This is a genomic window from Neorhizobium puerariae (assembly GCF_042429745.1).
Taxonomy (GTDB): domain Bacteria; phylum Pseudomonadota; class Alphaproteobacteria; order Rhizobiales; family Rhizobiaceae; genus Neorhizobium; species Neorhizobium puerariae.
This window is the reverse complement of the sequence record NZ_JBHMAA010000001.1, coordinates 1-113,310: the sequence shown is the minus strand read 5'-3', so window position 1 is coordinate 113,310 and position 113,310 is coordinate 1. Positions and strand designations below refer to the sequence as shown.

The window sequence follows — 113,310 nt, the reverse complement described above, 5'->3', positions numbered from 1 at the left end:
GCGAAAATACTCAAGCCTGCCACCGGCGGCAAAGGCAACCGGTACGCACTACCTGAACCCGGTGCCGAAGGCGAACTAACCGCTCGCATGCAAACCAATAGCGTGACATTCTTACCGGATGGTTATTATCGGCCGTAAGTCGCGCGAATTTCTCTCGTTTTTATAGTTCGGGAAAGTCCGGGAATCTGCAGGCGCAGCCGTCCTGTCACAGAACGCGGGATACCGGACTTGATTTCCCCTCGCCTCGCCGCCTCCCGCCATTACCAATGGAAATGACGGCAACCGATGATGTCTCGGCCGACATGCGCCTCGACGAGACCCCGATATTTGCCCTCGCACCGCACATTCGCCCATGACATTCGCCCACGACAGGCGCCCATGCCAGGTTGATTTCCGAAGGCAAAATCGTACCCTGTTCCCCGCTGACATATAAATGCGCGGCATCTGTGTGAATGTGCCGCGGATGCGCAGCCGATACATCGGCCCGGCAGGCCTTGCGTGAATACCGCGGCGAAAAGACCGGGAGGTCCTGAGATGAAGAAATTCCTTGCTTCCGCTGTCTTTGCCGCCGGCCTTTATGCCTTTGCCGGTTCCGCCCAGGCCGAATGCGGCTCCGTTTCGGTCGCCGAGATGAATTGGGCATCGGCAGGCATTGCGGCCAATGTCGACAAGATCATCCTCGAAAAGGGATACGGCTGCACCGTCCGGCTCGTTACCGGCGACACCATACCGACCTTCACCTCGATGAACGAGAAAGGCCAGCCGGACATCGCTCCGGAATTCTGGGTCAACTCCGTCCGCACCCTTCTCGACAAGGCCGTGACGGAGGGCCGGCTGGTCATCGCCACGGAAATCCTCGCCGATGGCGCCGTCGAGGGCTGGTGGATTCCGAAGTTTCTCGCCGATGCCCATCCGGACATCAGGACGGTACAGCAGGCGCTGGCCCACCCGGAACTCTTCCCCGCCCAGGACACCCCTTCCCGGGGCGCCATCCATAACTGCCCGACAGGCTGGAGCTGCCAGGTTTCGACCGCCAATCTTTACCAGGCCCTCGGCGCGAAGGGCAAGAATTTCGATTTGGTCGATACCGGCTCCGCAGCCGGTCTGGATGGCTCGATCGCCCGCGCCTTCGAGAAGAAGACCGGCTGGCTCGGCTACTATTGGGCGCCGACAGCCATCCTCGGCAAATATCCGATGGTGAAACTTTCCTTCGAAGTGCCGCATGACAGGGCGGAATGGGACGCCTGCACAGCGGTACCCGTTTGCCAGAACCCGAAGGTCAATTCCTATCCGACGTCGCAGGCCTTCACGCTCGTGACAAGGCAATTTGCCGAAAAGGCGGACGTCGCGATGGACTATATGAAGAAGCGCAAGTGGAGCAACGCGACGGTCAACGGCCTCCTTGCCTGGCAGGAGGAGAACAAGGGCACCAACGAGGATGCCGCGCGGCATTTTCTCAAGGCCATGCCGGATATCTGGACCAAATGGGTCCCGCCCGAGGTCGCCGACAAGGTCAGCGCGTCTCTCTGACGCCATGGCCCGAAAGCCGGCCCGGCCTGTTCGTGTCGCAGGCTCTGCCCCGTATGTCGCCCCAGGTGGCGTAGCCCGCTTGCCGCTACGCAATACTTTCGGCACGGCTGCCGGGATTTACCTCCCGCGCTTGGAAAGTCATGCGACGCGCGAGCGACAACAGAAACAGACAAGGGAAAAATCATGGCAAATTGCAGCTTTCTGGAGAACTGTTTCCAAGGCATGCCGGCGAGCGCCCGCACAGGCACGCGGAGGTAATCGATGGCCAGCCACGGAATCGAGATCAAGAGCCTCTACAAGATCTTCGGCCCCTTCGGCAGCGACTATGTGGAAGCCGTCAAGGCTGGCATGACGAAAGCCGAACTCAACGAAAAGCACGGCCACGTATTGGGCCTCAAGGACATCAACATCTCCATGCCCGCCGGCGGCATCACGGTCGTGATGGGACTTTCCGGCTCCGGCAAGTCGACGCTGATCCGCCACATCAACCGGCTGATCGAGCCGACCGCCGGCGAGGTCGTTTACGACGGCGCCGACATCTGCCGGATGAACGAGAAGGACCTGCGCGAATTCCGCCGCCACAAGACGGCCATGGTCTTCCAGAAATTCGCGCTCCTGCCCCATCGCACGGTCATCGAGAACACCGTCTACGGCCTCGACATACAGGGCGTCCCGCGCTCCGAAAGCGTCAAGCGCGCTCAGTACTGGATCGAGCGCGTGGGGCTTTCCGGCTTCGAAAAGCACTATCCCAACCAGCTTTCGGGCGGAATGCAGCAGCGCGTGGGGCTTGCCCGCGCCCTTGCCAACGACGCCGACATCCTTCTGATGGACGAGGCATATTCGGCCCTCGACCCGCTCATCCGCGTCGACATGCAGACTGTGCTGCTCGACCTGCAGGCCGAACTCAGGAAGACCGTCGTCTTCATCACCCACGATCTCGACGAGGCGCTACGGCTCGGCGACAAGATCGCCATCCTGCGCGACGGCCGGGTCATACAGCAGGGAACGGGACAGGAGATCGTGCTTTCGCCCGCGGATAACTACATCACCGCGTTCGTGAAGGAAGTGAACCGCGGCCGTGTCATCCGCACCCGAACCGTGATGCGGCCGCTCGATGGCACAACAGACGGCCTGAAGATCGCGGCGGAGGCAACCCTCGAAACCGCCGCAAGGCAGATGACGGAGGCGGATCAGGCGCGCGCGGTCGTGGTGGACGAGAACGGCGCGCCGGTCGGCGTTCTGGATCTCCGGACGATCATCGCCGCCATGGTCACGCCGGCATCGAGCGAAGCGGGGAAAATGGCGGCGGAATAAGAAGCCCGGGTGTCGCGAAAAGGCGGATGGCCGCAGCGTGAAGGCATATAAAGGAGTCCTTATATGGATTGCCCTCCTCCGTCAGGAACGCCCGTGATGCCGACCGCCAACGCCTTGACCGAACTCCTTGCCGAAAAAGGCGTGCTCCTCGCGGATGGCGCGACGGGCACCAATCTGTTCGCCATGGGGCTTGAAGCTGGCGAAGCGCCGGAACTCTGGAATAAGACCGCACCGGATAAGATCGCGAAACTGCATCAGGATTTCGTCGATGCAGGCGCCGATATCATCCTCACCAATTCCTTTGGCGGCACGCGCCACCGGTTGAAGCTGCACAAGGCGGAAGGCCGTGTCCATGAATTGAACAGGCGGGCCGCCGAGATCGCCCGGGCGGTTGCCGGCAAGGCCGGCCGCAGGGTGATCGTCGCCGGCTCGGTCGGACCGACCGGCGAGCTGCTGATCCCGCTTGGCGCGCTATCCTATGAGGATGCGGTCGCCGCTTTTGCCGAACAGATAGAAGGGCTGAAGGCCGGGGGCGCCGAGATCGCCTGGATCGAAACCATGTCCTCGCCGGATGAAATCCGCGCCGCGGCGGAAGCAGCCGTCAGGGTCGGCCTGCCCTACACCTGTACCGGCTCCTTCGATACCGCCGGCAGGACGATGATGGGCCTCGACCCGAAGGATATTCATGGGGTCGCCGGGGATATCGGCGATGGTCCCGTGGCCGTGGGTGCCAATTGCGGCGTCGGCGCATCCGATATCCTGTCGAGCCTGCTCGACATGACCGCGGCAGACCCGCAGGCGATCACCATCGTGAAGGGCAATTGCGGCATCCCGGAATATCGGGGCGCGAAGATTTACTACTCGGGCACACCGCCGCTGATGGCCGAATATGCCAGGCTCGCGCGCGACGCCGGTGCGAAAATCATCGGCGGCTGCTGCGGGACGTCATGTGAGCACCTCGCAGCGATGCGCAAGGCGCTGGACGATTACACCCCGCGCCCGAGGCCGACGATCGAGGAAATCATCGACAAGATCGGCCCGCTGCGCAATAAGACCGCCAGCGAATCGGGTGGCGATTCCGGCCGGGAAAGGCGTCGCCGCCGCGGGTGAAACCTCACATCGCGGAGGCTGAAATGGCGAACATATCCCCTATCGGAAGTCGCGAGACGGTGGCGGAAAGCCTTGCGGGCCTTTCGGCCGATCAACAGGGCTGGCTTGCGCTGCTGATGGAAAATCCCGCATCCGACGATCTTCTTCTCGACGGCCTGCACCTCCATCTCGATCAGGCGTCCGAGGCCCGTTTCCTGAATTCGCTGAAACTGCGGAAATGCGGCGAGTGGGTGGGTAACACCGCCCCCGCCCGCCTGCAGATGCGACTGATGGAAGCGGCGAAATCCAGCCAGCATCCCGCCTATGCCGCCTTTCGCGAGGGACTGACCCGCTCCGGCGGACTGGAGCGGGCCTATCCCAAGGCGAATATCTAGCACCTGTTCTGAAGCGGTTATGCGCTTTTGGCAAAACCGCTTCAGCGACGATCCAGCGTTTCAGCGAGCCGCACCAGATCCAGGAAACCGCCGCGATAACCGAACGGGTCCTCGCCGCGGGCATTGCGCGCCATGTCGAGGATCGCCCGGTAAGGATAGCTTTCCAGCGCATCCGTACCGCGCAGTTTCTGGGCGAAGGCCGCAACCGCCGTCGCAAAGCGCACGTCCTGCGGGGCGGAGGCGAGATCGCGCACGGCATTCATCTCGGAGACCGGCGTGGTAATGAGCTTGCTCCTGTCGCCATCGGGCTGCTTGTAGCGTATCTTCACGAAGGCCATCTCGTCCGAGACGGAAGCCGGCGCCGAAGCGGCCGGCGGGCCATAGCGCAACGGATCGTTGAGCGCAGAGGCGCTGCCCTTCGGCGTCACCTCGTAGATCGCCGTCACGGAATGGCCGGAACCGATATCGCCCGCATCGACCCGGTCGTTGTTGAAATCCTCGCGTTTCAGCGCACGCGTCTCGTAACCGATCAGGCGGTATTCGGCGATCCTCTCCGGATTGAACTCGACCTGGATCTTGACGTCCTTGGCGATCGGAAAAAGGGTCGAACCCGCCTCCTCCACGAGCGCCTTCTGCGCCTCGGCAAGCGTATCGATATAGGCAGCCGTGCCGTTGCCGTTCTGGGCGAGCGTCTGCATCAGGCTGTCGTTGAGATTGCCCTGACCGAAACCGAGCACCGACAGGAATATGCCATCCCTGCGGCGCTGTTCGATCAGCCGTTTCAATTCCTCGTCGCTCGATGCTCCGACGTTGAAATCACCGTCCGTCGCCAGCATCACCCGGTTGACGCCCCCCTGGATGAAAGCCTGCCGCGCGAGCTGGTAGGCGGCTTCTATGCCTTCCGCTCCCGCCGTCGAGCCGCCCGGCTGGAGATTGTCGATGGCGGCCAGTATCCTGTCGCGCTCGCGGGCCGCGGTCGGCTCGAGCACGGTTCCTGCATTGCCGGCATAGGTGACGATCGAAACCTTGTCCTCCGGCTTCAGTTTGCCCACCAGCAGGCGGAAAGCGCTTTTCAGCAGCGGCAGCTTGTCCGGCGCATCCATTGAGCCCGACACGTCGATGAGGAACACGAGATTGGCCGGTGGCGCCGCCGAAGGCGCAGTCTCAAAGCCCTTGATCGCCACCTGCATCAGCCGGGTGCCGGTGTTCCACGGCGTCGGCGTGACGGTAACGGTGGTGCGGAACGGCTCCGCCGCGAACTGCGGCCGTGGCCAGTCATAGGGGAAATAGTTGACCATCTCCTCGACCCGCACACTGTCGGGATCGGGAAGATGTCCCTCCATCAGCGAGCGGCGGACGAAGGAGTAGGACGCCGTGTCCACATCGACGGAGAAGGTAGAGACGGGATCGCTCGCTACGCTTTTCACCGGATTGGCATCGGCACTGGCGAACCGGTTACGCCCCTCATCGAGCGACGGCGGCAATTCCGGTTTGGCCGGCGCATAGCGGGGTGCCGCGACGAGCGGCGCTTCACTCTCCGTCATCATCGTCGGAGCGGGCATCGGAGCCGGCGCGAAAGGGGCGGAAGGCTCTCCCACCTGTTTCGCGGCTCCACCTGAAGGCGCAACTCTGTTGTTCAGGTCCGCCACGTCGGACGGATCGTGGTCCGACGGTTTTGGCGAAGCGGGCGGCGAAACGGCCTGTCCCTGCGCCCTTTCACGCTTCACCCCGCCGTGTTCGGACGGCGCCTTCGGCGCGGCCGGCTCGACCTGCGGTTTTGACACATCCGCCATCCCGGGCAAGACGACCTGCCCCGAGCTTGGCAGATTGCCACGCGTGAGTTCCAGCGTCAGGAAAGCGGCGGCGGGAATGATGAGCATCGTCGCAAGCGCCGAGCCTGCAAGATAGCGATGTTGGGTGACCATCCTGGTGCTCCAGATCCGGTTGAGGACGGAGCTTTGACGCAGCCACCGGGAACTTCCTTGGCTTGACGACGATTTTTTCTCTTCCGCGTCGAAGGCCTGCATCGCGGCGGCAAGCGCGCGGGCGCGCACCGCTTCCGGAACCACCGGCGGAGACGGCAATCGCCTCAATTTATCGAATTCGTCCGTCATGGTCAGACAGCCTCCTTCTTCAGAAGGTCCTTCAATCGTTTGCGTGCCTCGTGCAGATGCCAGGAGACCGTATTCTCGCTGCAGCCGAGGATTTCGGCGGCGGCGGCATGGCTGAGCCCCTCGCTGTGGACCAGCAGCATCGCGTCGCGCTGCTTTTCCGGAAGGCGCCGCACCGCCGCCCAGAGCCAATCACCGCGATCGTCCTCTTCCGATGGGAGATGCGCGAAGAAGATCGGATCATTGGCGATCCGGTCCTCGTTGCGCCGGCGGCGGGCGGACTGGCGCTGATGATCGCGCACGACGTTCAGCGTCAGCGTATAGAGCCAGGTGCGGAACGCCGACTGGCCCCTGAATGTGCGGATAGACCGGCCGAGACGGATACAGACCTCCTGCACAATGTCTTCCGCATCCAGTTCCGTGCCGCACCAGCGCCAGGCGACGGAATGGATAAAACCGTAATGTGCCTCGACCAGCGCACCGAAGGCGTTTCGGTCGCCGTCACAAGCCTTTTGAACCAGTTCCGCGCTCAATGTCGTGTCCGCATTTCCGTCGACTGGAGCTTAGACGTTCAGCCGATGGAAATCCTTGGGGTGAAATGCAGAAAATTTGGAATATTCACAGGAGCGCACTCATGTGGAACATCATCTGCGCCCCTTGATAACGGAAATCGACGCCCACGGGACAGGCATTCCGGGCGAGACAGCCGGATATCATGCAGGATATGCTTCCCTTGCCGCTATGGAGATAGGAGCGGCAGCCGGCGACATCGAAACCCCGCAGGCTGACCGCGTCCACCGGGCAGGTGGCGAGGCATGGTTTTTCAAGGCAGTCGTCGCAGGGATGATCCGCCATCGATGGCAATGCTGCCTCGATCCCGAAGGGAAACCCGAGCGCACCGCGATAGCCGTGCCACAGACCGTATTTCGGGTGAATGAGAATGCCGAGCGGCGAGGGTTTCAGGCCTTCCGCCTTCGTCGCCCATTGCTGAAACGGCTGCCAGGGTGGATCGGACGGGAAATAGGCCGTCGCGCCAAGCGCCTCCGACAAGGGCCGGATACACTGTTTCGACCACGTATCGAGCGGGTCGGGGCCTTGATAGGTTTCCTGCCAGCGGGAAAAAGCCGGCCAGATGGAACTGCCGGCATTGCCGAGCAGCACGACCGAGAGAGCCCGAGAGCCGTCGAACAGCAAAGGTCCCTCGCCCGACTCGAAATTCACCGCGCCGCGAACGAGGATGCCATGCGCTTCGAGCACCGAAATCTGTCCGAGGATCGCCGAAGAGCGGCTCATCGCGGCCCCTGATATTTATAGTGCGGGCGCCAGACCCCTTCCTGGATGAAGTCGGCGACCAGTCTGGCGCCGCCTTGCTCCCTGGCGGCATCGGGCTCTCTTCAGGTGAAGGCGTCCGGCATCGAATCCTTGCGCTCCCGGATGAACGCAAGCAAGGCCTCATCGATAGCCGGATCAAGAGCCGGCGCTTCGTAGGCATCCAGCCATACGCGGCACAGCGCGTTGGCGCGCTGCTCGATCCGCTTTTCCCCTTCGATCTCCCATTGCTCGAAGGAATTGTTGTCGGCGAGCGGCGAACGGTAGAAGGCCGTCTGGAAATGCGCCTGCGTGTGGGTGCAGCCGAGATAATGGCTGCCGGGGCCGACCTCGCGGATTGCCGAAAGCGCCTGCCCCTCCGCCGAAAGGTCGATGCCCTGCGCCATCTTCTGCATCATGCCGAGCTGATCCTGGTCGATCATGAATTTCTCGTAGGACGATACAAGACCGCCCTCCAGCCAGCCGGCGGCGTGCAGCACAAAATTCGTGCCGGCCAGCAGCGTCGTATTGAGCGTGTTGGCCGATTCATGCGCAGCCTGCGCATCCGGCACCTTCGAGCCGCATAGCGATCCGCCGGTGCGGAACGGCAGACCGAGCCGGCGGGCGAGTTGCGCCGCTCCGTAGGAGACCAGCGACGGTTCCGGCGTGCCGAAAGTCGGCGCTCCCGACTGCATGGAGATCGAAGCGGCGAACGTGCCGAACAGAACTGGCGACCCCTTGCGGATGAGCTGGGTGAACGATGCGCCCGCCAGCACCTCGGCCAGGATCTGCGTCAGCGTGCCGGCGACCGTGACCGGGCTCATGGCGCCGGACAGGATGAAAGGCGACACCACCGAGGCCTGGTTATGCCGCGCATAGACCTTCAGCGCGCCCAGCATGGTGCCGTCGAACACCATCGGCGAATTGGCGTTGATGAGGTTCAGCGTGACGCAGTTGTTCTCGACGAACTCGTCTCCGAAGACGATCTTCGCCAGGGCGATCGTATCCTCGGCGCGTTCCGGCGCGGTGACGGAGCCCATGAACGGCTTGTCGGAATATTTGATATGGCTGTAGACCATGTCGAGGTGGCGCTTGTTGACCGGCACGTCGACAGGCTCGCACACCGTGCCGCCGGACGAATGCATGGACGGGGCCATGTAGGACAGCTTCACGAAATTGCGGAAATCCTCGATCGTCGCATAGCGGCGTTTGCCATCGAGATCGCGGACGAAGGGAGGACCGTAGACGGGGGCGAAGACGGTCGCATTGCTGCCTATGTGCACATTGCGCTCCGGGTTGCGGGCGTACCAGGTGAACTCCTTCGGTGCGGTCTTCAGGAGTTCGCGGCAAAGCCCCTTCGGGAAATGCACGCGGTGCCCCCGGACATCCGCGCCGGCCCCCTTCCAGAGGTCGAGCGCCTCATCGTCGTCGCGGAACTCGATGCCGATTTCTTCGAGAATCGTATCGGCATTGCGTTCGATGAGAGCAAGGCCCTCCTCGTCGAGCACTTCATAGACCCCGATCCTGCGGGTGATATAGGGCAGCGAAGGCCCCGGACCGCTGCCAGTGCGGGCTGCGCGGCGGCCTGCCGCTCCCCGTTCGCCGCGACCGCGCCGTCCTGCGCCGCCTGCCGGTTCCGTCTGCTGGGTGAGATCGTCCATGATGTTCCTCGCCTCGCGCCGTTCTCGCGCCTGTCATTCCCGATGTGCCATGCTAAGCTCATGCGCAGGCCGAGCCCTGCCTTTCTGCGTCACGGGTTTGCGCAGGACAGACATTTGCCCGCATTGCCGTCCGTCGTTTTTCCGACGCGCCGCTGTCGCATACAAAAGAAATTACCGAATGATTTGAAGGTACAGATATTCGATGAAGGCGAACGCTGATTTGCCGGTCCCGCGAACGTGAAGGGAAGCATCCCATGTCCGACGATGAAATCATCCTTTCGGAACTCCCCGACGAGGAACTCGTGCAGCAGATGCACGACGACCTTTACGACGGCCTCAAGGAGGAGATCGAGGAAGCCACGAATATCCTGCTGGAGCGCGGCTGGACGCCCTACGACGTCCTGACACAGGCGCTGGTCGAGGGCATGCGCATCGTCGGCATAGATTTCCGCGACGGCATCCTTTTCGTGCCGGAAGTGCTGCTTTCCGCCAACGCTATGAAGGCCGGCATGAACATCCTGCGTCCGCTTCTCGCTGAAACAGGTGCGCCGAAGCTCGGCAAGATGGTCATCGGCACCGTCAAGGGCGACATCCACGACATAGGCAAGAACCTCGTCGGCATGATGATGGAGGGAGCGGGCTTCGACGTGATCGACCTGGGCATCAACAATCCGGTCGAAAACTATCTCGAAGCCATAGAGCGGGAAAAGCCCGATATTCTCGGCATGTCGGCGCTGCTGACCACGACCATGCCCTATATGAAGGTCGTCATCGACACGATGAAGGAAAAGGGCATTCGCGACGACTATGTCGTCCTCGTCGGCGGCGCGCCTCTGAATGAGGAATTCGGCAAGGCTGTCGGCGCCGATGCCTATTGCCGCGACGCGGCGGTCGCCGTCGAAACGGCCAAGGACTTCATCCGCCGCAAGCACAACAGCCTCGCCGCCGGTATCTGAGATTCCGGCGGCAAATGCGTTGTCGGGTCTATCAACGGGCAGCGCGTTCGACGCGGCGGCCGGCATCCTGGGTGGCATCGACGGCATTCGCCGTGTCCCTGCCCATGCCGCGTATGGTGTTGCCGCAGGAGGCAAGCGAAACCATCGTCGCGAGAAGCGCGGCGATTAGCGTGACTGTCTTGGCCGTCATGATAGAATACTCCGATGGATAGGGATCGAATTGTTCCGGAAAGAGAATTTCCGGCTAAGGAACGCTCAACTGGCGAAAAGGTTCATGTGATCGCCTGCGGAGCGATCGCGCGGGAGATTCTGGCCGTCTGCAGCCAGCAGGGGCTCGATCATATCGACCTCAACTGCCTGCCCGCGATCTGGCACGCCTATCCGCAAAAGATCGTTCCGGGCCTGGAAAATGCGGTCGCCGAGGCACGCGCCGCAGGGTTCGGCAAGATCTTCTTCGCTTATGCCGATTGCGGCACCGGCGGCGAGATCGACCGCCTCTGCGAGCGCGAGAAGATTGCCCGGATCGAAGGCCCGCATTGCTACTCGTTTTTTGCCGGCAATGAAGCCTTTGCGGCGAAGGCGGATGAGGACCTGCTTTCCTTCTTCCTGACGGATTTCCTGGCCCGCCAGTTCGAGGCCTTCGTCATCGAACCGCTCGGCCTCGACCAGCACCCCGAACTGAAAGACATGTATTTCGGCAACTACAGAAAGCTCGTCTACCTTTCGCAGCAGGAAGACCAAACCTTGCAGGAAAAGGCCCGCGCTGCCGCCGATTATCTCGGCCTCGTCTACGAATACCGCTTCACCGGCTACGGAGACCTCACGCAAGCGTTACGGTCGGCTTAACCGTTTCTTTCAGCTTCCGGAGAACAGTGCGACTCTGCGCAACGGGGTGGCACATGCAGGAACAGACCTCTTCTCGGATCGTGGTGATGACGGCCGGCGGGCTCAATCCGCAGGTGATGATCAATGCGCTCGCAAGACATTTTCCCGACCTGCATGTGATCCGGGAAGAGCCCGAATCGAAGGGCATGCTGCTCAGGCGCCGCGCGAAACGTTTCGGCTGGCCCACGGCGCTCGGGCAGCTTGCGACCATGATCGCTTCGAGGCTTGGCAAGAGCGTCGCGGCCCGGCGCTCGGACGAAATCATCCGCGACCACGGCCTTTCCGCCGAACCCGATCCGGCGATCCCCGTGACGCTTGTGCCGTCGCTCAACGACCCGGCCTGTCACGTAGCGGTGACAATGCTCGAACCCGCTGCGGTCTTCACCATATCCTGTCGCATCCTCTCGCCCGCAACGCTTGCCGCCATCCCCTGCCCGGTCATCAATTTCCACGCCGGCATCAATCCCATGTATCGCGGCCAGATGGGCGGCTACTGGTCGCTCGTCGAACGCGACGGGAAGAATTTCGGCGCGACCGTGCACCTGGTGGACAAGGGTATCGATACCGGCGGCACGCTTTACGAAAAACGGCTGACGCCTTCGCGCTCCGACAGCCTCGCCACCTATCCGCTGCTGATGACCGCCGCTTGCGTCGATATCAGCGTCCGGGCGCTGGAAGATGCCATCAACGGCACATTGAAGCCCCGCCAGCCGAACGGCATTTCCGCACTTCGGTTCCCCCCGCCGATCTGGACCTGGGTCTACCACGGCCTTACGAAACGCATCTGGTAGCCGCGATCTTGTGCCACGTCGTTTTTTGCTCTGTGCGACGTCGTGGCAAGCGCAGTCCCCGGCGTTGCGCGCGTGCATGCTTGTCCTCGACACGGAGGAATTCATGGCCGACTGCATCATCGTCTACTGGCGGGACATTCCGGCTCAGGTGATCATCAGGCAAGGCCGCAAGACCGCCAAGCGGGAGCTTTCGCTGCGCTTCACCGAGGCGATCGACATGTGCGCCATGCGGACCGGAGCTTCGGAGACCGACGACTATCTCGCGGATTGGCGCAAGGCCGATCCGGTGCCCGTTTCCGACGACCTGGAAGCCGAGGCGGACAAGGCGGCAGCCGAGCTCGAGACGATCTACGACAAGGAACGGCTGGTGGCGCTGGTAAAGGCCGGCGGCCGCGAACCGGCCTGACGCACGAACAGCAACAACCAGTTCGGCCCCCAAGAGGAAGGCCCGGAGGAATTAATGACCCGCACCATCGTTGCATCCGCGACCCGGGAAATCGTGATCGGCTTCGACCAGCCCTTCTGCGTGATAGGCGAGCGCATCAACCCGACCGGCCGGAAGAAGCTTGCGGCGGAAATGGTCGAAGGCAACTTCGACACCGTCGTCAGGGATGCGCTGGAACAGGTTGCCGCGGGCGCGACCATGCTTGACGTCAATGCCGGGGTGACGGCCGTCAACCCGAACGAGACCGAACCGCCGCTGCTCGTCAGGACGCTGGAAATCGTCCAGAACCTTGTGGATGTGCCGCTGTCGATCGACAGTTCCGTGACGGCGGCGATCGAGGCGGCGTTGAAGGTCGCCAAGGGCCGGCCGCTCGTCAACTCCGTCACCGGCGAAGAGGAGAAGCTGGAAGCCATCCTGCCGCTCTGCAGGAAATACGACGTGCCGGTCGTGGCGATCTCCAATGACGAGACCGGCATTTCCATGGACCCGGACGTGCGCTTCGCGGTTGCCAGGAAGATCGTCGAGCGCGCCGCCGATCACGGCATCAAGAGCCACGACATCGTCGTCGATCCCCTGGTCATGCCGATCGGCGCGCTCGGCTCCGCCGGGCTGCAGGTCTTTGCACTGCTGCGCCGCCTGCGCGAGGAGCTGAAGGTCAACACGACCTGCGGCCTTTCCAACATCTCCTTCGGCCTGCCGCATCGCCATGGCATCAATGCCGGCTTCATCCCGATGGTGATCGGCGCCGGCATGACTTCCGCGATCATGAACCCCTGCCGGCCCCAGGAAATGGAAGCCGTTCGCGCAGCCAACGTCCTCAACGGCACCGACCAGAATTGCAGCCACTGGATCATGACCTACCGCGACTACAAGCCGGCCGAAGGCGGCGCGGCAGCGGCAGCCGCCGCCCCGGCCCCAGCCGGCAACGGCGGCCGTCGCGGCGGACGTGCGGCCAGGGCTGGTGTCGGCGCAAGAACGGAGTAAGACGCGACAGGAGACTGTCGTGAAGCAATAAAATGAACGATACCACCGTCCATCCCCTCGTCCTCTTCATGCCATCCGGCAAGCGTGGCCGGTTTCCGGTCGGCACGCCGGTGCTCGAAGCCGCCCGCCGGCTCGGCGTCTATGTCGAGAGCGTCTGCGGCGGGCGGGCGACCTGCGGGCGCTGCCAGGTCGCGGTGCAGGAAGGCAATTTCGCCAAGCACGGCATCGTCTCGTCCGACGACCACCTCTCGCCGGTCGGCCCGAAGGAGGAGCACTACGACCGCGTGCGCGGCCTTCCAGAAGGCCGCCGCCTTTCCTGTTCCGCCCTGATCCTCGGCGATCTCGTCATCGACGTGCCGCAGGATACGGTGATCAACGCGCAGGTCGTGCGCAAGGCGGCCGACGAGCGTGTCTTCGACCGCAATGCGGCGATCCGCATGTGCTACGTCGAGGTCGAAGAGCCGGATATGGAAAAGCCGCTCGGCGATCTCGACCGGTTGAAATCCGCCCTTTCCCACGACTGGCATTTCGACGATCTCGACGTGGATTTCCACCTCATCCCGAAAGTGCAGTCGATCCTGCGCAAGGGCGAATGGAAGGTCACGGCGGCGATCCACAAGGACCGGGAAGACGGCCGCCCGCGCCTCATCGCGCTTTATCCGGGCCTCAAGAACGAGGCTTATGGGATCGCCTGCGATATCGGCTCGACGACGATCGCCATGCATCTTTCTTCCCTGCTCTCGGGCCGCACGGTCGCCTCCTCGGGCACGTCAAACCCGCAGATCCGCTTTGGCGAGGACCTGATGAGCCGGGTCTCCTACGTGATGATGAATCCGGATGGCCGCGAAGCGATGACGGCCGCCGTGAGGGAGGCCTTGAACGGACTGATCGACAAGGTCTGCGTTGAAGGCGGCATTTCGCGCGCCGACATCCTCGACAGCGTCTTCGTCGGAAATCCGATCATGCATCATCTTTTTCTGGGCATCGACCCGACGGAGCTGGGCGGGGCGCCCTTTGCGCTTGCCGTTTCCGGTGCGGTCAAGGTCAGGTCTTCCGAGATCGGCCTGTCGATGAACGAAGGCACGCGCACCTATATGCTTCCCTGCATCGCCGGCCACGTGGGCGCGGATGCGGCCGCAGCGACGCTTTCCGAAGGTCCGCACCGCCAGGATGAGATGATGCTGCTGGTCGATATCGGCACCAACGCGGAAATTGTCCTCGGCAACCGGACGCGTGTCATCGCGGCCTCATCGCCCACCGGTCCGGCATTTGAGGGCGCCGAAATATCCTCCGGGCAACGTGCGGCGGCGGGGGCGATCGAGCGGGTCCGTATCGATCCCGTCACCCTGGAGCCACGCTTCCGGGTCATCGGCGTCGAGCAATGGTCTGACGAGCCGGGTTTCGCCGATGCTGCCGCGGCAACAGGCGTGACCGGCATCTGCGGTTCCGGCATCATCGAGGTGATCGCCGAAATGTATCTCGCCGGCATCATTTCCGAAGACGGCGTCGTGGACGGGTCGCTCGCCGGACGTAGCCCCCGCATCGTCGCCAGCGGCCGCACATTCTCCTATCTCCTGCATGATGGCGAACCACGCATCACGGTGACGCAGAACGACGTGCGCGCCATCCAGCTTGCAAAGGCAGCGCTTTACGCCGGCGTGAAACTGCTGATGGACAAGCAGGGCGTGACCCAGGTCGACCGGATCGGCCTCGCCGGGGCCTTCGGCACGTTCATCGACCCGAAATACGCGATGGTCCTGGGCCTGATCCCCGACTGCGACCTTGAGAAAGTGAAGGCGGTCGGCAACGCCGCGGGCACCGGTGCCCGCATGTGCCTCCTCAACCGGGAATACCGGCGGGAGATCGAAGAAACCGTTAGAAAAATCGATAAGATAGAGACGGCTCTTGAACCAAGGTTTCAGGAGCACTTCGTGGCCGCCATGGCTGTGCCCAACAAGGTCGACGCCTTCCCTCATCTCAGCGCGGCGATAACCCTGCCGGAGCGCAGGATACCGGTCGACGGCATAAGTGAAGGCGGCGGCCGCAGACGTCGCCGCGACCGCGGATAGGGCAATCAGGCCGCCGCCGCGACCAGAGCTCCGAATGCTTCGCGCATGCTTTCGGCCACCGCCTTGGCGGGATTCGAAAGCTGCGGCGCCGTAATGAGGCGGATGTCGAAGCTGAGCAGTTCCGGCAATCCTTCCTTCGCCCCGAGGATCTGCATGTCGTCCGTCACATAAGAGAGCGGAAACGGCGCGATCGCCAGATCGGAGACAACCGCCGCACGCTGGGCCATCGTATGCGCGCTTGCATAGGCGATGCGATAGGAGCGCCTGTGCTTGTCAAGCTGCGATATGGCGTCTTGGCGCCAGACGCAGCCATCCTCCCAGACGGAGATAGGCAGCGGATCGCGCAGATAGGCATTGCCGCATTTTGCGCCGGCCCAGACCAGCTTTTCGGTATGGATCACCTCGCCTATCGTCGGAAACGGCCGCGTCGCACAGTTGATCAGCGTCAGGTCGAGGCGCTGCTCCTCGATGCGCTTGCGCAACTGGATGCTCATATCGACCGTGACATCCACCATGATGCCGGGAAACGATTCCCCGAAATCCTTGAGAACCTTCGGCAGGATACGTTCGGCGATGTCATCCGGCGCACCGAGCCGCACGACACCGGAAAGTTCCGGCATGACGAAGCGGGACACCGCCTCATTGGAAAGCGCCAGCATGCGCCGCGCATAGGAGAGCAGCATCTCGCCATGCTGGGTGAGCGTCACGGAACGCGCGTCCCGCAGGAAGAGCGTGGTCTTCAACTGCTCTTCCAGCTTCTTGATCTGCATGGAGACCGCGGACGGCGTGCGCAGAACCGCCTCGGCAGCGGTCGAAAAATTGCCCGTCTCGGCGATCGCCACAAACGTGCGCAGCACGTCGTTGTCGAGCAGGGGAAGCGGGGGACGGAACGGGACAGTCATGACGCTCTCAATTCAAAAAATCTGAACTTAAGAACCATATCATTTCGTTTGATTGAATGTCAAACGGCGAGCATACTCCAAATCATCGGAAGCTGGCGTCGATACAAAACAGAATTTCATGAGACGCATAACATGTATCCGATTGATTGATGGATAGACAGCGCGCATTTCTCCCAGTCGGCGCTGTCCCATGAAGCACCCAAGGAGAATTGCTATGACCATGATCACCTATCAGGTGGGCGATCGTTCCCGGTTTCGGCCGTCACCGTTTGCCCCGCTCTTCAATCCGGCCCGGTCTGCGGTCCTGAAACTTCGTGATGGATGGCGCCGCCGCCAGACGGAAAGAATGCTGGAATCCCTGCCCGCGGAAATTCGCAAGGACATCGGATGGCCGACGACCAATGCTCCAGCCGGCCGCAAATGACGCTCCCATATACGGCCCGCGCGAACTGATCGAAAGCGGGCCGTATCCTCCACGGCCGTAGTCTGCTCTTCTCCCGTTGCTGGACTGCGGGTGCGACCTGCGTATGTCGCAAAAATGTCATCGGCCTGTCGCCAAAAGCCCTTCCCGCACCCATTTTTCCGTGTCAATGTCGCTTTTAAATTAAAGGCAGGCCGCAAAGCACGGCCACTGACAAGGGGAATAGCGGCATGGACATGATGAGCAAAAGCCCTGCAAAGAAGCGATCTCTCGTCTTTTTTCTCGTCCCACACTTCACCATGCTGCCGTTTTCGGCAGCGATCGAAACCCTCCGAATCGCCAATCGCATGCTCGGCTATTCCGCCTATACATGGCGGCTCTGTTCCGTAGACGGCGAAAAGGTCTATTCGTCCAGCGGCATCGGCATCGAGGTCAATTCGTCGCTCGCAGACGAGCGGCGTTATCTCTCCGGCGAGAACCGCCCGAACATGGTGCTCGTCTGTTCCGGCATTTACGTCGAGGAATTCCACAACAAGTCGGTCAACGCCTGGCTGCGGGAAACCTATAACCGCGGCATCGCCGTCGGCAGCCTTTGCACCGGCGCCCATGTGCTTGCCCAGGCAGGGCTCCTCAACGGCAAGCGCTGCGCCATCCACTGGGAAAACCTGCCCGGCTTCGCCGAAGCCTTCCCGCAGGCCGAGGTCTATGCCGACCTCTACGAAGTGGACTCGAACCTCTATACCTGCGCCGGCGGCACAGCTTCGCTCGACATGATGCTGAACCTCATCGGTCAGGATTTCGGAGAGAATCTCGTCAACCGGGTCTGCGAGCAGCAGCTGACGGACCGCGTGCGCAACCCGCACGACCGCCAGCGCCTTCCCCTGCGCGCCCGCCTTGGCGTCCAGAACGCCAAGGTGCTGTCGATCATCGAACTGATGGAGAACAATCTCTCCGAGCCGTTGTCCCTGGTGGAAATCGCCGACGATGCGGGGCTTTCCCGCCGCCAGATCGAACGCCTCTTCCGGCAGGAGATGGGGCGCTCGCCGGCGCGCTATTACCTTGAAATCCGCCTCGACCGCGCCCGGCACCTGCTCGTGCAATCCTCTATGCCGGTCGTGGAGGTGGCGGTTGCCTGCGGCTTCGTCTCCGCCTCGCATTTCTCGAAATGCTACCGCGAAGTCTACAATCGCTCGCCGCAGCAGGAACGCGCAGAGCGCAAGCTCAACACCAACACGTCACGCACCGGCGTCGTGGTCTGAGGAGAGCGGTCGTTCAGCCGCGTGCAGAACGACCTTTCGTTCCGAAAAAACCTGGTTGCGGCCATGGCTCTTGGCCATGAACAGGAACTGTTCGGCCGCGTTGAGATAATTGTCGAACGTTTCCGGCCCACAGATCTTCGCAAGGCCGATCGAAACGGTAACTGAGAAATCGGAATCGCCGGCCTCGAACCGCATGGCGGCGATGTCGAGCCGCAGCCTTTCACAGAAGTCCATTGCGCCGGCCTCGTCGAGACCGATCAGAAGCAGGCCGAACGCCTCGATCCCCAGGCGGGTGGGAAGGTGCCCCTTTCCGCAGCAGGCGGCATCGAGCTTCGCAGCGATCGCCCGCAGCACACGGCCGGCGGTTTCCTCGCAATAGGTCTCGTTCAGCCGCCGGAAATGATCGATGTCGATGATAGCGACGGCGCACGGCGTCTTCCGGGACAGGCACCCGTCGACCAGCGGCTGGCCACGCCGGTAGAAATCCCTGAGGGTCGAAAGGCCGGTCTGCGGGTCGACCAGTGCATCCCCCGCATCGGTCTGTGCCGAAGACTGGGCCGCCCAGCCATAGGGCGGACGCTCCGTTTCCCGAAAATGCTGGCATTGAAGATAGGGCATGCGGAAATTCCTCGGGATCAGGCGACGCTTTTCACCGACGCCGGCTCCTTCAGTTTGGCCTGCATCGACCGGATCTGGACCAATGTGTCGAGGTTCTGGTTGACGCGGCAGTAAAACTCTTCGTCGATGAACGGCCGCAACATGAAATCATTGCCGCCCGCCTTGAGAAAGCGCGCCGACAGCAGCCGGTTGGACGAGGACGAGACGCCGATGATCCGCAATTCGTGGGAACCGCGAACCGAGCGGATGCGGCGGGTCAGTTCGAACCCGTCGATATCCGGCATGTTGTAATCGGTGACGACGAGACCGATATCGGGGCTCGTCTTGAGGATCGCCAGGGCCTTCGCGCCGTTTTCGGCAACGCTGACGCGGAAATTGTAACGCTTCAGGCGGCTGGAGAGCAGAGCCCGCGCCGTCGGGCTGTCGTCGACGATCAGGACGTGATGGCGATGATTGGTGAGGAAGCGGCAAACCGACTCCGCCAGCATTTCCACGGCAAAGACGTTGTCTTTCAGGATATAGTCGACAATGTCCTTCGACAGCAGCTTGTCGCGTGTTTCTTCGTGGAACGTTCCGGTAAAGACGACGGTCGGGATCGAAAGGTCGATCAGATACTCCAGCGCCTCACCGTTCTCGGCGCCCGGCAGGTTGATATTGGAGATCGCCAGGGTCACCGGTTCCGCGGATCGATCATAAGCGAACTGCAATTCCTCGAAACTGCGGCATATCTCGATCTCGATGCCGAACAGTTCCTTGAGCCGGGTACGGATCATCGATGTGAAGACATTGGAGTCCTCCGCAAGCAGGATGCGGGAATTTGCCAGAGATTGGCCGGAATACTGCATCCCGGAAATACCGAGGAATGTCATGTCGCCCCTTATCGATAAGTACTGTCCCCTCTTGGAACATCATAAGGCCAACGATTTGCAGAACCGTTAATCCGATCCCCTCTCCTGTCTCGAAAAAGCGAGGGCGGCCCGAAGACCGCCCCAACAATGTCAATGGCTTCTTGCGGTTTAATGGTTCTCAGGCCCTGAGCGCCGTATTTTCTGGATCGAACGGGCTTTCAGGGATGACGCTTGCGTTGTACAGCGTCCCGAGAATCTTGACCTTGAGGTTGATCCCCGTCTCGGCGTAGCCGGGCTTGACCATGGCGAGCGCCAGGGACTTGCCGATACGCCAGCCATAGGCGCCGTTGGTCACACGCCCGATCAGTTCGCCCGCTTCGTTGTAGATCGCCTCCGACCCGCGGGCGTCGACATCATTGGCGCCTTCGACGGCAAGCGTGCAGAAATTCCACTTGAGGCCTTTCTCCTTGTAGGAAAGCAGGCCTTCCTTGCCGAGAAACTCCTTGTCCGTCTTGATGAAGCGGTCAAGACCGGATTCATAGGCGTTGTATTCGATCGACATTTCGCGCGGGATGAGCCGGTAGGATTTTTCGATCGACATGGCGATCATGGCGCGGATGCCGAACGGCCTGATCCCGAATTCGGCACCGGCCTCCATCAGCTTGTCGAAGATATAGTTCTGCATCTCGATCGGATGATGCAACTCCCAGCCAAGCTCACCGACAAAATTGACGCGCAACGCGTGGGCGGATGCCGAGCCGATCGAAATCTCCCTGCCGGAAAGCCAGGGAAACTCCTTGTTCTCCAGGCTCGTGCGGGTGAGCTTTTTCAAGACATCCCGCGATCTGGGACCGGCCAGAACCAGCACGCCGAACCTCTGCGTTATCTGGGCCAGCCTCACCGACCCGTCGGTCGGAACAAGCTTGCGCAGATAATCATGGTCATGCGCTTCGTAGGCGCCGGCAGAAACCAGGTAGAAGCGGTCAGGCGCCCATTCGTAGACGGTGAACTCGGACCGGACGCCGCCATGTCTGGTGAGCAGGTGGCAAAGCGCAATGCGCCCGCGCTTTTTCGGTATCGCATTGGCCAGGATCGAGTCGAGCCAGGCGCGTGCACCCGGACCCGACACCTCCATCTTGGCGAACGCCGACATATCGAGCACACCGACATTCTCGTGCACGTTCTTGATCTCGCTGCCGACATGATCGAAATAGTTCGAGCGGCGGAAAGACCATTTCTCCACGATCCGGCCATCTTCCAGCGGAGGCGCGTGATTGTGGCTGGTGATAACGTCAGCCCCGACGCCAAGCTCCTCCTTTGCAATCTCATAACCTTCGGGGGCGAACCAGTTGGCGCGCTCCCATCCGTAGACGGAACCGAAGACCGCGCCCAGCTTCTTCAGGCGATCATAGACCGGCGTGGTCTTCAAGGGACGAGCCGCGGCACGCTCCTCGTCGGGATAGTGCATCGTGAAGACATTGGCATAGGCCTCCTCGTTCTTCTCGATGAGATAACCTTCCGTGGCATACGGCCCGAAGCGGCGCGGATCGACGCCCATCATGTCGACGGTCGGCTCTCCGTCCACGATCCATTCCGCAAGCTGCCAGCCGGCCCCGCCGGCTGCGGTGATGCCGAAGGAATGCCCTTCATTGAGCCAGAAATTCTTCAGCCCCGGCGCCGGCCCGACGATGGGCGAACCGTCCGGCGTATAGGCGATGGCGCCATTGTAGACCTTCTTGATCCCGACCTCTCCGAAGGCAGGGACACGGGTGATGGCGGTCTCGATATACGGCATCAACCGGTCCAGGTCCTCCTGGAAGAGCTCGTATTCGCTCTCGTCCGAAGGGCCGTCCACATAGCAGACCGGCGCCCCGACCTCGTACGGACCGAGCAAAAGACCGCCGTTTTCCTCGCGCATGTACCAGGAGGAATCGGATTCACGCAGAACTCCCATTTCCGGCAGTCCTGCAGCCTTGCGCTCCTGGATCGCCGGATGCGGCTCGGTAACGATGTACTGATGCTCGACCGGGATGACGGGAATGTTGATTCCCACCATCGCACCGGTCTTGCGGGCAAAGTTTCCGGTACAGGAGACGACGTGCTCGGCAGTGATCTCACCCTTGTCCGTCGTCACCGTCCAAAGCCCGTCGGCCTGCTGCGAGATCGCCGTGACGGTGGTATTGCGATAGATCGTGGCGCCTCTGTCACGCGCGCCCTTGGCGAGCGCCTGCGTCAGATCCGCAGGCTGGATATATCCGTCGTCGGGATGCTGTATCGCTCCCAGGATGCCGTCGGTTTCGCAGAGCGGCCAGACTGCCTTCAGTTGCTCCGGCGTCAGGATATTGACCTTCACGCCGATCGTCTCGGCGATGCCGGCGTAGTACATGTATTCGTCCCAGCGGTCCTTGGTGCGGGCCAGGCGGATATTGCTGACATTCGAAAAACCGACATTCATGCCGGTTTCCTTCTGAAGTTCCTGGTAGAAGCGGACCGAGTATTTGTGAAGCTGGCCTACCGAATAGGACAGGTTGAAGAGCGGCAGGAGGCCCGCAGCGTGCCAGGTCGAGCCGGAGGTCAACTCCTTTCGCTCGATGAGAACCACGTCGCTCCAGCCTTTTTTTGCCAGATGATAAAGCGTCGAGACGCCGACCACGCCGCCGCCGATCACCACCGCCCGTGCATGTGTCTTCATGGATTGAACCCCTCTTCGGCCTCGTATGACCTTGACGAAAACTTTAGGGGACTATGCAATTCCGGCCGGCGGCCCAAACGCCTGATTACGACATGCCGGGAGCCCGACCGCGACGACGCGCATTCCACTCGGGGCCGGAGAACGGAGGAGCCGGATCAGGCCCCTCCTCTGACGTCGCCCTCCTCCTCCGGCGACACGGGCTTGCCGCGATGGAAGACGATCTCCTGCTGCGGGAATGGAATTTCGATCCCCTCGTCGCGGAACCGCTTCAGAATGGCGATCCTGAGGTTGTTGCGGATTCTCAGCCCTTCGCCCATGTCCGGCAGGTGGAAACGCAGCTCGAAATTCAGGGACGAAGGTCCAAAGCTCAGGAATTCCACATGCGGTTCGGGATTGCGCAGCACTTCGGGCACCTGCTCCACGAGTTCGAGGAGGATGTCGATCACCCTCTGCGGGTCCGTATCGTAGCTGACGGACACCGGCACCTCGGATCTCTGGATGCGATTCCGGTGCGTCCAGTTACCCACCGGCGAGTTGATGAGCTCGGAATTCGGCACGATGATCGCCTGCTTGCGGAACGTTTCGATTTCGGTGGCACGAACCGAAATACGCTTGACGATGCCCTCGGTCGTGCCCGTCACCACATGGTCGCCGACCTTGAACGGCCGCTCGACCAGAAGGATCAGGCCGGACACGAAGTTCGACACGATGTTCTGCAGGCCGAAACCGATGCCGACAGAAAGCGCCGAGGCAACCAGCGCGAAGCTCGACAGGTCGATGCCGGCCGCCGACACGCCGACAAGCACCGCAAGCCCGACGCCGAGATAGCCGATGCCGGTCTTGACCGAGTTTCGCACGCCGATATCGACCTGGCTGCGGGCCAGCACATTGCCGTCGATCCATTTCTGCACCCAGCGGGTGACGATGAACCCGATGCCGAAGAGCAGGACGCCGCCGAGGATGCCAACGATCGAGATCGAGATGTTGCCGATGCGGATCTCCGTGAAGAAACGGTAGATCCAGCCTTCGATATCGGCGACCTGGAACCCCCAGGTGAGCAGGATCAGCGGAATGCCGAACAGCAGCGCGAAAGCGTAGATGCCAAGTCCGGCGACGAGCCCCGCCTGATCGAGCGCCACCTCGTTGAAGTTGAAGCGTTCGGCCAGCCTGCGTCCCGCGGCCGTGGCCGTGAATGCGCCCTGTTTGGAGATCGCCTTGCCGGACAGGAGGCCGACATAGATGAGGACGACCACCGCACCGGTCAGGACGATCTGGGTCGCGGCAAAACGCGCCAGCCCCACGTAACCGGTCACGACGGACAAGATGAGCAGGCCGCCCATGACCCGCAGCAAAAGGGGGAAGAAACGCGGCCATTCATGCCCGGGCCCGTCCGGGTCCTCTCCTTCGTCAAGCCGCGGCTTGACGAAGGATATGGCGATCAGGATCAGGCCGATGATGACCGAGGCAAGCAGGCTCTTGACGATGGTGAGCACGAGTGGAGAACTCAACGCCTCGCTGATTGCGCCGAGCAGGTAGTCAAGCCCGTTGACGACCGCCATGGTGAGCACTGCCACGGTGAGAAGCCGCGCGCCGCGATTGGTATTGCGAACCAGTCGCCATTGGGGTTCGCCGGGGGCCAGAACGCCATAAGTGAGCTTCCAGACAAAATAGACGAACCAGACGAAGCCGAAAAAGGTCGCGACGATCACCGAAACGTCCGGCCGGAGCACGTTGAACCCGTCGAGGAAGAGGAACGATGCGGCGAGAAAGGCTGCAAGCGACATCGTCTGGATGACGGTCGACCAGAACGCGACGGAAAGCCGCCGGATATAGGAAGGCGTCTCCGCCCCGTTTCGCCGGATGAAACGGCCGAACAGCCGGTAGCCGCCTGAAAGGAAGAGCATCCCCGCAACAAGCGACAGCGCAATCGCGCCCAGCAGCGGCAGCTTCTTGAATTTCCAGACGAAACTGATCCAGCTTCCGAAGGTCGAGCCGAAATTGCGCAGCTCCGCGACAAAAGCGTCTCCCGCCTCCGCGAACAGATCGCCCGAAAGCTCCGTGTGGCGGAACAACGTCTGGGCAAAAAGCGCGCGGCGCAGGTTGGTGATGGAATTGGCAAGCTGCGTCGCGCTGTTCGACAGATTGTTGGCGTCATCGACGATGATGTTGAGCTGGGATCGCTCATTGGCCAGCCGGCTGCGCTCCTCGGTCACGGCCGGCGCCTCGGACGGCTGGCCGGAGGCAGGCGGCTCGCCGAGGCTGGCAAGCCGCGCCTGGATCTGCTCGACGCGGACCCGCATCGCATCCGACGCCGCGCGCATTTCCTCGACGATCTCTTCCGCCTGTCCCCTGATTTCCGCCAGGCGCGCGTCGTCGTGAGCGTCATCCTGAACCCTGGCCCGGAAAGTCTCGAGCTGCCGGCGGATCGTCTCGAGCTTGCCCCGCATGTCCGCATTGATGGAGTCGACGGTGACATCGGCCCCGGGCTGCGTCTGGGCCTGCTGCGGCGTTTGCGCGGCAGCCGATGGCGGGAAGCAGAACGGCGCGGTGACGACCGCGATCAGAAATGCCGCAAAAGCCGCGCGGGCGACGCGCAAAATCGCCGAAGGGCCGGTCGTGGAAGGTTGTGCCAAGTGTCTGCTCTTTGTCTTTCGATCGGATTCGCGGGGCAAAATAGAGAGACTTCAAGGCGAAGAAAAGGAAGCTTGGCCGCTCGCCCCCGGGGAATTGGAACAATCTGCGGAACCTGGAACATTTCCGCGCGTTACCATTCGCCAATAACAGGCAGGAGGGTATTTTTATGGAAAGTGCAGGCATTGGCTGGATCGCAGCCATCATCATCGGCGGTATTGCGGGTTGGCTCGCCGAACAGTTCATGAAGAGCAATATGGGCATCCTCATGAACATCGTCCTCGGCATCGTCGGCGCCATCCTCGCGAATGCGATCCTGGGCGTCTTCGGCGTCGTCCTCGGCGGCTGGATCGGCTACCTGATCGCCGGTTTCGTCGGCGCCTGCATCCTGATTGCGGTAGGCCGGGCGATCCGGCGCTAGATCAGGACGATCGGGCCTGGGATCGTCCCAAGCTCCCAAACTGATCGATATCGGAAGTGCGGGCGGGATTTCACCAGAAAACCGCTCACACTTTACCGGAACTCTGCTGGTCAGAACCCGGCGCCGGGCCTGGAGAGATATTCGAGCTCGGCGGGCGTCGAATCCCGGCCCACCAGCGCGTTGCGATGCGGGAAACGGCCAAATACCCGGATCACCGCCCGGTGACGCTCTGCATAATCCAGATATTCCGCATCCCCGAGCAGCGCGAACAGCTCAACCGAACGATCCTGTTCCGCAAGGTTCTCCGCGTGCTCGAAGGGCAGATAGAAGAAACAGCGCTGCTCCGGCGGAACCGCCATGTCGGCTCCCGCCTCGACCGCGAGCTTCGCCTCCCTCAGCGCCAGCCAGTCGGTGGCGAAAGCAAGCGCCGTATTGCGGTAGATGTTGCGTGAAAACTGATCGAGCACGATGACCGCAGCGAGCCTGGCCTGCGGCGATGAACGCCAGACATCGAATTCCCCGCGGGCGAGCGAAAGATGCGTCGGAGCAAAATGCCGGCGCATGGCTTCGTCCAGCGCTTCGTTCTTCTCGAACCATTCCTTGCGCGTCAGTTCCTTGAACCAGAACGCAAATACCTCTTCAGGGGTTTTCACATTCGTCTGTGCCATGGCCTGTCTCCTCAATCGAGACGAAGGATGGAAATATCCTTGCCGAGCATCCGGGCAAGGGCCTCCACGACAAGATTATGATCCTCGCGTTGCGGCAGGCCGGAAACGGTGACCGCACCGATGCAGCCGACACCTGCCACATTGATCGGAAAGCTGCCGCCATGGGCGGCATAGTCGGCGAAGGAAAGGCCGTATTTTTCCTCGACGGTCGCCTCCAGTTGGGCAAGCTTGCGGCCGATCGCATAACTCGACTGGAAGAAACGCAGCACCAGATTGCGCTTGCGGCGCACCCAGCCCTCGTTGTCCGCGGAGGTGCCCGGCAGCGCCGCATGGAAGGCGGGCATGGAATGCAGCCGGACGTCGATTGCAACGCCAAGCCCCCGTTCGACCGCCATATGACGGAGCAACGATCCGAGGTCCCATGCGGTGGTCAGGTCGAAACGATCGAAAACGAGCGCTTTTTCCTGCTCGGCGATCTTTGCGATATCATCCTCAAGCGCCATGCCCGTTCTCCGTCCTGTCCAGAAACGCGGGCATTGATGCCGGCAAAGCGGCTGAAAGTAAAGCTATTCGGCGGCAGCCAGTTCGCGGGCGGGGAAGAAGGCGGCAAGTTCATCGACCGCAAATCCGATCCTCTGCAAAAGCGCTTCCGAGACGATGCGATAATCGGAAAAATCCCGGTCGGAAGCGTAGACGGCCGTCGGAAGCGTATGGGCCATGAAGAACCCGAAGAGCGGCCGGAGCTGGTGCTCCACCATCAGCGCATGGCGATCGCCGCCCCCGGTCGCGGTGATCAGGATCGGCTTGGCGCGAAGCTGCTCGGGATCGATGAGATCGATGAAATGCTTGAAGAGACCCGGATAGCTTCCCTTGTAGGTGGGTGACCCGACGATCAGGAAATCCGCGTCCACCACGTCGGCCAGAACTCCGGCGGCCGCCTCGTCAAGATCGCCTTGACGCTGCGCCTGTCCGAGCGACGGTCCCACATCGGCCAGATCGTGGACACGAGGCTCGAACCCATAGCGATCGGCAGCGATCCTGGCGATATGATCGACAAGCGCAAAAGTCCTGGAAGGGCGGTTATAGCTGCCAGCGAGACCGACGAGTTTGAAGGACATGGAAAATTCCTTTCTGCGCAATGACTTGCATCAGATTACCGCCGATGGCCCGACATGAAAGCAAGGAACCTGCCGCAGATGCCCGGCCGGGAGAAAATCATGCTAGGTCCGCAGCCGATTACGCGATACGGGCGGGCCGTGGCGTCGTCTGCGCGATCTTTGCCGCTATGGTCTCGGCCAGCGCCATGGCCTGGACGCGGATGTCCGGCACGGCGGTGATTTCCCAGAACTGGCCCGCCGTCAGGGCGCCGGCTGCAAAAAGCCCCGGCTGCGGCTTGCCGTCGGGGTCGATGACGCGCGATTGCGGATCTACGCGGATGCCGAGGCCAAGCTCGTCCATCACGATCATCTTCCGGTCGCGCATCGCCTGCAGCAGGGGCGAATGACCTATCCCGGCGCGCTCCATGCCGGTACAGTTGACGATCCAGTCCGCATGGAAAGCGGCGATATCCTGAGTTCCTCGCCGGCGGTAGCGGATGTTCGCACCGTCGGCATCGCTTTCGATCGACTTCAGGTAGCCGGCATGCACCGTCACCGTGCCGTCCTTCAGCAAGGCCTCGAAACGCGTGAACACCTCCGGCGCGATGCGGTGGCGGTGGATGTTCCACCATGCGAACGCATGCCGGAGAAAACGGGAGCGTTGCTCCTTGCCGAGGCTTTGCCAGAGCGCCTGGGTCTGAGGCCTCAATCCGTCGACGACTCCGCGCCAGTCGGCGCCGTTCTTCACCTGCCGGCGCAGGGCGCCGAGCAAGGCGCTGATCTCGCGGCTTTCCGGCAGTTCCGGCGGCACGGGCGCGGCACGCCGTGACGGATGCGGATGCGGCACCAGTCCGCGACGTGACAGGACGTGGATACGCCCCCGATGCCCCTGGGCACGCAATGACAGAACCTGATCGATCATCGTCAGGCCGGAGCCGAAAACACAGATCTCATCCCTGCGCCCGACACGGGAAAGCCATCCAAGCCGCCAGGGGTTCTCGACAATACGCGAATGGATATCGCCGTCGATGCGATCCTTGGGCAGTGGCAGGTCGGCATTGCCCACGCCGAGAGCGAGGATGATGTTACGGGCCTTCAACTCGCCGGTATTGTCGAGACAGAAGACAAGCCCGTCGTGCTCGCACTCGACGCAGGCTGTCGCCTTGGCCTTGATGAAATCCACATGCGCCCGCCGTTCCCGCGGCCGCAGGAGCGAAGCCAGCGTGTCGCGAAGATAAAGGCCGTAGTCGCCCCGCGAGGCAAAATCCTCGGCGAAGACCGCCCTGCCCTGCTGCCGCAGCCATTCCACGAAATCGTCCGGCCGGTCGGGAAAGACACTCATGCGCGCAGCCGGCACGTTGAGGCGATGCAGATAGAATTCCGTCCGATAGGCCGTGCCCCGGCCAAAACCGGGATCGTCGCCGACCACGGCGATCGACGCAGAGGACGGCAGGAAGCGCAGGAGGTTGATGGTGAGGGCGATTGCGGAAAAACCGGAACCGACGATGGCGACATCATAGGTCATCAAGCACACACTCCTCGTCCGTTCTTGAGCATTGGGCGAAAGGGTTGCCTTGGAGCCACCGGAACCAACCAGATGCATGTCCCGGCAGTCGCTTCAATCTCGATCAAGTTACTAGAGATTGGCACGGAGTAAAGACATTTTCACGCCGGCTCGCCAACAGCTCCGCTCAGGCAGGGATAACCGGGAGCCGGCCACCCGGGTTCCGCAAAGCGATTGCCGGAACTCAGGGCAAAAGCTCATGGATCGACGAGAGAAGCCGGTCGCGCTGATAGGGTTTCGGCAGGAAGACGGTATTGGCCGGCAGCAGCATGGGATCGAGGTTCACCACGCCGGACGTGATGATGATGCCGATGCTCGGCCGGATGGCGCGGATGCGCCGCGCAAGCTGTATGCCGTCCATCGAACCCGCCATGTCGACATCCGTAAAGACGATATCGACATCGGACCGGTTGCGGAAAAGCACCATCGCTTCGTCGGCATTGGCGGCCTCCAGCACGATGTGCCCGACCTCTTCCAGCGCATCGAGAGTGGTGAACCGGATCAGCGGCTCGTCCTCGACGATGAGGACAACGGCATTCTGGGGCATAAAAATCTCCCTGCGGATCGTCCAGCGAATTTCTTCAAAAGAAGCGCCCGTTTGTGGGCGGCCATATAGGCAAGGGCCGAGGCCGCGGCAAGCCGTGTCGGTCGAGAGAAAACAGTTGGCCGACGGGAACCTGCGCCGGGCGTGAAAACCGCATTGAAATCTAAGGTACCAATTCGCGCCAAAATGTTACTAAAAGGAAATTCCAAGTCTTCCCGAGTCTCAGGTTCATCTCATCATGGAAATCTTTACGGCCGCCGGACTAGCGGCGCTTCTTCAGGTCATCGCCATCGATCTGGTTCTGGCGGGCGACAATGCGATCGTCATCGGAATGGCAGCCGCCGGCCTTCCGGCCCATCTGCGGAAGAAAGCGATCCTCGTCGGCATCATCGCAGCCACGATATTGCGCATCACCTTCGCCACCGCGACCGCCTATCTCCTCGGCATCGTCGGCCTTCAGCTTCTCGGCGGGCTGCTTCTCGCCTGGGTCTGCTGGAACATGTGGAAGGAGCTGCGCTCGGCGGAAAACACGGCGGAGCATGCGTCACCGGACGCACAATCGGCCGAGCCGAACGCCAAGCAGAAGACCTTCGCCCAGGCGGCGACGCAGATCGTCGTGGCCGACGTCTCCATGTCTCTCGACAACGTCCTTGCCGTCGCGGGCGCGGCGAGAGAACATACCAGCGTCCTGATCATCGGCCTCGTCCTGTCGATCGCGCTGATGGGGCTTGCCGCCAATCTGGTCGCCAATCTGCTGCACCGTTTCCGCTGGATCGCCTATGTCGGCCTCGCCGTCATCGTCTATGTCACCGCCAGCATGATCTACCACGGCATCCTGGAGATATTGCCCCTCCTGCAGGCTGCATGAAAGCCGGCCGGTCTACCTGTCGATGTTCCGATCTGGGACGGCGAGTTAGCTTTTCGTCACCAAGTTCTTTGACTTTTGCCATGTTCCCATTGAACATGTTCCTGAAGCGAAGCTACGTGCGCCTAGCCGGCATGAAGCCGGTTAGGGGCTCGCGGACCCCCTTCTCGCGAGAGTTGGTGAGCCCCGTCCCAATCAACGAGAGCCGATCTTGAGCCACGATCACGACGACAATCACCACGGCCCTGACGGCCATTCCTCCGGCCATTCCAACGTCGACTGGCGGGAGCACGGCGTAAAGGTCATTCCCGGCAATTCGCTCGATCCGAACACGGCCCAGACGCCCGGCATGAATCGCGCGACGGCGATCAACCAGGCCCGGGCCGGCGCTGAAAAGATCTGGGCCGGGACGGTGACGATCCATGCCAATGCCAAGACCGGCGCCCATCATCACGGCGATCTGGAAAGCATCATCTACGTGGTGAAAGGCAGGGCGCGCATGCGCTGGGGCGACAATCTGGAATTCGTGGCCGAAGCCGGTCCGGGCGATTTCATCTACGTCCCGCCCTATGTCCCGCATCAGGAAATCAACGCCAGCCGCGACAAGACGCTGGAATGCGTGCTCGTCCGCTCGGGCCAGGAGCCGGTGGTGGTGAACCTGGATATCGAACCCGTGGAAAAGCCAGAAGAGGTCCTGTGGAAGGACCCGATCCACAAATAGTAGCGCGCCGGCCGATTTCCGGCTGGAATGCCGCGGGCGTTTTCAATACCGCCGCAATCCTGGTCCATTCTTAAGGAAGAGGGCGAAACCTTGCTGGAGATTGACCGCCTCAAGGCTCTCCTTTAGAAGGCGGCATCCCTTTCGAAGCAATGCCTTCGGAAATTTTTGGAACGCTCCGGAGCTGATGCGGATGGCGCTATTTCCGCCGGACAAGCGGATGAAAAGCGAACGCGACGAGGATAGCCTCCTTTCGCGGTGGCCGGTTTTTGCCGCAGCGCTCCTGATCGCCGCGCTTTTCGGCCTGTTCTCTGGCGTCGTCAAGGACGTGCAGTCTCCGCGTGGCATCCAGTCCGCCGACAGGAATGGCGATACCCCGCACCTGTCCAAGCGGGAACCGCTCCGGGCGGTCGCGGCCGCCGATCGGAAGGACGGATCTGGGACCCATTCGGCAAGTGACGGCGACGCCCCCGTCCCGCACGCCATCGAGATCGCCTTTCCACGTTATGCTTCGGCGATCACGCCGGGAGTTTCCGCCGGACTGAAAACCCTTCCGTTCTGGCCGGGTTCCCGGCCACGCGCGCCGCCCGCCCGCGCTTGAGAATATCGCGCCCCCTGGCGCACTGACGACTTGAAGCATTCTCGCCCCTCACCGCCCGGAAGCGGGACGCGGGCTCAGCAGGATTAGAAACATGAGAAATTCCCCGTGGTTGGTGGCGAGCTATGCTCTCATCATCTTGATCGGCGTTCTGGTGGCGTTGCCGAACGTCATCCCGCAGTCGACGCTCGACCGCCTCCCTTCATGGCTGCCGCATAGCCGCGTCTCGCTCGGCCTCGACCTGCGCGGCGGTTCGCACCTCGTGCTTGAGGTCGACCGCGCCGACCTGATCAACGAACGCGTCCAGAGCCTGCTGCAGGACTCCCGCCGCGTGCTGCGCGACAAGAACATCAACACCTCCGCGATCCGCCGCTCGGGCGATACGATCACCGTTGCGCTTCGCGATCCCGCCCAGCGTGATGCAGCCGTCACCGAACTGCAGACGCTCGCCAATCCGGTCGGGTTCGGCACGACCGTCGGCGGCAGCGATCTTTCGATCACGACGCCTTCCGACAATACCATCTCGATCGGCCAGACCGAGGCCGGCATCAACTCCCATATCAGCGCCGCCGTCGAGCAGAGCCTTGAGATCATCCGCCAGCGTGTCGACCAGGTGGGTGTCGCCGAACCGACGATCCAGCGCGTCGGCTCCGACCGCGTCCTCGTCCAGCTTCCGGGCGAACAGGACCCGTCGCGCCTGCGCCAGCTGCTCGGCTCCACCGCCAAGATGAGCTTCCATCTTCTCGGCCAGCAGGGAGAGCCGGGCGTCACCATGCTTTCCGACGAGCGCGGCAACCAGTATCCCGTCCTTGACCGCGTCGAACTGTCCGGCGACCGCCTCACGGATGCCCGCGCCGCCTTCGATCAGCAGACCAACGAACCGGTCGTCAACTTCCGTTTCGATTCGGCCGGCGCGAACCGCTTCGCCCAGATCACCCAGCAGAATGTCGGACGCCCGTTCGCGATCGTGCTCGACAACAAGGTCCTCAGCGCGCCGGTCATCCGCACGCCGATCACCGGCGGCTCCGGCCAGATTTCCGGGGGCTTCTCCGTTCAGGAAGCCAACACGCTTTCGGCCCTGCTGCGCGCCGGCGCCCTGCCCGCCAAGCTGACGGTCATCGAAGAGCGCACCGTCGGCGCAGACCTTGGTTCGGACGCCATCGAAATGGGCATATTCACCGGCATCATCGGTTTCGGCCTGGTCGTCGGCTTCATGTTCTTCCTCTACGGCGCATGGGGCATCCTCGCCAACACCGCGCTGCTCATCAACGTCATCCTGACTTTCGCGGGCCTGACGCTGATCGGCTCGACGCTGACCCTGCCCGGCATCGCCGGTGTCGTCCTCGGTATCGGCCTTGCCGTGGACGCCAACGTTCTCATCAACGAGCGCATCAAGGAAGAAACCCGCAAGGGCAAAAGCGCCTTCGCGGCGATCGACGCGGGCTTTCAGCGCGCCTATTCGACCATTGTCGACAGTAACGTCACGAGCCTTATCGCAACCGTGCTGCTTTTCTGGTTCGGCTCGGGCCCGGTCCGCGGCTTTGCCGTCACCATGGGCCTCGGCATCATGATCTCGATGTTCACGGCCGTATCCGTCGTCCGCGTCGCGATGATCTTCATCACTGCCCGCAAGAAGCTGAAGAAGATCGACATCAAGCCGCTGCTGCCGATCAACCTCGTGCCGGACGGCACCCGCATCGCCTTCATGAAAGGCCGTTTCGTGGGTATCGGCGTCTCTGTCATCCTGTCGATCGCCTCGGTTGTGCTGTTCTTCACGCCGGGCCTCAACTATGGCGTCGACTTCCGCGGCGGCATCCAGATGGAAGTCACCACGGCGCACGAGGCCGATCTGGCGAGCTTCCGTTCCGGCCTCAACGAACTCGGCCTCGGCGAAGTGGCGTTACAGGAATTCGGCGGCAACAACCGTGTCCTCGTTCGTGTGGAACGCCAGCCCGGCGGCGAGCAGGCCCAGACCGAAGCCGTCGAGAAGCTGAAGGCCGAAGTGGTCAAGATCGACAACACCGCCAAGGTGGAACGAACCGAAGTCGTCGGCCCGAAGGTTTCGGGCGAGCTTGCGACCGCAGGCTTCCTGTCGGTCTTCCTCGCCTCCATCGCCATGATGATCTACATCTGGGCGCGGTTCGAATGGCCCTTCGCGGTCGGCGCCATCGCTACGCTGGTGCTCGACGTGACCAAGACGATCGGCTTCTTCGCCATCACCGGCCTCGACTTCAACCTCACGGCCATCGCCGCCCTGCTCACGCTCGTCGGCTACTCGGTGAACGACAAGGTCGTCGTCTACGACCGCATGCGCGAGAACATGCGCATCTACAAGAAGATGTCGCTGCGCGACGTGATCGACCTGTCGATCAACGAGACGCTCGCCCGAAGCCTCTACACCTCGGCAACCGCCTTCCTCGCCATGCTGCCGATGGCGATCTGGGGCGGCAGCGCGGTCGAGAGCTTCGCCGTGCCGATGGTCTTCGGTATCGCGGTCGCGGCGCTTTCGTCCGTCTTCATCGCGGCTCCGATCCTGCTCTTCCTCGGCGACTGGCGCACGCGCCATCGTGCCCATCAGGCCGAAGTGGCCGGCGAAACTGCCATCGAGGACGGCGAACGCACCAAACAGGCCTGAGCCTGGCGCCGACAAACTCGAAGGGCGGATTGTCATCCGCCCTTTTTCATTCCTTTCATCCGGCACCGATCATGTTCGATTTCGCCGCCTATGCCGGCCTCTTTTCCGCAGCCTTCGTCGCCGCGACGATCTTTCCGATGCAATCGGAAGCGATCCTCGTCGGGCTGATCCTGACGGATCGCTACTCGCTCGCCGGCCTTCTTCTCGTGGCATCCGTGGGCAATACACTGGGGGCGGCGGTCAACTGGTTCATCGGCCGCGGCATCGAACAGTTCCGCGACAGCCGCTGGTTTCCCGTAACGCAGGAGAAACTCGACCGGGCGCAGGTCTGGTATCGGAAATACGGCAAGTGGTCGCTGCTGCTCAGCTGGCTGCCAATCGGCGGCGACGCGGTGACGGTCGCGGCCGGCGTCCTGAAGGAACCCCTGCCGGTCTTCCTGATCCTCGTCTTCATAGGCAAGGGCATACGCTATCTGGTGCTGGCCGCCGCGACGATCAGCGTCGTCTAAGCCCTTCAGGCTTGAAGCTCGAAAGGCTCCCGTTCACCGCCCTTCGCTGCCGAATTCGGCCAGGGTCTTCCAGAAATCGCCAAAGAACCAGTGTGCGAAGGTTTCGAGCGAAACACCGGGGGGCTGTTCCGCCCAGCGTTCGCCGCCCACCCGCAACGCTCCCACCACCACGGCAGCCAGAAGCCGCATGCGGTCGCGAGACTGCTTGTCGTTACCGCAGCGGGCGCTCAGCGCTTCCGTGAGCTTTGCTTCCAGCTTGGCATATTTGAACTGATCCCGGGCGCTGAGCACGGGCGTGCGCCGGATCAGTTCGCCCAATCTCAGCGCTCTCTCGTCAGCGGCCAGAACGACCGCACTGACCAAACCGTATTGCACGGTCTTGACCGCCGGTTCATCGATCGGCCGGGAGGCGATCGCCGCCATCAGATGCCCCGCAAAGCCATCCTGCCAGGCAAAAACGACCTCTTCCTTGGTCGGGAAATAATCGAAGAAGCTACGCTTGGAGATATCCGCGCGCTCGGCGATGTCTTCGATCGTCGTCGCCTCGAATCCCTTTTCCAGAAACAGGCCTATTGCCGCTTCCTCAATCTTTTCGCGGGTCTGCCGACGTTTGCGTTCGCGCCGGCCCTCCGGCTCCTTGCTTTTCGTCTTCGTCATTCCATCCGATTTCGCTCAATCGCCCATCTGATCGCCGCCCGGGATCGGGCCGGCCGGCATCTCGGCCTGATATTTGGGACGTTCGCGCGTCAGGTCCAGCGGCTTGCGACGGGAAATGCGGTAGACGCTGGCCGGCGGCAGGTTGCGAACCGTGCTGCCGACGCGCGTGGCCTTGAGGCCGAGCCGGTCGAGGATCGGCCGAGGCACCGGACAACGCGGCCCATAGGTGAACTGATAGAAGGCGCCGCCCGGGCGGATATAGGTGAAGGTACCGGCAAGGATCGCGGTTATCTTGCGCGGAGACATGGAAAGCAGCGGCAGGCCGCTGACAACGGCGCCGACGACTTCGCCGTCGAACAGATTGGCATGGGCGAGCTTGGCCGCATCCATCTGCAGCACCCGCGCCTGCGGAAAGCGCCTTTGCAGGCCGGGGACGAATTCCGGGCCGTACTCGATCAGAGTGAGGTCGGCCTCGGCCACGTTGCGCGCCAGGAGCGCCCGGGTGAAGACGCCGGTACCCGGTCCAAGCTCGATGATCGGGCCATCAACCGGTCCGATCTCCCGCGTCATCAGCCGCGCAAGCGAGTCGCCGGACGGCGCGACTGCCGCGACGCGCATGGGATTGCTGATCCAGGAACGGAAAAAATGAAGGAAGTCGGAAAACGCAGCATCTGCTGTCATGGTCAGAGACTCACTGGTCTGAAAATGCGATCGGGCATCTTGTCGACCTTTACAGCCTGCATGGCAATTCCAAGGCATAAAACCTCCGCTTTCAAAAAATGCCGCTCGCCGACAGGCTGATTGAACCGCTTGGCGCCCCCAACTTTTCCCGCATTTAGTAAATAATTGCACCGAATGCAATATTATCACGAAAATGTGCATATTCCCGAGCGCGGTGCGAGATGTTCCGCCATATCGACCTGAACGCGTTGATCCTGCGACCAACCGGACATCGAAGAGCACCTTGCCTGACGCCCCCGGGTCAGGCTCTCAGGCGCACGGAAAGCCGGCCGTCCTCTCCGACATGCGGAATGACATCCAGATAGCCCGGTATCCTTGGATGTCCGGTTTCGATCTCATGGGAGTGGGTTGCAGTGATCACCACCACATCGGCCCCGGCTGCCTCGCCTGCCTGGATGCCCGCGAGCACATCCTCGAAAACGAGAACCTCGGACGGACGGGCGCCGAGCCGTTCCGAGCCCAGGATATAGCCCTGGGGATTCGGCTTGCCGATCGTAACATCCTCTGCGGTAACCATATGCCGCGGCTCCGGAATGCCGGCCGCCCGGAGCCGGCGCTTCGCCAGATCGATCGGGGACGACGTGACGATCGCCCATCGCTCCGGCGGCAGGGCGGAAAGGAACTCCACCGCACCGGGAATGGGCACGACGCCCTCCACGTCCTCGATCTCCCCGCGCAGGATCTTTTCGGCTTCGACCAGCGGATCGACGCCCGGAAGATTGAGCGCGGTGATCGTATCGACGCCGCGCTTGCCGTGCATGGTCGGCAGGAAAGCCTCGACATCGAGCCCTTGCGCCGCCGCCCAGCGGCCCCAGACCCGCTCTGCTGCGGCGATCGAATTCAGGATCGTCCCATCCATGTCGAACAGGAAGGCCGAATAGGCGTTTTGGGGAAGCAGAAGCGATTTGGCGGCAGGGAAAGACACAGGGAGCGGTTCCTTCGTCGTTTTCTCCGACGCGCCATGCGGCGGAGCCGCCTCTTCGATTAGCCTTGACGGCGCTCCAATGCAAATCGGTTGAAACAAGTTTCAGCCTTATCCTTGTCTTCCCCCGCCGGTGCGATAGAACTTGGCCGATCGGGGACGAGCAAGGGAGGATGTCTTGACTGAAATACCCGTCCGGCATGCGGATCTTGCGGATCGGGCCGTGCTCATCACCGGCGGGGGCTCGGGCATCGGAGCAGCGCTGGTGGAAAGCTTCGCCGCGCAGGGGGCGAGGGTCGCGTTTCTCGACATCGCCGAAAAACCGAGCCTCGACCTGGTGGAGCGCCTCTCCGGCAGCTCCCCTTACCCCGTCGTCTACCTGAAGGCAGACCTTCGCAATACCGCCGAGACGCAAGTCGCCGTGAACGCAGCGGCGGAAAAGCTCGGCACGCTGTCCGTGCTCGTCAACAATGCCGGCTGGGACGACCGGCATGAGTTCGATGCGGTGACGGAGGAATATTGGGACAGGGCTCAGGCAATCAACCTGAAGCAGATGTTCTTCGTTGCCCAGGCAGCCGTTCCGCATATGCGCAGGACCGGCGGAGGCGCGATCGTCAATTTCTCTTCGATCGCCTACCTGCTCAACATGGGCGAAATGCCGGCATACACGACCGCCAAGGCCGGTATCATCGGACTGACGAAAAGCCTTGCGGGCAAGCTCGGCGTGGAAAATATCCGCGTCAATGCCATCCTGCCCGGCATGATCGTCACGGAACGGCAGAAGGAACTGTGGCTGACGGAGGAAGGCATCGCCGCCATGATCGCCCGCCAATGCCTGAAACGGGTGCTGGTGGCGGAGGATCTCGTCGGCCCCTGCCTTTTCCTCGCTTCGGACGCGTCCGCCGCCATGACGGCCCAGACGATCGTCATCGACGGCGGTGCGCTGTAGAGCAATTCCGGGAAAGACGCCGAAGGGCTTTCATCGGAATTGCGTAGGACAAAGATCGCCGCGCGGGCTCCCGGTGGAAAGAGCCCGCGCGGCCGGAGGTCGGCTTACTCCGCTGGAGAGAGCGCGGGCGCAGCCTCCGTACCGTGCTGCCGCAGAGGGCGGCTGCCGGTAAGCAAACGTGCCAGCATGTAGAAGACCGGCGTCATGAAGATGCCGAAGAACGTCACCCCGATCATGCCGGAGAAGACGGCGATACCCATGGCGACGCGCATCTCGGCACCGGCACCGGTCGAGAAGACAAGCGGCACGACACCCATGATGAAGGCCATGGAGGTCATCAGGATCGGCCGCAGGCGCAGCCGGCTTGCCTCCACAGCGGCCTGGAAGGGCGTCCGTCCCTCGAATTCCAGCTCGCGGGCGAATTCCACGATCAGGATCGCGTTCTTCGCCGAAAGCCCCACCAGCACCACAAGGCCGATTTGGGTGAAGATGTTGTTGTCTCCACCGGTGAACCAGACCCCGGTCAAGGCGGCCAGGACGCCCATCGGAACGATCATGATGATCGCGAGCGGCAGGGTCAGGCTTTCATACTGCGCGGCAAGCACGAGATACACGAGCAGCAGCGCCAGCGGGAAGACGACGACGCTGGAATTACCGGCCAGGATTTCCTGATAGGTCAGGTCGGTCCACTCGAAATCGACGCCCGAAGGCAGGGTTTCGTCGAGGATCTTCTCGATCGCCGCCTGCGCCTGCCCCGACGAGAATCCCGGCGCCGGGCCACCATTGATGTCGGCGGCGAGGAATCCGTTGTAGCGCGTCGTACGTTCCGGACCTGTCTGCGCATCCACCTTCAGCAGAGCCGAAAGCGGAATCATCTGGCCGGACTGCGAACGCACCTTCAACTGACCGATATCCTCCGGTTTTGCCCGGAACTTGGCATCCGCCTGAACCCGCACGCTGTAGGTACGACCGAAGGCGTTGAAGTCGTTCACATAGAGCGAGCCGAGATAGATCTGCAGCGTTTCGAAGACATCGGTCACCGACACGCCGAGCTGTTCGGCCTTGGCGCGGTCGAGGTCGGCATAAAGCTGCGGCACATTGATCTGGAAGCTCGAAAAGATGCCGGCAAGCTCCGGCGTCTGATAGGCCTTGGCGAGGACCGCCTTGGTCGTCTCGTCGAGCGTCGGGTAGCCGAAACCGGCGCGGTCTTCGATCTGCAGCTTGAAACCGCCCGTCTGGCCGAGGCCGTTGACCGGCGGCGGCGGGAACATGGCGATGAACGCATCCTGGATGCCGGCATATTTCTGGTTCAGCGCCATCGCGATGGCGCCCCCCGAAAGCTCCGGCGACTTGCGATTTTCGAAATCGTCGAGGACCGCGAAGACGATGCCCGCATTGGAACCGATCGTGAAGCCGTTGATCGATAGGCCTGGGAACGCGATGGCGTGCTCGACTCCCGGCTGTTCCATGGCGATATCGCTCATGCGCTTGATGACCTGCTCGGTGCGGTCGAGCGTGGCGCCATCCGGAAGCTGGGCGAAACCGATCAGATACTGCTTGTCCTGCGCCGGCACGAAACCGCCCGGCACGGCATTGAACATGCTGTAGGTCAGGCCGACCAGGGCAAGATAGATGACCATCACCAGGCTTTTACGCGACAGGAGCCCGCCAACGGTGCGGCCATAGCCGTTGGATGCCGCTCCGAAAGCCCGGTTGAAGCCACGGAAGAACCAGCCGAAGATCGCATCCATGAACCGCGTCAGCCAGTCCTTCGGCGCGTGATGGTCCTTCAGGAGAAGGGCCGCAAGCGCCGGCGAGAGCGTCAGGGAGTTGACGGCCGAGATGACCGTCGAGATGGCGATCGTCAATGCGAACTGCCGGTAGAACTGCCCGGACAGGCCACTGATGAAGGCGAGCGGCACGAAGACCGCGACCAGCACCAGCGCGATCGCGATGATCGGCCCGGAGACTTCCTTCATGGCGCGATAGGTGGCGTCACGCGGACTGAGGCCGTTCTCGATATTACGCTCCACGTTTTCCACCACGACGATCGCATCGTCGACGACGATACCGATCGCCAGCACGAGGCCGAAGAGCGTCAGCGCGTTGATCGAGAAACCGAAGGCATACATGACCGCGAATGTGCCGATGATCGACACGGGAACCGCGATCAGCGGGATGATGGAAGCCCGCCACGTCTGGAGGAAGAGGATGACGACGAGGACGACGAGCGCGATCGCTTCGAGCAGCGTGTCGACGACCTTCTCGATCGAGGAGCGCACGAACTTCGTCGTATCGTAGACGATCTCGTATTTCACGCCCGTCGGCATGGCCTTTTGCAGCTCGTCCATGGTCGCGTGCACATTGTCCGCGATTTCGATCGCGTTGGAACCGGGCGCCTGCAGGACTGCCACGGCGACAGCCGGCTGGCCGTCGAGCAGCGAGCGCAGGGTGTAGTCGGCGGCGCCGAGTTCGATGCGGGCGACGTCGCGCAGCCGCGTGATCTCGCCGTTCGCACCGCTCTTGACGATGATGTTGCCGAATTCCTCGGGTGTCTGGAGACGGCCCTGGGCATTGACGTTGAGCTGGAGGTTCACGCCCGGAACGCTGGGCGAAGCGCCGATGATGCCGGCCGCGGCCTGGACGTTCTGGGAGCGGATCGCGTTGCTGATATCCGATGCCGCAAGCGAATGCTCGGCCGCCTTCTGGGGATCGATCCAGACGCGCATCGAATAGTCGCCGGCGCCGAAGACCTGGACCTGGCCGACACCTTCGAGGCGCGCCAGCCGATCCTTGACGTTGAGCGTCGCATAGTTGCGCAGGTAGGTGATGTCATAGCTGTCTGTCGTGGAGACGAGGTTCACCACCATGATGAAGTCGGGTGAGCTCTTGACCGTCGTGATGCCCAGCGACCGGACTTCCGTCGGAAGGCGCGGTTCGGCCTGCGACACGCGGTTCTGCACCAGCTGCTGCGCCTTGTCGGGATCGGTGCCAAGCTTGAAGGTGACGGTGAGCGTCAGCACACCGTCGGAGGTCGCCTGGCTCGACATATAGAGCATGTCCTCGACACCGTTGATCTGCTCTTCGAGCGGCGTGGCGACAGTCTCGGCGATGACCGTGGGATTGGCGCCGGGATAGGTGGCGCGCACGACCACCGAAGGCGGCACGACTTCGGGATATTCGGAAATCGGAAGGGCGCGCATGCCTATCAGGCCGGCGACCACGATCAGGATCGACAACACGGCGGCGAACACCGGCCTGTCGACGAAAAATCTGGAGATATTCATGTCAAAGCCCTCTCTCCGGGGTTAACAAGAAACGGAAAGCGCCCGTCCCGCAGCCGGGAGGCTGCAGGCGACAAAGGCGGTCATGTCTCGGAAGCGGACCGGCGGGTGCCGGTCAGCGGGATTAGTTGGTCGCGACCTTCGCTTCGTCCTGCGGCTGGACGACCGCACCGGGACGGATGCGCTGCAAGCCGTTGACGACGATCCGGTCGCCCGGGTTCAGGCCTTTCTCGACGATCCTGAGACCGTCAACCGCCGTCCCGAGCTCCACCTGCCGGTACGCCACGGTATTGTTGGCATCGACGACGAAGACGAACTTCTTGTCCTGGTCGGTGCCGACAGCCTTTTCACTGACCATCAGATGATCTTCCGCCTTCGGTTGGCCCATGCGCACCCGCACGAACTGGCCCGGGATCAGCTTGCCGCCCGGATTGCCGAAGACCGCACGCACGCGGATCGTGCCGCTGGAGGCATTCACCTCGTTGTCGATGAGCTGCAGCGTGCCGAGGATCGGCGAGCCGTTGTCCGCAAGCGTGCGAACCTCCACCGGCACATGGTCGATGGCCGGAATGCCGTTCTCGACCGGAAGCTGCGCCAGCGTCCTCGCAACCAGCTCTTCGCTGGCGTCGAAGCTTGCGTAGATCGGATCGCTGGACACCAGCGTCGTCAGCGCAGCAGCCTCGGAGCCTGCCGCCACGAGATTGCCGACGGTGATTTCCAGCTTGCCCACCCGGCCGGAGATCGGCGCCCGGATCTCGGTATAACCGAGATTGAGCTGCGCCACTTTCAACGCCGCCTTGGCGGACTGAAGATTGGCGAGCGCTTCGCTGCGGGTGCTCTGGCGCTGGGCCAGGTCGCTCTGCGAGATGGTATTCTTGGCCGCCAGGTTCCGGCCGCGATCGAGTTCCGTCGTGGCGAGCTCGACCCTGGCTTCAGCGGACCCCACCTGCCCTTCGGCCTGCGCGACCGCAGCCTGGTAGGGTTCCGGATCGATGGTGACGAGCGGATCGCCCGCCTTCACCAATCCGCCTTCGCGGAAATGCACGGCCAGGATCGTGCCGGCGACACGCGGGCGGATCTGCACGCGGTCGACAGCCTCCAACCGGCCGGAGAATTCCTGCCAGGTTGTGACGTTGCGCGGCTCGACGGTGGCGACCGTCACGGGAACGGCCGGCGCCTGAGCCGCCGCCGAGGCAGGAGCGGCATTCGCTCCCTGCGGCAAATCGAGATAGACCGAGGCGCTCGCAATCAGCGCAGCCGTCCCCAGTCCGGTGCCCCACAGGGCCCAGTTCTTGATCGTCGATGTCATCGTATTCTCCTTACGGCCTTGGGAGCAGGCCGATATTTATCTTCAAGTATTTCCTGCTATGCACTTAATTCCTGGACGAAGCCCGTGAATTCGGCACAAAGTGCCTCCATCCATTTGCCCCCGCCGTCCCTGTAAATACCCGTCCAGCCGCAGCCGCCCGGGAAAATCTTCTGCCGCACCGAAACCCCCGATGCAGCCAGCCGCTCGGCATAACCGATCGTCTCGTCGCGCAGCGGATCGTCTTCCGATGTCACCACGAGCGCCGGGGCGACACCCGAAAGCCGCGAACAGAGACACGGCGCCGCATAAGGATGCTGGAAACCGCATGCAGCACGCAGGTAGTGGCTCCAGCCGTCCGACCACCGCTCCCGCATGCCGATCTCGTCGGCCTTGCGGAAGGACCGTGTCGCCATCATCGGGTCGATCATCGGCGACAGCAATATCTGGCCGCTCAGCTCGCCCGGCATCAGGTCGCGCGCCTTGAGCGCGACGCCGGCAGCGACATTGCCGCCCGCTTCGTCGCCAGCCACGAAGAGCTGCGACTTCGCGCCGCCAAACTGCTTGCGACGGCTGCCCAGGCAGTTCAGCGCCATAAAAGCGCATTCCATCGCCTGGGGAAAGACATTGTGGGAAACGCTGCTGTAATCGGCCTCCAGAACCACGGCGCCCGTCTCTGCGAGAGCCTTGCCAACAGGACACTCTGGCTCGGCGCGGCCCTCATCCAGAAAAGCGCCCCCACGAAGGTAAAGCACAAGCGGCGGAGCCTTTCCTTTCACGGCTCCCTCATAGAGGCGCATCGGCACAGGCGGCTTGGCCGACCTGTCGAAAGCGATATTTTCCCACTGCGCCATCATTGAAAAATCCCGTGCGGCACCCTTAGTGAAGCAAGGTGCTTGCTGCCAGTTTCGAACCTGATATTATTGTTCGATCCAAATCACACAAGTTCACGGCATTCGGCAACACTATTCCAAAATCCGGAATAATGCTGCAATGCAGCGGAGACGGTTCAGATGGATCAGCTTTCAGCAATGCGCGTTTTCGTTCGCGTCGTGGAAACGGGAAACTTCACCCGCGCCGCATCGACCCTCAACATGCCCAAGACGACGGTGACCAATCTCGTCCAGAGCCTCGAGGCCCACCTGCGCACGACGCTGCTCAACCGCACGACCAGGCGCGTAATGGTGACGACGGACGGAGCGCTCTATTACGAACGGGCGATACAGATCCTCTCCGAACTCGACGAGCTCGACGGCAGCATGTCGAATTCGCAGACGCAGCCATCGGGGCGATTGCGCGTCGAGATGGCCGGCGCCTTCGCGGACCTGCTCGTCATCCCGGCGCTTTGTGACTTCTACAAGCGCTACCCACAGATCAGGCTCGATATCGGCGTCGGCGACCGGCTGGTCGACTATATAGCCGAAAATGTCGACTGTGCGCTGCGGGGCGGTACGCCGACAGACCAATCGCTGATCGCTCGCAAGGTCGGCGAAATCAAGATGCATACCTACGCATCGCCGGTCTACATCCGGAATTTCGGCGTTCCAGATCATCCCCGGGATCTGGAAAATGGTCACTTTTCCGTCGGTTATCTGAATGCCACCGCCGGACGCGTCATGACGACCGAGTTTTCCCGCGGCGAAGAGACGATCGAGATCACGCCCCGTTACGTCGTTTCCGTCAACGATGCGCGTACCTACGTGAATGCCGCGATAGCCGGGATGGGGATCGCCCAATCCGCCCGTTTCATGACTCGGGAAGCGGTCGAAAAGGGCGAACTTGTCGAAGTGCTCACGGATTGGGAATGCGAGTCCCTGCCTCTTTACATCGTCTATCCGCAGACCCGCCACCTTTCCAACAAGGTGCGGGTCTTCGTCGACTGGCTCGCCAAGCTGCTGCAAAACCTCAAGATCGAGGAAAACCGCGAGCAGATACGCAAGGCGAGCTAGAAACTCGCCGCCAGCCCGGCAACGACCTGCCCGATATCGGCTCTGCGCCTCGCACCCGCCAGCGCCAAAACCGAGAGCCAAGAAATCATGGCCTCCAAGACGGAATTTATGCCTCGGCTCGTGGGGGAATGATAAAGCCTTGGAGGAGTTTGCCAGTTGATCGGAACAAGCAGAGCATGACACGTTGGCCCCATGTCGCAATCGCTGTGCTGGGCGGCATCGCAGCCGCGCTGCATATCGGCAAGGTACCGCCGGCGATCCCCGTGCTGCGATCCGAACTCGGCATGGATCTCGTCGCCGCCGGCTGGCTGATGGGCCTGGCCAGCGCGCTCGGCGCCGTCTGCGGCCTCGTCATCGGCCGGTTCACCGATTATCTCACGCATCGTCGCGCCATGATCCTCGGCCTCGGCCTTCTGGTCGCGGGCAGCCTGATCGGCGCATTTTCCAGCTCGGAGGCCGTGATCTTCGCAAGCCGTGCGGTCGAAAGCATCGGCCTGATCATGACCTCCGTGGCAGCTCCGGGGTTGATCGCCTCTTCCATCGATCCCCGCGACACGGGGCTGGCATTCGGGATATGGGGCATCTGGCTACCTGCCGGAGTTGCCGCGATGATGGTCGTCTCCCCCTTCCTCCTGCCGGGCTTCGGCTGGCGCGGTTCATGGATATTCGCCGCCGTGGTCAGCATCATCCCGATGATTGCCCTGACGACGATGAGAACGGCAAAGCCCGCCCATGCCGGACAATCGTCGACTTCTCTGCCGGCCGCCGTAAAGCTCACCGCCGTGCGTCCGATATCCTGGATCATCGCCGGCATATTCCTTGCCTACAGCTCCAGCTTCATGGCTGTCTTCGGCTTCCTGCCCACGCTGCTGATCGAGGAAATGGGCGTCGGCCTGACGGCCGCCTCGATCATGACCGCGGTTGCGGTCCTCGCCAATGCGGTCGGCAACGTGCTGGGCGGCGTCTTCGCCCGCTGGGGCGCCCCGCGCTGGACGCTGATCGCCGGCCCCTGCGTGATGCTGACGGTGACGGCCTTCGTCGTGTTCGGCAACGGCTTTCCGCTCTCCATGCGCTACGGCGCATCGGTCCTCTATGCCGTCTCGGGAGGTCTGCTGCCCGCAACGATCATGGGATCGCTGCCGGTCTATGCGCCACGCCGCGATCTCGTCGGAACGTTCAGCGGCTTCGTGATGCAAGGCTCGAATATCGGCCAGTGCTTCGGACCGATGCTGCTTGCGTCGATCGTCGCAGCGACCGGCTGGCCGGGCGCGCCCTACTATATCCTCGCCACCACGCTTCTCGGCTTTGCGCTGGCGCTCTGCCTTCGCCAGATGGAACGGCGCATCGCCGCGGCGCAGCCCAGGACGGCGTAAAAGCCCTCCCTGCCGATCATCCAGGCACAAGGCCAAGGCGGAAGAGCGTCAGAGCGACATATTGGAGTGCGAGCGCAAGATCGCGGCCATCAGGAACTTGAAGGCCAGGATGTTTCGCACCGAGCCCGGAAAATCGCCGTCCGACATGTCCGACGAAAACCCGGCCGTAAAGTCGCACGAAAAGTCGCAAAAATCGTGAACCCTCTACGTACCAAGGGTTCGAATGGTGGGTGATGTAGGGCTCGAACCTACGACCCGCTGATTAAGAGTCAGCTGCTCTACCAACTGAGCTAATCACCCAAGACCGTCTGCGGCGAGGCGTGCTCGCCAGCGGTGTGAGGGGGCGTATAAAGGGGTTCGTCCGGCTTGTCCAGCGGCTCCGCAGAAATTATTTGCCTCTTCGATCAAAAAATTCACCGGGCCGAATTCGAAGAGGGAAGGAAAGCGGCCTCGATTGGCTCGAGACAGCAAAGAACAGAAGTTTCAAAGATTTAGTGCGTCACAATATCGCAATCCCTGGAAAATCGCGAAAAACTCAAAGATCGAGCACGCCTTCGGCAAGCCTCACCGCCTGCCCGCCTATCCGAGCCTTTGCGATCTCGGCATCCTTCACGTCGACATTCAAATGAATATAGGACGGCCTGCCCATCTCGACGCCCTGCTCCACGAGAATGGGATAGTGGCCGTCCGGCAGTGCATCGAAATGCCGGATGGCGCCGGCAAGCGCCGCTACCGCGGCCCCGGTCGCCGGGTCCTCCGAAATCCCCATATCCGGAGAGAACATGCGCGCATGGAATCTCGCCTGATGATGCACGCCCCCACGGCAATAGACATAAGCCGCCGCGAGCGACCCTTCCACGAAGGGCGCAGCCTTTTCCCAAAGCCCCGGATCGAACTCCAAATTCTGAACCACGGCGAGATTATGCAGCGGGATCATGAGGAAGGGCACGCCCGCGCTCCAGATCGAGGCGACGTGGTTTTCGAAACCGACATCCGTAGACTTGACGCTCAGCGCGTCGGCCAGCCCTTGCCGGTCGAGCGGCAGATCGATCCGCTGAGGCCTCCTCGGCAGGTCGAATTCGGCAAATCCGGCCTCGCCCCTGCGAATCCGGACTGCACAGCGGACCGGCCCGACATTTTCCTCCAGGACGCAGACGAGATCCAGATCACGCTCGCCGATACCGTGGTCCCGCTCCGCCAGCGCCACGGCGGTCCCGACCGTCGGATGCCCGGCAAACGGCAATTCCCTGCCCGGCGTGAAGATGCGCAACCGGGCCGCATAGGCGGGATTGACGCAGGATTGCACGAACACCGTCTCCGAGAGGTTCATCTCCCTGGCGATCGCCTGCATGGCTTCGTCGGGCAGCCCGTCTCCGTCGAGGACCACAGCCAGCGGATTGCCGGAAAGTCTCTTGTCGGTGAAGACATCATAGATGCTGTAACGGCGGCCCAACGGCACCTCCCCCGTGAAATCGATGGGCCAAACTGCCCGAGCGGTCTTTCGAGCGCAACCCCGTCCGGAACGGTTTTCACGCCTTCCCGAAATACCAGTCCAGCACCGGCAGCATGCCGATATTATAGGGATGAGCGGTGGGGTCGGCGGAGCGGATCGCGACGGCGCCGGCAATTTCCTTGTCTTCGGCAACCTGCATGTGCTCTTCGATGCGCGCAACCATCCGGTCGGCGGTCTGATCGAACCGGTAGAGGCGAAACAGCGTCACCGCCCGCCGGAAGTGAGCGACGTGATATCCCTCGCCCGCAATTGCTTCACCCAGATCGATCCCGGTCTCCTCCAGCACCTCGCGCCGCATGTTGCGCTCCGGATCGCAATAACCGGCGACGACGTCTGCGGCCTCAAACGACCCGCAGGCGAAATAGACCATGCCTGCATTGGCCGTATGCGCGCCCATCCGGATGGCGATCAGGGCGCCATCGGAGGATTCCAGAACGGGATAGGCATAGATATGCAGTCCCCCATGCCGCTGCGGCTGCTTGCGCCACCAGAGAAAGGCGGAGAAGGGAATGACATGACCTTCGCTGAACATGGCCTGTCCAGCCAGGCCGATTCGCCGCTGAAAGATCATCCGCCCATCGAACAGGGCAGGATTGGCGGCGATCTCATGTTTCCAGTTTTCGGCGATGGCGTCGCGTTCGGCCAGATAGAACGGATGGTCGCCCGGCAGGATGCGCATGCTCACCCGATCGACATGGAAAACCGTCTTTTCCGGCGGCCACCCGGAAAAATCCTCGGAAAGCTCGACCGTCATCCGAGCTCCAGCGAAATGACCACCGGGCAATGATCCGAGGCCTTCGGACGATCCCATCCGACGCGCGGGAAACGCTCCACTTCCTGGCCCGGCGGAAAGACGGTGCGATAAGGCTGCCCGCCGCGAACGATCTCGGGAATACTGTCGGGATTGCGTTCGGCCAGACCGGGCGAAAGCCAGATGTAGTCGAGCTGGCAGAGATGCTGCTCCTCCGGCCCGCGGGCATGGTAGAGCGTCCAGCGGTCCATGGCGTCGCGCCGCTGCATCGGATTGACCGCAAAGCCGTCGCGGCTGAAAACGTCGAGCGCGCTCGCCTCTTCCCGCCTCGGTTCGAAGCGATATCCCTCGCGCCGCGAGCCGATCACCTGCACCTTTTCCTGATAGTCGTTCATGTCGCCGCAGATGACGAAGTTCTTGTCCGCAGCCTGTCCCCTGCCGAGACGGCGCTCGATGATGTGGCGCACCGCCTGCGCTTCCGCCATCCGGATCGCCATCGTGCCCGTGCGGCCGTCCATGCCGTCGCGGGTGTTGCTCATCGACTTGAAGTGAACGACGTAAAGCGACAATGGCCTGCCGCCGATCTTCAACTCGAGTTCAAGGCAATCCCGCTTGAAAATCTTGTCATGCGCCTGATTGGTCAGCGCGATCTCCTCGTTGAAGAGGTCGAGATCCCGATAGGTCAGCATGGCATGGCTGCGGACATCGACGAGTTCGATCGGTTCGCCGGTGCGCGTCTCCTCCCGCATCAGCACCGCCACGTCGATACCGCGGGAATCGTTCCCTTCGACGAGATATTTCTGGCGATAGCCGTTGCCGACCATACGGTAGAGATAGCCATATTCGAAAGCCTGCAGCGCCGGCATGCTGTCGACTTCCTGCAGGCAGAGAATGTCCGCATCCGCGTCCGCGATTGCAAGCGCCGAAAGCTGCCGCGTATCGTCCGTCTCGGCGATCATGCGCGCCTGTTCGAGCTGCTGGTAGACAACCTTGTCCTGCACGTCGTAAAGCCTCAGCACCCGATCCTGCCGGAGCTGGTTGCGCCAGCCGGAAAAATCGAACCGCGTCATCAGGTTTTCGATGTTGAAGGTACCGAGGCGCAGTGACATGAACGGATTCCCTATTTTCGTCGGCACCATAACCACGAGAGCACCGCGTGGCTACAATCTCCAGGCCGAGTGGATCACGACCGATACCGTATCGCCGACCTTGACCGGCCGGCGGCTGAAGGCGCGCAACGCCTGCCCGTCCGGCAAGGCAAGGCGCAACACGTAGCGCTCGCCCTCGAAAAGCACGGAAAGAACGGCGGCGGCCACCCCTTCCGGCGTCAGTTCCACATCCTGCGGCCGCACCAGGATATCCGCAGCGGGACGGCTGGTTTCCCTGCTCGCCAGCAGTGCTTGCACCGCCGGCCAGTCCAGAACCCGCATATCTCCGGCGGGCAACGGAAGGGAAAGGATCGCTCCCTGCCCGACCAGGCCACCGACCAGCCGGCCTTGGGGCCGCGCATAGATTTCCTCCGGCGTCCCCACCTGCAGCAACCGGCCTTCCGACATGACCGCCACGTCGGTTGCCAACGCCATGGCTTCCGCCTGATCGTGGGTGACGTAGATCATCGTGGCGCCGGATCGGGCATGAAACTCGCGAAACGTCTCTTCCATTTCCTGGCGCAGATGTCGGTCGAGATTGGCAAGCGGCTCGTCGAGCAGCACGACATCCGGTTCGGTAACGAGGCAGCGGGCCAATGCCACGCGCTGGCGCTGTCCCCCCGACAGATCCGCCGGCCGGCGACCGGCGTAGTCTTCAAGCCGGACGGCGGCGAGCGCCTCCTTCACCTTCCGCTGCCGCTTGTCGCCGGAAACGCCGCGCACCTTGAGAGGATAGCCGACATTCTCCGCCACGCTCATATGCGGCCAGAGCGCATAGGACTGGAAGACCATCGCCATGTTGCGATGTTCCGGTGGCACCATGTCGTCCGCATCGGCAAGCACCCGCTCACCGAGCAGGATCGAGCCGTCGGTCGGCTGTTCGAAGCCGGCGATCATGCGCAGCACCGTCGTCTTGCCGCAACCGGAGGGTCCGAGGAGCGCCAGGAAGCCGCCCTCGCGCACCGTCAGCGACACATCGTCGACCGCAGGCCTGCCGCCGGTTTCGAACGACTTGGAAAGACGGTTGAGAATCAGCTTTGCCACGGCACCACCCCTTTCGGCAGTCGCTTCGCCAGCAGTTCCAGCAGCAGCATCATGGCCACCACCATGACGACGACAAGAACGGAAAGCGCCGATGCCAGATTGAAACTGCCGCTGTCATCGAGATTGTAGATCGCCACGCCAAGGGTTTGCGTGCCGGCGGACCAGAGCAGCGCCGAAACGGTGAGCTCGTTGCAGGCGATCAGGAAAACGAGGATCACCGACGCGCCGGCGGCCGGCGCCACCAGGGGGACCAGGATATCGGCAAGCCGGCGGCCGAAGCCGGCGCCGGAAAGCCGCGCCGCCTCTTCGAGCGACGGATCGAACTGCCGGAAGGCGCTGACGACGGGCTTCAGGCTGACGGCGAAGAAGCTGGAGAAATAGGCGATGAGAATGATCCAGATCGTTCCGTAGATCGACAGGCCGATCACCGGAACAGGCGCGGCAAAAAGCAGGATGAAGGCGACCGCCAGCACGATGCCGGGCAGCGCGTAGGGAATTTCGGCCAGCGCCGAGATGACAGGCGCCAGCCGGCTTTTGCCGCGAACCAGGAAGTAGCCGGTCAGCACCGTCACCACCAGGAGACCGAAGGCCGTTGCAAGCGACAGCGTGATGGAATTGGTAAACGCCGTGCGCGTCACCGCTTGGCGGAAGAGGATCTCCTCATAGGCCCGGATGGTGGCGGTGGACGGACCGAGGGGCACGCCATAGGCAGGCGCCAGCGAGCTCGCCACGAGGGCGGTCAGCGGCATCACGAGAATGATGAAGATCATCGACCAAAGCACGATCTCCGCCAGCCAGCGCCAGCCGCCCAGCCGGAACACGGCCACCTGGCCGGACAGACCGATGACGCGGTAGTCACGCCCGCGCAGCACCCGCTCCTCCACCGTGAGCCCGACGATGGAAAGAATGGCGATCATCGCCGAGAGCAGCGAGACATCCGCGAAGGTGCCGGGACCGAAGGCCGCGAATTTCGAATAGATCAGCGTCGGCAGCGTGTAGATCGACGCGGGAATGCCAAGGATGGCCGGAATACCGAAATTGCCGACGCAGGAAACGAAAGCGATCGCCGCACCCGCCACCAGGCCGGGCAACGAAAGAGGCAGGATGATGTCCTTCAGTACCTGCCAGGACGAAGCGCCGGCAAGCCGCGCCGCCTCCACCGCATCGCGGGGCAGCGCCAGAAGCCCGGCCCTGAGCGAAAGATAGACGAGCGCCGCATTTTGCACGCCGTAGAGCAGCGCGATCCCGCCGATGGAGTAGAGCGGCTGCGGCGCGCCCAGCGGTGGCGCCAGCCCCAGCGCTTTCAGAAGCGTGCTCGAAGGCCCCGTCATGCCGATCCAGGAGAGCGCCGTCACCTGCGGCGGGATCATGGTCGGCAGCATGAACAGGAAGCCGAGCATCGCCTTGCCGCGGATGTCGAACAGCGTCAGCAGAAGCGCAAAACCGCCGCCCAGCACAACCGCCGCGACCATGCCGAGGAAGGAGGTCGACAGGGTGTCGTAGACGGCCTGCCACACGCCGGGATCGGAAAGCAGGTTCCGCGCTCCGCCCTGAAGCGCGGAAGCGATACCCGTCGCCGCAAGCCGCCCCAGGGGCAGCACGCTCAGGAAGAAGATCACGGTTACGACAAAAGGAAACAGCCAGCGTGGCTGGCTGTTTCCCCGATGGGATGAACGCTTCATAAGGCGCTTATATCAACCCTTGATGCCGAAGATATCGGCAAAGGTCTTTACGTCCTTTTCGGAATTCTTGAGCGCTTCCGAAGCGTTGACCGGCAGCACCTTGATCTGGTCGCGCGCGGGATAACCCGGCGGCAGGTCGATCCCCTTGCGGGCCGGAATATAACCAAGCTTCGCCGCAACCTTCTGGCCGTTTTCCGACAGCAGGTAGTCGATGAACTTCTTGGCGGCGTCGGCATGCTTGGTCGAGGCGAGAATCGCCGCCGGCTCGGTGACGGCCGACACGCCCTCCTTCGGGAAGACGAACTCGACCGGCGCGCCCTTTGCCTTCTCGCGGAGCGGCATGTAGTCGACCACCACGCCATAGGCCTTCTCGCCGGAAGCGACGGCCTTCAATACCCCGCCATTGCCGCCGGACGCGACGGCGCCGTTGGCCTTGAGCTGCTTGTAATAATCCCAACCGAGCCCCTGGACGCCGGCCAGCGTCTGGGCATGGATGAGCGCCGCGCCCGAAGCGAGCGGGCTCGGCATGGTGACGAGCCCCTTGGCTTCCGGCTTGGCAAGGTCCGCCCAGCTTGTCGGCTTCATGGCGGCCTGCGTGTTGTACATGATGCCCGTGGTGATCAGCTTCGTGGAGTAATAGTAACCGTCGGCGTCGTAGAGGGCCGCATCGAGATTGGCGGCCTCGGGCGACTTGTAGGCCAGAAGCTGGCCGGCCTGCTTCATCCGCTCGAGCGTCACGGTATCGGCGATCAGCAGGACATCGGCGACCGGATTGCCGGCCTGGATCTCCGCATTGAGCTTGGCCATGATCTGCGGCGTCCCGTCGCGCACCCACTGCACGTCGAGCCCCGGATTGGCCGCCTTGAAGGCGTCGACGGTCGCTTGCGCATCCTCGTTCGGCTGGCTTGTGTAGAGCACGAGATCGGCGGCTTCAGCCGCGCCGGCGATCATGCCGAAAGCCACAAGAGCGGTAAAAGCGGAGAGAAGGTTCTTCATCGACGGTCCTTTCGAGAACATGCCACCCGCTTAAGCACAGTCTTCTGACACGTATGTGACAGCGAAGACCTCTCCACGGATACCTGCCCCGAAAGACGAAAGCCCCCTGTCTCCGGCCGGAGACAGGGGGCTTGAAATTGATGTCCCGATCGTCAGGCCGCAGCCAGAAGCGCGTTGGAGATCAGGCGGCCGAGGCGCTGGATACCTTCGTTGATCATCGCCTCGTCGGCGCAGGAGAAGGAAAGACGCAGCGTGTTCGCACCGGAACGATCGGCGAAGAACGCCTGGCCCGGCACGAAAGCCACCTTCTCCGTTTCGATCGAGCGGGCAAGCAGCTCGGCGCCGTCCATGCCCGCCGGCAATGTCACCCAGACGAACATGCCGCCTTCCGGTTTCGTCCAGCTCGTACCCTTCGGCATGTATTTCGCAAGCGCGGCCAGCATCGCGTCCCGGCGCTTGCTGTAGGCGGCCCGGATCTTCGCGACCTGGGCGTCGAAATCACGGGAGGCGACGTGCTCGATGGCGATCTGGTTGATCGTCGAGGAATGCAGGTCGGCGGCCTGCTTCATCAGGACGAGCTTGCGGATGACCGGCATGGCCGCAACGACGAAACCGACGCGCAGGCCAGGTGCGAGCGTCTTGGAGAAGCTGCCGCTGTAGATCGTGCGGGTATCCTCGATCCCGCCCTTGCGGGCGATGTCGAGCGCCAGGATCGGCGGGACCGCCTCGCCGTCGTATCTGAGATGCTGATAGGCCGCATCCTCCAGGACCGCGATGTCCAGTTCGTCGGCGAGGTCGAGCAGATTCTCACGCGCGGCCCGATCCACGGTCTCGCCTGTCGGATTGGCGAAATCGGCCGAGAGATAGGCGAATTTCACGCTCCCGCCCGCCTTGGCGGCCGTCTCGCGATAGGCCGCGGGCGTCCGGTTGCCGAACGAGAGCTGATCGTAGTTCGGCTCGTAGGCGTTGAAGGCCTGCAGCGCCCCGAGATAGGTCGGCCACGTGACGAGGGCCGTATCCTTCGGCGACAGGAAGAGCTTGCCGAGATAGTCGAGCGCCTGCTGCGAGCCGGATGTGATGAAGACGTTCTCGACCTCGCATTGGATGCCGATCTTGGCGATCTCGCCGCGAATCCACTCGCGCAACGGCTTGTAGCCCTCGCTTATCGAATACTGCAGCGCCGCATTCACCTGCGCGCCGGAAAAGATATCCGCATAGGCTTCCTTGAAGGCCTGATCGGGAAAGAGCGCGGGATCGGGAATGCCCCCCGCAAACGAGATGATGTCCGGCCGCTCCAGGAGTTTCAGGAGTTCCCGGATTTCGGAGGCGCGCATGCGGCCCGAGCGCGTCGCGAATATATGTTCCCAATTCAGCACGGAATGTTTCCTCTTATTTCAACTTTCTAAGGCTGACCTTATCACAAACATCGATAGGTCAGCAATACTGACCTATCGAGTTTCTTTTCATTTTTGTCCTGTTTAGCACTGCCCGGAAGCGCTTGCCAGAAGACCGTCGAAAAGACAGGTTTGTCGCAACCGGAACCCGACGGGACGGCCCCGTCGCCGAAGAGGAGGAAGACATGCTCAAGAACATCGATCCGGCGCTGAACGCCGATGTGCTCCACGCCTTGCACTCGATGGGTCACGCCGACACCCTGGCACTCGTGGACACCAATTTTCCGGCTGATGCGATCGCTCGCCAGACGACACGGGGGAAGCTGCTGCGCATGGACAATATCCCGGCGGCCCGGGCGATGCGGGCAATCCTTTCCGTCCTGCCTCTCGATACGCCGCTACAGCCTTCCGTCGGCCGTATGGAGGTGATGGGCGATCCGGATCAGATCCCGGCGCCGCAGCAGGAAGTCCAGGCCGAGATCGATGCCGCCGAGGGAAAACCGGCCCCCATGTACGGCATCGAGCGCTTCGCGTTCTATGAGCACGCGAGGAAGGCATACTGTGTCATCGCAACCGGCGAAACCCGCTTCTATGGTTGCTTTCTGCTAACCAAGGGCGTCGTTCCGCCTGCGGATTAAGAGATTAGAACCCAGGACAGAGTTGGCTGCAAAAAGACATTCAAGCTCACCGATTTGCTCAGGTACGCAAATGAATATCCAGACGACGCGGATGAAAGCCTGCCTGAAAATGGCGTCTTTGTAAGCTTTCCATATAGGCAAAGCCGGGGCTTTCGCCCCGGCCCTGATGGTTTTGCCTGAAGACGGAAACCTTAGTTGACGGTCTTGTCGACCAGCTTGTTCTTGCCGATCCAGGGCATCATGCCGCGCAGCTTGGCGCCGACTTCCTCGATCTGGTGGGCGTCGTTGTTGCGGCGGATGCCCTTGAAGCGGGCCATGCCGGAACGGTATTCCTGCATCCATTCAGAGGTGAACTTGCCGGTCTGGATGTCCTTCAGGACGCGCTTCATCTCGGCCTTGGTTTCGTCGGTGATGATGCGCGGGCCGGTGACGTATTCGCCCCACTCGGCCGTGTTGGAGATCGAGTAGTTCATGTTGGCGATGCCGCCTTCGTAGATCAGGTCGACGATCAGCTTCACTTCGTGCAGGCACTCGAAATAGGCCATTTCCGGGGCGTAGCCGCCTTCGACCAGCGTCTCGAAACCGGCGCGGATGAGCTCGACGAGACCGCCGCAGAGAACGACCTGTTCGCCGAAGAGGTCGGTTTCGCACTCTTCCTTGAAGTTGGTCTCGATGATGCCCGAACGGCCGCCGCCGACACCGCAGGCATAGGAGAGCGCCAGTTCGAGCGCGTTGCCGGAAGCGTTCTGGTGAACGGCAACGAGGCAGGGCACGCCGCCGCCCTTCTGGTATTCGCCGCGAACCGTATGGCCGGGGCCTTTCGGCGCGATCATGACGACGTCGACGGAAGCCTTCGGCTCGATCAGGCCGAAATGGACGTTGAGGCCGTGGGCGAAGGCGATCGCCGCGCCGTCACGGATGTTCGGAGCGATTTCCGACTTGTAGATGTCGGCCTGCAGCTCGTCCGGGGTCGCCATCATCATCAGGTCGGCCCACTTGGCGGCTTCGGCCACCGTGAGAACCTTGAAGCCGTCGGCCTCGGCCTTCTTGGCGGTTGGAGAACCGGCCTTCAGGGCGATCGCGACGTTCTTGGCGCCGGAATCCTTGAGGTTCAACGCATGCGCGCGACCCTGCGAACCGTAACCGATGATGGCGACGTTCTTAGCCTTGATGAGGTTGATATCGGCATCCCGATCGTAATAAACGCGCATCGTTTTCCCTTCCCTATGCGTGTCGTCTGTTGATGTTTGTCATCGTCCCGCGAAAGCGCTGAGCGCGTCCGCCGATTGCTTTTGTGTGCCATGCAGCGTCAGGAAGGCCTCGATAGCCCTCCCCGCCTGAAGCACATTGTCCTTGAGGCCCGGCTCGCCGAGCAGCATGCGCACATGCAGGTCGGAAACGATCAGGCCGTAAAACGTGTGATATGCGGCATCCGCATTCTCGAAACGCAGGAGCCCTGCCCTTTTGCCCTGTTCGATCAGCGCCATGGCCCGGCGGTCGATCTGGCGGCGGCCATGTTCCAGCAGCAGCTTCCCGAGCTTCGAACCTTCGCGGCTCGACTGCCCGATGGCCAGCCGGTTGAGCGCCAGGGACACGTCGCCGGCCAGGACTTCGAGCAGATCGCGGGCAAAGAGTTCGAGATGGTCGCGCAGAAGATCCGCCGTCAGCCGCTCCCCGGAACGCTCGTGAGTGCGCACCTTGCTGGCCTGATAGGCGATCATCGCGGACAGGAGACCCTCGCGATCGCCGAACCATTTGTAGAGGCTTTCCTTCGAGCAATTGGCGGCGCGCGCCAGGCCTGAAGTCGTCAGCGCCTTTTCCCCGCCTTCCACGAGCAGCCGAAGCGCCTGTTCCAGAACGGCGTTCTGGCGCGGCGAAAATCCGGGCGTGTCGGCGGCTTCGGGTCTCACAGGCGGCATCCTCTTTGCGTACCGTACGGTACGGTTCTCCCCGTATAAAGCATTCGGCACGGTCGTCAAGCCTGTTCTTGCGCCTCATGCCCTCTTCAGGCGCCGAAAGGGTTGCCGAGCCTTGGCGATGCCACGCAAGGAGCCGGTTATTCCGCCGCGGCGCTATCCCGCATGGCTTCCATGTCGCGCACCGGAGACAGGCCGTAGAGACGGCTATATTCCCGGCTGAACTGCGACGGGCTCTGGTAACCGACGCGATGGCCGGCATTTCCGACATCGATCCGCTCGACCAGCATCAACCGCCGGGCCTCGTGCAGGCGCAGTTTCTTCTGATACTGCACCGGCGTCATCGCGGTCACGGCCTTGAAATGGTGGTGGAAGGACGAAATGCTCATATTGACGCGGTCCGCCAGATCCTCGATCCGCAAGGGAAGGGCAAAGTTCTGTTTCAGCCAGGCGATGGCGCGGGCGATCCGGTTGCTGTTGCTGTCGGCGATTGCGATGTTGAGAAGACGCGCGCCGTCCGGCCCGGTCAGCAGCCGATAGAGTATCTCCTGCTCTATCAGCGGCGCCATCGCCGGAATATCCTCTGGACGATCGAGCAGACGCAGCAGCCGCACGGTGGCGTCCAGCAGCTCCGGCGGCGCCACATTCACCGTGATACCCCTTTGGCTCTCCGACGGCGCCGCGGGATGGGGAATCTCGACGCGGCGCAGAAGATCGGCAAGCTTCTCGCTGTCGATCGCAAAAGCCAGGCAGTAATGCGGGCTCTCGGGACTTGCCTCCGTCACCGACCAGGCGACCGGCAGATCGAACGAGGCCAGAAGATACTCCCCCGTCGCGTAATTGATGGTTTCCGCACCGAGACGCAGGCTTTTTGCACCCTGCAGCACCAGGGCGAGACAGGGCCTGTAGCTGCTATGGTGCGGTTCGCTCGGATCGGAGCGGCGACTGATGAACAGGTTGTCGACCGCCGTGGCGAATTCGCCGTCGCCCCGCGTGAAGCGCTCGGCGATAGAAACGATCTCCCGATAGGGACTGAAGGATAAAGTCATGACGCAACCTGTCTGATGAGATGCCGGCCAACTGCCTATCATCTAGGACGACTTCGGCGATCGTAAAACCATCCGCTCCATCATTTTTGCAGGATCGTGCAAGAAGCTTGCAGGATCGATCTAACGCTCTTGCCGCCCCGTGAAGCATAGTCCGCCTCGTCCCATCCCCTCCCAACTTGAAAATGAATGGATCTCTCCATGGCTATTGCAAGAGGCTATGCCGCGACCGACGCGACCCAACCTTTGACGCCCTTCACCTTCGAGCGCCGCGAACCGAATGCCGACGACGTGGTCATCGACATCAAGTTCGCCGGCATCTGCCATTCGGACATCCACACCGTCCGCAACGAATGGAAGAATGCGGTCTACCCGATCGTTCCCGGCCACGAGATCGCCGGCATCGTCAGCGCCGTCGGTTCCGCCGTGACGAAATTCAAGGTCGGCGACCGCGTCGGCGTCGGCTGCTTCGTCGACAGCTGCGTCGGCTGCGCCGCCCGCGACCTCGACAACGAACACTATATGCCCGGCCTCGTGCAGACCTATAACGGCGTCGAAGCCGACGGCAGGACGGCGACCCAGGGCGGTTATTCCGACCATATCGTCGTCAAGGAAGGCTATGTCCTGCGCATTCCGGACAACCTGCCGCTCGATGCCTCGGCTCCGCTTCTGTGCGCCGGCATCACGCTCTACTCGCCGCTCCGCCACTGGAATGCCGGCCCCGGCAAGAAGGTCGCGATCGTCGGCATGGGCGGCCTCGGCCATATGGGCGTCAAGCTCGGCGCGGCCATGGGTGCCGACATCACCGTGCTGTCCCAGACGCTCTCCAAAAAAGAAGACGGCCTGAAGCTCGGCGCCAGGCAATATTATGCCACCAGCGACGCCTCAACCTTCGAAAAGCTGGCAGGCACCTTCGACCTGATCATCTGCACGGTCAGCGCCGAAATCGACTGGAACGCCTATCTCAACCTGCTCAAGGTCAACGGCGCGATGGTCGTCGTCGGCGCGCCAGAACATGCAATCCCGGTCCATGCCTTCTCGCTGATCCCCGGCCGCAAGAGCCTGTCCGGCTCGATGATCGGCTCGATCAAGGAAACCCAGGAAATGCTGGACTTCTGCGGCCAGCACAACATCGTCTCGGAGATCGAGAAGATCAACATCCAGGAAGTCAACGAAGCCTATGAACGGGTCCTGAAGAGCGACGTCCGCTACCGCTTCGTCATCGACATCGCCTCGCTCGCCGCCTGACCGGAGACAGCTTGACGGACAATCGCAAGGGCGGCTCCAGGGCCGCCCTTGTGACGTCCGGACCAAACTAGGCCCCTGGCACCAACTCGTCGAAAAGGCCGGTCACAGCGCCCGCGTCGGCGACATCGACCATTCGCAAACCGTGTTTCTCCGCGTCGGCGCGCATTTCGGAATTGTCGCGCAGGGAGCGCTCAATGAAACTATCCATGACGCGGCGATCCGCCTCGCCGGCCTGCCGATATCCTGCCTCCGATTGCATCCGCTCCTGCAGGAAGTCATTGTCCGCATGGAGAAAGACGCCTGCGATCGCTTCGGAGACGAGCGGCGCGATCGATTCCGGCCGAAGCGCCGAACCTTCAAAGACGAACGGCCTTCCGGCTTGAAGTTCTTCCTCGATGATCCGCCTTATGCCGGGCCACATGTTTTCGTGATGCACCCGCAGAAACCAGTAGATCGTCTCGGGCGAAAGGCGCGCGTAATATTCGGCAACCGGCTGACGTACGCTCGGCCAGGGCCGTCCAGGATGACGCGCCAGGCTGTCCGTGGAAACCATGTTCCAGCCGAGCGCCTCGGCCAGACGCCTGGCGAGCGTCGTCTTGCCGACGTGGGAACTCCCGCCGATCAGGATGCCCGACAGGCGCCGCATCATTCCTTCATTTCCATCGGTTCAGTTCCTGGATAAATCAGCCAAGTTCGCTTTCGTCGAACTTCGCCCGCGCCGCCTTCACGGCCGAATGGTTGGCTTCCGCCCATTTCAAGACCTTGGAAAGCGGCTCGAAAAGCGAATGACCAAGTTCCGTCATGCGGTACTCGACGCTCGGCGGCTTGGTGGGAAACACTTCCCGCTCGATATAGCCGTCACGCTGCAGATTGCGCAATGTCTGGGTCAGCATGCGCTGTGAAATATCCGGCACCAGCCGCCGCAATTCGCCGAAACGATAAGGCCGGCGCGCCAGAGCCTCGAGCAGCAGGGTCGACCACTTGCCGGCGATCCGGTCGATGACGTCGCGCACCGGACAATTGCCCGCGTTCCACTCCGTCGTGTCACATGCCTCTCCGTCGAGCATCGGCTTTTTCGCGGCATTGAGGACCATGACGGTGGTTCCCTCCAGGTAACAATCTTCCCGAAAAATGCCCTCTTTACAGGTCGAAGTCAATGCATATTGTAGTGCTGGTCTCTTTTTGAGACTTATACCCGACAGTGCGCCAGCAGGCGCCGGTCCATCGCTGAAAAGGAACGACCATGACCAAACTTCTCGTAACCGGCGCCACCGGCCATCTGGGCCGGGCAATCCTGCATCACCTCGCGGAGACATCCGGGATCGCACCAGCCGACATCATCGCCGCCAGCCGCAACACCGCGAAACTTGCCGATATCGCGGCCAAGGGGATCGAAACCCGCACCGCCGACTTCGATGACGAAGCAGGCCTGGTCAAGGCGTTTACCGGCGTCGACCGCGTGCTGATCATCTCGACCGACGAGCTGGCCGTCCCCGGCAAGCGGCTCGTCCAGCACAGGACAGCGGTCTCCGCGGCCGTCAAGGCCGGCGTAAAACACATCGCCTACACGTCGATGCCGAATCCGGACAAATCGCTGGTGACCTTCGCGCCGGACCATCTCGGTACGGAAGAGGCGGTCAAGGCCAGCGGCATTCCCTACACGATCCTGCGCAATGCCTGGTACGACGACAACTATCTGCTGTCGATGCCGCACAATCTGCAGGCCGGCAAATGGTATACGGCCATAGGCACGGGCAAGGTTTCGAACATCACCCGTGACGACTGCGCCCGCGCGGCAGCGGCGGCCCTCGCCAACCCGCCGGGCGGCAACAAGACCTTCACCCTCACCGGCCCGGAAGCGCTGACCGCCGGGGAAATCGCCGCACGCTTCTCCAAGGCCGCCGGAAAGCCGCTTGAAGTCGTGAACGTCACCGACGAACAGCTCGCCCAGGGCCTTGCCAGCGCCGGCCTGCCGGAATTCGTCGTCAGGATGCTCGTTTCCGCCGACGCCAACATCCGCGCCGGCAATTTCGATCTGGTGACGAGCGACTTCGAAACGCTGACCGGTACGAAACCGAAGGATCTCGCCGCCTACCTCGACACGCAGAAGGCGGCGTTGACCGCCTGACGACCACCCCGCAAGCGCAGGATTGCAAATCTAAAGAATCCGATATAATTAGATGAACAATCTAATTTCAACTTATATCGGAGAAAATCATGCGCAGAATAGGCCTGATTGGTGGGATGAGTTTCGAAAGCACATCCGTCTATTATCGCCTGATCAACGAAATGGTCCGGGACCGCCTCGGCGGTCTCGCCTCCGCCGATATCCTGCTCCACTCCGTCAACTTTGCCGACGTGGTCGAGATGCAGAAAGCAGGCCGTTGGGATCTGGCGGCCAGGCACCTAGCAAAAAGCGCCGTGAGCCTTGAAACCGCCGGCGCCGAGTGCGTTCTGATCTGCACCAACACCATGCATCTCGTCGCCTCGGAGGTCCAGGCCTCCGTTGACATTCCTCTCATCCACATCATCGACGAAACGGCCGAGACGCTGAAATCCAGGGGACTGAGGCGCCCGCTCCTGCTCGCGACCCGCTACACGATGGAGCATGGCTTCTATACGGACCGGATGAAGACGCTCGGCATCGACGTCATGGTGCCGGACACGGACGACCGCGCCGACATTCATAACATCATCTTCAGCGAACTCTGCGCCGGTACGGTGCTCGATTCATCGCGTGAGCGCGCGATCGCCATGATCGAGAAGGCCAGGGCCGAAGGCGCGGACAGCATCATCCTCGGCTGCACGGAAATCTGCCTCCTGCTCGATCCGGGAAACCTGACGCTTCCCTGCGCCGATTCCACGACGATCCATGCCAGGGCGGCCGTGGATTTCGCATTGGGCAAAGCGGGCACCGCGCAGGTCGCCGCTTAATTTATTTGACTCCGTCAAGTAAATAATGGACAGAGTCTCTCATAGAGGAGATTCTGCCCATGACCGCGCCCGAAACCATCGAGACCATCCGTGCCTTCAACCGTTTCTACACCAACAAGATCGGCGTGCTTGCGAAGGATTACCTGTCCACGCCCTACACCCTTACCGAGGGACGCATTCTCTACGAAATGGGCGCGCGCAGGCGCGTCTCCGCAACGGAACTCAACCGCGATCTCGGGCTCGACCCCGCCTATCTGAGCCGTATCCTCAAGAAGTTCCGTGAAGCGGGCTTCATCGACAGCGAACCCGATCCGGCCGACAAACGCAGCCAGATCCTCACCATCACCGGGACGGGAACCGAAATCTACGAAACGCTCGGCGAGCGCTCCCGCCAGCAGATCGCCGGCGATCTCCGGGACGTCGACGAAACCGGCAAGGCAAGACTGATCGATGCGATGCAGGCGATCCGGGCAATCCTCGATCCTTCCGCTGCAACCCTGCCCCCGCCTGTCATCATGCGCCCCTATCGGATCGGCGACATGGGCTGGTTGATCGAGGCGCAGGCAACCGCCTATGCCCGCGAATACGGCCTGAATGAAAAATTCGAAGCGCTGATCGCGGAAGTCGCCGGCAAGTTCATCGCCAATTTCAATCCCGAGCGGGAACGGAGCTGGATCGCGGAACGAGGCGGCAAACGGGTAGGCTCCGTACTGGTGGCCGACGGCGGAGACGATGTCGCCAAACTCCGCCTTCTCTATCTCGACCCGGAGGCCCGCGGCCTTGGGCTTGGCAGGATGCTGGTCGAGCAATGCATCAAATTCTCGACCTTAGCCGGCTACAGGACGCTTTCTCTCTGGACGAACGACATGCTGACCGCCGCTATCCATATCTATCGGAAAACCGGCTTCAAGCTTGTCTCCGAGGAGAGACATGCGATGTTCGGGCCGGAATGCGTGGGGCAGACCTGGGAACTGGATCTCCGCGAGGCGAAGCTCCTGGCGTCTTAAACCGTTTGACCGCAGGCGCGCCGGAAGCGACGCACTGTTTCCGCCATGCCGTATTCCAGTGCGTCGGCCGTCAATCCGTGACCGATCGAGACCTCGGCAAGCTTCGGGATGCGCTTGACCAGCGCCGGCAGGTTGGTGACCGTCAGGTCGTGTCCCGCATTGATCGCAAGACCTTCCGCCAAGGCGGCGTCCGCCGTCTGCCCTAATTTTTCGAGGATCTCCGCCCCGCGCTCCGGATTGTCGAAACAGCCGCCATAAGGCCCTGTATAGAGTTCGATGCGGTCCGCGCCGGTTGCCTTTGCAAGCTTGACGGCCTCGACATCGCCGTCGCCATCGGCAAACAACGATACGCGCATGCCCTTCTTTTTCAGCCGCGCCACGATCGGCTTCAGGAATTCGCCCTGGGTGCGGAAATCGAACCCGTGATCCGATGTCGCCTGGACCGGATCGTCCGGCACCAGCGTCACCTGCTCCGGCTCGATCTTCTCGCAAAGCGCCAGGAATTCGTCGCCCGGATAACCTTCGATGTTGAACTCCGCATCGGGAAATTCATCGTCGATGAGCGCACGGATGACCGGCAGGTCGGAAAAGCGGATATGCCTCTGGTCGGGGCGCGGATGGACCGTCAGGCCCGCCGCACCCGCCTGAAGCGCGATACGCCCAAGCCCCTCCACGCTCGGCCAGGGCAGATCGCGACGATTGCGCAGCATGGCAACCGCATTGAGGTTGACGGAAAGCGTGGTCGGCATGGCGAAAATCCGTTTTGCTGAAAACTCGCTCCGCTTTTAGGGCAAGCCTGGCGGAAAGGCCACGGGCTTCGACAAATTGCACCTATAAATAGTTTTCATGGACAAGAATTCACGGGGCAAACAGGGCTACCATTTTCAGAAAATTTTACGTAACGTATTTCTAACAGAATTCGCCGGGAGGGCTGAAAGCGGCGAAATCACGGCCCAACCGGCGAATTCTGTCATCCGGCCAGATCCGTTCGCGTCTTCGGCTCAGGGGATATCGCCCTCGGAGGCCTGGAAAGGCAATACAATCATAAGATGTAAATACGGGTGAGACGCCATTTCGCAGGGAGGTCCGATGCGAAGCGACGCCATGAACACGATATCCGGAGGCGATATCGCCTCCTCCCCTGTGGCCGCGGTCTCCGGCCGATGCTGTTTCCTTCCGCAAGTCTCCCTTCCCTTCGAGCTGCCCTGCGAACCGGTGGCGATCGCCGAAATGGCGGATCTCTTCGGCGTCACGCACCGCACCCTGCACTTCTATGAGGAAAAGGGCCTGATCACGGCCAGACGCTCAGGCGCGATGCGCGTCTATGACGGCGAGCACATCCAGTGCATGGCGGTCATCAACGCCTGCCGGGAAATCGGCATGTCGGTAGCGGTGATCCGGGAATTGATGGAGGAACTGACCGCCGCGACCTCGCAGGATGAAGCGGACGAGATGTTCCACGCCATGCTGGCACGGCGCAAGCGCGAACTCACCGCGGATATCTCCAACATCCGCCGCCAGATGCAGCAGATAGAGAACCTGCTCAACGGCGAGGAAGAGAGCGAAACCCCCGTCACCTCGATTTCGGTTTCGCTGTCCCTTACCGACAGGGAGAGACAGTGTCTGGCGCTGATGACCGAAGGTTATTCCGCGCCCCGCATCGCCCGGGCGCTGAACCTCGAATTCGATGAATTGCTGCGGACCGAAAACGGCATCATCGGCAAGCTCCAGGCGACGAACCGCTTTCAGGCGGTCGCCAAGGCGATGTTGCTCGGCATCGTGCCGAACTGATCAGCGCACGATGGTCAGCGTTTCGGCCGCACGCGTGATCGCCGTATAAAGCCAGCGCTCGCGGCTGTCGCGAAAGGCGAAGCTCTCGTCGAAAAGCACGACATTGTTCCACTGCGAACCCTGCGCCTTGTGCACGGTGAGCGCATAGCCGAAGTCGAATTCGTCGTAACGCTTCCGTGTCGACCAGGGCACTTCCTCGTCGCTCTCAAAAGCTTGCTTGAGCAGCTTGATCTTGGCGGCGCCGCGATCCATGTCGTCGTCTTCGGGCCGGATCATCAGATTGATACCCGGCTTCACCGTTTCCCGCGACGAACTCATCACCTGCCAGAGCGAGCCGTTGAGCAGCCCCTTGGCGGGATCGTTCCTCAAGCACACAAGCTTGTCGCCGGATTGCGGATAGTCGACCGTAAATCCCTTCAGCTCCCGAAGCCGCTGATTGTAGCGCTTGCGGGTCCTGTTCGTGCCGACGAGCACCTGGTCGGCCTCCAGCACCAGCGGCTGGGTGACCTCGTTGCGCGAGATCACCTTCGCCATGCCGTAGTCGCCATACATGATCTCCTTGCCTTCGCGCACGTTCATGGCGAGCTGGATGATCGGGTTGTCGCGGGCCTGCCGGTGGATTTCGGTGAGAAGGTAGTCCGGCTCCTGCTCCGTGAAGAAACCGCCCCCTGAAACCGGCGGCAACTGTCCGGGATCGCCGAGCACCAGGATCGGCGTGCCGAAGCTCATCAGGTCCTTGCCGAGCGCCTCGTCCACCATGGAGCATTCATCGATGATGATCAGCGCCGCCTTGGCGACCGGGCTCTGGCGGTTGATGGAAAACATCGGCGAGATCGATGTCTTGCCGGTCTCCTCGTCCTCCACGGCCTCCTCGCCGCGCGGCCGGTAGATCAGCGAATGAATGGTTTTCGCGTTGCGGGCGCCACGCGATCTCAGCACCTGCGCCGCCTTGCCGGTGAAGGCGGCAAACAGCACGTCGCCATCCACATGTTCGGCAAAATACTTGGCGAGCGTGGTCTTGCCCGTGCCCGCATAACCGAACAGCCGGAAAATCTGGCTGTTTCCTTCCTTCAGCCAGCTCGAAACGGCCTTGAGGGCCTCATCCTGTTGCGGTGCAAATTGCATGGCTTGGACTTGGCAGGATTCGGGGGAAAATCGCAACAGAAAAAGAACGAAAGAGGAATCGAAGTCAGGCAGGCGGGCCAGGATAAGCCCGCATCACTTGCTTTTCTCCATTTTCGCCCGAAGGAATTCCTCCTTCGCCAGGACGAGTTGTTCCAGACGGTCGGCATGCGCCTCCCAAATGGCCTGCTGTTCGGCAAGCCAGCATTCGATCGTTCCGAACCGTGCCCTTTCCAGAGTGCAGGTACGCACCCGTCCTTCCTTGCGGCTGTGGATGAAACCACTCTCCTCCAGCAGTCGTATGTGCTTCATGAACGAGGGAAGCGCCATGTCGAAAGGAGCGGCCAGATCGCTGATCGTCGCCGGCCCTTTTGCCAATCGTTCCAAGACCGCCCGCCGCGTCGGATCGGCGAGCGCCCGGAAGACGTCATCGAAGGCATTTGAATGGTTTCCCATAAAGCTAAATATCACAGGGAAAAACTTAGCCCAATGGATAATTCCGTGTTTTCTGAAAAATCCGCGCCCCGCCGGGAATAAACCCGCCACGTCCGGTGTCTTGGATATCGGCAGTTCACGATAGCTGCCGTCCAACAAGGGAGACGCCTCATGAAACCTCTCATCCTCGTGCCTTTCGCGCTGGCCGCCCTCACGACGGCCGCGTTTGCCGCCAGCCCGTTCAAGACCGTCAAGTCCGCCAAAGGCGACGTCCTTGCCGGTGAAAAGGGCATGACGCTTTACACCTTCAGGAACGACAAGCCCGGCACCTCCAACTGCTATGACAAATGCGCACAGAACTGGCCGCCCGTCATGGCCGCTTCCGATGCCAAGGCCGATGGTGCATACTCGATCGTCACCCGCAAGGACGGGTCCAGGCAATGGGCCAAGTACGGCATGCCGCTCTACTACTGGGTCAAGGACACCAAGGAAGGCGATGTGACCGGCGATGGCGTGAACGGCGTTTGGGATGTCGCAAAGCCCTGATCAATCCGGATCGGCTTCAGGCCAGGGGGAGATAAAGACGCGCGAGGCACAGGCTCCCGCGCCGATCTCCTTCGAGGCACAGATCCTCGCTCTCCTGCCCCAGCTCAGGCGCTATTCACGCAGCCTGACGCGGTCGGACATGGAGAGCGAGGATCTGCTTCAGGACTGTGTCGAGAAAGCGCTGGCGCATCGCGCGCAATGGCGCGGTTCGAATTTCAAATCCTGGGCCTACAGGATCATGACCAATCTCCACTTGAATGCGCTGCGCTCGAAAGCGCGGCGGCCGTCCGTGGGCATAGAAGAGGCAGAAGTCCTGACGGCAGGCGCGGGTCCCGGCGATCCCCTGGAAAAGAACCACCTCGTGAAGGCGCTCGAAACGCTGCCGAAGGAAGCGCGCGCCGTCCTGATGCTGGTCGTCGTCGAAGGCTACGCCTATCGGGAAGTCGCCGACATGCTGGAAATACCGGTCGGCACCGTCATGTCGCGTCTGTCGCGAGCCCGTCAGACCCTGCGCGAGAAAATGCGGGAGGAAAACGTCATTCCATTGCGGAGACCGAAATGACCGAGGCCCGATCCGTATCCGAGGCGGACCTGCACGCCTATGTCGACGGCTTTCTCCACGAGGCCGACCGGGCGCGTGTTGAGCGCTTTCTGGCCGACAATCCGGATGCGGCACAGACCGTCGCCGACTGGCAGGAGCAAAACGAGGAGTTTCGCCTGGCCTTTGCGGGCTATGAAATGTCCCGGCCCTCCGACATGAAGCTCCTGGCCGGCGGCCTCGTGCGCGATACGCCCCGGCCCCGGCGCCACCTCGCTCTTGCAGCCGCGACCGTGATGGTTTTCGCGCTCGGCGCCATCGGTGGCCACTATGGTCCCAAGATGTTCGAAACGCCCGAAATCCGGCTCGCCTATACGGAGATACTGCCGCGCGAGGCCCGCAACGCATTCCTCGTCTATGCCGGCGAGGTCCGCCACCCGGTCGAGGTTTTCGCCAACGAGGAGGCGCATCTCGCCACCTGGCTCGGCAAACGGCTCTCCATCGCCGATCTGAAGGTGCCCAACCTACAGATGCTGGGCTTCAAACTGATCGGCGGCCGGCTTCTGCCGGTCGGCGGCAAGCCGGGCGCCATGTTCATGTATGAGGACCAGACCGGCCAGCGAGTGACGGTGCTCGTCGGCCGCAACAGGGATAACCGGACGACGGGTTTCCGCTTCGCCTCCGCAAGCAAGGTCGAGACATTCTACTGGATCGACGGCGAACTGGGCTACGCGGTCACCGGCGAAATCTCCCGCGACATGCTCCAGAAGATCGCCGAGGAGTGTTATCGCCAGTTTCCGTCGTGAAAGTCGGGGCCTTACCGCAGCGGGTCGTTGGCAAGCGCGATGGGCCTGCCATGCGGCGTAGCCTCCGCCGCCCGCTGCCAGCTCCGTTGCAGGGCGAAGATCGCATCCTCCTCCGCGATACCCTTGCGAACCAGCAAACCGGACAGGGCCTCGACCCAGCAATCGAAGTAGTCGCTGCCGTCTTCGGCACGGCCGGGCTTGTGGACCTCGGCGGACAATGCCTCCGCCCATTCGCTCCAGGTGAACAGGCCTTTCTCGTGCAGATGCACGGTCATCGCAAAGGCTTCCGCCGCCCAGGGTTCGGGGAAGACCGGATCGCCTTCGGGCGACACCGGAAGGCCCGGCGATTGCGCAAGCGCCGATGAGATCCTACACGCGCTCAAGATAGCTCTCCCAGGCATCGATGGAGACGGTGAGCGTCGGATCGCTGCCCTCGCCCCAGATCTCGTGGCCGTCGAACACGACCGTATAGACCCATTGCGGGTTCTCGCCCCTGCCATGGGCATTGTCGTCCGGAAAGACGTAGGAGCCTTGCACGGCTTCCACCGTGCCGGACTTGGCGCGGGCATAGCGCGGCAACCGCGTATGGGTCACGGGATTGACGTTCTTCGTCCGCACCCTGTCGCCCGGCTGGAAAAGCGGCTGCGTCTCCACCGGCCGGTCGCAGGGACCGCCGCGGGCGAGCACGCCCGTAACCATATCCGCCGTCAGGATGCGCTTCGGAGTGGACGGAGCGAGCTGCTTGTGGCCGGCATCGATTTCCGACCGGGTCGCGAAACCGTGACGTTCGAGCAGCATTTCCAGCGCCCGCGTCCAGATCTCGTAATAGCTGGCTGCGAGATACTCCGCCGGCGGAATGTTTTCGCGCGCATGCCGGCTCTCGTCGATCGACCAGGCTCCGAAAGCGCCGCAGGACAACGTGATGCCAAGCGCTCGCCTTTCCCAGTCCGTATGGAACCAGGGCTCATCCTTCTCGGGCGCCACCGGCCCGAAACCCATCTGCCCGCCGAGATCGTGAGGTCCGTTCATGCGGGAACTCCCGCAACGGCCGTGCCGATCATCGCATCGCGACTGACGAGCCCGGCAAGCTCCTCTTCGCCCAGTCCCTCCGTGCCGTCCGGCCGCTCGGGTATGACGAGATAGCGAAGTTCCGCCGTCGAATCCCACACACGGATCTTCTTGTTCTCCGGCAGGGTCAGGCCGAATTCGGCAAGCACCCCGCGCGGATCGATGACGGCGCGGGAACGATAGGCCGGCGCCTTGTACCAGATCGGCGGCAGGCCGAGCACCGACCACGGATAACAGGAGCAGAGCGTGCAGACGACGAGGTTATGGGTGTCCGGCGTATTGAAGACGGCGCGCATATGCTCCCCTTGCCTGCCGGTATAGCCGAGACTTGCGATCGCCGCCGTCGCGTCCCGATCCAGCCATTCGGCGAAATCCGGATCGCTCCAGGCCCTGGCCACCACATGCGCGCCATTGCGCGGACCGATCTTCGTCTCATAGGTTTCGACGATGGCATCGATCGCCGCCGGATCGATCAGTCCCTTTTCCGTCAGAACGGTCTCCAGGGCCTTCACCCGCGCCTGCATAGCGCTGTAGCGGTTGTCGTGATGATGATCGTGGTCGTGATGATCTTCGGACATGCGATCTCCTCTTCACCGCAACATCGGCCAGAGGCTCGCGACAAGCAAGACCGCCATGGTGATGTTGAACCACTTGAGCCGCACCGGTACTGACAGCCATTCCCGCAGCGCCGAGCCGAACCCGGCCCAGGTGGAAACGCTCGGCAGGTTGACCGCGGCAAAGGCAAATCCGACCAGCAGAACGGTTGGGAGATAGTAGTCGGGATTGGTGTAGGTCGCCATGGCGGTGACCGCCATCACCCAGGCCTTCGGGTTCACCCACTGGAAAGCCGCGGCGCCGAGAAACGTCATCGGCTGCGTGCCGGCCTTGCCATCGGAGAGACTGCGCGATGAACCGATCTTCCAGGCAATCCACAGGAGGTAGGCGCCGCCGGCGAACTTCAGCGCCATGTAGACGACCGGCAGGGTCTGCAGCAATGCGCCGAGTCCCAGGCCGACGCCGATCAGCAGGGACAGGAAACCGACCCCGATACCGAGCATATGCGGAATCGTCCGCGCGAATCCGAAATTCACGCCGGAGGCGAAGAGCATCATATTGTTCGGACCCGGGGTGATGGACGTGGTGAAGGCAAACAGGACGAGAGCCAGAAAGGTTTCCAGCGGCATGACAACTCCCTAGAGCCAATCCGACCCATATCTTGATGCAGCCTCGTTTGGCGGGCGGCTTTGACTGATGGTGATAGGAGTGTTGCCGACGATCTTCAAGCGGAACTTGGAACCTTCAACGAAAGCCATATCTGAGTAAGATGAACCTCCCTGCCATAGATCGAGATATTCCATGTTCGATATCCCAACCGTCACCCTGCCCTCCGGCATCACTGTTCCGGCTCTCGGCCTCGGCACCTGGAACATGGGCGAGGACAGCCGCAAGGCAAGGATCGAGGTCGACAGCCTGAAGCGCGGCCTCGATCTCGGCATGACGCTCGTCGACACGGCGGAAATGTACGCCGAGGGCGGCGCGGAAAGGATCACGGGCGAAGCGATTTCTGGCCGCCGCGACCAGGTGTTTCTGGTCAGCAAGGTCTATCCGTGGAATGCCGGCCACAAGGGCGTGATCGAGGCCTGCGAACGCAGCCTCAGCCGCCTCGGCACCGACCGTCTCGACCTCTACCTTCTCCACTGGCGCGGCGAACATCCGCTCGCCGAAACCGTCGCCGGTTTCGAAGAGTTGCGCCGCGCGGGAAAAATCCGCGCCTGGGGCGTCTCGAACTTCGATACCGACGACATGGAAGAACTGATGAACGTTGCGGATGGCAGGAACTGCGCCGCCAACCAGGTGCTCTATAATCTCTCCCGCCGCGGTGCCGAATACGACCTTCTGCCCTGGTGCCAGGAGCGCGGCATCGTCATCATGGCCTATTCGCCGATCGAACAGGGCCGGCTGCTGCGCAATGGCGAACTCATCCGCATCGCCAAGGCCTATCAGGCGACCCCAGCACAGGTGGCGCTTACCTTCCTGCTGGAACGTGACGGCGTCATCGCCATTCCCAAATCCGCCAATCCGGACCGTGTCGCGGAAAATGCCGGAGCTGCCGAACTGGAACTGAGCGAGGCGGATTGGCAGGCGCTGGACGCCGCCTTCCCGCCACCGGACCGGAAACGCCCTCTGGAGATGCTCTAGGTCTCTGTCGCGACCTAATCCAGATCGAGCGCTCTGCGCTCCATGACAAGCATGTCGATCGCCTCGAAGACGTCGATTTCTTCCCAGCTTTCCGTGTTGCGGTAGGAAGGATAGAGGCTGAACGTCGCCGCCGTCAGTTGATCGACGCTCGGCCGCGCCAGCCTCCTGGGCAGGGCTTCTCGCGACGCATCGCCCAGCCGATCGTCGGTCAGCCCCCAGCCCGAATAGAAAGGCGCGCCGTAACAGCGGACGGGAATACCGCGCAGCAGGGCATCGAGGCCGAACTGGCTGGACACGGTCCAGACCTCGTCCACCACGTCGAGAACCGATGCGACCGAGACGGCATCCGCCAACAGGACCACCCCAGGCGTCTGCGCCGCCTTCTCGGTGAGGTAGCCCTTGCGGAAACCAGCCATCACGTCCGGATGGGTCCGCACCACGCATTGCACGCCGCTTGCCACGGCATCCTCGAGCATCCGCGCAAAACTTTCGGGAGAGCCGCCCGACATCGGCACGGAAACGTCTCCGAAAACCTGGTCAACGAGGAGAACCCGCCTTCGCGTCGTACGATCGAGCCTGGGTTCCCGGTGTGGAAGATTGTTGTATTTGGAAAGCCCGCTGGCGATCAGCGCCTCTCGGATGCCTGCCCCGAGCCCCGCCACATCCATATCCACGGAAGCGGCAATCAACCGCTCCAGCCTGGAAGCCCGAGAGACATCGACCGGCATGCCGAGATCATCGACGATAATGGAAATGGGCAAGGTCTTTTCCTTGCCCAGGCCTACGGATCGCAGATAACCGTCTTCGAGATACCAGTAAGGCAGCCTGCGGAACCAGGCGATGCGCCGGGCAAGCCTGGCGGTGGAGCGTCCGCCCCAGAAAACGACCCCCCTGATGCCCGGGGCGAAAGCCGATTCCAGCTCTCCGATGCCGAAATAGTGTTTCAGCCAGGGCGCCGAACGGGTCACATAGATCGTTGCGCCGAGCCGCATGCCGGGGGACGGATACCAATCCTTTGCCAAACCTCTCCGAGCCCCCTGCTGCTCACGTCCGCACCGACCGACGGCTTACATGCCCTGAGGGCCGCGGTTCATGGCGGCAATACCGGTACGGCAGACCTCGATCAAGCCGAGCGGCTTCATGATCGCCACGAACTGGTCGATCTTGGAGGATTTTCCGGTGATTTCGAAAATGAAATGTTCGACCGTCGCATCGACGACCTTAGCATGGAACGCATCGGCGAGCCGAAGCGTCTCGGCGCGGCGCTCACCCTGGCCGACGACTTTCACCAGGGCCACCTCGCGCTCGATCGGCCGCTCCTGGCCGAGATCTCGGGCACGCACCGTCAGGTCGACAACCCGGTGCACAGGCACGATGCGCTCGAGTTGCGCCTTGATCTGCTCGAGCACGGTCGGCGTGCCCCGTGTCACGATGGTGATGCGGGATAGGTGCGCTTCATGTTCCGTCTCGGAAACGGTCAGGCTCTCGATATTGTAGCCCCGGCCGGAAAAGAGGCCGATGACCCGGGCCAGGACACCCGGTTCGTTGTTAACGAGAATCGATAGGGTGTGGCTCTCGGCCTTCGCCGTTTCCGGCGCGATGAAATAGGCGGAGCCGGTCGGCTGTTGGTGTGCATTCATGATCTTAGATCCGTTTCCTCAGAATCCTGTTAAAGCACCGCAGCCGTTCAGACGAGCTGCCGGCCCTTGGCGTCGATCGCATTGGCGACCGCTTCGTCGGTCGCCTCGTCCGGCAGCAGCATCTCGTTATGCGCCTTGCCCGAGGGGATCATCGGGAAGCAGTTGGCGAGGTTGGCGACGCGGCAATCGAAGATCACCGGCTTCTTGACCGCGATCATCTCCTCGATCTTCTGGTCGAGTTCCCTGGGGTCGTCACAATACATGCCGACCGCGCCATACGCTTCAGCGAGCTTCACGAAATCGGGCATCGCTTCCGTGTAGGAATTCGACAGCCGGTTGCCGTGCAGGAGCTGCTGCCACTGGCGCACCATGCCCATGTACTGGTTGTTCAGGATGAAGATCTTGACCGGCAGATTATATTGGATCGCCGTCGACATTTCCTGGATGCACATCTGGATCGAGGCGTCGCCGGCGACGTCGATGACGAGCGAATCGGGATGCGCCACCTGCACGCCGATCGCCGCCGGGAAGCCGTACCCCATCGTCCCGAGACCGCCGGACGTCATCCAGCGGTTGGGCTCTTCGAATTCGATGAACTGCGCAGCCCACATCTGGTGCTGGCCCACCTCCGTCGTGATGTAGGTATCGCGGTCCTTCGTCAGCTCGTAGAGACGCTGCAGCGCATATTGCGGCATGATGACGTCGCTGGAATTCTTGTAGGAGAAGGATTTGCGCGCGCGCCAGCGCGCAATGCTCTGCCACCAGTCCTCGGTCTGCGCCTTGGCCGGCTTGTGGGGCAGCGCCCGCCACAGGCGGAGCATGTCCTCCAGGACGCTCGCCACGTCGCCGAGGATCGGAATGTCGACGTGGACGTTCTTGTTGATCGATGAGGGGTCGATATCGATATGGATCTTCCGCGAGTTCGGCGAGAACGCGTTGACGCGGCCGGTGATGCGGTCGTCGAAACGCGCGCCGACGCAGACCATCACGTCGCAGTCATGCATCGCCATGTTGGATTCGTAGGAACCGTGCATGCCGAGCATGCCGAGCCAGTTCTTGCCGGAGGCCGGATAGGCGCCCAATCCCATCAGCGTGGACGTGATCGGAAAATCGGTCAGCTGGACCAGTTCGCGCAGCAGCCGCGCAGCGTCCGGACCGGAATTGACGACACCGCCGCCGGTATAGAGGATCGGCCTGCGGGCGGACGCCATCAGCTCGACGGCGGCCTGGATGGCGCCGAGGTCGCCCTCCTTCCTCGGCTGGTAGCTGATGTTGACGGCGGTTTCCGGCTTCGGCGTGTAGGTGCCGGTCGCAAACTGGATATCCTTCGGGATATCGACGACGACCGGGCCAGGACGGCCGGTCTGGGCGATCCGGAAAGCCTCATGGATGACGCCGGCCAGCTCGTTGACATCCTTGACCAGCCAGTTGTGCTTGGTGCAGGGGCGCGTAATGCCGACGGTATCGCATTCCTGGAAGGCATCGGAACCGATCAGCGTCGTCGGAACCTGTCCGGACAGGCAGACAAGCGGAATGGAATCCATCAGCGCATCCTGCAGCGGGGTCACCGCATTCGTCGCACCCGGACCGGACGTCACCAGCATGACGCCGACCTTGCCGGTGGAGCGGGCGTAACCTTCGGCCGCATGACCGGCTCCCTGCTCATGGCGCACGAGAATATGCTGAATCTCGTCCTGCTGGAAAATCTCGTCGTAGATCGGCAGGACCGCGCCGCCAGGATATCCGAAGATATGCTCCACGCCATTGTCCTTCAGCGCCCTCAGCACGATCTCCGCGCCGGTTATCTGATTATCCGGCATCTGGTTGTCTGGCGCCTGATTGCTGGTATCCGTCATTGTGTTTCTTCCATTCGCTGCTGGATTTTTACCGGCGGCTCCTCCGAGCCGGATTGAAGGCATAAAAAAAGGCCCCTTCGAGGAGCCTGTCTTTCCGCGCATGGGTGGCTGTCGCCGGATGGTTACACCATCCTGCCCATGCGCGTTCCCACCACAATAAGAGCGATCGAGATTTTCATGGCGCGAAGTGTTAGCCAGATAAATGTCATTCGTCAACGCCACCTTGCCCCAAAAAATGCCATGCGCTTGATTTTGCTGCGCCGTTTTCCATGCGGCGAGGAAGGTTTCCTTATACGAGTTGTTAAACCTCCGGGAATATAGTCGCGTCGTTTGGAGGGCAGAGACCCGACGGATGAGCCAATGACCCGATCCGCCACCCCGATGACAGGGGGCCGATTTGCTGAACAATGATCTTCACCGCTCCGCCTCCGCGGGGGAGCAGGATCGTCGCGACCTGCAAAAGCGGGGCAACCGCATGCTGGGCCGCGTCGTTGCGTGCAATGGATCGCACGCCACCATTTCCGCTGTCGCGGAGAAGGGTGAAACCGATCTCACCGAACTCTGGTCGGTTGGCCGCCTGATTTCGATCAATGTCGGCGAAAACCGCGTCGTGGCGCTTGCCTACGCCATGGAATCCGGCGACCGGAGCTGGGGGGATGGCGAGAACACGCCTTTCCATATCGATGTCGAACTCCTCGGCGAGGTCCGCAGGGGAGATGACGGCCGTGAGGAGTTTTCACGCGGCATTTCGCGTTATCCCTATCTCGGCGCCGTGGCGCATCGCATCCGCGCATCCGATCTCCTGCGCATCTATGACACCGGCAGGAACGACACCTGCGTCATCGGCAAGCTGACCCAGGACGAAAGCATCGACGCGACCATCAACGTCCCCTCGATGCTGTCGAAACATTTCGCCATCGTCGGTTCGACGGGCGTCGGAAAGTCGACCGCCGTGTCCCTGCTTCTCCATAAGGCCGTCGAAGCCGATCCGAAGCTGCGCGTGCTGATTCTCGATCCGCACAACGAGTTCGCCGCGGCATTCCCGGAACATGCCGTCGTCATCGATACCGATACGCTCGACCTGCCCTTCTGGCTGATGCGGCTCGAAGAGTTCGCGGAAGTCGTCTTTCGCGGCCGGCCCGCCGTGCCTGAGGAACTCGATATCCTGCGCGACGTAATCCCCGAGGCCAAACGCGCCTTTCGCGGCAGCGATGCGTCCCTCATGCGCCGCACCACCGAAAAGAGCTCGGTGACGGCCGATACGCCCGTACCCTATCGCATGGCGGACCTGCTCGCGCTGATCGACGAACGGATCGGCCGCCTGGAAGGCCGCGGAGAAAAACCGTTCCTGCGATCGCTGAAGATGCGCATCATGTCGGCGATCAACGATCCGCGCTATCATTTCATGTTCTCCAACAACACGATCAACGACACGATCATGGAGACGATCGCGCATATTTTCCGCATCCCCGGCGGAGACAGGCCGATCTCGACCTTCCAGCTTTCGGGCATTCCCTCGGAAGTCGTGAACTCCGTCGCATCCATCCTGTGCCGGATGGCCTTCGAACTGGCGCTCTGGAGCAATGGCGCGATCCATATGCTGGTCGTCTGCGAGGAGGCGCACCGTTACGTGCCCGCCGACCGGGACCTCGGCTTTTTCCCCACCCGTCAGGCAATCTCGCGCATCGCCAAGGAAGGTAGGAAATACGGCGTATCGCTCGGCGTGATCACCCAACGTCCCGGCGAGCTCGACCAGACGATCCTCTCGCAGTGCTCGACGCTCTTCGCGATGCGGCTTTCCAACGATCGCGACCAGGAGATCATCAAGTCGGCCATCCCGAATTCGTCGATCTCCACCACCAGCTTCCTGTCTTCGATCGGCAACGGCGAGGCAATCGCCTTTGGCGAAGCGATCACCGTGCCGATGCGCATGAAATTCTCCCGCGTCGAACAACGATACCTGCCGAAGGCAAACGGCGCTGTCGACAAAGGCACCGAAGACACGCCGGATACGGTCGACCTGCGGACCATCGTCGCCCGCATGCGCGCCGTCAGCGGCCCGGACATTTCCGCCTTCCAGCAGAGTTATACCGCCGCCAATCCTGGCTTCGCCGATGACACCGCCGTTCAAGGCGAAAGCATGGACGGCGATCTTCTGCCCGCCGGCAATGCCGAACTCGAACGCTGGAGCCAGGAGCTCCGCTCAAACGGCCATGTGGTGATCAACCGAACGCCACCGGCGGAAAATCCGCGACCGGCCCCCTATAGCCCCGATATGCTGCCGCGCCCGGCGACGCCGGAGCCGCCGGCAACAGCGCGCCCGGACCGGTTTGCCGACCTGCACCGAGAGCGCCCCGCAGAACCCCAGCAGTCGGTCTTCCAGCGCGGGCCGTCAGACGGCGCACCGCGTCCCAATCCGCTGCTGAGGCGCGAAGGGTCCCTCAGGGAAAGCCTGCTCAAGAAACCGCTCAGCAGCCTTTACGACAAGGATTGATCAGCCGACCCGCTCCCAGCTTGCGTCCATCTGGTTGCGGAACCAGGTCATCTGGCGTTTGGCATATTGCCGCGTCAATGCCGAACCGCGCTCGATCACGTCTTCGCGGCGCATCCGGCCCTCGAGCATCTCGGCGATCTCGCGCACGCCGATCGCCTTCATGACCGGCAGGTCGGCGGCCGGATGGAGCGCAAGAAGCGCTTTCACCTCGTCCACCGCTCCGCCTTGGAGCATCTTTTCGAAACGCCGGTCGATCCTTTCGTGGAGAACTTTTCGGTCAGGCAAGACGACGAGTTTTTTCGCACGCGCCGCGTCGATCACCACCTGCCCTTGCCTGCCCTGGAATTCGGAGATGGAACGGCCCGTTTCTTCCAGCACTTCCAGCGCCCGAACGATCCGCTGGCCATCCTTCGGCTCGAGGCTGCCGGCCACCCTCGCATCGCGTCGCGAAAGTTCGGCATGCAGGGCTTCCGGCCCCTCTTCCTTCAACCGCAGACGGACACGGCAGCGGATATCCTGGGCAATTTCCGGCATATCGGAAAGGCCGCCGGTCAGCGCCTTGAAATAGAGCCCGGTGCCTCCGACGAAGACCGGCAGACGGCGTTCGGCCTTCAGTCTCGGCAGCAGTGCGGTCACGTCGCGCAGCCACTCGCCGGTCGAATAGGCGCGTGTCGCCGGCACATGTCCGTAGAGAAGATGCGAAATGCCCTCCATCTCCTCTTCGGAAGGCCGGGCGGTCAGCACCCGCAGCGTGTCGTAAACCTGCATGCTGTCCGCATTGATGACGACGCCATCGTTCTCCCGCGCAAGGCGCAGCGCAAGTGCCGACTTGCCGCTCGCCGTCGGCCCGGTTATCAGGATCGCATCCAAGTCATGCACAAGGTCGGTCATATGGCTCTCGTTGCCACGCTCATTGCCCATCCGTCAAATCCCGTTCTCACGCCGAAGCTCGGAGAGCAAGCAGCCGAAGCCGTGAAAGCGTTTGGCCTCTACTGGCTGGCAGACGGCATTGCCTGCGATATCGCGCTCCGCGACGATGCCGACGCCCAGGCTGCCGAAGCCGGTCTTCGGGCCGTCGCCACGGGCATGCCGGTCGATATCGTCATCCAGGACGCCGGGACGCGGCGGAAGAAATTCCTGATCGCCGACATGGATTCCACCATGATCGGCCAGGAATGCATCGACGAGCTGGCCGATGTCGTCGGCCTGAAGGACAAGGTCGCGACGATCACCGCCCGCGCCATGAACGGTGAGATCGCCTTCGAGCCCGCCCTTCGGGAGCGCGTGGCATTGCTGAAGGGCCTGCCGGTCACCGTCGTCGACGACGTGATCGCCAGACGCATCACGCTCACCTCCGGCGGTCCGCAACTGATTTCGACGATGAAAGCCAGGGGCTTCTATACGGCGCTGGTGTCGGGAGGCTTCACCGTCTTCACCAGCCGCATCGCCGGAACGCTCGGCTTCGACGAGAACCAGGCGAATATCCTGATCGAGAAGGATGGCATCCTGACCGGCGAAGTGGCCGAGCCCATCCTCGGCAAGCAGGCCAAGGTCGATGCGCTTCTGGCCATCACGGAAAAACTCGGCATCTCCCCCGAAGATGCGATCGCCGTCGGCGACGGCGCCAATGATCTCGGCATGCTCGGCATTGCCGGTTCGGGCGTCGCACTTCACGCCAAGCCGACGGTGGCCGCCCAGGCGAAGATGCGTGTGGACCATGGCGATCTGACCTCCCTTCTCTATATCCAGGGCTATCGCAGAACGGACTTCGTGATCCCGTGAAAGAAGCAAAGGTCATCCTCGATACGGAACGCCTGCGGCTTCGCAGCTGGCTCGACCGCGACCGCGACCTTTTTCGCGAGATCAATGCCGATCCGAAGGTGATGGAATTCTTCCCCGTCCGGCGGACCCATGACGAGGCTGATGCCGTTCTGCTCAGGCTCAACGATACGATTACGGAGACGGGACTGGGCTTCTACGCCCTGGAACTCAGGGAAACCGGGGAGCCGATGGGTTTCTGCGGCCTGTCGCTCGCCAACATGCCGGCGGTATTCCCCGTGGAGACCGTGGAAATCGGCTGGCGGCTCGCAACCCGCTTCTGGGGCAACGGCTATGTCACCGAGGCGGCCCGCGCCCTTCTCCATTTCGCCTTCGACAAGAAACACCTCGACGCCGTCGTGTCGTTTGCCGTCGCCGACAACCACCGCTCGACCGCAGTCATGAGGCGGATCGGCCTGCACCGTGTCGCAAGCCGCGATTTCGATCATCCGCGCGTGCCCGACACGCATCCGCATCTGAAACCCCACGTCGTCTATGCCGTAACACTGGACGAATGGATGCAGCAGAGGCGCGGCGCCGGCTGGGCCTGACGCAACCCTATTCCAGGGGAAGAGCCACGAAGCGCAGATTGCCCGAGGGATCGGCGATCATGACATGCGCATTGCGCCGGCCTTCCGACTTCAGCAGGTTGATCCGCTTGACCACGTCGGCCGGGCTTTCCACGAAATCCTGCCCCACCTCGACGACCACCTCTCCGGGTTTCAACCCCTTCTGGGCGGCCGGCGAGTTGGGTTCGACCGCGGTAATGACCACGCCCTCGACGCTTTCGGCGATGCTGAAGCTCTTGCGGCGTTCCTCGTCGAGCGTGGCGAGCGTCATGCCGAAGGTCGCGGCCGGCCCCTGGTCCACCGCACCGTTCTGGTCGCCCGGCGCGCCATTGTCCGGCGCCGTGTCATTGCCCTGGCCTTGGCCTTCCGGCAGAGTGGGTTGGTCGGCGTCATCCTCCGGCTCAGCGCTATCCTCCAGGCGACCAAGCGTGACCTTGACGGTCTGCTCCTTGCCGTCCCGCAGGATCACGACGTCGACCTCCTTGCCGACCGGGCTTTCCGCCACGATGCGCGGCAGGTCGCGCATTTCGTTGACCGGCTGGCCGTCGAAGCTCAGGACCACGTCGCCGGCCTTGATCTCGCCGTTCCTGATCGGGCCGCCGTTGACGACGCCCGAAACCAGCGCCCCCCGCGCCCGGTCGAGGCCGAGGCTCGAGGCGACGTCATCGGTGACGGGCTGGATGCGGACGCCGAGCCAGCCGCGGCGCGTCTCGCCGAATTCCGTAAGCTGATGCACGATGTTCTCGGCAAGTTCGGTCGGCACGGCGAAACCGATGCCGATGGAGCCGCCGGAGGGCGAGATGATCGCCGTGTTGATGCCGATGACCTCCCCGCGCATGTTGAACAGCGGGCCGCCCGAGTTGCCCTTGTTGATCGCCGCATCCGTCTGGATGAAATTGTCGTACGGGCCGGCATTGATGTTGCGGCCGCGAGCCGAAATGATGCCGAGCGTCACCGAGCCGCCGAGGCCGAACGGGTTGCCGATCGCCATCACCCAGTCGCCGATGCGCATCCGGCGGGAATCGCCGAAGCGAACGGCCTTCAGCGGCGCCTTCGGCTCCACCTTGAGCACGGAAAGGTCCGTCTTGGTGTCCGTCCCGACGAGCCTCGCCTTGAGCTTGCTGCCGTTCGGGAAGATCACCTCGATATCGTCCGCGCCCTCGATCACATGGTTGTTGGTCACCACGAAACCGGAGGGGTCGATCACGAAACCGGAGCCGAGCGAGGAGACCTTCTGGTTGCTGTTCTGGTTGCCGGGGCCGTCGAAGAAGTCCTCGAAGAACTCCTGGAACGGCGAGCCTTCCTGAATCTGCGGCTGCGGGCCTGCTCCCTGATCCTTGACGCTCTGGGACGTGGAGATGTTTACGACGGCATCGAGCAGACCTTCGGCGAGATCGGCGATCGAACTCGGACCTGCGGCCGTGGCAGGACCTGGCGGCGGCGGGTTGATGCTCGGAGACGGCGTCGGCGGCGCCGGCAGCATCGTAGCCGGCGGATTGGCGTTCTGCCCCGGAGGCGGCGGTGCCGGAGTTTGCGCAATCGCCTGCAAGGGTCCCGCCAGCACGGCAAAGGCCGCCGTCAACGCGACGGTGTGCTTGAAGGACGATCGAACCGAATGGGCCATCTGGCATCCTCGCTGTTGGATTTTCGGCATAGCTCCGATGGCGCTACGCTCACCCGGGCAGGTATTGGAGCCTTTGAATCGGGCGGAGTTTCGGCAGAGCATAAGGCGGAATAGCGACGGGGGAAATTACCTTTTCGTGAGGATCGCGCCCGCTGCCTGTTTGACCTGTGGAAGGTCACGAGCAAGAGAAGGGGCGGCCCTGGCCGCCCCGACACGTACCGGGATCAGTTCGCCGGCGCCGGCGATGCCGGCGGTGTTGCGGCCTGCGGCTGCACGCCGTCCGACGAATTGAAGAACTTGAAGAATTCCGAATTCGGCGAGAGCACCATGGTCGTGCCCTTGTCGGCAAGCGAGGCGACATAGGCCCGCATCGAGCGATAGAACTCGAAGAAGCCCGGATCGCGCTGGAAGGCCTCGCCGAAGATCCGGTTGCGCTCTGCGTCACCCTCGCCTCGCAGGATTTCCGAATCCCGCTGCGCTTGCGAAACGATCTCGACCACCTGGCGATCGGCGATGGCACGCCGGCGCTGGCCTTCCTCGTTACCGCGGGCGCGGATCAGTTCCGCTTCCGCAAGACGTTCCGCCCTCATGCGCTGGAACGTCTGCTGCGAGACCTCCTGCGTCAGATCGGTGCGGCGAATGCGGACGTCGCGGATCGAAAGCCCGAGCGTTTCCGCCGCCGAACTGAGGTCCGTGCGAACCTCCTGCATCATCGAGGAGCGCTCGTCGGAAAGCGCCGCATCGAAGTTGCGCAGGCCGTAGACACGGCGCAGCGCCGCATCGAGACGGGTCCGCAGGCGCGACTCGGCAGATTCGCGATCCCCCGAGACGGTTTCGCGGAAGCGGCGCGGATCGTTGATCGCATAGACCACGAACGCGTCCACCTCGTAGAAGGCGCCGCCGCGGACCTGCACACGGATATTGTCGAGATCGAAGCGCAGCGCCCGGTCTTCGACATATTGCACCCGGTCGGCGTCCATGAAGGCGAACGGCAGCTTGAAGTAGATGCCCGGCTCTCGCTTGACGTCCTGGATCTGGCCGAAGCGGACGACGATGGCCTGCTCACGCTCATTGACCACGAAGACCGAGGAATACACGAGCAGGAGAATGACGGCGAAACCGATCAGAATTGCGGGAAGTCGATTGGAATTCATCGGTTGGCTCCCTGCGTCTGACCCGGCTGCTGCCGGTTGATTTCGTTGAGCGGCAGATAGGGAACCACACCCTGCTTGTCATCCAGGATGACCTTGTTGGAGCTTTTCAGCACCGCTTCCATGGTTTCGAGGAAGATTCGCCGCCGGGTGACTTCGGGCGCGTTGGCATATTCCTGATAGATGGAGATGAAGCGCTGCGCTTCACCCTGCGCCTCGTTGACGACCCGATCCTTGTAGGCGGATGCCTCTTCGCGGACCTGCGCGGCCTGGCCGCGCGCCTGGCCGAGCTTCTGGTTGGCGTACTGGTTGGCTTCCTCGACGAAGCGGTCTTCGTCCTGCTCCGCGCGCTGCACCTCTTCGAAGGCGTCGGCCACTTCACGCGGCGGCGCGGCATCCTCGATCGGCACGGCATTGATGGAAATGCCGGAACCATAGGTATCCATCGTGCCCTGGATGATGTTGCGCACCTCGGTGGAAATGCCTTCGCGATTGTCGCGGAAGATATCCTGCGCCGGACGGCGGCCGACCACTTCGCGCATGGCGCTTTCGGAAACCTGCTGCAACGTCGCGGCCGGGCTTTCCAGGTTGAAGAGATAGGCCTTCGGATCGGTGACGGTGAAGAGCACCGAGAACTGGACGTTGACGATGTTCTGGTCGCCGGTCAGCATCCAGCCCGCGTTGGAGCTCGATCCCCGGGTCGCGCCGATATTCTGCTGCTGTTCCGTGACCTTCACGATCTCGACGGACTCGAACGGCCAGAAATGGAAATGCAGGCCCGGCATGGAGATTTCCTCCTTCGGGCGGCCGAAGCGCAGTTCGACGCCGCGTTCGTCCGGCTGCACGGTATAAACGGACTGGAAGGCGAGGAAGGCGACGACCACGATCAGCACGATCACGAACGCCCCGCCGTTGAAGCCGCCGGGCATCACGCCGCGCAGCCGGTCCTGGCTGCGCCGGATGATGTCCTCAAGGTCGGGCGGACCGCCGCTGCCTCCGCCGCGCGGACGGTTCGGTCCCTGCCCCCAGGGCCCCTGATTGTTACCGCCGCCGCCCCACGGGCCGCCGCCGCCATTCTGATTGCTCCAGGGCATCAAAACCTCTTTGTTCTTGCCACTCCCTCGCCGCGACCATGCCGTGTGATGGCAGTCTGGCCATGCCGTTATAGGTATGCGGCGCCTCGCTTTCAACGCAGGCTCAATAACTTCCCGTTGTTTGGTAACGAAATGTTTCAGTTTGTCGCGCCGTAGCGGCGATAGGTGACGAAACGCGTGGGGTAGTTGTCCCTCTCGCCGGCCGGCACCGCGATCTCCTCGATCTTTTCGAAAATATCCGGATCGATCGCCGGAAAGACAGTGTCCCCATCGGAAATATCGGTCTCGACATGCGTGACGCGCAGCAGGTCGGCGATCTTGATCGCCTCGGCATAGATTTCTCCGCCGCCGAGCACGAAGATTTCATCCGCACCGGTTTCCGCAGCCTTCCGGCCGGCCACGCCGACAGCCTCGGCAAACGATGCGGCCACATCGACGCCTTCATAACGGAAGCCGGGATTCCGGGTGACGACGACGTGCGGGCGGCCGGGCAGCGGCCTGCCTCCGAATGAATCGAAGGTCTTGCGCCCGACGATGACCGGCTTGCCGAGCGTCATCGCCTTGAAACGCCTGAGATCGGTCGACAGCTTCCACGGCATGTCGCCGTCCCGGCCGATGACGCCATTCCTGGAAACGGCGACGACAATGACGAGACGCGGCTTCGTCATGCCGTCCGCCCTGAAATCAGCGCGTGTAGGCAATTTGTCTCATATGCAAAAGCTGTATTCCGCCTATGGAGAACATTCGGACAATTCGTCGGAAACATGACACCGCTTTCGTTCGGTAGAGCCGGTCAGAGGCCGGCCGCAACGAATCTAGCGGTATTGGAGACGGTTGGGTTATGCAACAGATTGTGACGGATACGGCTTCCTTTCAGATGTCATCTCCCCAGACTTGCGCCGCCCATATTCTCGTCGTCGATGACGACGAGAGGGTGCGCCAGATGCTCACCCGCTATTTCGACGGCGAAGGATATGCGGTCAGCGCCGCCGCCAGCGGCATCGAGATGCAGGCGCATCTCAGACACAGGAATATCGACATCATCCTCCTCGACCTGTCGCTGCCGGGCGGCGAGGACGGCCTGGATCTCGCCCGCGAGATCAGGGCCTATTCGGATATTCCGATCATGATGCTCACCGGACGCGACGACGTGATCGACCGGATCATCGGCCTGGAAATCGGCGCGGACGACTACATCGCCAAGCCCTTTCACCTGCGCGAGGTCCATGCCCGGCTGAAGTCCATCCTTCGGCGCCGGCAGTCCGGCACGGTACCGAAGGATGCCGGCGAGGAGAAGATCGTCCGCTTCGAAAGCTGGAGCCTCGACCTCACACGAAGGGAGCTGGCGGCGGCGGATGGCCGGAACGTGGAACTCACGACCGGCGAGTTCGAAATGCTGGCAACGTTCGTACAGCATGCCGGACGGGTGCTTTCCCGCGAATTCCTGATGGATGCGACCCGCGGGCGGCAGCTTGCCGCCTTCGACCGGACCATCGACGCCCAGATCGTGCGGCTGCGCCGGAAGATCGAAGCCGATGCCAGGCAGCCCCAGCTCATCAAGGCCGTGCGCGGCATCGGCTATGTGTTTACCGGAAAGCTCGCCTGGCAAGACTGTTCTTGATTGCGTTGGATCAATGAAACGAGCTTCCAGCTCATCAAAATCGGCTCGGATACTGCGCCTCTCACCAAAAGGAGACAAAGATGGCCAGGACGATGAAAGCTGCCGTGGTGCATCAATTCGGCAAACCTCTTGCAATCGAATGCGTCCCCGTTCCGGTCCCCGGGCCGGGCGAGATTCTCGTGAAGGTCATCGCTTGCGGCGTATGCCACACCGATCTTCATGCAGCCGATGGCGACTGGCCCGTCAAGCCGACGCCGCCCTTCATCCCGGGACACGAAGCTGCCGGCGTGGTCGTTGAGCTTGGCCCGGGCGTGACGGATTTCAAGGAAGGCGATGCCGTCGGCGTGGCCTGGCTGCACGACGCCTGCCTTCGTTGCGAATATTGCGAGACGGGCTGGGAAACGCTTTGCGAGCACCAGCACAACACGGGCTACAGCTGCAACGGCGGTTTTGCGGAGTATGTCATCGCCTCCGCGGCCTTCGCCGCACGCCTGCCGCAGAATGTCGACTTCGCCGCGATCTCGCCCATCCTTTGCGCCGGTGTCACCACCTACAAGGGCCTGAAGGAAACCGAGGCCCGGCCCGGCGAATGGGTGGCGATCTCGGGTGTCGGCGGCCTCGGCCATGTCGCCATCCAATATGCAAAGGCGATGGGCCTCAAGGTCGCGGCGCTGGACGTCAGCGCCGAAAAGCTCGCCCTCGCCCGCAGCGTCGGGGCCGATCTCGCCGTCGATGCGCGCGCCCTGACGGCCGTCGAGGAAGTCAGGGACGCCACGGGCGGCGGAGCCCATGGCATTCTCGTGACGGCCGTTTCGCCGCCGGCCTTCTCTCAGGCCATCCGCATGGTAAGGCGCAAGGGAACGGTGAGCCTCGTCGGCCTGCCGCCGGGGGAATTCCCCACCCCGATCTTCGATGTTGTGCTGAAGCGCATCACCGTTCGCGGCTCGATCGTCGGCACGCGCCGCGACCTCGACGAGGCGGTCGCCTTCGCGACCGAAGGCAAGGTCAAGACCGAAATCCACAAGGCGCCGCTCGAGGATATCAACGACATCTTCGCCCGCCTCAAGGACGGCAAGATCGAGGGACGCATGGTTCTGGATTTCGCATCCGTGGCATGACCTGCCGGATCAAGGCGCCGGGATCGATTTCCGGCGCCTTTTCTCCTCAGCCGCGAAGGATGGCGGCGAGGATGTCCTCCAGCGGCATCGACGCATCGACATGACGCCATGTGATGTTCGCGGGATTGCGGGCAAGCTGGCCGGCAAGCACGTTCGCATCGGCATCCGATTGGCCGCCTTTCCGGTCGCGAACCCGCTGAAGGAGCAATGCCGGATCGGCATCCAGCCAGATTCCCAGGAAATCGACACCGGTATTGGCAGCGGCCGTCTCGATGAGCGCCCGTTTCAGGGGATCGTCGAAAACGGCATCGGCGACCGCCGAACCTCCCTGCGCCAGGATCAGTTCCGCCCGTCGCGCCATTTCCTGATAGACTTTGCGGGAGACATCGGGACTGTAGGCGGAGGCCGGCAACCTCGTGTCGGCGGAGACGCCGTGCAGCGCCTTGCGTATCCGGTCGCTTTCGATGATCCTCGCCCCCGCCGGCGCCCCGACCCTTGCCGCCAGACGATCGGCGACCGTCGTCTTGCCCGACCCGCTCAGCCCGCCGATCGCGATGAGACGCGCCGGCCGGTCCTCAAGCAGGGCATGCGCCAGGTCGAAGTAGGATTTCGACTCCTTCGTCAGCCTGCCGGTATCCTGACCGGGTTCCTCGGCCTGCGTCGCCGTGACATGCGCGCGAACGGCCGCCCGGATCGCCATCAGGAACGGCAGCAAGCAGAAGCCGTCCTCGTCGCCCGTCTCGTCGAAATAGCGGTTCGTCACCAGGTTGGCGAGATCCGGAAAGCCGCGATACCAGAGGTCCATGAGCAGGAAGGCAAGGTCGTAGAGGACATCGATCGTGGCGATCTGCGCATTGAATTCGATACAGTCGAAAAGGCATGGCTGACCGTCCAGCAAGCAGATGTTGCGCAGATGCAGGTCTCCATGACAACGCCGGACCCTGCCGGCCAGAGCCCGCCGGTCGAGCAGCGCCGCGTGGCGCCCGAGCTTCGAACGGAACGCTTCGCCGAGTTCGGCAACCGCCGCCGGATCGAAGACGTGGCTGGTGGCAAAACCGGCATCGTTGATATCGAGAACGGCGGCGATGTTTTCCGCCCCGCCTCCTGTGGAAACGACAGGCGCCTTGCTGTGATAGACGGCGATCATGTGGGCGGCGGCGCTCATCAATTCAGGCGTGAGCCTGCCGGCGACCGCCATGCGGTCGAAAAGCAGTTCCTGTCCGAACCGCACCATTTCGATGGCGGTGTCCACGAGCGGTCCGCTCCCATCGAATTCGAGGGAACCGTCCGACGCGCGCGTGATCCTCCGCACGCCGAGGTAAAGCCCGGGAGCGGTCTCGCCGTTCAGCGCGATTTCCTTGCGGCAGGCTTCCTCGCGGATGGCGGCGGTGGAGAAATCCACATAGGGAAGCTTCAGCGCCTTCTTCATCTTGTAGGCCCGGTCGCCGGCGAGCACGATCACCGAGATATGCGTCTCGATCGTATCGACCGGATTTTTGAGGCCATGGGTCGCCGGATCGGCCAGGAAAGCGATCGTGCTGCTCTGATCTTCCGTCATCGTCGTCCTCTTCCTTGCGGATGGTCTCCCCGACAGGAGGCCATCCGATGCGCGGCGCGACCTTGACGTGGGTCAACGGACAAACCCCGCTCCAGCATTTACCAGGACTTCAGCGCCCGCAAGGTCGGGGTCTTCTTGAAGATATGCTCGTCCATCCGCGATAGCAGGCTGTCGAGAAGGGTCACGGCCTCGCCGACCGCGGGCCCCTTGTTGAGCATGACGCATTCCGCCCGGGCAGCCATGGCCGCGTCGGTCATCTCGCCCCGGGAGGGCAGCCCTTCCTTGACCAGGTCCTCCAGGACCTGCGTCGCCCAGACGGTCGGCACGCAGGCGGCCTCGCAGATCCAGAGGATTTCCTCCTGCATTTCCGCGACCCGCTCGAAACCGATTTCGGCGGCGAGATCGCCGCGCGCGATCATCACGCCGAAGGGCCGGTTGCGGCAATAGGCCCGCGCGATCAGCGCCGGCAGGTTGGTGACCGCCTGCGGCTGCTCGATCTTGGCGATGAGGCCGAGCGCGTGATCCCGGCGCGGGAATTCGGCGAGCGCCTCTTCCAGGAGGTCGATATCGTCGGGCCTGCTGACGAAAGAATAGCCGAGCATGTCGGCATGGCCGATGACCGCGGCGAGATCGCTGTGGTCCTTGGCGGTCAGCGGAGAAAGCCCGAGGGCGGTATCCGGCAGGTTCAGCCCCTTCTCCGGTTTCAGCTTCGCCCCGCCGGTCTTGGCATGGCCCACGCGGACAAGCGCCTCGCCTTCGGAAACGCTTTCCACCACGCCTTCCAGCTTGCCGTCGTCATAACGGATACGATCCCCGACCGAAACGCGCGTCACGATTTCCGGCAGGGAGACGGCGGAGGAGAAGCGCACGTCGGGGGTCACGTATGGCGCACCCTTCGCGACGAGCCGCAGGAGGTCGCCCGCCTGGAGCCTGCTGCCCTTCTCGGCCGCCACCGCCTCCGTACGGATCTTGGGTCCCGCTATGTCCATGAGGATCGTCAGCCGTCGACCGAGATCGGCGCCGGCGGCCTTCACATGCTTGGCCATCTCGGCCCACGCCTGATCGTCGTCATGGGCGCAGTTGATCCGCGCGACATCCATTCCGCGCCTCGCAAGGTCCAGGATGAAATCCGGACGCTCTGCGGCCTCGCTCGGAAGCGTCACCATGATGCGGCTCCGGCGGTGTGCGCGGGGCTCGCCGAAAAGCTCGTCCGTCGATTGCCGCAAAAGGTTTTCGCCCCGGAAGAACGCCTCCTCGGAAGGTGGCGGGAACGGCGGCTCCGCGCCGCGAATGGCTGCAAGCGTCGCCAGGACGGCGTCGATCGTCGGCAGAACCCGGCTTTCCAGCCGGCCGAGCGACGAGAGGCCGCGCCACATCAGCTTGCGCTGCAGCGATCGCAGGTCGTGATGCCGCAGCGAGAGGTAATGGCAGAGATTTTCAAGCCCGGCCCGCTTGTCCCCGTTCAGTTGATCCTCGCCTGCAAGCGCCTGAAGCCTCGACGCTGCCTGGCCGGCAATGTCGTTGCGCAAGGCAAGCAGTTCATCCGACAGATCGCCCGTACCGGAAGCATTCTCGACCGCATGCAGCATCGCTCGTCTCCTTTGATGACTTCGCCAAACCTGCCCTTCGAAGATCAATTCTTCATGACGGGGGGCGACGACCTTGCGCTATGTCAAGGAACATGTCGCTTTTCCCGGGAACAAAGGCCGCGAGCCGGCCCTCCGGGTCATGCAACAACAGGGAACAGGACGCTCCTGTGGATACCATGCTCAGACACCATGGCCGCTACGAGGCCCTTATCCGTCAGGCGGTCGCATTGCCTCCCATGCGCACGGCGATCGTGCATCCCTGCTCGACCGAAGCCCTTCGCTCCGCGGTCGAGCTTCGGGACCAGCAGCTTCTCGATCCGATCCTGGTCGGGCCGGAACGGAAGATCAGAACGATTGCCGATGCGGCCGAACTTTCGCTGGAAGGCATCGGTATCGAGGCCGTCGAGCACAGCCACGCCGCGGCGGAACGCGCCGTCGAACTTGCCTCGACCGGCAAGGTCGCGGCGCTGATGAAAGGCAGCCTCCATACCGACGAACTGCTGTCGGCGGTCGTGGCTCCATCCTCGCGATTGCGGACGGAACGGCGCATGAGCCACGTCTACATGATGGACGTGCCCGCCTACGAAAAGCTGCTCGTCGTCACCGACGCCGCGATCAACATCCAGCCCGATCTTGATCAGAAGCGCGACATCTGCCAGAACGCCGTCGACCTGATGCACCTGATCGGTGTCGAAAAGCCGCTTGTCGCCGTGCTGGCTGCCGTCGAAACCGTCAACAGCCGGATGCCCGCGACGCTCGACGCCGCGGCCCTGACCGTGATGGCGGCGCGCGGGCAGATCACCGGCGCGGTCGTCGACGGACCGCTTGCCTTCGACAACGCCATCAGCATCGAAGCGGCCCAGGCGAAATGCATCGCCTCGCCCGTCGCCGGCCAGGCCGATATTCTTCTGGTTCCCGATCTGGAAGCCGGCAACATGCTTGCCAAGCAGCTCATTTATTTCGCCGGCGCGGACGCGGCCGGTCTGGTCCTCGGCGCTCGCGTTCCTATCATTCTGACAAGCCGCGCCGATCCCGCCAAGGTTCGCACGGCCTCCGCCGCGCTTGCCAAGCTGATCGCCGCCAAGCGCCAAGAGACAGGGAACATCGCATGACCGACAGGCTTCTCCTGACCTTCAATGCCGGCTCCTCCACCGTGAAGATCGGCATCTTCCGGCTTTCGGGCGACGAACCGGAGCGCGTCGGCAAGGCGGTGGTCGATTTCGCCAGCCAGCCGCTGATGCTGCACCTGAAGGAAGGCCCGACGCAGTTCGAGCTGCCGCTCGAGGGAGAAGCCGGCGACGATCTTGCCGATCTCATGGACGAGGTGTTCCGGGAACTGGGGAAGCATTTCGATCTCCGGACCGTCATCGCGGCCGGACACCGGATCGTCCACGGCGGCGATGCCTTCGACGGTCCGGTCGAACTGAATCTGGAAACGATCGAAAAGATCAGGACGCTGACGGAGCTGGCCCCGCTCCATCAGCCGCAGGCGCTGCGGCTCATCAGGGCGGTACGGCACCTGCGGCCCGCGCTTTTCCAGACCGGCTCGTTCGACACCACCTTCCATGCCACCCAGCAGGACCTCGTGCGGCGGATCGCGATCCCCCGCGCCTATCACGACCGGGGCATCAAGCGGTACGGCTTCCACGGCCTCTCCTATCGGTATGTCGCCGGCGCTCTGGCCCGGAAGGAACCGGAGGTCGGCCGCGGCAAGGTCGTCATGGCCCATCTCGGCAGCGGCGCCAGCCTCTGCGCCATCGAGAACAGCCAGAGCCGCGACACCAGCATGGGCTTTTCCACGCTCGACGGCATTCCCATGGCGACGCGGCCGGGCTGGCTCGATCCGGGCGTGCTCCTGCATTTCCTCGGCCCTCTCGGCAAGACCGTCCGGGAGGTGGAGGACATGCTTTATCACCAGTCCGGCCTTCTCGGGGTCTCCGGCCTGAGCGGGGACATCCGGGATCTTTTCGAAGATGGCGGCGCACAGGCGCAGGAAGCGATCGATCTCTTCACGCTGAGGATCGCCGGCGAAATCTGCCGTCTGGCGTCCACGCTGGAAGGACTGGATGCCATCGTGTTCACCGCCGGCATCGGCGAGAACCAGCCGAAGGTGCGCGAACGGGTCGCCGAACGGCTCCTCTGGCTCGGCGTCGAGCTCGACACCGCCGCCAATGAAAGAAATGCGATGAAGATCAGCACGCCGACAAGCCGTATCGCAGTCTACGTCATTCCCACGGACGAAGAACAGATGATCGTGGAGGAATGCCTTTCGTTGTTTACAGCAGGAAAGCGGCCCGCCGCGTCCTGATCCATCCCATCCCCGGCGGACCATGACCTATGTCATGAACGGGTTTCCGTTTCCCGGTAAAGGTGCGCCAGACCATTCAAAGGAGAAACCGATGCAGCCGAACGCTCCCTCACCTGCAACCCCTGAGATCGGCCCAGAAATCAGCCCTCAGATCGGCGCGGAAGAACTGGCGCTGATGGATCGCTATTGGCGCGCCGCCAACTATCTCTCCGTGGGGCAGATCTACCTGCTCGACAATCCGCTTTTGCGCACGCCCCTGAAGGCCGAACACATCAAGCCCAGGCTGCTCGGCCACTGGGGCACGACCCCCGGCCTCAATTTCATCTACACCCACCTCAACCGCATTATCCGCAACCGCGATCGGAACGTGATCTACATCTGCGGACCGGGCCATGGCGGACCCGGCATGGTCGCCAGCACCTATCTCGAAGGCAGCTACAGCGAAATCTATCCGGAGATTTCCGAGGACGCGGAGGGCGTCAGGAAGCTCTTCAGGCAGTTCTCGTTTCCCGGCGGCATTCCAAGCCATGCGGCACCCGAAACGCCCGGCTCCATCCATGAAGGCGGCGAACTCGGCTATGCCCTGGTGCATGCCTATGGCGCCGCCTTCGACAATCCGGACCTCGTCGTCGCCTGCGTCGTCGGGGATGGCGAAGCGGAGACCGGGCCTCTTTCGGCAAGCTGGCAATCGAACAAGTTCATCAATCCAACCCGCGACGGCGCCGTGCTGCCGATCCTGCATCTGAATGGTTACAAGATCGCCAATCCCACCGTGCTCTCCCGCGTGAGCGACGAAGACCTCGAACATCTCTTCCGGGGATATGGCTACGAACCTTTCTTCGTCGAAGGGCACGAGCCGGAGAAGATGCACCTGCAGATGGCGTCGGTGCTCGACCGGGTCTTCGACCGCATCAAGGCAATCCAGGCGAAAGCGCGCGGCGGCGATCCCGGCGACGGTTGCCCGCGCTGGCCGATGATCGTGCTGAGAAGCCCCAAGGGCTGGACGGGCCCGAAGGAAGTGGACGGCAAGAAGGTCGAGGATTTCTGGCGGGCGCATCAGGTTCCGGTCGCCAATTGCCGGGAGGACGCCGCCCACCGCAAGATCCTCGAGGACTGGATGCGCAGCTACGACCCGGAAGACCTGTTCGATGCGAAAGGCAGGCTGAAGGCCGAACTGCAGGCGCTTGCCCCGAAAGGCGAGCGCCGCATGGGCGCCAATCCGCATGCCAACGGCGGCGTGCTGCGCAAGGAACTCACGGTGCCGGATATCCGCGACCATGCCGTGCCGGTACTGCCGGCGGAGCGTGGCAAGGCCATGGTCCAGACCACGGAAGTGCTCGGCCGCTATCTGCGCGACATCCTGAAGCTCAACGACGCCAACTCCAACTTCCGCATCTTCGGCCCCGACGAAACGGAATCCAACCGCCTCGGCGCCGTCTTTGAAACCACCGACCGCGTCTGGATGGAGAAGATAGAGCCTTATGACGTGCATCTTTCGCGCGACGGGCGCGTCATGGAAGTGCTGTCGGAGCATCTTTGCCAGGGCTGGCTGGAAGGCTACCTGCTCACCGGTCGCCACGGCTTCTTCTCCTGCTACGAAGCCTTCATCCACATCATCGATTCCATGTTCAACCAGCATGCCAAATGGCTGAAGGTCTCCCGCGAGCTCGAATGGCGCAAGCCCGTCTCCTCGCTGAACTACCTGCTGACCTCGCATGTCTGGCGGCAGGACCATAACGGCTTCTCCCACCAGGACCCCGGCTTCGTGGATCTCGTCGCCAACAAGAAGGCGGATATCGTGCGCATCTATCTGCCGCCGGATGCCAATACGCTGCTCTGGGTCGGCGACCATTGCCTGAAGACCTGGGACCGCATCAACGTCATCGTCGCCGGCAAGCAGCCGGAGCCGCAATGGCTGACGATGGACGAGGCCGTGGCCCATTGCGAGGCCGGCATCGGCATCTGGGACTGGGCGGGCAACGAGGACGGAGCCCTTTCTCCGGATGTGGTGATGGCCTGCGCCGGCGACGTGCCGACCATGGAGACGCTTGCCGCCGTCAAGCTCCTGCGGGAGGCCATTCCCGCGCTTCGCATCCGCGTCGTCAACGTCGTCGACCTCATGGCGCTGCAGTCGAAGGAACAGCACCTGCACGGCCTGGCCGATGCGGAGTTCGACCGGCTTTTCACCACCGACCGGCCGGTAATATTCGCCTATCACGGCTATCCCTATCTCATCCACCGCATGACCTATAAACGCACCAACCACAGGAACATCCATGTCCGCGGTTTCGTGGAGGAAGGCACGACCACGACGCCTTTCGACATGACGGTGCTGAACGAACTCGACCGCTTCCACCTCGCCATCGAGGTGATCGAGCGGGTTCCGGGCCTGAAGGAAAAGGCCGCGCATGTGGCGGACACCCTGCGCGACAAACTGCAGGAACATCACCGCTACGTACGGGAACATGGCGAGGACATGCCGGAAATCCGCAACTGGAAATGGACGAATTGATCGTCGACGCGGCCTGAATTGACAGATGTCAATGGCCGGCGGAGCCTCCCGTCTATTGTCGGGGGCTACGACAGGCCCCGACAAGGACATTGAGGGGCAGCCCTGAAACCGGAGCCCCTCATGCCCGCCACCTCGACCTTGCCTCGCGATATGCCCGGGACAGCCATGTCCCGGGGACTGACCGGCGCCGAAGCTGCGAGCCGGCTCGAAGAGCACGGCCCCAACCTGCTCCCCGAGCCGACGTCTCCATCCCTCCTTGTCATCTTCCTGCGCCAGTTCCGCAGCCCGCTGATCTACATCCTCCTGCTGGCGGCAGCCGTTTCGCTGGTCGTCAGCGAAGCGGAGGACGCCATCTTCATCGGTGTCGTGCTGCTCCTGAACGGGGTGATCGGCTCGATGCAGGAATATTCCGCGGGCCGGGCGGCCGCCGCGCTCCGGCAACTCGAACAACCGCATGCCGCCGTCATCCGTGAGGACCAGGTGCAGGAGATCGAGGCGCGCTTCCTCGTCCCCGGCGATCTCGTCCTGCTGGATGCCGGCGGAAGGGTCCCAGCCGACCTCACGCTCATGGAAGTCAACGACCTGCTTTGCGACGAATCGCTGCTCACCGGGGAATCCCTGCCGGTGCGCAAAGCGGCTCCCCTTCCCGGCGTCCCGGCCGGGGACCGCAAGGCAGCCATGGCCTTTGCCGGAGCCCTGGTCACGCGCGGCCGCGGCAAGGGCATTGTCACCGCAACGGGACTCTCCACCGAGATCGGCCGGATCGCGTCCGAAATCGGCAAGGCATCGGTTTCCCAGCCGCCGCTGATGATCCGTCTCGCCCATTTCTCCAACGTGATCGCCTGGACGGTCGGCATCGCCTCGCTCATCCTCATCGCCGTTGGTTTTCTGCGCGGCCTTGCCTGGAGCGATCTCTTTCTGATGTCGGTCGGCCTCGCCGTCAGCGCCATACCGGAAGGCCTGCCGATCGCCATATCGATCGCGCTGGCGATCAGCATGCGGCGCATGGCCAGGAGGAATGTCATCGTACGCCGCATGCCGGCGGTGGAGTCGCTCGGCTCCTGCACGATGATCGCCACCGACAAGACCGGCACCCTGACCCTCAACGAGCTGACGGTCACCGATATCCGCCTGCCGGACGGTACGAACCTGGTGCTCGACGCCGGCAGGGATCTCGACGACTGCGAAATCCGCAGTTCGAACATGAGCCCGACCGAGGCCCGGGATCGGGCCGCAAAGCTTCTGAAGGCGGCGATGTTGCCCAATGAAGGCGCGCTCACCCAAGAGGCCGACGGCTGGAAGGGGATCGGCGATACGGTGGACGTGGCTCTTCTCGCCGCCGCGCGCAAGGGCGGGCTGACGCAGGACGCGATCGCGGAAGACTACCCGCTGGTCGCCCGCATCCCCTACGAGCCGGACCTGAAATATGCGGCTTCCTTTCACCGTCGCGGAGATCGTGTCCGCATATTCGTGAAGGGATCGGCGGAAGTCCTGATCGACATGGCCGACCGGATGGACACCGGCAAGGGCGTGGCGCCGGTCGACCGCCAGGCTCTTTTCCGGCAGAAGGAGGAAATGGCGGAGCGCGGCCTGCGTGTGCTCGCCTTTGCGGAGGGAGAAATCCGCAGCGGCGCGGACGAGGCCTACGGGTATCACCACCTCGTCGATCTCGTCTTCCTGGGTCTTGCCGGCATGCAGGACCCGATCAGGCCGGAAGTGCCCGAGGCGATCCGCGAATGCCGTGCGGCGGGCGTCGACGTCTCGATGGTGACCGGCGACGATCCGAAGACGGCCGCCGCCATCGCCAGCCAGGCCGGCCTGCAATTCCGGCCGGAGCAGGTCACGACCGGAGAGGAGGTCAGCAAGGCGGAGGAAAGAGGTCTCGACCATCTCGACGAACTGACCAGGCATGCCCGCCTCTATGCGCGCGTCGCGTCGGCGCAAAAGCTCGCGATCGTATTGTCGCTCGCCCGCAACGGCCATTTCGTCGCCGTGACCGGCGACGGCGTCAACGATGCGCCCGCTCTCAAGCACGCCCATGTCGGGGTGGCGATGGGACGCAAGGGAACGGAAGTCGCCAAGGAAAGCGCCGACATCGTGGTCACCGACGATAATTTCGCCTCGATCGTCAGCGGCATCAGGGAAGGCCGCACGGCCTATTCCAACATCCGCAAGGTCATCCTGATGCTGGTCGCGACCGGTGCTGCGGAAATGCTGCTCTTCCTGCTGGCGATACCGCTCGGCTTGCCCATGCCGTTGCTGCCAGTGCAGCTCCTCTGGCTCAACCTCGTCACCAACGGCATCCAGGATGTGGCCCTTGCCGGCGAGAAACCGGAGGGAGACGAGCTGGCGCGTCCTCCGCGGCGTCCCAGGGAACCGATCTTCGACCGGCTGATGATCCGCCGGATCGTCCTGTCGACGCTCGTCATCGGCCTGGGCGGCTTCGCCGTCTTCTATTGGCTTCTGCAGCAGGGATACGAGGTCTCGCAGGCGCGCAACATGCTGCTCCTGCTCTTCGTCCTGTTCGAGAACGTGCAGACCTTCACCAGCCGCTCGGAACATCGCTCCGTCTTCTCGCTCAAGTTCTTCGGCAATCCGCTGTTGCTGCTCGCCGTCGTATCGGCGCAGGCCCTGCATATCGCGGCAATGTACATGCCCTGGTTCCGGGACACGCTCGAACTCGCTCCTATCTCGCTTGCGGAATGGGCAATGATGCTGCTCGCCGCCTCATCGATCCTCGTCGTCACCGAACTCGACAAGTGGCGCTGCCGCAAGGACGTTCGATAAAGGCGCCGCCAGCTTCGGCCCGACACCGGTATATCCGCCTTGACAGCCCTGCCATGCCGCCAATGAAAAACCGCCCGGCTCCGTTCGTGAAGCCGGGCGGTCTGCCTTGATCCCTGATCCTTATCGCGCCAGGAAGACCGGGAACCTGCCATCCTTCAGCATCGAAGCCGTAACCCCGCCGAAAATCCGCTGCCGCAGTCGCGAATGGCCATAGGCGCCCATGACGATCAGGTCGGCATTGATATCCAGCGCATGCTGCTCCAGGACCTGCTCGACCGGCCTGCCACCGCTTGCAAGCTGCTCGACGACGGTCTTGACGCCGTGGCGCGAAAGATAGGTGGCCGCATCTGCCCCCGGCTCGCCGCCGTTGCGCCAGTAGCTGGTGTCCGGATCGACCAGCACGACATGGACGGCATCGGCGGATACCAGCATGCCGAGCGCTTCGCGGGCGGCCCGCGCCGCCTCCGTCCGGGAATTCCATGCAAGCAGGACCGTCTTCGGCTTGAAGGTCGCCCTGCGCTCTTTCGGAACGAGCAGGAACGGCCTGTGGGCATCGAGAACGCCGCCGTCCACGATCGCCCGGGTCAGTTCCCGGTCGCCCCTCACGCCGTCAGAAACGACGATCACGTCCGCATAAAGCGCCCGCTGCAGGATTTCGCCGGCGAGGAAGACGCTTTCCGCGTAAATCTGCCCGATCTCGAAGGAGAGCCCGTTCGCGCGGCAAACCGTCTCCGCCTGCTTCTGCACGTCGTCCAGCACCTTGATGTCTTCGTATCGCTGGTCGAGCCATGCGGTTCCGGTCGGGAACTCCCCCACGGTCGGTGGCAGGGCAAGCCCCGCCGCGACGAGGGAAAGATGCGCGTCGAGCTCCAGGGCAAGCTCGGCAGCCTTGCTGATGTCGGCGGCGGCATCGGTCGCACCGACGACCGCCAGCACTGTTTTGAACGACATGACATGTCTCCTCTATATCGGTCTTGATTGACCCGATGAATTGCAGCCTAGTCAGGCGGCGGACCGGCAACGATGATCTTCGTCAAATGCCGGAAGCGCGAATCGTCAGCGCGCCCCGGCCGGTTCGAGCAGGCCTGAGGGCCAGGGGATGGATCGTCATGCCGAAGCGCAGCGCGGGTCTTTTGATATTCAGGCATCCGGCCGAAGGGCCCGAAGTGCTTCTGGTGCATCCGGGCGGCCCGTTCTGGGCGCGCAAGGACGAAGGAGCATGGTCTGTTCCGAAGGGGCTGATGGAGGAAGGTGAGGACGAGTTTGCGGCCGCCATCCGGGAAACAGCGGAGGAAATCGGCACGACCGTCGAAGGGCAGTTCGAATGGCTGGGCGAATACCGGCAACCCGGCGGCAAAAGGGTGCTGGTCTGGTCGGTCGAGGCAAATCCTCCGATCGATCCGGACCACATGGTCAGCAACACGTTCCCGCTCGAATGGCCGCCTCGTTCCGGGCGCCTGCAGCAGTTTCCGGAGGTCGACCGTGCCGGATGGTTCGGGCTCGACGAGGCAAGGCGGAAGATACTGAAGGGACAGGAGCCGATCCTGACCGCTTTCGGGGAACGCATGGACAGGCGCGCGGAAAAAAGCGGAGGAGCGTGATGCCTTCCCTCCCCGCATGGGGCAAAGAGCCGCTCCTTCCGGCCGCCGCCCGACCACGACCGCAGCTTGCCTTCGCGCATCTTTTCGGCATTGCTGGTTTCGAAGGCGATCTTGATCCTTGTCAATGTTGCCGGCCGCGTCCCCGGGCAATCAAGTGCGGGCCGGCGATGGACAGCGCAGAACCAATGTTGGCAGATCGACAGCCACGCTTGCAAAGTTCCCGACCTCAATCGCAACCCTTCCGAAATGGAGCCGCATCTTGAATCGCACCGGAAAAATCGCCGCGGTCCTCGCGGTCGTCGTAGCCGCCGGCGCTCTGGGCTGGAAATACGTGCAGGATCATAACGCACAACAGGCCATGCAGGGAATCGCCAGCGGCAACGGACGCATAGAAGCGGCCGAGATCGATATCGCCGCGCGCACGGCGGGACGCCTGACGGATGTCCTCGTCAGGGAAGGCGATTTTGTCGAAGTCGGGCAGGTCCTCGCCCGCATGGATATCGAGCAGCTCACCGCCCAGAAGCGCGAGGCGGAAGCGCAGCTCGCCCGGGCGAAGATCGGCATCGACACGGCCCGCAGCCTCGTCACCCAGCGGCAGGCCGAGAAGGAATCGGCGGCGGCGACCGTGGCCCAGACCGAAACGGAGCTTCAGTCCGCCCAGAAGAGGCTCACACGCAGCGAGCAGCTTTCGCGCAGCGGAACGGTGTCCGACCAGGTCCTCGACGATGATCGCGCCCGGGTCGATACCGCCCGGGCAACCGTCGCCGCCGCCAAGGCAAAGCTCGCCGCGACGGACGCCGCGATCGGCGCCGCCAACTCCCAGGTGGTGGATGCGGAGGCCTCCGTCGAGGCGGCGGAGGCGACCATCGCCCGGATCGAAGCCGATCTGCGCGATTCGGAGCTGAAGGCGCCCCGCAGCGGCCGGATTCAATATCTGGTCGCAAGGCCCGGCGAGGTCGTCGCCGCCGGCGGGCGCGTCCTCAACATGCTGGATATCAGCGACGTCTACATGACCTTCTTCCTGCCGACCGCCGATGCGGGCCGCACCGCGATCGGCTCGGACGCACGCATCGTTCTCGACGCGGCCCCCCAATATGTCATTCCCGCCCGCATATCCTTCGTCTCCGATATCGCCCAGTTCACGCCCAAGACAGTGGAAACGGAGGAAGAGCGCCAGAAGCTGATGTTCCGGCTGCGCGCGCAGGTGCCGCGGGAGCTGCTGCAGAAATATGTGGCGCAGGTGAAGACCGGGCTTCCGGGGCGCGCCTATGTCAGGATCGACCCCAACGCTCAATGGCCCGCGGCCCTGTCTCAACCACTGGCCCCATAAGGAGCACCTTGCCATGGTTGATGCGGCGGAACCCGCCTATGTCGCGAGATTGAAAGATCTGACCCACGCCTACGGCAAGCGGCTCGCTCTCGACGACGTGTCGCTGGACATTCCCGAAGGCCGGATGATCGGCTTCATCGGGCCTGACGGCGTCGGCAAGTCGACGCTGCTCTCGCTGGTCGCAGGCGCCCGCGTGATCCAGAAGGGCGATGTCCTCGTGCTCGGCGGCGACATGGGCAGCAGCGGCCACCGCAGCCGTGTCTGCCCGGCAATCGCCTATATGCCGCAGGGGCTCGGCCGCAACCTCTATCCGACGCTGTCGGTATTCGAGAACGCGGATTTCTTCGGAAGCCTTTTCGGACAGAGAAAGGAGGAGCGGGAATACCGCATCCGCACGCTTCTGCGGCGCACCGGCCTCGACGGTTTCGAGGACCGGCCGGCCGGCAAGCTTTCGGGCGGCATGAAGCAGAAGCTCAGCCTGTGCTGCTCCCTTCTCCACGATCCCGACCTGCTCATCCTCGACGAACCGACGACCGGCGTCGATCCGTTGTCGCGCCGGCAGTTCTGGAACCTGATCGACGACATCAGGACCGAGCGCCCGCAGCTCAGCGTCATGGTCGCCACGGCATACATGGAGGAAGCCGCGCGTTTCGACTGGCTCGCCGCCATGGATGCCGGAAAGGTGCTCGCAACCGGCACGCCCGGCGAAATGCTTGCCCATACGGGCACGGATACGCTGGACGATGCTTTCATCGCGCTGATGCCGGAAGAGAAGCGGGCCGCCCACCATGCCGTGGAACTTCCGCCGCCCACCTTCAGCGAATCGGATTTCGCCATCGAGGCGGAAGACCTCACCATGCGCTTCGGCGATTTCACCGCCGTCGACGATGTCAGCTTCCGGATTCGCCGCGGCGAGATCTTCGGCTTCCTCGGCTCCAACGGCTGCGGCAAGACCACGACGATGAAGATGCTGACCGGCCTTCTGCCCGCAAGCAGCGGCACCGCCAGGCTTTTCGGCAAGGAAGTCGACCCGCGCGACATGGATATCCGCAGGCGCGTCGGCTACATGTCGCAGGCTTTCTCGCTCTATACGGAGCTTACGGTCCGGCAGAACCTCGACCTGCATGCCCGCCTGTTCCGCCTGCCGCCGGAAACGATCCCGGCCCGGATCGAGGAAATGGGCCGTCGCTTCCAGCTGCTCGACGTGATGGATTCGCTGCCCGACGCCCTGCCGCTCGGCATCCGCCAGCGGCTGTCGCTTGCCGTGGCGGTCGTCCATTCGCCGGAAGTGCTGATCCTCGACGAGCCGACATCCGGCGTCGACCCGGTCGCCAGGGACCAGCTCTGGGAAATGCTGATCGAACTCTCCCGAAAGGATCAGGTGACGATCTTCATCTCCACGCACTTCATGAACGAGGCGGAACGTTGCGACCGCATATCGCTGATGCATGCCGGCAAGGTGCTGGTGAGCGACACACCGGCCGCGATCCGCGACAGCCGCAAGGCGGCGACGCTTGAGGAAGCCTTCATCGGCTACCTCGAAGACGCGATCAGCGAACCGGCGGCCGTCCCCGCCCCGCAACAGGAAGAACCTGCCGCCGCGCCCGACTTCGCGGCCAGCCGTCATTGGCGCCTTTTCGATCTGCGCCGCGTCTGGAGCTTCAGCCGCCGGGAGGCGCTGGAACTGCGCCGCGATCCGATCCGCGCCACGCTTGCCCTGATCGGCAGCGTCATCCTGATGTTCGTCATCGGCTACGGCATCAACATGGATGTCGAGAACCTGACATTCGCGGTTCTCGACCGCGACGACACGGTCACCAGCCGCGACTATGTCGCCGACATAGCCGGGTCCCGATACTTCGTCGAGCAGCCGCCTCTCGAAGACTACAACGATCTCGACAGGCGCATGCGCAACGGATCGCTGAAGCTTGCCATCGAAATACCGCCGGGCTTCGCCGAACACGTCGCCCGCGGCAACGACGTGGAGGTCGGCGCATGGATCGACGGCGCCATGCCGCAGCGGGCCGAAACCACCCGCGGCTATGTCCAGGGCATGCATGCCGGCTGGATTGCCCGGCATGCGCGCGAGATATATGGCGACGCCGCAGCCTCCCCGTTCTCCATCGAGACACGCTTTCGCTACAATCCGGGAATCGAAAGCCTGGTTGCCATGGTGCCGGCCGTCATCCCGCTCCTGCTGCTGCTGATCCCGGCCATGCTTGCCGCCCTTTCGGTCGTCCGAGAAAAGGAGCTCGGCTCCATCGTCAACTTCTACGTGACGCCCGTCACCAAGCTCGAATTCCTGCTCGGCAAGCAGGCCCCCTACCTGGCGCTCGGCATGGCCAACGCGGTGCTGCTCTGGCTGTTTGCCATCCTCGTCTTCCGGGTTCCCTTTACAGGCAGCCTGATGACATTCGCCCTCGCCGCTTTCCTGTATGTGGCGTTCTCGACCGCTTTCGGCCTGCTGGTCTCCAGTTTCATATCGAGCCAGATCGCGGCGATCTTCGGGACCACGCTGATGACCATCATCCCCGCGGTGCAGTTTTCGGGCATGATCGACCCCGTTTCGTCGCTGCAGGGCTTCGGAGCCTGGATCGGCCAGATCTATCCCACGACCTATTTCAACATCATCGCGCGCGGCACCTTTTCGAAGGGACTGGCCTTTGAAAACCTCGGTGACGCCTTCCTGCCGCTGCTTCTCGCGGGACCGCTGCTCATCGCGGCGGCGACCGTCTTCCTCAAGAAACAGGCGAAGTGACCGATGCGCCCAGGAACCATATTTCATCTCGGGGTCAAGGAACTGCGCGGTCTGGTGCGCGATCCCATCCTCGTCGGGCTCATCGTCTACGCCTTCACCATCGCCGTCTACACCGAGGCCAGGGCCGTTCCGGAGACGCTGAACAACGCGGCGATTGCAATCGTCGACGAAGACAATTCGCCGCTCTCGCGGCGCATCGGGGATTCCTTCCTGACGCCCTACTTCAACCAGCCGTCGATGATCACGGCAAACGAGATGGATGAACGCATGGATGCCGGCGCGGACACCTTCGCGCTCGATATCCCTCCGAACTTCCAGAGCGACCTGATCGCCGGCAAGGCGCCCGTCATCCAGCTCAATGTCGACGCCACCCGCATGACCCAGGCCTTTTCGGGCTCCGGCTACGTGCAGAGCATCGTGACCACCGAAGTGTCGGATTTCGTTCGCGCCAATACCGCCACCCGGACGCCGGACGTGGAACTGGCGCTCCGCTCGCGTTTCAACCCCGAACTCAACCAGATGTGGTTCGCGTCGGTGATGAACGTCATCAACAACGTCACCATGCTGTCGATCATCCTGACCGGCACCGCCCTCATCCGCGAACGGGAGCACGGCACGGTGGAACACCTGCTGGTGATGCCGGTGACCCCGCTGGAAATCATGCTGTCCAAGGTCTGGTCGATGGGCCTGATCGTCTTCTGCGCCACGCTGCTTTCGCTCGTGATCGTCGTGCAGGGCATGCTGCACGTCCCCATAGAGGGATCGCTGACGCTTTTCATGGTGGGAGCGGCGCTGCATCTTCTCGCCACCACCGCCATGGGAATTGCGCTGGCGACGCTCGCCGGATCGATGCCGCAGTTCGGACTGCTCCTGATGCTCGTCCTCCTGCCGCTGCAAATCCTCTCAGGCGCGACGACGCCCCGCGAAAGCATGCCGGAGATCATTCAGACGATCATGCTTGCCGCGCCGAACACCCACTTCATCCTCATGGCGCAGGCGATCCTCTATCGCGGCGCCGGCCTTTCCGTCGTCTGGCCGCAGCTCTTCTGGCTCACCGGCATTGCGATGATCTTCTTCATATTCTCGTTGCGCGGTTTTCGCCGATCGCTCAAATGAGCGGCGGCCGGCCCGATGGAAAACCGGGAAGGACCGGAAGCACGTCGGCTCCGCCCGCGTCCCGGTATCATCGTTCTCAAACCGCGACCGGAGCCTCGATGGCGGGATGCGGATCGTAACCGGTGACCTCGAAATCATCGATCGTATAACCGTCGATGCTCTCCGGCCGGCGAAGCAGCCGCAGCTTCGGAAACGGCCTGGGCTCCCGCTCAAGCACGGTCTTCGCGAGATCCTGATGATCGAGATAGAGATGAACGTCGCCGCCGACCCAGACGAGCTCGCCGGGGACCATGTCCACCTGCTGGGCGACCATGGCCAGCAACGCCGCCTGCTGGCAGACGTTGAAGGGATTGCCAAGCCCCATGTCGCTCGAGCGCTGCAGGACAAGCATGGAGACCTTCGACTGCCGCCCCTCGCCGATATTGGAAACATGGAACTGATAGGTCATATGGCATGGGTGCAATGCCATCTGGTCGAGTTCCGGGACGTTCCAGGCGTGAAACAGCATGCGCCGGCTTGACGGATTCCTCCGCAGCGTCTCGATGACATCCGCTATCTGGTCATATTCCCTGCCGTCAGCCCCTTTCCAGCGCCGCCACTGCTTTCCGTAGACAGGGCCGAGGTCACCCCATTCCCTTGCGAACGCATCGTCAGCCAGAATCCTGTCCTCGAATTCCTTCTGGGAAATATCCGAACCGGTCGCCTTCCGGTATGCTGCAAGCGGCCAGTCCGTCCAGATGCGGACGTTCTCGCGCAGGAGAGACTGGATGTTCGTTTGCCCGGTCAGGAACCAGAGCATCTCCTTCACGGCGGTCTTCCAGTACACCTTCTTCGTCGAATAGACGGGAAAGGAACCGTCGGAAAGATCGAAGCGCATCATGACGCCGAACGTGGAGAGCGTGCCGACACCCGTGCGGTCGATCCTTCTGTCTCCCTTTTCCAGAAGATGAGCCAGCACATCGAGGTATTGGTATTCCGGGTGTCTCAACGTCAAGGCGATGTCCTCTGCGATGCTCACCTGCCCGACGCGTAACCGTTCGCACCGGGGCGGCTTCCGATTCCGGAAATTTCTCAATGAAAACAGCTGCCGGTGGCGGGACGGCGATGTCGCCGCGCATGCGGACCACGACACGCCGATTCGGCGGAATCGTATAGCCAATCGCGTCCGAAACCAACGCCCGAAATGGCCGCTCCACACCTCACATCAGGCGGCCCCGACCGAAGAGCTTTGTCAGACGCCGGTCGAGGCTGCAATCTTGGTCTATGCGCCGATCGTCAGAGCGTCTGGAGCTTGCCGAGTTCCTTGGCGACGAGATAATAGAATGTCACGCGCGACTTAGAACGGTCGCCGGCCATGGCCTTGGCAACGGCGGCGACCGCCTTGTCGGCAGCCTCGCCCGTCACGCCGAGCTTCTTTTCACACCAGTTGGTCTTCACCCGGTCCAGTTCCTTTTCGTCGCTCGCCGCGACATTCGCCGAATCCCGGTTGCGGAGAGCGATCCCAAGATGCTTGACGATCTTGGTCACCACCGCCTCGTCGGCAGCGCTGTCATACTTCTTCACGTCATCGAAATATTCGCTCATTTCCCTCTCCTCTCGTAAAAGGCGTCCGCGCGCCCGGGAACATCGAACAGGACCAGTTGTAGAAGCGATTTCGAATATTATGCAACCCCTTTTCACGGGCGCAGGAAACGCCTATATGACACTTGCCGGGCACCCGCCCGGCTATGGCAATAAACGGTCGGTGCAATAAACCTATTGGACCCGGGGGCGGTACCCGGCGCCTCCACCAAAAACCGGTCGGTCCTGGATGACCGGCTTTTGATGGGGGCGAAATAGGATCGACAAGGGTGTAAAGATCGAACTTTTGCTCGGCATGATACCACCGTTATCGGGTCAAAAAGTGTAGTTGCAAACGACAACAACGCTAAGGAATACGCTCTCGCTGCCTAATGGCGGTGCGGGAATTCCGCTCTCAAGTCCTTGGGGTTAGCACCTCAAGGCGGGGTCCGAAGGCACCTGGCAACAGAAGCCTTCACCTTCACGCCTCAGTCGAATATTATTGCATCTGACTCGGAGAATGGCGGGCTTTCCCGCGCCGGGCCGGCATGGCATAACACGTCTCACTAAAAGACGAGAAATGGAAAGACAGGACCGTATGGGGCAGGATCACATCCGTTACGACATTCTGGCGCAGGACGCCTTGCGCGGCGTCATCCGTAAGGTTTTGTCCGAAGTCGCGGCCACCGGCCGCCTGCCGGGCGATCATCATTTCTTCATCACCTTCCTCACCGGCGCGCCGGGTGTGCGCATATCGCAGCACCTGAAGGCGAAGTATCCCGAGCAGATGACCATCGTCATCCAGCACCAGTTCTGGGATCTCAAGATCACCGACGTACAGTTCGAAGTCGGCCTGTCCTTCTCCGACACTCCGGAACGGCTGGTCATCCCCTTCAATTCCATCCGCGGTTTCTATGACCCCTCGGTGAATTTCGAACTCGAATTCGAGGTGCCGCTCGCCGACGAGGACGATAATTCGTCCGCCGAGATCACCGCCATTCCCGTCGAGGCGGTTGCGAAGCCGGCGGAGACCGAAGCGAAACCCAAGACCGACGAAGAAAAGAAGCCCGGTTCCGTCGTGTCGCTCGATTCGTTCCGAAAGAAGCAATAGCGCGGAGACGCCGCCTGCCATGAGCGCCGAGATCGTCAACCTGCGCCAGTTCCGCAAGGGCAAGGCGCGGCTCGAAAAGGAAAAGGAAGCGGAGCAGAACCGCATTGCCTTCGGCCGGACCAAGGCGGAGAAATCGCTGACCAGGGCGCGGAACGAAAAGGCGGAAAAGACGCTTGATCAGGGCCGGCTGGAAAAGCCGCCGCGGGACGATTGAACCTTTGGGGCACATCGTTAACGCCCGCTTAACCGAGCAATCAGCAGCCCGCTTGACGACAGGGGCTTAACGGTTTGAATAAGCCCAACTTTTCCCGAATGTCCCGGAGGTTTCGTGATCCGCAAACATTCCGCGACGCTTCACGGTCATCGCACCAGTTTCTCCCTCGAAGACGAATTCTGGCTCGAACTGAAGGCGATCGCCGCCCAACGCAGCATCAGTCTCGCCAGCCTGATCGCCGAGATCGATGATCGGCGGGGTGCAGGCAGCAACCTGTCCTCCGCACTCCGCGTTCATGTGCTGACCTGGCTCAAAACACCGCACCGGCAGCAATCCTCCGGCAAGAGTTAACCATATTCAAACGATCGGGCCGGATAGTTCCTTCCTGAGTTTTCATTTCGTGATTCTCTCAAAAGGGCTTCTCCATGGTCGACGCCATTTCTTCCGCAGCCTCCACACTGATCTCGTCCTCATCGAGCAGTTCGGCCTCCACGCTGGACGGGATCGAAGCGCAGATCACCGCCAAGCAGGAAGAGCTGGCGAACGAAACCGACGAGCAGAAAAAGACTGCGATCGAGGACGAGATCGCCGCGCTCAAGGCGCAGCTCGAAGCGCTGAAGGCGGCTGAAAAGCTGAAGTCCGGCCGGGCCGGCGAGGGCGAGGACACGCAGGCCGCCTCCCTGCTTTCAGGCGAAAGCGACAAGATCGGCACCAGGAATTTCGACGAGAGCACGCCATTCGGCGACCGGACGGCCTGGGTCTAGAGCGCCGGGCGCACCAAGGACGCTCTAATCCTTTGAAACTAGCGCATCTTCCGGCCCACTACCGGACGCCCGGCAGGTTCTGCATGTTGCCCGACGGGATGGCCGGCAGGTTCTGGCGGAGCACGCTGTCGGTCGGCGGCACGATGAATGGCGATTGGTCGATCTGCTTCTGGCGCTCTTCCTCTGCGGCGCGCGCAGCAGCCTCCGCCGCCTGCCGCTGGCGTTCGGCCTCGGCTGCCTGCTGGCGCGCCTTCTCCTCGGCCTCGGCCTTTTCACGCGCGGCCTGCCGCTCGACCGCCTGGAAATTGTAGAGCGCCACCTCGCGGCGCAGGCGCTGCTTTTCCAGCACGCTCGCCTGCAGCATTTCGACCCGCCGCCTTTCCTGCTCGAAAGCCCGCTGCGACAGGAAATTGGTCATCGCGGCGATGTCGAGGCGCTTGGCCGGCGCGAAGACATCCCCCGAATAATCGAGCCGGATGGTCGGATCGCCGCCGGCAAGCGCCTCCTCCCCGGCATCGTAGGTGATGGCGAGACCGGCGGTCATGCTGTCTTCGAGAAGATCGAAACGCCCCTCGCCCGAAAGCCTCGTCGTGCCGACCGCCGCGGCGATGTTCTGCGCGCGCACCTCCCCCGCCGTGATCGTCGCGGGAATGGTGAGATCGCCGATCCCGACGCTGCCCTGATGCACCAGCCGGGAGACGATCGGGCGGACCTTGTCCTCCCTCACCTCGCCCCCGAGCTTGTCCACCTCGGCCATCAGCGGCTTCAGCGCGTCCGAGTTGAGGCCTGCGACCGTCAGCCCCTTCATCCGCAGCTCGGCAGAGCCGCTGGCCCCGCCGAGCAGTTCGGCGACGGTCTTGCCGGTCGATTCGGCGGAAAGGTCGAAATCCAGCCTGCCGCTCGCGACGGGCTTGTTCCCGGCCTTCCAGACGAGCGAGCCGAGATCGGCGTTTTCCGCCGAAAGCCGCGCCTGCAGGAGGCCGGCGCCTTCGCCATTGGCGATCATCAGCCGGCCGGCCAGCCGGCCACCGCGCCAGCTGCCGCCGCCGTTCTCGATGGTGATGCCGCCGCTGCGATGGATGATCCTGCCGGAGAAATCCGTTATGTCGCCGAGAGCCCCGGCATGGAACGCTCCCGCCCTGACGTCCACAGACGCATCCATGCCGGCGAAGACCGGACTGGAAAAAGGCCCGGAAGAGAAAGCGCCGCTCTGCGGATCGTCCGCCGGACCGAAGATCGCCTCCCCAAGCCACGCGAGATCGAGGGCGTCGACGTTCAGCGATCCCGTCGCCGGCATGCCGGGCGCCCTCCGGTCGATGGCAAGGTCGCCGTCGAAACCGTTGCCTGCCGCCGCTCCCCGAAGAGCCGCGACCTTGATCGCCTCCGGCGTCATGGTGACATCCGCTTCGACCGCGACCGGCAGGCCGGTCCCGAATTGCGGCAGGCCGATGCCGTTCATCAGCAGATAGGGTTCGAGATCGGCGCTCTTCAGCGTCACATGGCCGCTGCCTTCGCCGAAACCATTGCCCTGGATGTTCAGGTCGCCCCTTGCCTCCAGTGAGGTCTTGTCGGTCCGGAACGACAGCTCCGCCTTGGCCTTGCCCGCCGCGCTCTGCGCAAGGCCGATGGCAAGCCGGCCCGCGCCGTCGCCGTCGAACGGCAGGGGATCAAGTCCCGACTGCCCCAGGAGAATCCTCGGATCGGCATTGTCCAGCAAGGCGCTGAGCGTCATGTCGTCGCTGCCGGTGAGATCGAACAGGCCCGGGAGCTTCAGGTCGGCATTCACGGTGCTGCCATTCGCCTTGCCCTTCAGCACGACATCCATGCCGGGGGTCTTTCCGCCCACGCTCAGGTCGGCGGAAAGGTCCGTGTTGGCGAACCACGACGCGTTGCGCGCGAGCTGCTGCAGGGCCGGATGAGGCGGCAGCCGGTCGCGCAACATGGCGAGGAACGCCGAAGGATCGGCAGAACGGAGGTTCAGGGTGCCGCTGCCGGCATAGGAGAGCAGCGAACCTTCGACCTTGCCCTTCGCGGATATCCGGGCGCCTTCGATATTGCCGACCGTCAGCCGTTCGAGCGAAAGCACGCCGCCGGCCATGGTGAAGGCCGTATCGACATTGTCGGCGGCCACGCCGAAGGCGGTGAACCGGTCCGCCTTCAGGGCCGCGGCCACCCGGTGATCCAGCACGTCCTGGCCCGCATCGTCCCCGGTCAGCAGCGAAGCCAGCGCCCGCATCGCGTCGATGTCGATTTCATTGCCGCCCAGGCTCACCGAAAGGTCCGGGGCTCGCCCCTGGGAGGACTGGCGCTCCAGCCGCCCCTTCAGCGTCGCCGGTCCGATCGCAAGCTCGAGATTGTCGAAACGCTGCAGGTCCGGCGTCAGGTTGACCCTTGCGGAAAATCCGGCGGAGCGAAGCTGGCGGATTTCCGGCGCGACACGCCCCGACAACCAGTCCGCCAGGCCGGACGGCTGGCTGGACGCGACCAGCATGTCGCCGACGAAGGAGGCATTGTTGCGGAGGATCAGGTTGCCCTTCGCTTCGAGCTGCGTGCGGCCCGGCAGGGTCGCCACCACGTTGTCGACCGTCCAGCCCCGCCCGGCGGGTCGGATATCGAGCTTGATGTCGCGAATGGTCGTGTCGTTGGCGACGATCGCAGGCAGTCTCAGGCTCGCCCGGCCCGGCACCTGCGGGATCGGGATGGAGGCCGCCATGTGGATGAAATTGTTGATGCGCCGGTGCGCCGACGCAGCCGGATCGCGGCCCGTCTTGGCATGCGCGCCCTCGCCCAGCCGGTTCACGTCGATCTGCTGACCGTCGGCCGTCAGCAGGAATTCCGGCTTTTCGCCGGTATCGAGCGTCGCCTCCCCGGTCACGACATAGGGATTGTCGGTCGCGCCGATCTCCAGCCGGTATTGGGGAACGCGGATGCGCTCGTTCGTCAGCTCGAAACCGCCCTTCAGCCGCGGCCCGGGCGGCGGCGCCTCGACCGGCTCGGACTCATCCTCCTCCTGCAGGATATCGAGCGAGAAATTGCCGTTGTAGGCCAGCCTGTTGTCGGCCAGCGTCAGTTCCCCGTCGAGGTTCAGCTCCACCGGCTGCGCATCCGGCCAGAGCCTGAGCCTGAGCGGCATGCGCTTCGCATCCGCATCGGCCGCGCCGCTCGAAAGGTTGAAACGCGCCTCGTAATCGTCGAGCGTGGCGTTGCCCTCTCCCCGCCATGGGCCGCGGAGGGAGGCCGCGGAAAAATCGCCCGACAGTCCGGTGATCCGCCGCGACTGGCCGGATTGTTCGTCGATCAGGTCGATCTCGCCGCCGCTGACATGCACGTCCTCGATGACCACGGTGCGGGCGGGGATGGCCGCATGGCTGCCGCGCATCCAGTCCAGCGTGCCGTCCTTCAGCACCCGGATGCGCGCCTTCGGCTGCTCGATCCGCATGTCGAAGATGCGGGCCTCGCCGGAAAGGAAGGGCGCAAGCTCCATGTCCATGGAAAACTGCGCCACCTGAACCAGCGGCTGCCCGTCCGCATCCGTCCCCACCCGCACGTCGTGGAGCGTGACGGAGGGAAACGGCAATATACGGGCATCGACAGTGCCGTGGACGGAAACCTTCTTGCCGAGAATGCGGCTTGCCTGCTCCTCGAACCCGACCCGGAAACTCGACCAGTCGACAAAGAACGGGGCGAGCAGCGCCGTGAACAACGCCACCACGACCAATCCGCCGATCGCCAACAGGATGCGTCCGAGCACTACGGGTTCTCCCTTTGCTCTAAAAGACTAGTTCGATCGGCCGATGAAGCAAGTCAAGCTTGCGGGAAGAGTTCATTCGCCGCTCCGGAAGATCTTGCCGGGATTGAAGATATCGTCGGGATCGAAGCCCTTCTTGATCGTGCGCATCAGGTCCACGGCGCCCTCCAGCTCTTCTTCGAGAAACGCCATCTTGCCCTGGCCGATCCCGTGTTCGCCGGTGCAGGTGCCGTCCATGGCGAGCGCCCGCCGGTTGAGGCGCTCGATGAAGGCCTCCACCTTCCCGACGGATGCGGGGTCCTTGCCGTCGAAAAGCACCAGCACATGGAAATTGCCGTCGCCCGCATGCCCGACGATCGGCGCAAGCAGGCCCTGTTCGACGATATCGGCCTGGGTTTCGGCAACGCATTCGGCAAGCCGCGAAATCGGCACGCAAACGTCGGTGGAAAGCCCGTCCAGTTCCGGCGCGAGCGCCCGGCTCGCCCAATAGGCGTTGTGGCGCGCATTCCAGAGCTTCGACCGCTCCTCCGCATCGGCCGTCCAGCGGAATTCGTCTCCGCCGCATTCGGCCGCGATCTCCGCAAACTGCTGCGATTGCAGCGCAACGGTTTCCTCGGTCCCGTGGAACTCCAGGAAAAGCGTCGGCTTCTCCGGATAGGAGAGCTTCGAATAGGCGTTGCAGGCGCGCATCTGCATGTCGTCGAGCAGTTCGATACGAGCGACCGGAATGCCCATCTGGATGGTCATGATGACGGCATCGCAGGCGGCCTCGACGGTCGGGAAGGCGCAGACGCCGCCGCCGATCTTTTCCGGAATGCCCTGAAGCTTGAGCGTGATCGAGGTGATGACGCCGAGCGTGCCTTCCGAACCCACGAAAAGCCGGGTGAGATCGTAACCGGCCGACGACTTCTTCGCCCGCCGGGCGGTGCGGATTTCCTCGCCGTCGGCGGTGACGACCGTCAGAGACAGGACATTGTCCTTCATCGTGCCGTAGCGCACCGCGTTGGTGCCGGAGGCGCGGGTCGCCGTCATGCCGCCGATCGTGGCGTTCGCGCCGGGGTCGATGGGAAAGAAGAGGCCCGTGTCGCGCAGCTCGCGGTTCAGCTCCTCGCGGGTGATGCCGGGCTCCACCGTCACGTCGAGGTCTGCGGGGCTGACGCGGAGCACCTTGTTCATCCGGCTGAAATCGATGGATATTCCGCCGGAAGGAGCATTGACCTGCCCTTCGAGGGAAGATCCGACGCCGAAGGGAATGACCGGCACGCGATGCGCCGCGCAGGCTTTGACGACCACCTTCACGTCATCCGCGCTTTCAACGAAGACGACGCCGTCCGGAAGCTGCGACGGCAGGTAGGTGGTGGTGTGCGCATGCTGCTCGCGGAAGGAATGGCCCGTCTGGAACCGTTCCCCGAAGGACTGTTTCAGGATGCCGAGAACCGTCCCGATGCCTTCCTCGTTGCGAAGACCCGCTTTCACGTCCCTGACCGCCATGATCAACACTCCTGCATGATTTCAAGGGGATTGGTTAGGCGACGGGTCGGCCTTTGTCCAGAAATAACGATGTGTCCTTCGGGGCCAATACCGGAACGGACTACTCCCTTGGCGATCTTCGGTTTCTTTTCGCCGTCCTCGCCCGGCATCGGGGATATTCCGAGGATCGGACGGGGCGCTGAAAGCTGCCTCGTAAGTATTAGTTTGGGTGACACCTCCCAGCGCCCCGTTCGGCGGTTTGTGCCCGCGACTGCGGTCCCTCTGCGATGACGGGGTTTGTGGGAACGGTGGCGTGTCCCTCCTGACCGGAGGGTGGCATGCACGCCCTCAGACTTACGGTGCCACGG

General features: G+C 62.7%; 103 protein-coding genes, 1 tRNA gene and 1 other RNA gene. 49 read left to right on the top strand and 56 right to left on the bottom strand.

Going from position 1 to position 113,310, the window contains the following annotated elements; translation table 11 throughout:
- Positions 1-534 precede the first annotated feature (534 nt).
- The 4 genes from ACFFP0_RS00525 to ACFFP0_RS00510 all read left to right on the top strand — a co-directional run bounded on the left by ACFFP0_RS00525 (position 535) and on the right by ACFFP0_RS00510 (position 4,328).
- A complete protein-coding gene (locus ACFFP0_RS00525; protein ID WP_377254473.1) occupies positions 535-1,530 on the top strand; it encodes an ABC transporter substrate-binding protein in 996 nt (331 codons plus the stop codon).
- Between the two features lie 261 nt (positions 1,531-1,791).
- Positions 1,792-2,844, top strand: coding sequence for a quaternary amine ABC transporter ATP-binding protein (locus tag ACFFP0_RS00520; RefSeq protein ID WP_377254470.1), 1,053 nt, complete (start codon positions 1,792-1,794; stop codon positions 2,842-2,844).
- A 96-nt stretch (positions 2,845-2,940) separates the two neighbouring features.
- On the top strand, positions 2,941-3,954 hold the full coding sequence (gene bmt, locus ACFFP0_RS00515) for a betaine--homocysteine S-methyltransferase (RefSeq protein WP_377254467.1): 1,014 nt from the start codon (positions 2,941-2,943) through the stop codon (positions 3,952-3,954).
- Positions 3,955-3,977: 23 nt separating this feature from the next.
- Positions 3,978-4,328 (top strand): hypothetical protein, encoded by a 351-nt coding sequence (locus tag ACFFP0_RS00510; RefSeq protein ID WP_377254464.1) that lies wholly within the window; start codon positions 3,978-3,980, stop codon positions 4,326-4,328.
- A 41-nt stretch (positions 4,329-4,369) separates the two neighbouring features.
- On the opposite strand, the gene ACFFP0_RS00505 is transcribed toward ACFFP0_RS00510, so the two are convergent.
- From ACFFP0_RS00505 to ACFFP0_RS00490, 4 genes are all read right to left on the bottom strand, one after another.
- Positions 4,370-6,448: a vWA domain-containing protein gene (locus ACFFP0_RS00505; RefSeq protein ID WP_377254572.1), complete on the bottom strand. Its 2,079-nt coding sequence runs from the start codon at positions 6,446-6,448 to the stop codon at positions 4,370-4,372.
- Positions 6,445-6,972: an RNA polymerase sigma factor gene (locus ACFFP0_RS00500; RefSeq protein WP_377254462.1), complete on the bottom strand. Its 528-nt coding sequence runs from the start codon at positions 6,970-6,972 to the stop codon at positions 6,445-6,447. Before ACFFP0_RS00500 ends, ACFFP0_RS00505 begins: the two co-directional genes overlap by 4 nt.
- Positions 6,973-7,057: 85 nt before the next feature.
- The gene (locus ACFFP0_RS00495) at positions 7,058-7,732 is read right to left on the bottom strand and encodes a ferredoxin family protein (RefSeq protein WP_377254459.1); all 675 of its coding nucleotides are present in this window, start codon (positions 7,730-7,732) and stop codon (positions 7,058-7,060) included.
- A gap of 101 nt (positions 7,733-7,833) precedes the next feature.
- On the bottom strand, positions 7,834-9,408 hold the full coding sequence (locus tag ACFFP0_RS00490) for a trimethylamine methyltransferase family protein (RefSeq protein WP_377254456.1): 1,575 nt from the start codon (positions 9,406-9,408) through the stop codon (positions 7,834-7,836).
- 254 nt (positions 9,409-9,662) lie between these two features.
- Between ACFFP0_RS00490 and ACFFP0_RS00485 the strand changes: the two genes are divergently transcribed.
- Complete coding sequence (locus ACFFP0_RS00485; RefSeq protein ID WP_377254453.1) at positions 9,663-10,364, top strand: cobalamin B12-binding domain-containing protein; 702 nt, start codon at positions 9,663-9,665, stop codon at positions 10,362-10,364.
- A gap of 31 nt (positions 10,365-10,395) precedes the next feature.
- Here the strand turns inward: ACFFP0_RS00485 and ACFFP0_RS00480 are convergent, their stop codons facing one another.
- A complete protein-coding gene (locus ACFFP0_RS00480) occupies positions 10,396-10,554 on the bottom strand; it encodes an entericidin domain-containing protein (protein WP_377254451.1) in 159 nt (52 codons plus the stop codon).
- 14 nt (positions 10,555-10,568) lie between these two features.
- Between ACFFP0_RS00480 and ACFFP0_RS00475 the strand changes: the two genes are divergently transcribed.
- The 5 genes from ACFFP0_RS00475 (at position 10,569) to ACFFP0_RS00455 (ending at position 15,538) form a co-directional block, all read left to right on the top strand.
- Positions 10,569-11,210 (top strand): DUF1638 domain-containing protein, encoded by a 642-nt coding sequence (locus ACFFP0_RS00475; protein WP_377254448.1) that lies wholly within the window; start codon positions 10,569-10,571, stop codon positions 11,208-11,210.
- 53 nt (positions 11,211-11,263) lie between these two features.
- Positions 11,264-12,040 carry a formyl transferase gene (locus tag ACFFP0_RS00470; protein WP_377254445.1) on the top strand — a complete coding sequence of 259 codons (777 nt, stop codon included), beginning with the start codon at positions 11,264-11,266 and terminating at the stop codon, positions 12,038-12,040.
- A 103-nt stretch (positions 12,041-12,143) separates the two neighbouring features.
- Positions 12,144-12,446: a virulence factor gene (locus ACFFP0_RS00465; RefSeq protein ID WP_377254442.1), complete on the top strand. Its 303-nt coding sequence runs from the start codon at positions 12,144-12,146 to the stop codon at positions 12,444-12,446.
- 54 nt (positions 12,447-12,500) lie between these two features.
- Complete coding sequence (locus ACFFP0_RS00460) at positions 12,501-13,469, top strand: methyltetrahydrofolate cobalamin methyltransferase (protein WP_377254439.1); 969 nt, start codon at positions 12,501-12,503, stop codon at positions 13,467-13,469.
- A gap of 32 nt (positions 13,470-13,501) precedes the next feature.
- A complete protein-coding gene (locus ACFFP0_RS00455) occupies positions 13,502-15,538 on the top strand; it encodes an ASKHA domain-containing protein (protein WP_377254436.1) in 2,037 nt (678 codons plus the stop codon).
- Between the two features lie 5 nt (positions 15,539-15,543).
- On the opposite strand, the gene ACFFP0_RS00450 is transcribed toward ACFFP0_RS00455, so the two are convergent.
- Positions 15,544-16,440, bottom strand: coding sequence for a LysR family transcriptional regulator (locus ACFFP0_RS00450; protein ID WP_377254433.1), 897 nt, complete (start codon positions 16,438-16,440; stop codon positions 15,544-15,546).
- A 214-nt stretch (positions 16,441-16,654) separates the two neighbouring features.
- Between ACFFP0_RS00450 and ACFFP0_RS00445 the strand changes: the two genes are divergently transcribed.
- Both ACFFP0_RS00445 and ACFFP0_RS00440 read left to right on the top strand, forming a co-directional pair.
- Complete coding sequence (locus ACFFP0_RS00445; protein WP_377254430.1) at positions 16,655-16,864, top strand: hypothetical protein; 210 nt, start codon at positions 16,655-16,657, stop codon at positions 16,862-16,864.
- A gap of 236 nt (positions 16,865-17,100) precedes the next feature.
- Positions 17,101-18,120, top strand: a complete 1,020-nt coding sequence (locus ACFFP0_RS00440; RefSeq protein WP_377254569.1) for a GlxA family transcriptional regulator — start codon at positions 17,101-17,103, stop codon at positions 18,118-18,120.
- Here ACFFP0_RS00440 and ACFFP0_RS00435 read toward each other — a convergent pair.
- The 4 genes from ACFFP0_RS00435 to ACFFP0_RS00420 form a co-directional block, all read right to left on the bottom strand.
- Positions 18,097-18,738 (bottom strand): GGDEF domain-containing protein, encoded by a 642-nt coding sequence (locus ACFFP0_RS00435; RefSeq protein ID WP_377254427.1) that lies wholly within the window; start codon positions 18,736-18,738, stop codon positions 18,097-18,099. The genes ACFFP0_RS00440 and ACFFP0_RS00435 overlap by 24 nt on opposite strands.
- Before the next feature lie 17 nt (positions 18,739-18,755).
- Complete coding sequence (locus ACFFP0_RS00430; protein ID WP_377254424.1) at positions 18,756-19,607, bottom strand: response regulator; 852 nt, start codon at positions 19,605-19,607, stop codon at positions 18,756-18,758.
- Positions 19,608-19,764: 157 nt separating this feature from the next.
- Complete coding sequence (locus ACFFP0_RS00425; RefSeq protein ID WP_377254421.1) at positions 19,765-22,278, bottom strand: GcvT family protein; 2,514 nt, start codon at positions 22,276-22,278, stop codon at positions 19,765-19,767.
- 155 nt (positions 22,279-22,433) lie between these two features.
- Positions 22,434-24,842: a mechanosensitive ion channel domain-containing protein gene (locus tag ACFFP0_RS00420; protein ID WP_377254566.1), complete on the bottom strand. Its 2,409-nt coding sequence runs from the start codon at positions 24,840-24,842 to the stop codon at positions 22,434-22,436.
- Between the two features lie 236 nt (positions 24,843-25,078).
- On the opposite strand from ACFFP0_RS00420, the gene ACFFP0_RS00415 reads away from it, so the two are divergent.
- Positions 25,079-25,330, top strand: coding sequence for a GlsB/YeaQ/YmgE family stress response membrane protein (locus ACFFP0_RS00415; protein ID WP_377254418.1), 252 nt, complete (start codon positions 25,079-25,081; stop codon positions 25,328-25,330).
- A 110-nt stretch (positions 25,331-25,440) separates the two neighbouring features.
- Here ACFFP0_RS00415 and ACFFP0_RS00410 read toward each other — a convergent pair whose 3' ends face one another.
- From ACFFP0_RS00410 to ACFFP0_RS00390, 5 genes are all read right to left on the bottom strand, one after another.
- Positions 25,441-25,998 carry a DUF924 family protein gene (locus tag ACFFP0_RS00410; RefSeq protein ID WP_377254415.1) on the bottom strand — a complete coding sequence of 186 codons (558 nt, stop codon included), beginning with the start codon at positions 25,996-25,998 and terminating at the stop codon, positions 25,441-25,443.
- Between the two features lie 11 nt (positions 25,999-26,009).
- The gene (locus tag ACFFP0_RS00405) at positions 26,010-26,501 is read right to left on the bottom strand and encodes a heme-degrading domain-containing protein (protein ID WP_377254412.1); all 492 of its coding nucleotides are present in this window, start codon (positions 26,499-26,501) and stop codon (positions 26,010-26,012) included.
- Positions 26,502-26,564: 63 nt separating this feature from the next.
- A complete protein-coding gene (msuE, locus tag ACFFP0_RS00400) occupies positions 26,565-27,116 on the bottom strand; it encodes an FMN reductase (RefSeq protein WP_377254409.1) in 552 nt (183 codons plus the stop codon).
- Positions 27,117-27,234: 118 nt separating this feature from the next.
- Entirely contained in the window at positions 27,235-28,620 is a 1,386-nt protein-coding gene (locus ACFFP0_RS00395) for an FAD/NAD(P)-binding protein (protein ID WP_377254406.1), read from the bottom strand.
- A 223-nt stretch (positions 28,621-28,843) separates the two neighbouring features.
- A complete protein-coding gene (locus ACFFP0_RS00390; RefSeq protein ID WP_377254403.1) occupies positions 28,844-29,206 on the bottom strand; it encodes a response regulator in 363 nt (120 codons plus the stop codon).
- Positions 29,207-29,441: 235 nt separating this feature from the next.
- On the opposite strand from ACFFP0_RS00390, the gene ACFFP0_RS00385 reads away from it, so the two are divergent.
- From ACFFP0_RS00385 to ACFFP0_RS00365, 5 genes are all read left to right on the top strand, one after another.
- A complete protein-coding gene (locus ACFFP0_RS00385) occupies positions 29,442-30,071 on the top strand; it encodes a TerC family protein (protein WP_377254400.1) in 630 nt (209 codons plus the stop codon).
- A gap of 208 nt (positions 30,072-30,279) precedes the next feature.
- Entirely contained in the window at positions 30,280-30,789 is a 510-nt protein-coding gene (locus tag ACFFP0_RS00380; protein ID WP_377254397.1) for a cupin domain-containing protein, read from the top strand.
- Positions 30,790-31,006: 217 nt separating this feature from the next.
- Positions 31,007-31,387 carry a hypothetical protein gene (locus tag ACFFP0_RS00375; protein ID WP_377254394.1) on the top strand — a complete coding sequence of 127 codons (381 nt, stop codon included), beginning with the start codon at positions 31,007-31,009 and terminating at the stop codon, positions 31,385-31,387.
- A gap of 91 nt (positions 31,388-31,478) precedes the next feature.
- The gene (gene secD / locus ACFFP0_RS00370) at positions 31,479-34,019 is read left to right on the top strand and encodes a protein translocase subunit SecD (protein ID WP_377254391.1); all 2,541 of its coding nucleotides are present in this window, start codon (positions 31,479-31,481) and stop codon (positions 34,017-34,019) included.
- Positions 34,020-34,090: 71 nt separating this feature from the next.
- Complete coding sequence (locus tag ACFFP0_RS00365) at positions 34,091-34,528, top strand: YqaA family protein (protein WP_377254388.1); 438 nt, start codon at positions 34,091-34,093, stop codon at positions 34,526-34,528.
- Between the two features lie 33 nt (positions 34,529-34,561).
- Here the strand turns inward: ACFFP0_RS00365 and ACFFP0_RS00360 are convergent, their stop codons facing one another.
- The 3 genes from ACFFP0_RS00360 to ACFFP0_RS00350 form a co-directional block, all read right to left on the bottom strand.
- Positions 34,562-35,185 carry a TetR/AcrR family transcriptional regulator gene (locus ACFFP0_RS00360; protein ID WP_377254385.1) on the bottom strand — a complete coding sequence of 208 codons (624 nt, stop codon included), beginning with the start codon at positions 35,183-35,185 and terminating at the stop codon, positions 34,562-34,564.
- Positions 35,186-35,200: 15 nt separating this feature from the next.
- A complete protein-coding gene (locus ACFFP0_RS00355) occupies positions 35,201-35,866 on the bottom strand; it encodes a class I SAM-dependent methyltransferase (RefSeq protein ID WP_377254382.1) in 666 nt (221 codons plus the stop codon).
- Between the two features lie 301 nt (positions 35,867-36,167).
- Positions 36,168-36,851, bottom strand: a complete 684-nt coding sequence (locus ACFFP0_RS00350) for an HAD-IA family hydrolase (protein ID WP_377254379.1) — start codon at positions 36,849-36,851, stop codon at positions 36,168-36,170.
- A gap of 175 nt (positions 36,852-37,026) precedes the next feature.
- On the opposite strand from ACFFP0_RS00350, the gene ACFFP0_RS00345 reads away from it, so the two are divergent.
- On the top strand, positions 37,027-37,797 hold the full coding sequence (locus tag ACFFP0_RS00345) for an SDR family NAD(P)-dependent oxidoreductase (RefSeq protein ID WP_377254376.1): 771 nt from the start codon (positions 37,027-37,029) through the stop codon (positions 37,795-37,797).
- A 104-nt stretch (positions 37,798-37,901) separates the two neighbouring features.
- Here the strand turns inward: ACFFP0_RS00345 and ACFFP0_RS00340 are convergent, their stop codons facing one another.
- The 3 genes from ACFFP0_RS00340 to ACFFP0_RS00330 all read right to left on the bottom strand — a co-directional run bounded on the left by ACFFP0_RS00340 (position 37,902) and on the right by ACFFP0_RS00330 (position 43,244).
- Positions 37,902-41,084 carry an efflux RND transporter permease subunit gene (locus ACFFP0_RS00340; protein WP_377254373.1) on the bottom strand — a complete coding sequence of 1,061 codons (3,183 nt, stop codon included), beginning with the start codon at positions 41,082-41,084 and terminating at the stop codon, positions 37,902-37,904.
- 121 nt (positions 41,085-41,205) lie between these two features.
- Positions 41,206-42,390: an efflux RND transporter periplasmic adaptor subunit gene (locus ACFFP0_RS00335; protein ID WP_377254370.1), complete on the bottom strand. Its 1,185-nt coding sequence runs from the start codon at positions 42,388-42,390 to the stop codon at positions 41,206-41,208.
- A 56-nt stretch (positions 42,391-42,446) separates the two neighbouring features.
- A complete protein-coding gene (locus ACFFP0_RS00330; protein ID WP_377254367.1) occupies positions 42,447-43,244 on the bottom strand; it encodes an alpha/beta hydrolase fold domain-containing protein in 798 nt (265 codons plus the stop codon).
- Between the two features lie 156 nt (positions 43,245-43,400).
- Here ACFFP0_RS00330 and ACFFP0_RS00325 point away from each other — a divergent pair, with 156 nt between their 5' ends.
- Positions 43,401-44,336: a LysR family transcriptional regulator gene (locus tag ACFFP0_RS00325; RefSeq protein ID WP_377254364.1), complete on the top strand. Its 936-nt coding sequence runs from the start codon at positions 43,401-43,403 to the stop codon at positions 44,334-44,336.
- 176 nt (positions 44,337-44,512) lie between these two features.
- Positions 44,513-45,709 (top strand): MFS transporter, encoded by a 1,197-nt coding sequence (locus tag ACFFP0_RS00320; protein ID WP_377254361.1) that lies wholly within the window; start codon positions 44,513-44,515, stop codon positions 45,707-45,709.
- Positions 45,710-45,933: 224 nt separating this feature from the next.
- Here ACFFP0_RS00320 and ACFFP0_RS00315 read toward each other — a convergent pair.
- The 8 genes from ACFFP0_RS00315 to ACFFP0_RS00280 form a co-directional block, all read right to left on the bottom strand.
- Positions 45,934-46,009: transfer RNA gene (locus ACFFP0_RS00315), tRNA-Lys, on the bottom strand.
- A 235-nt stretch (positions 46,010-46,244) separates the two neighbouring features.
- A complete protein-coding gene (locus ACFFP0_RS00310; protein WP_377254358.1) occupies positions 46,245-47,162 on the bottom strand; it encodes a PhzF family protein in 918 nt (305 codons plus the stop codon).
- Positions 47,163-47,238: 76 nt separating this feature from the next.
- Positions 47,239-47,976 (bottom strand): NUDIX hydrolase, encoded by a 738-nt coding sequence (locus ACFFP0_RS00305; RefSeq protein WP_377254355.1) that lies wholly within the window; start codon positions 47,974-47,976, stop codon positions 47,239-47,241.
- The gene (locus ACFFP0_RS00300; RefSeq protein ID WP_377254352.1) at positions 47,973-49,082 is read right to left on the bottom strand and encodes an endonuclease/exonuclease/phosphatase family protein; all 1,110 of its coding nucleotides are present in this window, start codon (positions 49,080-49,082) and stop codon (positions 47,973-47,975) included. Before ACFFP0_RS00300 ends, ACFFP0_RS00305 begins: the two co-directional genes overlap by 4 nt.
- A 51-nt stretch (positions 49,083-49,133) precedes the next feature.
- On the bottom strand, positions 49,134-50,165 hold the full coding sequence (locus tag ACFFP0_RS00295; protein ID WP_377254349.1) for an ABC transporter ATP-binding protein: 1,032 nt from the start codon (positions 50,163-50,165) through the stop codon (positions 49,134-49,136).
- The gene (locus tag ACFFP0_RS00290) at positions 50,153-51,847 is read right to left on the bottom strand and encodes an ABC transporter permease (protein WP_377254346.1); all 1,695 of its coding nucleotides are present in this window, start codon (positions 51,845-51,847) and stop codon (positions 50,153-50,155) included. The genes ACFFP0_RS00295 and ACFFP0_RS00290 overlap by 13 nt, the downstream gene beginning before the upstream one ends.
- A gap of 12 nt (positions 51,848-51,859) precedes the next feature.
- Complete coding sequence (locus ACFFP0_RS00285; RefSeq protein WP_377254343.1) at positions 51,860-52,843, bottom strand: ABC transporter substrate-binding protein; 984 nt, start codon at positions 52,841-52,843, stop codon at positions 51,860-51,862.
- Between the two features lie 152 nt (positions 52,844-52,995).
- A complete protein-coding gene (locus ACFFP0_RS00280) occupies positions 52,996-54,219 on the bottom strand; it encodes an aminotransferase-like domain-containing protein (protein ID WP_377254340.1) in 1,224 nt (407 codons plus the stop codon).
- Between the two features lie 203 nt (positions 54,220-54,422).
- On the opposite strand from ACFFP0_RS00280, the gene ACFFP0_RS00275 reads away from it, so the two are divergent.
- Entirely contained in the window at positions 54,423-54,875 is a 453-nt protein-coding gene (locus tag ACFFP0_RS00275) for an RbsD/FucU family protein (RefSeq protein ID WP_377254337.1), read from the top strand.
- Between the two features lie 191 nt (positions 54,876-55,066).
- On the opposite strand, the gene ilvC is transcribed toward ACFFP0_RS00275, so the two are convergent.
- From ilvC to ACFFP0_RS00260, 3 genes are all read right to left on the bottom strand, one after another.
- Entirely contained in the window at positions 55,067-56,086 is a 1,020-nt protein-coding gene (ilvC, locus tag ACFFP0_RS00270) for a ketol-acid reductoisomerase (protein WP_377254334.1), read from the bottom strand.
- A gap of 39 nt (positions 56,087-56,125) precedes the next feature.
- A complete protein-coding gene (locus ACFFP0_RS00265; protein ID WP_377254331.1) occupies positions 56,126-56,794 on the bottom strand; it encodes a TetR/AcrR family transcriptional regulator in 669 nt (222 codons plus the stop codon).
- A 137-nt stretch (positions 56,795-56,931) separates the two neighbouring features.
- Positions 56,932-57,840 (bottom strand): AraC family transcriptional regulator, encoded by a 909-nt coding sequence (locus ACFFP0_RS00260; protein WP_377254328.1) that lies wholly within the window; start codon positions 57,838-57,840, stop codon positions 56,932-56,934.
- 198 nt (positions 57,841-58,038) lie between these two features.
- On the opposite strand from ACFFP0_RS00260, the gene ACFFP0_RS00255 reads away from it, so the two are divergent.
- Positions 58,039-59,085: an NAD(P)-dependent alcohol dehydrogenase gene (locus ACFFP0_RS00255; protein WP_377254325.1), complete on the top strand. Its 1,047-nt coding sequence runs from the start codon at positions 58,039-58,041 to the stop codon at positions 59,083-59,085.
- A gap of 67 nt (positions 59,086-59,152) precedes the next feature.
- On the opposite strand, the gene ACFFP0_RS00250 is transcribed toward ACFFP0_RS00255, so the two are convergent.
- Positions 59,153-59,734: an AAA family ATPase gene (locus ACFFP0_RS00250; RefSeq protein WP_377254322.1), complete on the bottom strand. Its 582-nt coding sequence runs from the start codon at positions 59,732-59,734 to the stop codon at positions 59,153-59,155.
- A 34-nt stretch (positions 59,735-59,768) separates the two neighbouring features.
- Positions 59,769-60,152: a winged helix-turn-helix transcriptional regulator gene (locus ACFFP0_RS00245; RefSeq protein WP_377254563.1), complete on the bottom strand. Its 384-nt coding sequence runs from the start codon at positions 60,150-60,152 to the stop codon at positions 59,769-59,771.
- Between the two features lie 176 nt (positions 60,153-60,328).
- Here ACFFP0_RS00245 and ACFFP0_RS00240 point away from each other — a divergent pair, with 176 nt between their 5' ends.
- From ACFFP0_RS00240 to ACFFP0_RS00230, 3 genes are all read left to right on the top strand, one after another.
- Complete coding sequence (locus tag ACFFP0_RS00240) at positions 60,329-61,213, top strand: SDR family oxidoreductase (RefSeq protein ID WP_377254319.1); 885 nt, start codon at positions 60,329-60,331, stop codon at positions 61,211-61,213.
- Positions 61,214-61,302: 89 nt separating this feature from the next.
- Positions 61,303-62,019, top strand: coding sequence for an aspartate/glutamate racemase family protein (locus ACFFP0_RS00235; protein ID WP_377254316.1), 717 nt, complete (start codon positions 61,303-61,305; stop codon positions 62,017-62,019).
- Between the two features lie 59 nt (positions 62,020-62,078).
- The gene (locus tag ACFFP0_RS00230; protein ID WP_377254313.1) at positions 62,079-63,026 is read left to right on the top strand and encodes a bifunctional helix-turn-helix transcriptional regulator/GNAT family N-acetyltransferase; all 948 of its coding nucleotides are present in this window, start codon (positions 62,079-62,081) and stop codon (positions 63,024-63,026) included.
- On the opposite strand, the gene ACFFP0_RS00225 is transcribed toward ACFFP0_RS00230, so the two are convergent.
- Positions 63,023-63,775, bottom strand: coding sequence for a pyridoxine 5'-phosphate synthase (locus ACFFP0_RS00225; RefSeq protein WP_377254311.1), 753 nt, complete (start codon positions 63,773-63,775; stop codon positions 63,023-63,025). The genes ACFFP0_RS00230 and ACFFP0_RS00225 overlap by 4 nt on opposite strands.
- Before the next feature lie 355 nt (positions 63,776-64,130).
- Here ACFFP0_RS00225 and ACFFP0_RS00220 point away from each other — a divergent pair, with 355 nt between their 5' ends.
- Positions 64,131-64,817, top strand: a complete 687-nt coding sequence (locus ACFFP0_RS00220; protein WP_377254308.1) for a MerR family transcriptional regulator — start codon at positions 64,131-64,133, stop codon at positions 64,815-64,817.
- Here the strand turns inward: ACFFP0_RS00220 and ACFFP0_RS00215 are convergent, their stop codons facing one another.
- Positions 64,818-65,942 (bottom strand): ATP-dependent DNA helicase, encoded by a 1,125-nt coding sequence (locus tag ACFFP0_RS00215; protein ID WP_377254305.1) that lies wholly within the window; start codon positions 65,940-65,942, stop codon positions 64,818-64,820. It abuts the gene before it with no gap.
- A gap of 93 nt (positions 65,943-66,035) precedes the next feature.
- Positions 66,036-66,395 carry an ArsR/SmtB family transcription factor gene (locus ACFFP0_RS00210; protein ID WP_377254560.1) on the bottom strand — a complete coding sequence of 120 codons (360 nt, stop codon included), beginning with the start codon at positions 66,393-66,395 and terminating at the stop codon, positions 66,036-66,038.
- Positions 66,396-66,545: 150 nt separating this feature from the next.
- Here ACFFP0_RS00210 and ACFFP0_RS00205 point away from each other — a divergent pair, with 150 nt between their 5' ends.
- From ACFFP0_RS00205 to ACFFP0_RS00195, 3 genes are read left to right on the top strand one after another with little or no spacing between them, the layout of a single operon-like run.
- Positions 66,546-66,920, top strand: coding sequence for a COG4315 family predicted lipoprotein (locus ACFFP0_RS00205; RefSeq protein ID WP_377254302.1), 375 nt, complete (start codon positions 66,546-66,548; stop codon positions 66,918-66,920).
- Positions 66,904-67,482, top strand: a complete 579-nt coding sequence (locus tag ACFFP0_RS00200; RefSeq protein WP_377254299.1) for an RNA polymerase sigma factor — start codon at positions 66,904-66,906, stop codon at positions 67,480-67,482. Before ACFFP0_RS00205 ends, ACFFP0_RS00200 begins: the two co-directional genes overlap by 17 nt.
- Positions 67,479-68,264 (top strand): anti-sigma factor family protein, encoded by a 786-nt coding sequence (locus tag ACFFP0_RS00195; RefSeq protein ID WP_377254296.1) that lies wholly within the window; start codon positions 67,479-67,481, stop codon positions 68,262-68,264. Before ACFFP0_RS00200 ends, ACFFP0_RS00195 begins: the two co-directional genes overlap by 4 nt.
- An 11-nt stretch (positions 68,265-68,275) precedes the next feature.
- On the opposite strand, the gene ACFFP0_RS00190 is transcribed toward ACFFP0_RS00195, so the two are convergent.
- The 4 genes from ACFFP0_RS00190 to ACFFP0_RS00175 are packed head-to-tail and all read right to left on the bottom strand — an operon-like array spanning position 68,276 to position 70,516.
- Entirely contained in the window at positions 68,276-68,665 is a 390-nt protein-coding gene (locus ACFFP0_RS00190; RefSeq protein WP_377254293.1) for a nitrile hydratase accessory protein, read from the bottom strand.
- Complete coding sequence (gene nthB, locus ACFFP0_RS00185; RefSeq protein ID WP_377254290.1) at positions 68,634-69,293, bottom strand: nitrile hydratase subunit beta; 660 nt, start codon at positions 69,291-69,293, stop codon at positions 68,634-68,636. Before nthB ends, ACFFP0_RS00190 begins: the two co-directional genes overlap by 32 nt.
- Positions 69,290-69,910: a nitrile hydratase subunit alpha gene (nthA, locus tag ACFFP0_RS00180; RefSeq protein WP_377254287.1), complete on the bottom strand. Its 621-nt coding sequence runs from the start codon at positions 69,908-69,910 to the stop codon at positions 69,290-69,292. Before nthA ends, nthB begins: the two co-directional genes overlap by 4 nt.
- A 12-nt stretch (positions 69,911-69,922) precedes the next feature.
- Entirely contained in the window at positions 69,923-70,516 is a 594-nt protein-coding gene (locus tag ACFFP0_RS00175; protein WP_377254284.1) for a LysE family translocator, read from the bottom strand.
- A gap of 172 nt (positions 70,517-70,688) precedes the next feature.
- Here ACFFP0_RS00175 and ACFFP0_RS00170 point away from each other — a divergent pair, with 172 nt between their 5' ends.
- Entirely contained in the window at positions 70,689-71,531 is an 843-nt protein-coding gene (locus ACFFP0_RS00170) for an aldo/keto reductase (protein WP_377254281.1), read from the top strand.
- Between the two features lie 14 nt (positions 71,532-71,545).
- Here the strand turns inward: ACFFP0_RS00170 and ACFFP0_RS00165 are convergent, their stop codons facing one another.
- The 3 genes from ACFFP0_RS00165 to ACFFP0_RS00155 are packed head-to-tail and all read right to left on the bottom strand — an operon-like array spanning position 71,546 to position 75,027.
- Entirely contained in the window at positions 71,546-72,553 is a 1,008-nt protein-coding gene (locus ACFFP0_RS00165) for a capsular polysaccharide export protein, LipB/KpsS family (protein WP_377254278.1), read from the bottom strand.
- 45 nt (positions 72,554-72,598) lie between these two features.
- On the bottom strand, positions 72,599-73,171 hold the full coding sequence (gene ilvN / locus ACFFP0_RS00160; protein WP_377254275.1) for an acetolactate synthase small subunit: 573 nt from the start codon (positions 73,169-73,171) through the stop codon (positions 72,599-72,601).
- 47 nt (positions 73,172-73,218) lie between these two features.
- Positions 73,219-75,027, bottom strand: a complete 1,809-nt coding sequence (locus ACFFP0_RS00155; protein WP_377254272.1) for an acetolactate synthase 3 large subunit — start codon at positions 75,025-75,027, stop codon at positions 73,219-73,221.
- A gap of 397 nt (positions 75,028-75,424) precedes the next feature.
- On the opposite strand from ACFFP0_RS00155, the gene ACFFP0_RS00150 reads away from it, so the two are divergent.
- Positions 75,425-77,521 (top strand): ATP-binding protein, encoded by a 2,097-nt coding sequence (locus ACFFP0_RS00150; RefSeq protein ID WP_377254269.1) that lies wholly within the window; start codon positions 75,425-75,427, stop codon positions 77,519-77,521.
- Here the strand turns inward: ACFFP0_RS00150 and miaA are convergent, their stop codons facing one another.
- The gene (gene miaA / locus ACFFP0_RS00145) at positions 77,522-78,412 is read right to left on the bottom strand and encodes a tRNA (adenosine(37)-N6)-dimethylallyltransferase MiaA (RefSeq protein ID WP_377254266.1); all 891 of its coding nucleotides are present in this window, start codon (positions 78,410-78,412) and stop codon (positions 77,522-77,524) included.
- Between miaA and serB the strand changes: the two genes are divergently transcribed.
- Positions 78,413-79,303 (top strand): phosphoserine phosphatase SerB, encoded by an 891-nt coding sequence (gene serB / locus ACFFP0_RS00140; protein WP_377254263.1) that lies wholly within the window; start codon positions 78,413-78,415, stop codon positions 79,301-79,303.
- Positions 79,300-79,890 carry a GNAT family N-acetyltransferase gene (locus ACFFP0_RS00135; protein ID WP_377254260.1) on the top strand — a complete coding sequence of 197 codons (591 nt, stop codon included), beginning with the start codon at positions 79,300-79,302 and terminating at the stop codon, positions 79,888-79,890. Before serB ends, ACFFP0_RS00135 begins: the two co-directional genes overlap by 4 nt.
- A gap of 7 nt (positions 79,891-79,897) precedes the next feature.
- On the opposite strand, the gene ACFFP0_RS00130 is transcribed toward ACFFP0_RS00135, so the two are convergent.
- The 4 genes from ACFFP0_RS00130 to ACFFP0_RS00115 form a co-directional block, all read right to left on the bottom strand.
- Entirely contained in the window at positions 79,898-81,532 is a 1,635-nt protein-coding gene (locus tag ACFFP0_RS00130; RefSeq protein ID WP_377254258.1) for a Do family serine endopeptidase, read from the bottom strand.
- Positions 81,533-81,756: 224 nt separating this feature from the next.
- Positions 81,757-82,686, bottom strand: coding sequence for a protease modulator HflC (gene hflC, locus ACFFP0_RS00125; RefSeq protein ID WP_377254255.1), 930 nt, complete (start codon positions 82,684-82,686; stop codon positions 81,757-81,759).
- Positions 82,683-83,777, bottom strand: a complete 1,095-nt coding sequence (hflK, locus tag ACFFP0_RS00120; protein ID WP_377254252.1) for an FtsH protease activity modulator HflK — start codon at positions 83,775-83,777, stop codon at positions 82,683-82,685. The genes hflC and hflK overlap by 4 nt, the downstream gene beginning before the upstream one ends.
- A gap of 137 nt (positions 83,778-83,914) precedes the next feature.
- Positions 83,915-84,445 (bottom strand): dihydrofolate reductase, encoded by a 531-nt coding sequence (locus ACFFP0_RS00115; RefSeq protein ID WP_377254249.1) that lies wholly within the window; start codon positions 84,443-84,445, stop codon positions 83,915-83,917.
- Between the two features lie 209 nt (positions 84,446-84,654).
- On the opposite strand from ACFFP0_RS00115, the gene ACFFP0_RS00110 reads away from it, so the two are divergent.
- On the top strand, positions 84,655-85,398 hold the full coding sequence (locus tag ACFFP0_RS00110; RefSeq protein WP_377254246.1) for a response regulator: 744 nt from the start codon (positions 84,655-84,657) through the stop codon (positions 85,396-85,398).
- Between the two features lie 80 nt (positions 85,399-85,478).
- Positions 85,479-86,516, top strand: a complete 1,038-nt coding sequence (gene adhP / locus ACFFP0_RS00105) for an alcohol dehydrogenase AdhP (protein ID WP_377254243.1) — start codon at positions 85,479-85,481, stop codon at positions 86,514-86,516.
- 46 nt (positions 86,517-86,562) lie between these two features.
- Here adhP and ACFFP0_RS00100 read toward each other — a convergent pair whose 3' ends face one another.
- Both ACFFP0_RS00100 and ACFFP0_RS00095 read right to left on the bottom strand, forming a co-directional pair.
- On the bottom strand, positions 86,563-88,074 hold the full coding sequence (locus tag ACFFP0_RS00100; protein ID WP_377254240.1) for a bifunctional aminoglycoside phosphotransferase/ATP-binding protein: 1,512 nt from the start codon (positions 88,072-88,074) through the stop codon (positions 86,563-86,565).
- A gap of 98 nt (positions 88,075-88,172) precedes the next feature.
- Positions 88,173-89,663, bottom strand: a complete 1,491-nt coding sequence (locus ACFFP0_RS00095; RefSeq protein ID WP_377254236.1) for a pyruvate kinase — start codon at positions 89,661-89,663, stop codon at positions 88,173-88,175.
- A gap of 80 nt (positions 89,664-89,743) precedes the next feature.
- On the opposite strand from ACFFP0_RS00095, the gene ACFFP0_RS00090 reads away from it, so the two are divergent.
- The 4 genes from ACFFP0_RS00090 to ACFFP0_RS00075 all read left to right on the top strand — a co-directional run bounded on the left by ACFFP0_RS00090 (position 89,744) and on the right by ACFFP0_RS00075 (position 97,270).
- On the top strand, positions 89,744-90,775 hold the full coding sequence (locus tag ACFFP0_RS00090) for a bifunctional enoyl-CoA hydratase/phosphate acetyltransferase (protein WP_377254233.1): 1,032 nt from the start codon (positions 89,744-89,746) through the stop codon (positions 90,773-90,775).
- Positions 90,772-91,971, top strand: a complete 1,200-nt coding sequence (locus ACFFP0_RS00085) for an acetate/propionate family kinase (RefSeq protein ID WP_377254230.1) — start codon at positions 90,772-90,774, stop codon at positions 91,969-91,971. Before ACFFP0_RS00090 ends, ACFFP0_RS00085 begins: the two co-directional genes overlap by 4 nt.
- Before the next feature lie 91 nt (positions 91,972-92,062).
- Positions 92,063-94,483: a phosphoketolase family protein gene (locus ACFFP0_RS00080; protein WP_446692699.1), complete on the top strand. Its 2,421-nt coding sequence runs from the start codon at positions 92,063-92,065 to the stop codon at positions 94,481-94,483.
- A gap of 120 nt (positions 94,484-94,603) precedes the next feature.
- A complete protein-coding gene (locus tag ACFFP0_RS00075; RefSeq protein ID WP_377254227.1) occupies positions 94,604-97,270 on the top strand; it encodes a cation-translocating P-type ATPase in 2,667 nt (888 codons plus the stop codon).
- A 120-nt stretch (positions 97,271-97,390) separates the two neighbouring features.
- Here the strand turns inward: ACFFP0_RS00075 and ACFFP0_RS00070 are convergent, their stop codons facing one another.
- Positions 97,391-98,221 (bottom strand): universal stress protein, encoded by an 831-nt coding sequence (locus tag ACFFP0_RS00070; protein ID WP_377254224.1) that lies wholly within the window; start codon positions 98,219-98,221, stop codon positions 97,391-97,393.
- Between the two features lie 158 nt (positions 98,222-98,379).
- Between ACFFP0_RS00070 and ACFFP0_RS00065 the strand changes: the two genes are divergently transcribed.
- From ACFFP0_RS00065 to ACFFP0_RS00050, 4 genes are all read left to right on the top strand, one after another.
- Positions 98,380-98,871 (top strand): NUDIX hydrolase, encoded by a 492-nt coding sequence (locus ACFFP0_RS00065; RefSeq protein ID WP_377254221.1) that lies wholly within the window; start codon positions 98,380-98,382, stop codon positions 98,869-98,871.
- 259 nt (positions 98,872-99,130) lie between these two features.
- Positions 99,131-100,201: an HlyD family secretion protein gene (locus ACFFP0_RS00060; RefSeq protein ID WP_377254218.1), complete on the top strand. Its 1,071-nt coding sequence runs from the start codon at positions 99,131-99,133 to the stop codon at positions 100,199-100,201.
- A gap of 13 nt (positions 100,202-100,214) precedes the next feature.
- A complete protein-coding gene (rbbA, locus tag ACFFP0_RS00055; RefSeq protein WP_377254215.1) occupies positions 100,215-102,959 on the top strand; it encodes a ribosome-associated ATPase/putative transporter RbbA in 2,745 nt (914 codons plus the stop codon).
- Positions 102,960-102,962: 3 nt separating this feature from the next.
- Positions 102,963-104,075 carry an ABC transporter permease gene (locus tag ACFFP0_RS00050; RefSeq protein WP_377254212.1) on the top strand — a complete coding sequence of 371 codons (1,113 nt, stop codon included), beginning with the start codon at positions 102,963-102,965 and terminating at the stop codon, positions 104,073-104,075.
- A 76-nt stretch (positions 104,076-104,151) separates the two neighbouring features.
- On the opposite strand, the gene thyA is transcribed toward ACFFP0_RS00050, so the two are convergent.
- Entirely contained in the window at positions 104,152-105,069 is a 918-nt protein-coding gene (gene thyA / locus ACFFP0_RS00045; protein ID WP_377254209.1) for a thymidylate synthase, read from the bottom strand.
- 281 nt (positions 105,070-105,350) lie between these two features.
- The gene (locus ACFFP0_RS00040; protein WP_377254206.1) at positions 105,351-105,659 is read right to left on the bottom strand and encodes a DUF2853 family protein; all 309 of its coding nucleotides are present in this window, start codon (positions 105,657-105,659) and stop codon (positions 105,351-105,353) included.
- Between the two features lie 85 nt (positions 105,660-105,744).
- Between ACFFP0_RS00040 and ssrA the strand changes: the two genes are divergently transcribed.
- The 5 genes from ssrA (at position 105,745) to ACFFP0_RS00015 (ending at position 107,724) form a co-directional block, all read left to right on the top strand.
- Positions 105,745-106,115, top strand: a transfer-messenger RNA (tmRNA) gene (gene ssrA / locus ACFFP0_RS00035).
- Positions 106,116-106,233: 118 nt separating this feature from the next.
- Positions 106,234-106,746: an SspB family protein gene (locus tag ACFFP0_RS00030; protein WP_377254554.1), complete on the top strand. Its 513-nt coding sequence runs from the start codon at positions 106,234-106,236 to the stop codon at positions 106,744-106,746.
- A gap of 19 nt (positions 106,747-106,765) precedes the next feature.
- Positions 106,766-106,960 (top strand): DUF4169 family protein, encoded by a 195-nt coding sequence (locus ACFFP0_RS00025; RefSeq protein WP_377254203.1) that lies wholly within the window; start codon positions 106,766-106,768, stop codon positions 106,958-106,960.
- Between the two features lie 114 nt (positions 106,961-107,074).
- Positions 107,075-107,311 carry a ribbon-helix-helix domain-containing protein gene (locus ACFFP0_RS00020; protein ID WP_377254200.1) on the top strand — a complete coding sequence of 79 codons (237 nt, stop codon included), beginning with the start codon at positions 107,075-107,077 and terminating at the stop codon, positions 107,309-107,311.
- A 74-nt stretch (positions 107,312-107,385) separates the two neighbouring features.
- Positions 107,386-107,724: a hypothetical protein gene (locus ACFFP0_RS00015; RefSeq protein ID WP_377254197.1), complete on the top strand. Its 339-nt coding sequence runs from the start codon at positions 107,386-107,388 to the stop codon at positions 107,722-107,724.
- Between the two features lie 58 nt (positions 107,725-107,782).
- On the opposite strand, the gene ACFFP0_RS00010 is transcribed toward ACFFP0_RS00015, so the two are convergent.
- On the bottom strand, positions 107,783-111,475 hold the full coding sequence (locus ACFFP0_RS00010; protein WP_377254194.1) for an AsmA family protein: 3,693 nt from the start codon (positions 111,473-111,475) through the stop codon (positions 107,783-107,785).
- A 72-nt stretch (positions 111,476-111,547) separates the two neighbouring features.
- The gene (locus ACFFP0_RS00005; RefSeq protein WP_377254191.1) at positions 111,548-112,963 is read right to left on the bottom strand and encodes an FAD-binding oxidoreductase; all 1,416 of its coding nucleotides are present in this window, start codon (positions 112,961-112,963) and stop codon (positions 111,548-111,550) included.
- Positions 112,964-113,310: the final 347 nt, after the last annotated feature.

Bases quoted from the DNA above. Each gene is read 5' to 3' on its own strand.
- ACFFP0_RS00190 (WP_377254293.1), bottom strand. From the start codon at position 68,665: ATGCCTGGGAGAGCTATCTTGAGCGCGTGTAGGATCTCATCGGCGCTT.
- bmt (WP_377254467.1), top strand. From the start codon at position 2,941: ATGCCGACCGCCAACGCCTTGACCGAACTCCTTGCCGAAAAAGGCGTG.
- ACFFP0_RS00390 (WP_377254403.1), bottom strand. From the start codon at position 29,206: ATGCCCCAGAATGCCGTTGTCCTCATCGTCGAGGACGAGCCGCTGATC.
- ACFFP0_RS00095 (WP_377254236.1), bottom strand. From the start codon at position 89,663: ATGCTGCATGCGGTCGAGAATGCTTCCGGTACGGGCGATCTGTCGGAT.
- ACFFP0_RS00525 (WP_377254473.1), top strand. From the start codon at position 535: ATGAAGAAATTCCTTGCTTCCGCTGTCTTTGCCGCCGGCCTTTATGCC.
- adhP (WP_377254243.1), top strand. From the start codon at position 85,479: ATGGCCAGGACGATGAAAGCTGCCGTGGTGCATCAATTCGGCAAACCT.
- ACFFP0_RS00435 (WP_377254427.1), bottom strand. From the start codon at position 18,738: ATGCCCTATCTTCAATGCCAGCATTTTCGGGAAACGGAGCGTCCGCCC.
- ACFFP0_RS00440 (WP_377254569.1), top strand. From the start codon at position 17,101: ATGAGCAAAAGCCCTGCAAAGAAGCGATCTCTCGTCTTTTTTCTCGTC.
- miaA (WP_377254266.1), bottom strand. From the start codon at position 78,412: ATGACCGACCTTGTGCATGACTTGGATGCGATCCTGATAACCGGGCCG.
- ACFFP0_RS00330 (WP_377254367.1), bottom strand. From the start codon at position 43,244: ATGATGGCGCAGTGGGAAAATATCGCTTTCGACAGGTCGGCCAAGCCG.
- ACFFP0_RS00200 (WP_377254299.1), top strand. From the start codon at position 66,904: ATGTCGCAAAGCCCTGATCAATCCGGATCGGCTTCAGGCCAGGGGGAG.
- ACFFP0_RS00025 (WP_377254203.1), top strand. From the start codon at position 106,766: ATGAGCGCCGAGATCGTCAACCTGCGCCAGTTCCGCAAGGGCAAGGCG.
- ACFFP0_RS00070 (WP_377254224.1), bottom strand. From the start codon at position 98,221: ATGTCGTTCAAAACAGTGCTGGCGGTCGTCGGTGCGACCGATGCCGCC.
- ACFFP0_RS00355 (WP_377254382.1), bottom strand. From the start codon at position 35,866: ATGACAGCAGATGCTGCGTTTTCCGACTTCCTTCATTTTTTCCGTTCC.
- ACFFP0_RS00215 (WP_377254305.1), bottom strand. From the start codon at position 65,942: ATGCAATTTGCACCGCAACAGGATGAGGCCCTCAAGGCCGTTTCGAGC.
- ACFFP0_RS00250 (WP_377254322.1), bottom strand. From the start codon at position 59,734: ATGATGCGGCGCCTGTCGGGCATCCTGATCGGCGGGAGTTCCCACGTC.
- ACFFP0_RS00175 (WP_377254284.1), bottom strand. From the start codon at position 70,516: ATGCCGCTGGAAACCTTTCTGGCTCTCGTCCTGTTTGCCTTCACCACG.
- ACFFP0_RS00405 (WP_377254412.1), bottom strand. From the start codon at position 26,501: ATGGCGCTTGAGGATGATATCGCAAAGATCGCCGAGCAGGAAAAAGCG.
- ACFFP0_RS00030 (WP_377254554.1), top strand. From the start codon at position 106,234: ATGGGGCAGGATCACATCCGTTACGACATTCTGGCGCAGGACGCCTTG.
- ACFFP0_RS00480 (WP_377254451.1), bottom strand. From the start codon at position 10,554: ATGACGGCCAAGACAGTCACGCTAATCGCCGCGCTTCTCGCGACGATG.
- ACFFP0_RS00240 (WP_377254319.1), top strand. From the start codon at position 60,329: ATGACCAAACTTCTCGTAACCGGCGCCACCGGCCATCTGGGCCGGGCA.
- ACFFP0_RS00520 (WP_377254470.1), top strand. From the start codon at position 1,792: ATGGCCAGCCACGGAATCGAGATCAAGAGCCTCTACAAGATCTTCGGC.
- ilvN (WP_377254275.1), bottom strand. From the start codon at position 73,171: ATGAATGCACACCAACAGCCGACCGGCTCCGCCTATTTCATCGCGCCG.
- msuE (WP_377254409.1), bottom strand. From the start codon at position 27,116: ATGTCCTTCAAACTCGTCGGTCTCGCTGGCAGCTATAACCGCCCTTCC.
- ACFFP0_RS00220 (WP_377254308.1), top strand. From the start codon at position 64,131: ATGAACACGATATCCGGAGGCGATATCGCCTCCTCCCCTGTGGCCGCG.
- rbbA (WP_377254215.1), top strand. From the start codon at position 100,215: ATGGTTGATGCGGCGGAACCCGCCTATGTCGCGAGATTGAAAGATCTG.
- ACFFP0_RS00320 (WP_377254361.1), top strand. From the start codon at position 44,513: ATGACACGTTGGCCCCATGTCGCAATCGCTGTGCTGGGCGGCATCGCA.
- ACFFP0_RS00170 (WP_377254281.1), top strand. From the start codon at position 70,689: ATGTTCGATATCCCAACCGTCACCCTGCCCTCCGGCATCACTGTTCCG.
- ACFFP0_RS00195 (WP_377254296.1), top strand. From the start codon at position 67,479: ATGACCGAGGCCCGATCCGTATCCGAGGCGGACCTGCACGCCTATGTC.
- ACFFP0_RS00225 (WP_377254311.1), bottom strand. From the start codon at position 63,775: ATGCCGACCACGCTTTCCGTCAACCTCAATGCGGTTGCCATGCTGCGC.
- ACFFP0_RS00335 (WP_377254370.1), bottom strand. From the start codon at position 42,390: ATGACATCGACGATCAAGAACTGGGCCCTGTGGGGCACCGGACTGGGG.
- ACFFP0_RS00040 (WP_377254206.1), bottom strand. From the start codon at position 105,659: ATGAGCGAATATTTCGATGACGTGAAGAAGTATGACAGCGCTGCCGAC.
- hflK (WP_377254252.1), bottom strand. From the start codon at position 83,777: ATGCCCTGGAGCAATCAGAATGGCGGCGGCGGCCCGTGGGGCGGCGGC.
- nthB (WP_377254290.1), bottom strand. From the start codon at position 69,293: ATGAACGGACCTCACGATCTCGGCGGGCAGATGGGTTTCGGGCCGGTG.
- ACFFP0_RS00255 (WP_377254325.1), top strand. From the start codon at position 58,039: ATGGCTATTGCAAGAGGCTATGCCGCGACCGACGCGACCCAACCTTTG.
- ACFFP0_RS00385 (WP_377254400.1), top strand. From the start codon at position 29,442: ATGGAAATCTTTACGGCCGCCGGACTAGCGGCGCTTCTTCAGGTCATC.
- ACFFP0_RS00305 (WP_377254355.1), bottom strand. From the start codon at position 47,976: ATGACGGTCGAGCTTTCCGAGGATTTTTCCGGGTGGCCGCCGGAAAAG.
- ACFFP0_RS00475 (WP_377254448.1), top strand. From the start codon at position 10,569: ATGGATAGGGATCGAATTGTTCCGGAAAGAGAATTTCCGGCTAAGGAA.
- ACFFP0_RS00495 (WP_377254459.1), bottom strand. From the start codon at position 7,732: ATGAGCCGCTCTTCGGCGATCCTCGGACAGATTTCGGTGCTCGAAGCG.
- ACFFP0_RS00245 (WP_377254563.1), bottom strand. From the start codon at position 60,152: ATGCTCGACGGAGAGGCATGTGACACGACGGAGTGGAACGCGGGCAAT.
- ACFFP0_RS00450 (WP_377254433.1), bottom strand. From the start codon at position 16,440: ATGACTGTCCCGTTCCGTCCCCCGCTTCCCCTGCTCGACAACGACGTG.
- ACFFP0_RS00455 (WP_377254436.1), top strand. From the start codon at position 13,502: ATGAACGATACCACCGTCCATCCCCTCGTCCTCTTCATGCCATCCGGC.
- ACFFP0_RS00075 (WP_377254227.1), top strand. From the start codon at position 94,604: ATGCCCGCCACCTCGACCTTGCCTCGCGATATGCCCGGGACAGCCATG.
- ACFFP0_RS00080 (WP_446692699.1), top strand. From the start codon at position 92,063: ATGCAGCCGAACGCTCCCTCACCTGCAACCCCTGAGATCGGCCCAGAA.
- ACFFP0_RS00275 (WP_377254337.1), top strand. From the start codon at position 54,423: ATGCTCAAGAACATCGATCCGGCGCTGAACGCCGATGTGCTCCACGCC.
- hflC (WP_377254255.1), bottom strand. From the start codon at position 82,686: ATGAATTCCAATCGACTTCCCGCAATTCTGATCGGTTTCGCCGTCATT.
- ACFFP0_RS00340 (WP_377254373.1), bottom strand. From the start codon at position 41,084: ATGAATATCTCCAGATTTTTCGTCGACAGGCCGGTGTTCGCCGCCGTG.
- ACFFP0_RS00265 (WP_377254331.1), bottom strand. From the start codon at position 56,794: ATGCCGCCTGTGAGACCCGAAGCCGCCGACACGCCCGGATTTTCGCCG.
- serB (WP_377254263.1), top strand. From the start codon at position 78,413: ATGGCTCTCGTTGCCACGCTCATTGCCCATCCGTCAAATCCCGTTCTC.
- ACFFP0_RS00205 (WP_377254302.1), top strand. From the start codon at position 66,546: ATGAAACCTCTCATCCTCGTGCCTTTCGCGCTGGCCGCCCTCACGACG.
- ACFFP0_RS00470 (WP_377254445.1), top strand. From the start codon at position 11,264: ATGCAGGAACAGACCTCTTCTCGGATCGTGGTGATGACGGCCGGCGGG.
- ACFFP0_RS00430 (WP_377254424.1), bottom strand. From the start codon at position 19,607: ATGACATTCCTCGGTATTTCCGGGATGCAGTATTCCGGCCAATCTCTG.
- ACFFP0_RS00155 (WP_377254272.1), bottom strand. From the start codon at position 75,027: ATGACGGATACCAGCAATCAGGCGCCAGACAACCAGATGCCGGATAAT.
- ACFFP0_RS00110 (WP_377254246.1), top strand. From the start codon at position 84,655: ATGTCATCTCCCCAGACTTGCGCCGCCCATATTCTCGTCGTCGATGAC.
- secD (WP_377254391.1), top strand. From the start codon at position 31,479: ATGAGAAATTCCCCGTGGTTGGTGGCGAGCTATGCTCTCATCATCTTG.
- ACFFP0_RS00085 (WP_377254230.1), top strand. From the start codon at position 90,772: ATGACCGACAGGCTTCTCCTGACCTTCAATGCCGGCTCCTCCACCGTG.
- ACFFP0_RS00415 (WP_377254418.1), top strand. From the start codon at position 25,079: ATGGAAAGTGCAGGCATTGGCTGGATCGCAGCCATCATCATCGGCGGT.
- ACFFP0_RS00490 (WP_377254456.1), bottom strand. From the start codon at position 9,408: ATGGACGATCTCACCCAGCAGACGGAACCGGCAGGCGGCGCAGGACGG.
- ACFFP0_RS00375 (WP_377254394.1), top strand. From the start codon at position 31,007: ATGAAAAGCGAACGCGACGAGGATAGCCTCCTTTCGCGGTGGCCGGTT.
- ACFFP0_RS00065 (WP_377254221.1), top strand. From the start codon at position 98,380: ATGCCGAAGCGCAGCGCGGGTCTTTTGATATTCAGGCATCCGGCCGAA.
- ACFFP0_RS00260 (WP_377254328.1), bottom strand. From the start codon at position 57,840: ATGACTTTATCCTTCAGTCCCTATCGGGAGATCGTTTCTATCGCCGAG.
- ACFFP0_RS00210 (WP_377254560.1), bottom strand. From the start codon at position 66,395: ATGGGAAACCATTCAAATGCCTTCGATGACGTCTTCCGGGCGCTCGCC.
- ACFFP0_RS00395 (WP_377254406.1), bottom strand. From the start codon at position 28,620: ATGACCTATGATGTCGCCATCGTCGGTTCCGGTTTTTCCGCAATCGCC.
- ilvC (WP_377254334.1), bottom strand. From the start codon at position 56,086: ATGCGCGTTTATTACGATCGGGATGCCGATATCAACCTCATCAAGGCT.
- ACFFP0_RS00285 (WP_377254343.1), bottom strand. From the start codon at position 52,843: ATGAAGAACCTTCTCTCCGCTTTTACCGCTCTTGTGGCTTTCGGCATG.
- ACFFP0_RS00015 (WP_377254197.1), top strand. From the start codon at position 107,386: ATGGTCGACGCCATTTCTTCCGCAGCCTCCACACTGATCTCGTCCTCA.
- ACFFP0_RS00410 (WP_377254415.1), bottom strand. From the start codon at position 25,998: ATGGCACAGACGAATGTGAAAACCCCTGAAGAGGTATTTGCGTTCTGG.
- ACFFP0_RS00235 (WP_377254316.1), top strand. From the start codon at position 61,303: ATGCGCAGAATAGGCCTGATTGGTGGGATGAGTTTCGAAAGCACATCC.
- ACFFP0_RS00100 (WP_377254240.1), bottom strand. From the start codon at position 88,074: ATGACGGAAGATCAGAGCAGCACGATCGCTTTCCTGGCCGATCCGGCG.
- ACFFP0_RS00090 (WP_377254233.1), top strand. From the start codon at position 89,744: ATGTCAAGGAACATGTCGCTTTTCCCGGGAACAAAGGCCGCGAGCCGG.
- ACFFP0_RS00510 (WP_377254464.1), top strand. From the start codon at position 3,978: ATGGCGAACATATCCCCTATCGGAAGTCGCGAGACGGTGGCGGAAAGC.
- ACFFP0_RS00115 (WP_377254249.1), bottom strand. From the start codon at position 84,445: ATGACGAAGCCGCGTCTCGTCATTGTCGTCGCCGTTTCCAGGAATGGC.
- ACFFP0_RS00050 (WP_377254212.1), top strand. From the start codon at position 102,963: ATGCGCCCAGGAACCATATTTCATCTCGGGGTCAAGGAACTGCGCGGT.
- ACFFP0_RS00425 (WP_377254421.1), bottom strand. From the start codon at position 22,278: ATGAAGACACATGCACGGGCGGTGGTGATCGGCGGCGGCGTGGTCGGC.
- ACFFP0_RS00360 (WP_377254385.1), bottom strand. From the start codon at position 35,185: ATGACGAAGACGAAAAGCAAGGAGCCGGAGGGCCGGCGCGAACGCAAA.
- ACFFP0_RS00005 (WP_377254191.1), bottom strand. From the start codon at position 112,963: ATGGCGGTCAGGGACGTGAAAGCGGGTCTTCGCAACGAGGAAGGCATC.
- ACFFP0_RS00300 (WP_377254352.1), bottom strand. From the start codon at position 49,082: ATGTCACTGCGCCTCGGTACCTTCAACATCGAAAACCTGATGACGCGG.
- ACFFP0_RS00230 (WP_377254313.1), top strand. From the start codon at position 62,079: ATGACCGCGCCCGAAACCATCGAGACCATCCGTGCCTTCAACCGTTTC.
- ACFFP0_RS00365 (WP_377254388.1), top strand. From the start codon at position 34,091: ATGTTCGATTTCGCCGCCTATGCCGGCCTCTTTTCCGCAGCCTTCGTC.
- ACFFP0_RS00325 (WP_377254364.1), top strand. From the start codon at position 43,401: ATGGATCAGCTTTCAGCAATGCGCGTTTTCGTTCGCGTCGTGGAAACG.
- ACFFP0_RS00465 (WP_377254442.1), top strand. From the start codon at position 12,144: ATGGCCGACTGCATCATCGTCTACTGGCGGGACATTCCGGCTCAGGTG.
- ACFFP0_RS00445 (WP_377254430.1), top strand. From the start codon at position 16,655: ATGACCATGATCACCTATCAGGTGGGCGATCGTTCCCGGTTTCGGCCG.
- ACFFP0_RS00130 (WP_377254258.1), bottom strand. From the start codon at position 81,532: ATGGCCCATTCGGTTCGATCGTCCTTCAAGCACACCGTCGCGTTGACG.
- ACFFP0_RS00485 (WP_377254453.1), top strand. From the start codon at position 9,663: ATGTCCGACGATGAAATCATCCTTTCGGAACTCCCCGACGAGGAACTC.
- ACFFP0_RS00460 (WP_377254439.1), top strand. From the start codon at position 12,501: ATGACCCGCACCATCGTTGCATCCGCGACCCGGGAAATCGTGATCGGC.
- nthA (WP_377254287.1), bottom strand. From the start codon at position 69,910: ATGTCCGAAGATCATCACGACCACGATCATCATCACGACAACCGCTAC.
- ACFFP0_RS00290 (WP_377254346.1), bottom strand. From the start codon at position 51,847: ATGAAGCGTTCATCCCATCGGGGAAACAGCCAGCCACGCTGGCTGTTT.